Below are 112,681 nucleotides of genomic sequence, written 5' to 3'. Positions count from 1 at the left end.
GATCTCCGCCGGCACGACTTTCGAATAGCTTTTTAGCCATGGCTTTTCCGGCAAGCCCGCGGCAAGCGCCGTCAGCGTATTCGGCAGTTTTTTGGCCGCGCCCGGCGACGGCTTCGAGGCGGGCTTCGCCGCGGCTGTCTTCGCGGCTGGCGGCTGGGCGGGCTTTGCAGCGGGTGTTGTCTTCGCCGCGCGCTTGACCGCAGGTTTCGCTGCCGGGTTGGCGCTTGCCTTCGCCGGCGTCGAGGTTGCCGTTGGCTTGACGGCGGGAGTGGCTTTGGCCGGTGGCGCTTTCGACTTGGCGGCAGCGGCGGCCGGTTTTGAAGCTTTCGCCGCTTTTGCTTTCGCCGGGGCCGTTGTCTTTGTTGCTTTCGCCACCTCTAGCCTCCCTCGGTCGTTCTGTTGCCTGCTCCTGCTGCGCCGCCTCGATGTGGTGAGGCGTCCTCCGCTGCAGCGATGTCGCGGATTTCCGGAAAATCCAGCGTGTCATCTATCTATTGCGACTATCGGCGGCCGTGCAAGTCTTGCCCCAGCGGCAGGACGGCAAAGATTTGCCGTCGAAATCCTTCCCGCGATGCCAGCTCAGGCAATGCCGTCCGGTCATCTCGGTGGCGAAACCCAGGCTTGTGGATTTTTGGCTTACGATTGCTGCGATCAATGAAAAAATGCGGTCGTTAACAATCCCGTGATTAGCAGATTTTGCTATTTGTTTCTGCAGTTCGTCAAAGACCGAGAAATATTTTCTGCTTACGGTGGGGTAGGCAAACAGGGTGTTCCAAAGCCGGAAAAACGGTGCTTATATGCGCGCTTCGCGAGCCTATAGAGGGGCTTGGAAGAACATCAGGGAGTGCTCAATGAAAAAGAAACTGACTTTTGCAGCCGCGTTGCTGGCTGCAAGCGTCCTCGGCGGTGTGGCCAATGCCAAGACGCTGGTCTATTGCTCGGAGGCCTCGCCGGCCAACTTCGACCCGGGTACCACGACGGGCGGCAACGACTTCGACGCCTCGTCGCGCACCGTCTATTCGCGCCTGGTCGAGTTCAAGCATGGCGGCACCGAAGTTGTGCCCGGTCTCGCCGACAAATGGGAGATTTCGGACGACGGCCTGGTCTATACTTTCCACCTGCATCCGGGCGTGAAGTTCCAGACGACGGATTTCTTCAAGCCGACGCGTGATTTCAATGCCGACGACGTCGTCTTTTCGTTCGATCGCCAGTTCAACAAGGAAAACCCCTGGAACGGCGAGAAGTACCTGCCGAACCTGACCTGGGACTACTACACCGGCATGGACATGCCGAAATACGTCGCCAAGTGGGAAAAGGTCGATGACCTGACCGTGAAGCTGACGCTGACCGAGCCGAACGCGCCGATGCTGGCCAATCTCGGCATGGACTTCGCCTCGATCGTGTCGAAGGAATATGCCGACCAGCTGGAAAAAGACGGCAAGATGGCCGACTTCTCGACCAAGCCGGTCGGTACAGGTCCGTTCCAGTTCGTCGACTACCAGCTGGATTCGGTCATCCGCTATGCGGCCAACCCGGACTACTTCAAGGGCAAGGAAAAGATCGACGATCTCGTCTTCGCGATCACGCCTGACGCCACCGCCCGCATCCAGAAGGTGCTCGCCGGCGAATGCGATATCGCGCCCTATCCGAATCCTGCCGACATCGGCACGATCAAGGCCAACGCCGACGTGACCCTGATGGATCAGGCTGGCCTCAACATCGGCTATATGAGCTATAACACCACCATCCCGCCGCTCGACAAGCCTGAAGTGCGCCATGCGCTCAACCAGGCGATCGATCGGGAATCGCTCATCAAGTCGCTGTTCCAGGACGCCGGCGCCACGCCGGCCGTAAACCTGATCCCGCCGACCATGTGGTCGTGGAACAAGGACGTGAAGTCCGACGCCTATGATCCGGAAGCCGCCAAGAAGGTGCTGGCCGATGCCGGATTGAAGGAGATCCAGCTTTGGGCCTCCGACCGCGTCCGTCCCTACAACCCGAACTTCCAGCGCGCCGCCGAACTGATCCAGGCTGACTGGGCCAGGGTCGGCGTCAAGGCGGAGATCGTCAGCTACGAGTGGACGAAGTACCGCGAAGAAGGCAAGAAGAAGGAGCGTCCGGGCGCCTTCCAGATCGGCTGGACCGGTGACAATGGCGATCCGGACAATTTCTTCGCCACGCTGTTCGCCTGCTCGGCCATCGGCGTGTCGAACTACTCCAGCTGGTGCGACAAGGACTTCGAGGATCTGATCCAGAAGGCCAAGAAGACCAGCGACCAGGCCGAACGCACCAAGCTCTATGAAGAGGCGCAGGTTGTCTTCCAGAAGCAGGCTCCGGCCTTCCTCATGGCACACAGCCAGGTCTACGCAGTCGTGCGCAAGAATGTCAGCGGCTTCATGATGGACCCGCTCGGCATTCATCGCTTCGACGGCGTCGACAAGGCCGAATAGAACTGTTAGGCGGGCGGCGCGCAATCAGGCGCCGCCCGCTTTTCAAGATGCTCCGATATCTCCTAAACAAAATCGTCTTGGTGCTGCCGACGCTGATCGGCATCACCATCTGCGCCTTCGCTTTCGTCAGGCTGCTGCCCGGCGATCCCATTCTTGCCATGGCCGGCGAGCATGGCGTGTCGCCCGAGCGTTACGCGGAACTGAAGGAACAGTTCGGCTACAATTTGCCGATCTGGCAGCAATACGCGCATTATGTCCGCGATGCCGCGACCGGCAATTTCGGCGTGTCGATTTCGTCCAAGCGGCCGGTCATCGAAGATTTCATGACGCTCTTCCCGGCAACCGTCGAGCTCTCAGTCTTCGCCATGATCTTCGCCATGGTGCTGGCTATCCCGGCCGGCATCATTGCTGCGGTCAAACGCGGCTCCTGGTTCGACCAGGGGCTGATGGGCACCGCCCTTGTCGGCTATTCCATGCCGATTTTCTGGTGGGGTCTGCTGCTGATCATCTTTTTCTCCGGCTATCTCGGCTGGACCCCGGTTTCAGGACGCATCGGCCTTCAGTTCTTTATCAAGCCGATCACCGGCTTCCTGACCCTCGACAGCCTGCTCTACGGCAAATGGGATGCTTTCCGCTCGGCATTGAGCCACCTGGTGCTGCCGACAATTGTGCTCGGCACCATCCCGCTGGCGGTGATCGCGCGCCAGACGCGCTCGGCCATGCTCGAAGTGCTGGGCGAAGACTATGTGCGGACCGCCCGCGCCAAGGGCCTGTCGTCGTCCCGCGTCATCGGCGTGCATGCGCTGCGCAATGCGCTGATCCCGGTGGTCACCACCATCGGCCTGCAGGTCAGTACCCTGCTCGCCGGCGCCATTCTCACAGAAACCATCTTCGCCTGGCCGGGCATCGGCAAGTGGATGGTCGAATCCATATCCAAGCGCGACTATGTCGTCGTGCAGTCAGGCTTGCTGCTGATCGCCCTTATCGTCATGGCGGTGAACCTGATCGTCGACGTGCTTTATGCCGTCATCAACCCGCGCATCAGGGCGGCGTGATGAGCCAGTCCACCGAAATCGCCCCGATGGCCGCCGGCAACCCTGACCGTCTGACCGGCTTCAGGACCTTCTGGCACTATTTCTCGGTAAACCGCGGCGCCGTCATCGGCCTGTTCGTCTTCATCCTTTTGGTGCTGGCCGCGCTCTTTGCACCGCTGCTGGCGCCCTATGCGCCCGACATCCAGGACAAGACCGCTTTCCTGCGTCCGCCGGCCTGGCAGGCGGGCGGCAGCATGGAATATCTGCTTGGCACCGACGCGGTCGGCCGCGACATGCTCTCGCGCCTGCTCTATGGCGCGCGTTTCTCGCTGCTCATCGGCGCCGTCGTGGTCACGCTGGCGCTTGTCGGCGGCATCACGCTCGGCCTTTTGGCCGGCTATTTCCGGGGCTGGGTCGACGTGGCGATCATGCGCGTCATGGATCTGATCCTGTCCTTCCCGTCGCTGCTCTTGGCGCTGGTTCTGGTCACCATCCTCGGCCCCGGCCTGTTCAACGCCATGCTGGCCATCGCGCTCGTCCTGCAACCCCACTTTGCCCGTCTGGTGCGCGCTGCCGTCATGGCCGAAAAGAGCCGCGAATATGTGGTCGCCGCCAAGGTCGCCGGCGCCGGCCATATAAGGCTTATGCTGCGCACCATCCTGCCCAACTGCCTGGCGCCGCTGATCGTCCAGGGCACGCTGTCCTTCTCCAACGCCATCCTGGAGGCGGCCGCTCTCGGCTTTCTCGGCCTTGGCGCCCAGCCGCCGACACCGGAATGGGGAACCATGCTCGCCTCGGCGCGTGAATTCATCCTGCGCGCCTGGTGGGTGGTGACCTTCCCCGGTCTGGCCATCCTCATCACCGTGCTTGCCATCAACCTGATCGGCGACGGTCTGCGCGATGCGCTCGATCCGAAGCTGAGGAGGTCGTAATGGCGCTGCTCGACATCCGCAATCTCGTCGTCGAGTTCCAGACCGCATCCGGCCCGTTCCGCGCGGTCGATGGCGTCTCGCTCCATGTGAACGAACGTGAAGTGCTGGCCATCGTCGGCGAATCCGGCTCCGGCAAGTCGGTGTCGATGTTGGCTGTGATGGGGCTGTTGCCGTGGACGGCGACGGTCACTGCCGACGAGATGAGCTTCAACGGCCGCGATCTCCTGAAGATGAGCCCGGCCGACCGGCGCAAGATCGTCGGCAAGGACATGTCGATGATCTTCCAGGAGCCGATGGCCAGTCTCAATCCGTGCTTCACCGTCGGCTTCCAGATCGAGGAAGTGCTGCGCTTCCATATGGGCATGGACAAGGCCCAGCGTCGCGAGCGCGCCATCGAATTGCTGACGCAGGTCGGCATTGCCGAGCCGGCCGAACGGCTGAACTCGTTCCCGCACCAGATGTCGGGCGGCCAGTGCCAGCGCGTCATGATCGCCATCGCCATTGCCTGCAATCCCAAGCTTCTGATCGCCGACGAGCCGACCACCGCGCTCGACGTCACCATCCAGAAGCAGATCCTCGACCTCCTCGTGTCGCTGCAGGTCAAATACGGCATGGGCCTGATCATGATCACCCACAATATGGGCGTGGTCGCCGAGACGGCCGACCGCGTCATCGTCCAGTACAAGGGCCGCAAGATGGAAGAGGCCGACGTGCTGTCGCTGTTTGAATCGCCGAAGAGCAATTACACCCGCGCACTTTTGTCGGCGCTGCCGGATAATGCCGTCGGCGACCGGCTGCCGACCGTCTCGGACATGCTGTTCGAACCAGCTGCCGGGGGCTTCTGATGAGCATCAAGGTCGTCGAAGGCAAGGACATCGTGCGCGACTATCACGTCGGCGGCGGCCTGTTTCGCGGCGCGCGCACCGTGCATGCGGTCAAGGGCGTCTCGTTCAGCGTCGACAAGGGCAAGACGCTGGCCATCGTCGGTGAATCGGGCTGCGGCAAGTCAACGCTGGCGCGTATCATCACGCTGATCGATCCGGCAACGTCGGGCGAACTGTTCATCGACGGCAACAAGGTCGACATCGCAAGGAACGGCCTGACCAGGGAGATGCGCCGCAAGGTGCAGATCGTCTTCCAGAACCCTTACGGATCGCTCAATCCGCGCCAAAAGATCGGAGATGTGCTTGGCGAGCCGCTGCTCATCAACACCGACAAGCCGGCCGAAGAGCGGCGCGACCTCGCCATGAGGATGCTGAAGAAAGTCGGCCTCGGAACCGAGCACTACAATCGCTATCCTCACATGTTCTCGGGCGGCCAGCGCCAGCGCATCGCCATTGCCCGCGCGCTGATGCTGAACCCGAGCCTGCTGGTGCTTGACGAACCGGTCTCCGCGCTTGATCTTTCGGTGCAGGCGCAGGTGCTCAACCTGCTCGCCGACCTGCAGGACGAATTCCAGCTGACCTATGTCTTCATCAGCCACGATCTGTCGGTCGTGCGCTACATCGCCGACGATGTGATGGTGATGTATTTCGGCGAAGCCGTCGAATACGGCTCGCGCGAGGAGGTCTTCGCCGACCCCAAGCACAACTACACCAGAACGCTGTTCGCCGCGACGCCGCGCGCCGACGTCGCCTCGATCAAGGCGCGGTTGGCGAAGAAGAAGGCCGCCTGACCTCTCACCGAGAATTGTTTTTGAACAATCGGAAATGCGTCGCGGCGGTGGTTTGCCGGCAGGATTGATCGCTATCTGCGAGCTGCCGGGCGCAAGCCGCGTCGCAGGTTGGGGTGCGCCCCATCACTCACCCGCTCCGTGCTGGTAAAGCTCGTCCATGCTGAGCATTGCCAGGGTTGCGAAGGGGGCCTGTTTTTTCACCCGACCGCGGCTCAAGATCACCACGTCGTCGCAGAACGATATGGTGCTGTAATGATGACTGATGACAATGGTGGTGCGGCGGCCGGCCCGCGATTTCAGCGTCTCGACAATAGCGGCTTCTGACAACCCATCCACCGCACTGGTGGCTTCGTCGAGGATGAGAATATCGGGATCGCGCACCAGCGCCCGCGCCAGGGCGATCCTTTGCCTTTGTCCGGCTGACAGGTTGATGCCCCGGTATCCGACCAGCGTCGCGTAACCCTGCGGCAGGTGCTCGATGAATTGATGTGCCTCGGCCAGCCTTGCGGCGCGCATGGCGTCGCTGGCCGACGCCGTGTCGTAGCCGTAGATAATGTTTTCAAAAATGGTGCCATCGACCAGTTCCAGCTCCTGACTGGCCAAGGCAATGTTCCGCCGCCATTGGCTTGGGTCCACTTCATCGAGCGGTGCCCCATCGACGAGGATCCTGCCGCTGTCGGGTTTGACGAAGCGGCACAGGAGATTGACGATCGTCGTCTTGCCGGCGCCCGAGCGGCCGATCAGCGCCGTCGAGCGGCCGCTGCGGATGTCGAACACCGCCTTATGCAGCACCGCCTCGCGCGCGTCGGGGCCTGACAGGGGACCGGAATAGGCGAAGCTCACATCATCGAAGCTGATCCCTTGGCGCAAGCCGTCGAACGGCAGGCTGCCCTGCGGCGCCTCGGGCTTGTCGGAAGGATCGAGCAGCCATTGTACCTCCTCCAGCGAGCCGCTCATGCCTTGCAACTGACTCCAGGACATCTGCAAGGCCCGCATATGCGGCTGCAGTCGGTAGAGCAGGATGAGGAAGGCGACGGTCAGCGGGAAGCTTACATTCGCCAGCCAGGCTCCGATCACCACCGCCAGGAACAGCATCGCGTGCAATACCTCGGTCAGTGGCGGCAAGACGCCCTGGCGGATTGAAAGCACGAAAGCCGCCCGCCGCACCCCGTCGGACGCTTTGGCGAAGACCGCCTTTTCACGGTTCTCCTGCCCGAAGATGCGAATCAGGCGCCCGGCATGCACCAGATGCAGCATCTGCGACGCCAGTGCGCTGTTGCGCGAGACGACGCTGCGGCTCGGCGCCTTCAGATTGGACGACAAAACCCCGTGCGCCAGCTGGACAAGCGCCAGCCCTAGAGTCACCAGCAGCGTCATCTGCCAAGAGAGGAGCAGGAGGAAGGCGAGCAGGATGACGGCGGCCGAGGCACTGACGATCGCGCCGAGCAGGGCCTGGATAGCGTCGGATGCTCGCCAGGATTCGTTGGAGATGATGTTGAGCAGCCGCCCGGGGCTTTGCTGCAGGAAAAAGGGGTAGCCGACCCTGAGCAACTGCTCCGACAGTGCGCTACGGATCGAATAACCTGCCTTGCCGTAGATGTAGCTGGTCAGCAGAGTGTTGGCGAAGGCAAAGACATTTTTCAGTACGATCGAACCGAGGATCGCGGCCGAAATGGCGATCAGCCGCTGGCGCTCGCCGAGGTCCGCTCCAACCTGCTGGAGGAGGGCGGAGAAACCGGCCATGCCTGATGTTTCGCCACGTCCCATAATGATGCCGAGCAGCGGAATGATGAGACCGATGCCGAGGCCTTCCAGCGCGGCGCCCGCAAGCCCGAGCCCCACCACGACGGGAACGAGCCGCAACAGCCTGCCACCAAGCGCGCGGCGCAGCATTGGCAGGGCTGACGGAATCGGTGACATTATCGCGCTCTGGCCTCCGCATTGGCTTCGCTGGCTTCTCGGTCGTGGCGCAGCGGCAGCCGTTTTGGCCATCCCATCATGACGAGCAGCGCAAATCTGGCGGCACCTGCCAGATTCATTACGACAATAGGCCAGTGCGACAGATCGAGGTCGCGGTCAAAGCGAGGACGGCCCGCCAGTTCCCTGAACGCGGCCCGCGCGGACCAATAGACATGGCGAAGCAGCCAAGGGGCGTGGCGGACATGTTTCAGGCACAGCGCACCATTACCGAGGCTATAGTCGCGGTGCAGCCTGTCGATCGATTTGCGGTCTCGCCGGCCGTGATGATGCAAGACCGTCATGTCGGGCACATACTCGACCGGCATGCCGAGCAGCATCGCCCGCACGAGATAATCAGTATCTTCAGCCGAGCGTAGCGGGCCGCCAGCGCCGAAGCGTTCGTCGAACGACCCGATGCGGGCCGCGACGTCGCGGTGCATGGTCATGTTGCAGCCGAGCACGAAGCCGCCGGGGTGGACCGCCGGGGTCAGCCGCTCGCTTGCCTCGCAGAGCTTTATGGTGAAGGGCAGGTCCCGGGCATCACCGAGTTCGACCCGGCCGCCGCGGATCAGCCACTTCTCGCCACTCCGGTAGTGCCGCTCCAGGTCGCGGAGATAGTCGCGGTCGAGCTTGCAGTCGTCGTCGACGAAGACCAGCACGCGGCCTCGCGCTCGCGCCAATCCGGCATTGCGGGCAGCGGCTAGTCCGGGGCGAGTCTCCGAGACGGCTGTGACTGGGATGTCGGAAGTTTCGGCGATAGCGGCCAGCCGCTTTGACGTGCCGTCCCGTGAACCATTATCGACCACCACCAACTCTGCCGCGAAGGTGGCGTGCACCCGGCATGCGGCCTGGATCGAGGCTATGCAAGCCTCCAGCACAGCGGCGCGGTCGCGCGTGCAGACGATGAAACTGACCTCGAGCGACGGCCGCTCCGATCGGGGAGATGTCGGGACCGGCGCACTCGCAAACTGGTGATCGCGCAGGAGCGGGTGGGGCCTGTCGGTCATACCAGTCCCCGCTGATAACGCGCAAGCACCGCTTCGGCCGGCGTGGTTTTGAAGAAGTAGGCCACCGCGTCCGCCCGCTTTCCGGCCCTTATCGAGAGCAGGCTGAGCCAAGGCGCCCAGACGCCGGGACGCAGCGCATATTGTTCGCGGCGCCGGATGAAATTCCATCTCGCCGTCCGCGTGAGCAATTCGTGGGTCAGCGGCGGTTCTCCTTCGTCGCCGACGAGTTGGTAGAGGAAATAGAACAGGTTCAGCGCGCCTGCCTCGAAGCTTGGCCGTGTGTCGGTCGGCAGCTCGGAAATCCGCTCTTCGAGCGCACGGATGAAATCGGCTGCGCGCGAAACCGTGTCGAAAGAGACGGCCTCGCCGATGTCGCGCAGATCCGCTGTGGTTTCCGCAAGCCCCTCACGCTCGAGATTTTCGGCCACGATCCGCAAATGCGTCCTGCGCATTTCCTTGGCATGCCGCATGGTTACGCTTCCCGCATGGATGCGATAGACGAGCAGGCTATCGGGCAATATGGTCGCCGGGAAACGGCCGGCAAGCCGTCTGAAGAGATCAAAATCCTCGGCATGTCTATATTTGGGATCGTAATAGAGATCGTTGTTCCCAATGACATTCCTGTTGTAGATCACCGTCGGATGTAAGAATATCGTAAAGAACATCGACAATATGTCGAGCCGGCCGAGCCGGAACACCGGGTCTAGCCTGCCTTTGGCGATACGGCCGTGAAGCAAGGTATCAACGCAGGCGCCGCAGAAGCCGAGATCGGGCCGCCGCTCGAACAGTGCGACCTGGCGCGAGAGGCGCCGGGGATAGGCGACATCGTCCGCATCCATTCGCGCAACAAGCTCGCCCTGGGCCAGTCGTAGCCCTTCATTGAGGGTGGCGACGAGGCCGCGGTTCTCACGCGAGATGACAGAAACGCGATTGTCTGCCCGGCGGTATCGTTCGAGAATCTCGAGCGAGTTGTCAGTCGATCCGTCATCGATAGCGATGACCTCCAGGCGATCGTAGTCTTGCCGCAGAATGCTCTCCAGCGCAGCGGTGAGATAAGGCCCGGCATTGTAGACCGGCAGCAGGACGGAGACGAGCGGCGCGGTGGTCATCTCTGCGCATCCGTTCGCCGGAGTTCGAGTGCGGCGCGGCCATCGGGGGATCCGCCGGGATAGGCGTCCGCCGCCCTGCCGAGCCAGCCGGCATCGCCAGAGCGTGCCTGGGAGCGGCGGCGCGCTACATAGGGGAAGCGGCGCTTGAGGCCGTTGAGCGGCTTTTCGAAAGCCGTCCACGAGATCGAAGCGACGGCGATCGTGGCGGCGCTCGCGACCAGGAAACGCCCTGGCCCCTGCTCCGAGACATTGAGCGGGATCCAGGGCTGTGACTTGACGGCGAGCGACAGAAGGATCGGATGGTAAAGATAGACGCCGTAGCTGATGCGGCCCAGTGACAGCAGCGGTGGCAGTTCGAAAACCCTGCCGAGGACGCCGCCAAGGCCGGCTGAACAGGCGGCGACAACGGCCACCAGCGGCACCAGGGGCAGGATCTGCAGCAACGCCCAGCGGGCCCATTCCAGCATAGGATCGGCTGGCGCAGGGATAAGCCACTCAATCGCCAGGAAGACAGCCGCAAGGGCTGGCCAGCCTAGCCGCATCCATTGCGGCAGGCCGGCGCCTCTGGTCCGCCGGCAGGCAAGCAAAGCACCAAACGCCAGCGCGTCCATCGATGCTGGCGGCAGCAGGTCGCGCGCTAGCGCCGGGGTGGCGGTGATCGGCCAGTAGAAGCGATAGGCCAGCGACAACAGGATGACGCCGATAGTGATCGCTTCCACCCGCCGGCGGGGTGCGAGAAGCACGACCAGCGGCCAGGCGATATAGAACTGCTCCTCGATGCTCAGGCTCCAGAAATGGCAGAGTAGCCAGGGCGTCCATTCGTTGCGCAGCGCGTACCAAAAATTCGACAGGTAAAGCGCATGCCAGACGAGCGATCCACTGGACTGCTCCAGATCGGTCAGCCAGACGAACCCAAGCACGGCGAAATAGGGCGGGAATATGCGCAGCGCGCGCCTGATGTAGAAGGAACTCAATGCAGGGCCGGCTTTGAATTCGGCCGCGGCGCGCGCTTCGAGCAGCAGTCGTGTGATCAGGAAGCCGCTCAGCACAAAAAAAAGCCGCACCCCGATGTGGCCCCAAAAGGAGGACCCGTTGGGTGCAAGGAAATGGGAATAGAGAACCATCGTGACAGCGATGGCGCGCAGAGCGTCCAACTGATTGTCACGCGCGACCGCCATCAGCCATTTCCGCCGGTCTGAAATCTCCGATGAAGCCAGCGGCCCTGCATTCCGGGCCTCAGGTCGAGGCCTGCCAGCGTCGAGAGTGCGCCGACAACATCAAACCCGCGCCTTGTGCGCGGGACAGCCTCGAAATCGGTGCTGGCCAGCGAAAAATTCAAGCTGATCAACTTGGCGGAATTTTCCACGGCGCACTTCCCAGTACCAAATCCCCCAAGAAATGGTGCAACCGGGCAATGGTGCAGTGCAACACAAAATATCTATCGAGCTGTAATATTTGTGTGAGTTAGTGCTAAAAATGGGTATGATTTGCGAGTGCGTTGCGTCGCTGAGGGTTTTTCACGTCCGCAATGCTGCATGAGCAGTAGTACCATGTCAGAAAGGCACGGTTTAATTACACAACTATAATCCGGAGTGTCTGATATAGGTCAAAATTGACGAAGATTATTCTAAGATAGTGGTTTTGTATCTTATAAATTATGCTTGTATTGTCGGGTTCTCTAGGCTGTCGATCTTGCGCGATGCAGCATAGTCGATGGTCAAGCGTCTGACGACGCAATCCTGTGGCGGCGGCCATATGGCGCATGTCGACGAGGCAGACAGGAAGTGCCGGTGTTGGCGTAGGGAGTGACGTGCATTAGCCTTGCACCTGCCGTCACGCTTGCGTCGGATGGAGAACTGGTGCCGCTTAGGTGACTCGAACACCTGACCCCATCATTACGAATGATGTGCTCTACCAACTGAGCTAAAGCGGCCCAGGAAGCGCGAAGCCTCCAGGATCGGCTGGGTGATAGACTCAACCGGCCGCTAATTCAAGATGGGCAACCGTGATTTCAAGGCTGGATCCGGCAATTCGTCCCGTCATTTTCCATTGGCGCGGAATAAGCCATCGCCTCGTTTGCTTTTTCGATTACGCGGAGACGTCGCGCCGGACTGCGCGCAAATCGCCCGGCAAGGCGGCAAACGGACTGATTTTATTGCTAAAAGGCATCGAAATGGGCGTTGAACAGGCCTGTAAGGCAGAATGCGGGCGCTCGCCCGTTGATTGATTGGTCGCCTGCGGCTAACGATCATGGCAATGTAAGCGAACGGACAGGGGAATTCGCTTGGACGCGATCGAAAAAGCGATCCGCAACGCCTTCGAGAAAGGCAACGCCGAGGACCGGGCATTTCGCGAGCGGGTCTATCGGTCGGCTTTCGCGGCGCTCGACCGCGTGCTCCAGGCCAATCCCGGCGTGACGGTGGAAGCCGCCATCAAGCGCCGTAAGGCGGTGCAGGAAAAGATCGCCGAGATCGAATCCGAATTCCTGCCCGCGGTCCCCGATGTCGCCGCGCAGACGCAGAGCGCTGCGCAGACACAAGATACCGCGCTGACGCAACGCGTTGCGCAGCCGCAAGACGCCGTACAGGGCGCCGCCGAGGCGCCCGCGGTCGATGCCCCGACAGGTGTCGCGGCCGGACCGTCGCCGGCGATCGTCGTTGATGAACCGGTTCAGCCCGAGGCATCCGACGCGCCGCGTTCGCGCGTGCTGCCGGTCGTCCCCGACATCATGCCTGACGCCACGCTGCCCGGCGCCCCGGCGATCGATATGGCCGATTCCGCGCCGGCCGAGGCCGCGGCGGAAGTGGCGCCTGACCGTGATGAAAGGCGGATAAGGGGCCGCCGCCTGCCGCTGACGGCGATCTTCTTTGGCGTGACGTTGCTCGCCGCCGCCGGCATCGGCCTCTATTTCGCCGTGCAGACCGGGGTCTTCAAGACGCCGGCGCAACTCGACACGGCGCCGCCCGAAGCGCCGCCGACCGTCGACGATGACGACTTCACGCCGCCTGCCGATACAACTGAGCCGCAGCAGCCTGGCGCGCCGCAGCAGCCTGGTGTCGCCGAACAGACGCGCGAGTGGATCAACGTGTTTACACCCACCGATCCAACGCATGTGGCGACCCCGTCCGACGCCAAGGCCGATGTCGTGCAGGATGACACCGGCTCCTTCCTGCGCATCCGCTCCGGTGCTTCCGGCTCGGCCATCAGCTTCGATGTCGGGCAGGGCGTGCTGGAGAAGCTTGCCGGCAAACATGCCGTGTTCGACATCGTCGCCCGCGCCGAGGACGGCAAGGACACGCAGATCTCCGTCGACTGCAATTTCGGCGATCTCGGCGACTGCGGCCGCAAGCGCTATGCGGTCGGCCAGCAGCGTAACGAATATCTGTTCGACGTGAAATTCCCCGACAAGCCCCCGGGCGCGGCCGGCAGCATCGCCATCAACTCCGACTTCGACAAGCAGGGCAAGGCGGTCGACATCTACGAGATCCGCGTTTCGATCGAACCGTAAGCGCCGCCTAGCGATCAAGCAGCGCCTGCAGCGTCTCGATGCGGTCGGCTTCGGCGGTCGGCTTGTCCCAGCGCAGCCGTGAGATGCGGGGAAATCGCATCGCAACGCCGGATTTGTGGCGGGTCGAACGGTTGAGACCTTCGAACGCCACCTCCAGCACCAGGCCTTGGCTGCGGTCGGCGCGCACCGAGCGCACCGGGCCGAAACGCTCTACCGTGTTGTCGCGGACAAATTTGTCGATCTGCTTCAGCTCCTCGTCGGTGAAGCCGAAATAGGCCTTGCCGACCGGCACCAGTTCCTCTGCGCCTTCCGGCCCCGACCAGACGCCGAACGTATAGTCGGAATAAAAGCTTGACCGCTTGCCATGGCCGCGCTGCGCATACATCAGCACAGCATCGACCGTGTGCGGATCGCGCTTCCACTTGAACCACGGGCCTTTCGGCCGTCCCGCGAGATAGGGCGAATCCCAGCGCTTCAGCATCACGCCTTCGATGATCGGGTGCGGCGGCGCGCGGCGCAGTTCCTCCAGCGTTTGCCAATCCGGGAATTCGACGAATGGCGACAGATCGAAACGGTGCGGGTCCAGCGTTGTGATGAAGGCCTCAAGACGGGCCCGCCGCTCGCGGAAAGGTAGCGCGCGCAAATCTTCGCCGTTGATCTGCAGCGCATCGTAGCAGCGCATGAACGCCGGGTATTGCTGCTGTATCTTCGGGGCCACGCTCTTGCGATTGAGCCGCTGTTGCAGGTCCGAAAACGTGCCGGTCGCCGCGGGCTCGCCGACCAGCAATTCACCATCGAGCGCGGCGGAAAAATCCATTGCCTGGGCGAGATCGGGAAATGCGCCGGACACATCGTCGCCGGTGCGCGAATAGAGCCGGCGCACGCCGCCCTCGCACACCGCCTGAACGCGGATGCCGTCCCATTTCCATTCCGCGGCATAGGCGGCCGGATCGAGCTTTTCGAGGTCGCCGTCGCCGACCGGGTTCGACAGCATCACCGGACTGAACAGGGCAAGTGCGGTCCGCTTCGGCTTCTCGGCCTTGCCTTCCAGCCACGCGAACAGCGAGATATAGGGCGGCGTCAGCCCGTGCCACAGCTCCTCGATCTCGGCGACATCGACCTTGCCGAAATCGGCCAGCGCCTGTTTGGCCAGCCGCGCCGAAACGCCGATGCGCAAGCCGCCGGTGACCAGCTTGATGATGGCAAAGCGCGCCGAAATGCCGGCGCTGTCGAGCAGCCCGGCCAGCACCTTGGGTCCGTCGGAGCGGCTCGCCGCCTGCAGCGTCGCCACGACGTCGCCAAGCGTCGGCTCCCGGTTGGGGATATGTCCCGGCGTTTGCGGCCAGACCAGCGACACGGTTTCAGCGAGGTCGCCGACATAGTCGTAGGAATAGCCGAACAGCACCGGATCCATGCGCTCGGTGACCAGCGTGCGCAGCATCGCCGGCTTGACCGCCGCAATGTTGAGGTCGCCGGTGATCGCCGCCAGCGCCAGCCCGCGGTCGGGGTCCTCGACGCTGCGGAAATAGTCGACGAGCAGCGTCAGCTTGCCATTGCGCGACGGCGTCAGCACCAAGCGGTCGAGGAGTTCGGCGAAACGGTTCATGCGTCGCCCCACGCCAATGGTGAAAACCGGCGCGAGGCACCCCCCTCTGGCCTGCCGGCCATCTCCCCCTCAAGGAGGAAGATCGGATGTCGCGCCGGCCTTGGCCAATCTCCGATATTGGCGGAGATGAGCCGGCATTGGAGCTGCCAATATGCCCCCTTGACGGGGAGATGTCCGGCAGGACAGAGGGGGGCGCAACGGGTCGCGGCGCTGGTGATCACCATCAATCGCCCTCGTCCTCATAGCCCACAAGGTGCAGTGGCCTGGCGGCGATGCCTTCCAGCTCGCACCAGCGCACCAGCGCTTCCTCGCGGCCATGCGTCACCCAGATTTCGCCGGCGCCCGTCTCCTTGACGGTGGCGGTCAGTTCGTCCCAGTCGGCGTGGTCGGAAATGATCAGCGGCAGTTCGACGCCGCCTTGCTTGGCGCGCTGGCGGATGCGCATCCAGCCCGAGGCGAAGCACGAGATCGGGTCGGGAAAGCGCCGCGCCCAGCGGTCGGCGAAGGCCGATGGAGGGCCGACAACGATGACCCCAGTGAAATCCTGCTTGCCGCCGCTGTCGACGGTTGCCGGCTCCAGCGTGCCGAGGTCGATGCCCTGGCTCTGGTAATATTCGCTGAGCTTGGCCAGCGCGCCGTGGATATAGATCGGCCTGTCATAACCGGCATCGCGCAGCAGCCGCATCACCCGCTGTGCCTTGCCCAGCGCATAGGCGCCGACCAGATGCGATCGCTCGGGAAACTGCGCCGCCGATTTGAGCAGCCGGGCGATCTCCTCCGTGTCGGGCGGATGGTGAAACACCGGCAGACCGAAGGTCGCCTCGGTGATGAAGACGTCGCATTGGACCGGTTCGAACGGTGCGCAGGTCGCGTCCTTCTGGCGCTTGTAGTCGCCGGAGGCGACGATGCGCCTGCCCTTGTGCTCGACCGCGATCTGCGCCGAGCCCAGCACATGGCCGGCCGGATGGAAGGTGACGCTGACATCGTTCAGCGCCATAGCTTCGCCAAGCACGGCCGCTTGCGTTGTCCCGGCAAAATCCTCGCCATAACGCAACCCCATAATGTCGAGCGTCTGCTGCGTCGCCAGCACCGAACGATGGCCGGATCGGGCATGGTCGGAATGGCCATGCGTGATCAACGCCCGGTTGACTGGCCGCACCGGGTCGATGAAGAAATCGCCGCATGGGCAATAAAGGCCTTCAGGCCGGGGATGGAGCAGGTCGCTGGCGCGCATCCAGTCAAGATAGTGGCTAATTCCAGCGCGGGAAGCCTGTTGCAAGAGACTGCTGACTCGGCCTACAGCCAGCCACCGGCCGCATCAGCCGGCGGGGCCATCGCCATGCAACCGCTGAAAATCTCGTCCGGCGACCTGACCGCCGACCGTCGCGCCGACTATGCCGAGATGCTTTTCGGGTCGGGCGAGCACGCGGCAGCGACGGAGCTGCTGCTCGGCGCGCTGGAACTGGCGCCGCAATGGGCGGCGGGCTGGTTCCGCCTGGGCGAGATGCAGGAGGCAACGGGGCTGCTCGACCTGGCGACGCAGGCCTGGGCGACGGTGCTGAAACTGGACCCGGCGGATCGCCTGGGTGCTGCGCTGAAGCTGCAGCTGATCGGCAAGGCGCCGGCTGCCGCAGCGCCACCCAGCGCCTTCGTCGAGACGCTGTTCGACCACTATGCCGAGACTTTCGAGGACTCGCTGGTCGACAAGCTCGGCTACCGGCTGCCGGAGTTTCTCGATCGCGCCATTCGCGCGGCAAGACCGGGCCGCTTTTCGCTGGCGCTCGATCTCGGTTGCGGCACCGGTCTGGTGGGCGAGAAACTGCGGCCGGTCGCCGAACGGCTGGAGGGCTACGACATCTCCGCCGCCATGCTGAAAAAGGCCCGCGCCAAGGGCGTCTACGACCTGCTCGCCAAGGCCGATCTGCAGCATTTCGCCTATGCCGGGCCGAAAGCCGATCTGGTGGCGGCGGCCGACGTGTTCATCTATGTCGGCGCGCTCGATCGCGTGGTGAAGACCGTCGCCGGCATTCTGGCCACCAATGGCCTGTTTGCCTTTTCCGTCGAAACGCCAGCCAAGGGCGGGGCGGGCGGCGACGCCGGTTTTGCGCTGCAGCCGTCTCGTCGCTACGCCCATTCTCAAGCCTATGTCGAGCGGGTGCTTGCCGCAAACGGCCTGTCGGTGCTGTCGATGCAGCCGACCGTCATCCGCTGGGATCGCCGCCAGCCGGTCGGCGGGCTTGCCGCGCTGGCGGTGCCCTCGTCCAAGGGTTGATGTCTCGTCTTGTTCGAAAACGTGAATAGGATTTTTGCGGCTGGCGCGGCATCAGGTAGGATACAAGCCGAGAAAAGCCCTCGGCAGGCATTGAGGAGGAACACATGCGCTGGAACATGATGGTCTTGGTGTCTTGCCTGGCAATGACCGGCTGCATGGGCAGTTCGATGTCGGAGCGGCAGGACCAGGACGTGCAATCGTCGCTGCAATATGACAACGTGGCTTGCGACCAGTTGCTGGCGCAGCGCAACGAACTGGCGCAGCAATACCATCTGTCGACGGACGCCAAGCCGAGCTTCTCCAATCCGGCGATGGGCTTCGGCCCGTTCACGCCGGATATGCGCTCCAAAAGCAAGCGCGATACTGATCTGGCAAGTGGCAAGATCGACGCCATGAACCGCTCGATCGTCCGCCGCGACTGCGGCACGCCCAACAAGCAGAAGAAGTTCAGTCTGCCGAGCTGAACCTGGACTTCCTCAGTACCCCGCCTTGCGGTCGACCACGTTATCAAGCTTTTCGCCGCGCTCGAAGGCATCCATCTGCCGCAACATGCTCGGCGCCAGGTGGACAGGGTCGGAGGTCGCCGCCGCGTGCGGCGTCACGAACACTTTCGGGTGACTCCATAGCGGACTGGTCTTCGGCAGCGGCTCGACCTCGAACACGTCGAGGCTCGCCTCCTTCAGCGTGCCGTCGCCCAGCGCGCGCAATATGTCGGCGTCCTTCTGCAGCCGGCCGCGCCCGGCATTGATCAGCACCGAGCCGCCGAGGCCGTTGCGCTTGCGCAATTCCTTCAGCACGCCGTAATTGATGATGCCGTGCGTATCCGGCGTCAGCGGCAGCAGCACCACCAGTATGTCGGTGGCGTTGAGGAAGGGGATCAGCCCGGCCTCTCCGGCATAGGTCGCAACGCCTTTCATGGCCTTGTCGCTGCGCGACCAGCCATTGACGGCAAAGCCGAGCGACAACAGCACCGACGCCGCGGCGCGGCCGAGATTGCCGAGCCCCATAATGCCGACCGAGATGTCGCCGGCCGGCCGCTGCGGCGGTTCGTGCCAGGTCTTCTTCGGCTGCTGGGCACGATAGAGCATGCCCTGGCGATGATGGTCGAGCACCCGCCAGACGACATATTCGGTCATGTATTGGGTGAGGTTGTCGGCTACCACTTTGACGATCGGCACATCGGGCAGGCCGGGATCGGCGAAGATATGGTCGACGCCGGCGCCGATCGAGAAGATTGCGCGTAGATTGGGCAGCGATTTCAAGAGGTTCGGCTTCTGCTTCCACACCACCGCATAGGTGATCGACGGATCCGAAGCGCCGTCCGGCTCCAGCACCACTTCGCGCTCGGCCGACAGCAGCTCGCGCCAGCGCTGCGGATGAAAGCCGGTGACGGCAAGCAGGATTTTGCCTTTTTCCATTTGCGGATTGTATTCCCTGTTATTCGCTGACGATACCGACCGGCGCCGTCTCGATCTTGAACGCGGCCGAGATCAGCGCCTTCGTATAGTCGGTCTGCGGCCGTTCGAAAATCTGTTCGGAAGGGCCGGCTTCGACGATCTTGCCATTGCGCATGACGATGACGTCATTGGCAAGGGCGCGAATGACTTTCAGATCGTGGCTGATGAACAGATAGGCAAGGTCGTGCCTGGCCTGCAGATTGCGCAAGAGGTCGACCACCTGTGCCTGCACGCTCATATCGAGCGCCGAGGTCGGTTCGTCCAGCATGACGAAGCGCGGATTGAGCACCATGGCGCGCGCAATGGCGACGCGCTGGCGCTGGCCGCCGGAGAATTCATGCGGATAGCGGTTCCTGGTCGCCGGATCGAGCCCGACCTCCTTCAGCACGGCGACGACCTTGTCGTCGCGTTGGTCGGGCGACAGCTTCGGCTCGTGGATCTTCAAGCCTTCCTCGATGATCTCCGAGACCGACATGCGCGGGCTGAGCGAGCCGAACGGGTCCTGGAAAACGATCTGCAACTCGCGGCGCAGCGGCCGCATGGCGTTGAAGGAAAGCTGGTTGATGTCGCTGCCATTGAACTGGATGGTGCCGGTCGATGAGATCATCCGCGCCAGCGCCAGCCCGAGCGTCGTCTTGCCGGAGCCGGATTCGCCGACGACGCCTAGCGTCTGGCCGGCGCGTACGGTGACGTCGATTCCGTCAACAGCCTTCACATTGTCGACGGTGGTGCGAAAGAAACCCTTTTTGATCGGGAACCAAACCTTGATGTCCTTGCCGGTCATAACCGGTTTGGCGGCGTCGTTGGCGGCCGGCGGCTTGCCCTTCGGCTCGGCGGCCAGCAGGTGCTTGGTATAAGCGTGCTGCGGGTTGGCGAAGATGTCCCTGGTCGGCCCGGTCTCGACGATCTTGCCTTTGGTCATCACGCAGACGCGGTCGGCGATCTTTCTGACAATGCCGAGATCATGGGTGATGAACAGCATTGACATGCCCTTGCGGCTCTTCAGCCCCGCCAGCAATTCGAGGATCTGCGCCTGGACAGTGACGTCGAGCGCCGTCGTCGGCTCGTCGGCGATCAGCAGTTCAGGCTCGTTGGCCAGCGCCATGGCGATCATGACGCGCTGGCGTTGGCCGCCGGACAGCTGGTGCGGATAGGCGTTGAGCCGCTTCTCCGGTTCGCGTATGCCGACCTCGTTGAGCAGCGCCAGCGTGCGCGCCTTGGCCTCGCGGTCGCCCATGCCCTGGTGCAGCGCCAGGATCTCGACGATCTGCTGCTCGATCGTGTGCAGCGGATTGAGCGAGGTCATCGGCTCCTGGAAGATCATGGTGATCTTGTTGCCGCGCACGCTGCGCAACTGCTTTTCGTTCATCGCCAAAAGGTCGGCGCCCTGGAACAGGATCTTGCCCGAGGGATGGCTGGCCGTCGGGTAGGGCAGAAGCTTCAGCACCGACAGCGCCGAGACCGATTTGCCGGAACCGGATTCGCCCACAAGCGCCACCGTCTCGCCCTTGGCGAGGTCGAAGGAGATGTGGTCGACGGCGGTCGACTCGTTGCCGCCTTGGGTGAAGGCAACGCTGAGATCGCGGACGGAGAGCAGGAGTTCGCTCATCGGAACGCCTTGCGCGGGTCGAAGGCATCGCGCGTTGCTTCACCGATGAACACCAACAGCGACAGCATCAGCGAGATGACGATGAAGCCCGATATACCGAGCCAGGGGGCATTGAGGTTACTCTGCGCCTGTTTTAGCAGTTCACCGAGCGACGCGGTGCCGGGCGGCAGGCCGAAGCCGAGATAGTCGAGCGAGGTCAGTGTCGAGATCGAGGCGCTGACCAGGAAAGGCATGAAGGTCAGCGTCGCCACCATGGCATTAGGCAGAAGATGGCGCAGCATGATGGTGCGGTTGGACACACCAAGCGCGCGGGCCGCGTTGACATATTCGAAGTTGCGTGCGCGCAGGAATTCGGCGCGCACCACGCTGACAAGCGACGTCCAGGAGAACAGCAGCATCAGCCCGAGCAGGATGAAGAAGCCCGGCGGCAGGATGGCGGCGACGATCAGCAGCAGATACAGCAGCGGTATCGCCGACCAGATTTCTATGAAGCGTTGAAAGAGAAGGTCGGTCCAGCCGCCGAAATACCCTTGCAGCGCGCCGGCGGCGACGCCGATAACCGACGAACCCGCAGTCAGGATCAACCCGAACAGCACGGAAATCCTAAACCCGTAGATGATGCGCGCCAGCACGTCGCGCGCCTGGTCATCGGTACCCAGCCAGTTCCAGTTGCCGACAATGCAGTCAGGATCGGCAGCGCCTTGCGGATATTGGCTGCATCGCCTCTGCGCGTCGTATTCCCATGACGGTTTTGCGGGAGCGGCGTCGGGGATCGCATTGTTGACGGTGCGATAGGAATAGCGGATTGGCGGCCAGATCATCCAGCCATTGGCGTTGATCTCGTCGCGGATGACCGGGTCGCGATAGTCGGTGACGGCGTAGAAGCCGCCGAATTTTTCCTCGGGGTAGGCGACCGCCACCGGGAACAGGATCTCGCCTTTGTAGTAGGCGACGATCGGCCTGTCGTTGGCGATCAGTTCGGCAAACAGCGACAGCACGAACAGAGCGAGGAATATCCACAACGACCAGTAGCCGCGCCGGTTGGCCTTGAAGTTCTGCCAGCGCCGCTTGTTGAGCGGCGACAGCCAGGGGCGGGCGATCCTTGTCGGTGTGATCTCGGCTGCAGCCTGCGTCATCAGACGTCTCTCCGCTCGAAATCGATGCGCGGATCGACCCATGTGTAGATCAGGTCGGACAACAGCGTCACGAACAAACCAAGCAGCGAAAATATATAGAGGTTGGCGAACACGACCGGATAGTCGCGCGCCAACACGGACCTGAAACCGAGCAGCCCGAGACCGTCGAGGGAAAAGATGTTCTCGATCAAAAGCGAGCCGGTGAAGAAGGCCGAGATGAAGGCCGCTGGAAAGCCGGCAATGACGATCAGCATTGCGTTGCGGAACACATGTCCGTAAAGCACCCGCCGCTCCGACAGGCCCTTGGCACGGGCCGTCACCACATAGTGTTTGCGTATCTCTTCCAGGAAGGAGTTCTTGGTCAGCAGCGTCGTCGTCGCGAAGGCCGACAGCACCAGCGCCGTCAGCGGCAAGGTCATGTGCCAGAAATAATCGACGATCTTGTCGGGCCACGACAATTGGTCCCAATTGTCGGAGACGATGCCGCGCAGTGGGAACCAGTCCCAGAAGGAGCCGCCCGCGAACAGCACCATCAGCAATATGCCGAACAGGAAGGCCGGTATGGCATAGCCGACGATGATCACGCCGCTGGTCCAGACGTCGAAGGCGGAGCCGTCCTTGACCGCTTTGCGGATGCCAAGGGGGATCGAGATCAGATAGGACAACAGCGTGATCCACAGCCCAAGCGAGATCGACACCGGCATCTTCTCCAGGATCAGGTCAAGAACCGAGATGTCACGGAAATAGCTGTCGCCGAAATCGAAGCGGGCATAGTTCCACAGCATCATGACGAAGCGTTCGAGCGGTGGTTTGTCGAAGCCGAATTGCTTTTCCAGCTTCTTGATGAATTCCGGATCGAGCCCTTGCGCGCCGCGATACTTCGAGCCGACGTCACCGGCCACATCGAAATTGCCGCCGCCTCCTGCATCGCCTCCGCCGCTGCCGAGGCGGTCGCTGCCGCCCTGGTTGGTCAGGCTGGCGATGACCTGCTCGACCGGTCCACCCGGTGCGAATTGAGTGACGACGAAAGCAACCGCCATGATGCCGAACAGGGTCGGTATCATCAGCAGGATACGGCGCAGTATGTAGGCGCCCATCAGCTTTCACCCTCCCCCTTGTGGGGAGGGTCGATCCGCGAAGCGGGGCGGGGTGGGGGTAGTCTCGATCCGGCGTACGCCGTCACACCCCCACCCCGGTTCGCCATTCGCGCTGCGCACGAAGTGCTCACCGACCCTCCCCACGAGGGGGAGGGTAAAGTGCCGCGCAACAGCCTACCCTTTGCCAATTTTTGCCGCCTTGCCCTTGTCGACCCACCACAGCGCTTCGACCGGGAAGTCGAAATCGGGTTTCCGCTCGGGAAAACCGAACATGTCCCAATAGGCGCTTCGATGATTCGCCAGGAACCAACTTGGAATCCAATCCCGCCGTGCACGCAAGACCCGGTCGAGCGCGCGCATGGCAATTGTCAGGCCTTCGCGATCCTTGGCGGCGCCCGCGGCGTCAACCAGGGCGTCGATGGCCGGGCTCGACGTTCCCGGCAGATTGCGAGAGCCCGATACGGTAGCTGCTCGCGAATGGAAAATGGTTTCGAGGTCGTCACGGGTTGGCGTCGCCGGAAACGAGGCCGCGACCGAGACGAGGTCGTAGTCGAACGAATTCTGCCGCAGCTGATATTGCGCGGCATCCACCAGCCGGATCGAGGCATCGATGCCGACCGCCTTCATGTTTTCGACCCAGGGCGAGTAGACCTGCTCGAAGACTTCGTCGTCGACAAGAAACTCTGCGGACAACCGACCACCCTTGTCGTTCACGACGAAATTGCCGGACCGTTTCCAGCCGGCCTCGGCCAGAAGCTTGGCCGCCTTGCCAAGCAACTGCCGGTCGCGGCCGGAGCCGTTCGACGCGTCCTGGACCACGGCTTCGCCAAAAGCCTCGGCGGGAATCTGGTCGCGCAGCGGTTCGAGGAGAGCCAATTCCCTAGGCGAGGGCACGCCTTCGGCGCGAAAATCGGATTGCTCGAAGCAGGATTGCGAGCGCTCATAGGAACCGTAAAAGAAATTGCGCCGCGTCCATTCGAAGTCGAAGCAGAGCCCGATCGCCTGCCGCACGCGCGAGTCGCGAAACTGCTCGCGCCGCTGGTTGACGGCGGTGCCCTGCATCGAAGGCACCGTTTCGGCCGGGAATTCGTGCTTCACCACCTTGCCGGCAGTGAAGGCTGGGAAGTCGTAGCCGGTCGCCCAGACGCGCGAGGTGAATTCCTCCCTGTAGAGGATTTCTCCCTTCTTGAACGCTTCGAAGGCAACGCTACGGTCCTGATAGAACTCAACGCGGATCCGCTGAAAATTGCTCTGGCCGCGATTGACCGGCAGGTCGCTGCCCCAATAATCAGCCACACGCTCATATTCGATCCAGGCCCCTGCCGACCAGCGACCGACCTTGTAGGCGGCTGACCCCAACGGCGGGTTCATCTGCGAGGAATCGAACGGGTTGGTCGTGTAGAAAGCCTTCGACAGGACCGGGAACTCGACGACGTTGAGGATGGTGCGGCTTGTCTGCTTGCCGGAAAACCTAAGCTGCAGCGTGTGGGCATCCACGGCAATCGCGTCATCCAGATGCGTTAGCGGCAGGGAATAGTACGGGTGCCCCTTGTCCTTGAGCAGCTTGAAGGTGAAGGCGCCATCCTCGGCGGTCAATGGCGTGCTGTCATGGAAGCGGGCCTGCGGGCGCAGCGAGAAGGTGAAGTCGTTGCGGTCGTCGGAAATCGTCACGCCGTCAGCGATCAGCCCGTAAACGGCGTCAGGTTCGTCGTACGCTCTCACCATCAGTGAATCGAAGCACATCTCCGTGCGCTGGGGCGAATCGCCTTTGGGAACGAACGAATTCAGCGTGTTGAAGGTCAGCGGCGTCTGGTTGGCAAGCCAGTTGCGCGGCAGGAAGTTGAAGACGCCACCTTGCGGCGCATCGACATTGACATAGTCGAAATGAGTGAAGTCCGGCTTGTATTTGAGGTCGCCGAAAGCCGACAGTCCATGCAGTTTCACGCCGGTTGGGCTGGCGGCGAAAGCCTTGCCCGGCAGCAGCGCAGCAACGGCCGCGGCGCCACTGAGGGCCAGGAAATCGCGGCGAGGGAGCCCCGCCATCAATTGCTGCCCTTGTACTTGGCGGCCAGGGCCTTTTCCTTGTCCGCATCGATCCACCAGGAATCGATATCGGCGCCACGGTAGCCGGGCTGCTTTTCCGGGATGCCGAACTTGTTCCAGTAAGCCAGCCACACAACGGCGCGGTAGTATTGCGGCACCACATAGTAATTCCACAGCAGCACGCGATCGAGCGCATGGGTGGTGGCGACGAGGTCATCGCGATCCGTGGCAAAAATGATGCGGTCGACAAGGGCGTCAACGACCGGGTTCTTGATGCCGGAATAATTGCGCGATGCCGGTGTGTCGGCGGCCTTGGAGCTCCAGAAATCGCGCTGCTCGTTGCCGGGCGATTCCGACTGTTGGAGCTGTCCTGTGATGACGTCGTAATCGAATTTTCTGACGCGGTTGGTGTACTGGCTCGGGTCGACGATGCGCAGTGTCGCATCGACGCCGATCTTGCGCAGATTGGCGATCCAGGGGCTGGAAATGACCTGGTCGGTTTCATTCGAGCCTAGGATTTCAAACTTGAATGGCTCGCCGGTCTTGGCGTTGACCATCTTGCCGCCCTTGATCACCCAGCCGGCCTGGGCGAACAGGTCGACCGCCTGCTTCAGATATTTGCGCTCCGCCTGCGGCGAATCGTAGACCGGCAACTTGAATTCCTGGGTGAATACTTCCGGCGGCAGCTTGTCGCGGTACTTCTCCAGGATCTCCAATTCCTTGCCTTGCGGCAGGCCGCTCGAGGCCAGTTCCGTGCCCTGGAAATAGCTGTGGGTGCGAGTGTTGAAACCGAAGAACAGCGTGCGGTTCATCGATTCGAAATCGAACGGGTAGGTGAGCGCGGCCCTGACCAGACGATCGGCAAACAACCTATGTCTCTGGTTGAGCATGAAAGCCTGCATCGGCTCGGGCGAGGTGGTCTTGAACTCCTGCTTGATCACATCGCCGGCCTTGATCGCCGCGAAATCATAAAATGTCGCCCAGCGCTTCGAGCTGTTTTCCGGCTTGATATCGTCGAGGCCACCTTTCTTGAACGCCTCCCAGGAGGCGTTGTCGTCAAGAATGTAGGTAAAGTGCTGCGTGTCGAAATTCTCCCGACCGATTTTCACAGCCAGCTTGGCGCCCCAATAGTCGGGGACGCGCTGCCAGACGATTTCCGACCCCGCCTTGAAGCTGGCGATCTTGTATGCAGCCGAGCCCAGCGGCGGCTCCAGCGTCCCCTTGGTGATGTCGCGCTTCTTGCCATTGGCGTCGGTGCCTTCCCACCAATGCTTGGGCAGCACGACAAGGTCGCCGAGGATCTTGGGCAGTTCGCGATTGCCCTTCTGGTCGAAGTAGAACTCGACCTCACGGTCCGAGACAGCGACGGCGTCGGTGACGTTTTCGAAATAGCGGCTGTACATCGGGCTGTTGGCCTTCAGCACCTGGAACGACCAGATCACGTCGTCAGTGGTGATCGGCTGTCCGTCATGCCATTTCGCCCGTGGGTCGAGCCGGTAGGTGGCCGAGGAATAGTCGGTAGGGTACTTGTAGGCATCGGCGATGAGCGGGTGGCTGACGCTGCCTTCGTCAGTCGCCTGGTCCATCAGCGTGTCGTAGAGCAGGCCGCCGCCAAATGGCTGCAGGCCGGCCGCCGGCGATCCCTGAACGATATAGGGATTGAAGCTGTCGAACGTGCCGGAAACGACCGAATTGTAGGTACCGCCCTTCGGTGCATCCGGATTCACATAATCGTAGCGCTGGAAGTTCTCGCCATATTTGGAGGGGCCGATCAGCGAAGAGGTGGTGTGCCATTCCTGGGGGAAGGATGCCTGCAGGCCGCCTGCGAGGGCGCCCACAACCAGAAAGGACCTCAGAAGCGTTCGGCCAACCGTCATGCGTTCTCCTCGTCGCGATGCCCGGCAATCCTAAATGATTTGACGCCGGTGAAAACCGCCATGCGGCGGCTTTGTCGCCGCATATGCGATTTTCCTAACAAAAAGCCGGGCTGAACCCGGCTTTTTTGAGGTCATGGAGATGACAATTCGGTTATTTGGCGGGCGCCGGTGCCGGCGTCGCAGGGGCTGGAGCTGCACCTTCAGCCGGCTTGGCCGGAGCGGCACCCTCGGCCGGCTTGGCCGGCGCCGTTGCATCGGCGGCGGCACCTGGCGTCGGCAGCGGCTTCGGGCTATCCGACAGCGTGCGCAGATAGGCAATGACGTTGGCGCGGTCCTCGTCCTTCGGCAGGCCGGCAAAGCCCATCGCCGTGCCCTTCACGAATTTCTTCGGCGAGGTGATGAAGTGGTTGAGATTGTCATAGGTCCACTTCTCGGCGCCGCCCTTGGAAAACTCTTTCATGCCGGCCGAATAGGCAAAGCCCTCATGCTCGGCGACGGGGCGGTCGACGATGTCCCAGAGATCCGGGCCGACCTTGTTGGGGCCGCCTTTTTCGCCGGAATGGCAGGCCTGGCATTTCTTAAAGACGGCCGCACCTTGCTCGACATTGGCGGTGGCCAAAAGGTCGGCGATCGGCTTCGCCTCTGCTGCGGGTCCGGCGGCGCCGCCTTCGGCAGGCTCCGTCGCCTCGATGGCAAAGCCGGGTTTTTCCGGCGCCGGCGAGGCAAACAGGGCGTCGGACACCAAACCGACCGAGAAGACGACGAAACAGGTTCCAAGCAACCCGGCGAGCAGTTTGTTGACTTCGTTGGAATCCATACGCCCCAGGGCTCCCTTTTCCGGCGGACCTCTCCGTCCACTCCGTCCGTCGGTATCGTGACCCACCCCGTCGAGCCGGTCAAATCGGGCGGAAACTAGGTCTTTTGCTTGGGCGTTGCAACACCTATAAGGGCGCTTCCAGTGAGACCTTTTGCCACTTTCCCCATCCTCTTTCGAACGCCTTGCAACCTCGATGTCCACCCTCATCCTGATCCCGGCCCGCATGGCCTCGACGCGCCTGCCGGGCAAGCCGCTGGCCGACATAGCCGGCGCGCCGATGATCGTCCATGTCGCCCGCCGCGCCGCTGAGGCTGGGCTTGGCCGGGTGGTGGTGGCAACCGACACGCGCAGCGTGGCCGAAGCGGTGCGCGCGCACGGTTTCGAGGCGGTGATGACGCGCACCGACCACGAATCCGGCTCCGACCGTATCTTCGAGGCGCTGACCGCCCTCGACCCCGATCGCAAGGTCGAAACCATCGTCAATGTGCAGGGCGACCTGCCGACCATCGATCCCAAGATCATCGGTGCGGCGCTGAAACCGTTCGAGGACGCTGCGGTCGACATCGCCACGCTCGGCGTCGAGATCGTCCGCGACGAGGAAAAGGCCAACCCCAACGTCGTCAAGATCGTCGGTTCGCCGTTGTCGGCGACGCGGCTGAAGGCGCTCTATTTCACCCGCGCCACCGCGCCCTGGGGCGAGGGGCCGCTCTATCACCATGTCGGCCTTTACGCCTATCGGCGCTCAGCCCTCGAACGCTTCGTCGCGCTAAAACCGTCGCCGCTGGAGCGGCGCGAGCGGCTGGAGCAGTTGCGGGCGCTCGAGGCCGGTATGCGCATCGATGCCGAGATCGTGCAATCGCTGCCGCTCGGCGTCGACACGCCGGAAGACCTCGAACGCGCCAGACAAATTCTTTGCTGAGAAGACAAATTCTTTCCTGACACCGCAGATCCTTTCAAACCTGAGATATCGGCATGCCTGACAAGACCAACAGAATAGCCTTCCAGGGCGAACCGGGCGCCAATTCCGACACCGCCAGCCGCAACATGTTCCCTTCCATGGAGCCGTTGCCGTGCCCCACCTTCGAGGATGCCTTCAACGCGGTCGAGACCAACAAGGCCGACCTCGCCATGATCCCGATCGAAAACACCATCGCCGGCCGCGTCGCCGACATCCATCATCTCTTGCCGGAATCGAAACTCCACATCGTCGGCGAATATTTCCTGCCGATCCATTTCCAACTGATGGTGCTGCCCGGCGTCAAACGCGAAGAGATCAAGACCGTGCACAGCCATATCCATGCGCTGGGACAGTGCCGCAAATACATCCGCAAGAATGGCTGGAAGCCGGTGATTGCCGGCGACACGGCGGGTTCGGCGAAGCTGGTCTCCGAGCTCAAGGACCGCAGCATGGCCTCGCTGGCGCCTGCGCTCGCCGCAGAACTCTATGGCCTCGACATCATCGAGAAGAATGTCGAGGACACGGACTCGAATGTCACCCGCTTCGTCGTCCTGACCAAGGACAAGCGGTTGGCCGAACGGCCCTCGGCCGACACCAAGATGATGACGACCTTCATGTTCCGTGTCCGCAACGTGCCGGCTGCGCTCTACAAGGCAATGGGCGGTTTCGCCACCAACGGCGTCAACATGACGAAGCTGGAGAGCTATCAACTGGGCGCCTTCACCGCGACGCTGTTCTACGCCGATATCGAGGGCCATCCCGACGATCCACTGGTCAAGCTGGCGCTGGACGAACTGCGCTTCTTCTCGCGCGAAGTGCGCATTCTGGGTGTCTATCCCGCCAGCGAGTCGCGCGAGCAGTGGAAGGTCGCGGACTAAGGTTCCCTAAACCAGCAGGGTCAGCGGCACATAGTCGATTTCCATGAAGGTTTCGACTTCCGGGATCCAGCGGTCGCGCACGAAGGCAACGTGGTCGGCATGCTCGTTATATCTGGTGTAGGCGGCCTGATCGACGAACTCCATCGAGAAGCCGAAGTGGTAGTCGTTCTTCGGGCTGACTTGCCGCAGCGGCTCGAAATGGGTGACGCCCTTGATTGCGCTGAGAATGCGCTTGGCATCGGAGAGGAACCGCTTTTCCTCCAGCGAGTACTGCGGGTGCTTCAGGGTGAAAACCACGGTGTGACGGATCATTTTTTGCTCCCGTTAAGCAATTCCAGGAAAAGTGTGAAGCGGTTTTCCGTCCGGAATTGCGTAAAATAACAAGTCTTATTCGCTGTCGACCCAGGCGCGGATCAGATGATGCGCGATCGCGCCTTTCGGCGGCGTGACCAGATTGTCCTTGTGCGTCCTCTCCAGCATGGAACGCACCTCGTCGCGAAAAAACCAGCGGCAATCTTCCAACTCGTTGAGATCGGCCTGGATGTCGTCATTGAGCGGTTCGCCGAAACAGCCGATCATCAGCGAATAGGGGAACGGCCAGGGTTGGCTGGCATGGTAGACGACGCGGCCGAGCCGGATGCCGGCTTCCTCCAGCGTTTCGCGGCGCACCGCCGCCTCGATCGTCTCGCCCGGCTCGATGAAGCCGGCAAGCGCCGAGTACATGCCGGGCCCGAAATGCCGGCCGCGGCCGAGCAGGCATTTTTCCCGCGTCGCCGTCAGCATAATCGCCACCGGATCGGTGCGTGGAAAGTGCTCGGTGCCGCAATTTGGGCAATGGCGCTTGTAGCCGCCGGCCCGCATTTGCGATTCATGGCCGCATTTGCTGCAGAAGCGATGGGTGGCATGCCAGGCAAGCAGGGCGGCGCCTTGCGCCAGCGCGCCCGCTGCCGCCTCGTCGATCAGCCTCTGCATATAGACCGAGCGATAATCGATCGCCTTCATGGTCTCCGGCAGCTGTTCGGGATCGAGGCCGACCGGCACGGCAAGTACCGGGCCGCTCTCGGCAAAGCCAAGCAGCACGCCTTGTGCGAGTGATGGCTGCAGCTTCTGGCTCTCAGCCAGATCGAACCAAGGGTCGAAGCTGCCATCGTGCAATTTCAGATACAGCCGTCCGCCATGCATCGGCAAAAGACGTGCCGAGGGATCGGCCAACGCCTTTTCGACGGAATCGTCGGCGCGGTTCTCGGATTGCCGATCAATCGTATTTCCGGCGAAGCCGACGAACTGGCTCGGTTCGCGCAAGGGCGCGTCAAAAAGGCGAAAGGTCATGGAAGCTCGAACGTCTAGGAATGGACACAGGCGGCGCTTATAGCGCCGCCTTGATCTGTTGCGCAAACTGGCGGATGCCTGAACGCTCATAGGGCTCGCGCATGCCGTGCCCCCACACCGGCCCCGGCCAGCCCGGATCGCCTTCCGAGCGGGCGATGACGTGGACATGCAATTGCCGAACGATGTTGCCGAGCGCGCCGGTGTTGATCTTGGTGCAGCCCGTGGTTCTTTTCAGCGCCTGCGCCACCATGTTGGTTTCGAAGGTCAACATCGCCTGGTCGAGCGGCGTCATGTCGTGGATTTCTTCGGCCCCCGGCCGCTGCGGCACCAGGACCAGCCATGGCCAGCGGCTATCGTTCATCACCCTGAGCTCGCACAGGCCGAGCCACATCAGCTGCTCGCTATCCGCCTCCAGCCTGGAGTCGAGCGTGAATCCGGCCTTGAGGCCCGGTAGCATTGGCGTTTCCCTTGCGCTTCTCGCATTATTCCCAAACTCATGACGCTAGAGCGGCTGCACGGGGGCTGCAAGCGATTCATTGAGCGGCGGAGTTCAAGGGCATCCGATTCTCAATGCACCCTTGCATTTGATCGCTGAATTGCCGATATGGAACGCGGGAGGTTGGTGGTGGACGATCCACTCGCCAACCGGGTCAGGTCCGGAAGGAAGCAGCCCTAACGAGCCCGGAACGGGTCATTGTTCCAGCCTCCCACCTCATCGGCCCCTCTCGCGACATTGACGACGCATTGCAGCGCGGGCGAGACTATTGGAGCAATTCGAGGGAAAGTGTGAGCGGTTTCCCGTCCGGAATTGCGTCAAAGCAAAGGGTAGAGCGGTTTGCCGTTTCAGAAAACGGTGAAACGATCTAGCAGGAATCGGCTACGCTGAGACGCGGCCTTTTGGAGCTTTACGGGCGAATGAGCGAAGCCGGAAATTCGGACCCCGAAACCCTGGAGAAGCAAAAGGCCGTCGCCTATCGCGTGCTGGCGCGCAAATATCGTCCGTCGAATTTCTCCGAACTGATCGGCCAGGAGCCGATGGTCCGCACTTTGACCAACGCTTTCTCCACAGGCCGCATCGCCCAGGCCTGGATGCTGACCGGCGTGCGCGGCGTCGGTAAGACCACGACGGCGCGCATCCTGGCGCGGGCGCTCAACTACAAGACGCCGACCGTCGACCATCCCTCGGTCGACCTCGCCCTCCTGGGCGAGCACTGCCAGGCGATCATGGAAGGCCGCCATGTCGACGTCATCGAGATGGACGCCGCGTCGCATACCGGCATCGACGACATCAGGGACATTATCGAGCGCGTGCGCTACGCCCCGGTGTCGGCGCGCTACAAAGTCTACATCATCGACGAAGTGCACATGCTCTCCACCCAGGCCTTCAACGGCCTGCTGAAGACGCTGGAAGAGCCGCCGCCGCACGTCAAATTCATCTTTGCCACCACCGAAATCCGCAAGGTGCCGATCACCGTGCTGTCGCGCTGCCAGCGTTTCGACCTGAGACGCATCGATGCCGGCGCGCTGGTCGCGCATCTCGCCTCGATTGCCGGCAAGGAAGGCATATCGGTCGACGACGACGCGCTGGCGATGATCGCGCGCGCCGCCGAAGGCTCGGCCCGCGATTCGCTCTCCATCCTCGACCAGGCAATCGCCCATGGCGGCGGCGCCGTCAGCGCCGAAGCGGTGCGCGCCATGCTGGGTCTCGCCGACCGCGCCCGCATCGTCGACCTGTTCGAACATGTCATGAAAGGCGATGTGGCGGCCGCCCTTGCCGAATTCCGCAACCAGTACGACACCGGCGCCGATCCGGCTGCCGTGCTGACCGATCTGGCCGAATTCAACCACCTCGTCACCCGGCTGCGCTTCGTGCCGACGGCTGCCGACGACGCTTCCCTGTCCGAGGATGAGCGCCGCCGCGGCGCCGACTTCGCCAGCACGCTGTCGGTCAAGGTTCTGTCGCGAACCTGGCAGATGCTCTTGAAAGGCATTCCCGAGGTGCAGTCGTCCAACCGACCGGTCAGCGCCGGCGAGATGGTGCTGATCCGGCTGGCGCATGCCGCCGACCTGCCGACGCTGGACGAGGCGCTGAAATCTCTGGAGAGCGGCGCTCCGGCGTCCGGTGGTGCGTCACGCCCGAATGGTGCGCCGGTAAATGCCGGCAATGGGGGCGGCGCCAGCGCGGTAGCGCAGACCCGGATGCCGTCCGGGCCAGCCGGTGCGCAAACCATGCGATTGGTCGACGCGCCCCCGGTCGCCTTTGTCGCGCCTCCGCAGCCGGTCGTGGAGCCGCAATCGCCGCCGCTGAAATCGCTGGCCGATATTGTCGCTCTTGCCGACGCGCAGCGTGACATCGCCTTCAAGGTGCTGGTCAAGAGCTGTATTCGCCTGGTGCGCATCGAGCCCGGCCGTATCGACGTCGGCCTGACCGCCGATGCGCCCAAGATGCTGCTCAACGACTTGACCACGAAGCTGCGGGCCTGGACCGGCCGCAACTGGCTGGTGTCATTGTCGAAGGAAGAGGGCGGCCAAACGCTGGCCGAGATGGAATCGACCAGGCGCGAGACTGCTTTCTCCGACGCGAAAAGCGATCCGGCTGTGGCCGCCATCCTGGCCCGCTTTCCCGGCGCCAAGATCATCGACGTGCGCATTCCCGACGCGCCGGAAGTCGACACCGACAAGGCCGAAGCGCCGGTCGAGCCGCCGTCCGACGACGACGAAACCTGACCATAGCCACGAATCCGCAAAGGACCCGACCATGAAAGATCTTCTCGGCCTGATGGGCAAGGCGAAGGAAATGCAGGCCAAGTTCCAGGCCATGCAGGACGAGATCGCGACGATTGAAGCAAGCGGGCAGGCGGGCGGCGGGCTGGTCAATGTCACGCTGACCGGCAAGTTCGAAATGAAGTCGCTGAAGATCGATCCGTCGCTGTTCAAGGAGGATGAGGTCGAGATTCTCGAAGACCTGCTGCTGGCCGCTCACAATGACGCCAAAAATAAGGTCGAGCAGATTATGCAGGAGAAGACCAAGGCGCTGACGGCAGGCTTGCCGATCCCGCCCGGAATGAAATTGCCGTTCTGAGCCGGCTCCAACCAGTTAATTGATTATGAAGGGAAATCGGCTGCGGAGGCTGTTGTTAAGACTTTCTCCGGCTTTGCTCACGCGGACATATCCGGGCATTTATAAAGTTTTACCTATGCTGCACGAAAGCTAATCCTTTAGCCATCTTTTTGCCTTTAAGAGTCTCATTCTTGCCACATCTCGGGGCGGGCTGGCATCTGGACAATGAGGCATTTTTGTTGATCGCGACGCGATGGAAGACGCCGCTTCTGCTCGGCATCATCTTCTCCCCTATGTTCCTGGCCGGTTGCAGCCAGACCACGTCTTCGCACGGCCTGTCGGTCGCCAGCCTGACCGACGCCATCACGCCCAGCTTCCTTTCGACGCGCGCCTACCGCAACACGCCGAAGGAGAAGGAATGCCTGGAGCGGGCGATGTTCTTCGAGTCCAACCGCTCGAGCCGTGACGGCATGATCGCCGTCGGCACGGTGGTGATGAACCGGCTGCGCTCCGGCAATCATGGCAGCACCATTTGCCAAGTGGTTGGCGAACCGGGCCAGTTCGCGCCCGGCGTGATGACGCGGGCGATGAATTCGAAAGCGATGCCCGATGTCGAGGAGGCCGCCGATGCGGTGCTCAAGGGCGAGCGCAAGGCCAAGCTGAAGAACACGATGTACTTCCACACCGCCGGCCTGAGGTTCCCCTACAAGAACATGCATTACACCATGGTTGCCGGCGGCAACGCCTTCTACGAGAAGCGCGGCCGCAACTGGCAGCCGCTGCCGGATGAATCCACGACCATGGTTGCCTCGGGGACGCCGCGCGCGCCTGTGCCTGAAGCGCCGGTGCAGGTTGCCTACGCCGAGCCGGTGGTGAAGACCATTGTCCGTCCAGATACCGCCAAGCAGGCCGCGGCGGTTCGCGCAGCCAAGGCGACACGTGCCCCGGCCGAGCAGACCTATGTGACGGCTTCCGCGGCGCCCGCCAAGAGCGCCCGCGTCGCCGCCAAGCAGACGGAGGTGGCGATGCAGGAGCCGATGGCCGAGCCGGATGCCTCGCGTTTCGGCGGCACGCTGAACGCCCGCTACGTCACCTCGGTGCCATCGGCGACGCAGGAAGCGTCGATGGGCTTCCAGTCGACGCCTGAGAACACCGACGCTATCGGCGCAATGATCGTCGATCAAACCCGGCCGCTCTCAGCCTACTGACCCCTAAAACAGTTTCCGAGCCCGCCATGGCAGCATGGCGGGCTCGGTGCGAATGCGGCATGTTTCAAAGCGAGCGGAAAAATCCTAGATCAGTGCGATGTCGAAGCGAATCGCCGGCCCCGAGATCGAACGCCTGATCCAGCTCCTGGCCAAGGTCCCGGGACTAGGGCCGCGTTCGGCCAGGCGTGCGGCACTGCACCTCATCAAGAAGAAGGAGCAGCTTTTGTCGCCGCTCGCCGCCGCCATGGCTGAAGCCGCCGACAAGGTGCGCATCTGCACGACCTGCGGCAACGTCGATACCTCCGACCCTTGCATGATCTGCACCGATCCGCGCCGCGATGCCTCGACGCTGATCGTCGTCGAGGATGTCTCCGATCTCTGGGCGCTGGAGCGGGCGGCGGCCATGAATGTGCGCTACCACGTGCTCGGCGGCACGCTGTCGCCGCTCGACGGCATCGGTCCCGAACAGCTCAACGTGCGCTCGCTCGTCGACCGCGTTGCCGGCGGTGAGGTGAAGGAGGTGATCCTTGCCGTCAATGCCACCGTCGAGGGCCAGACGACGGCGCATTATCTCACCGACCAGCTCTCGGGCTTCGAGGTCAAGGTGACACGACTTGCCCATGGCGTGCCGGTTGGCGGCGAGCTTGATTATCTGGATGAGGGGACGCTGGCGGCGGCCTTGCGCTCGCGTACGGCGTTTTGACGCAATTGGCGGGCAGGATGTGCGACATGAAAGCTTCGCATTCTTCGAGGTTTGCGCCAAACACCCCCCTCTGTCCTGCCGGACATCTCCCCCTCAAGGGGGGAGATTGGCTGTCGCTTCGGTTTTCGCCTACCACCTGCGTTGAAAGAAGAATGCCGTCCGAGAAGCTGCTGATCTCCCCCCTTGAGGGGGAGATGTCCGGCAGGACAGAGGGGGGTGTGAGGGAACGCAAGCCTCCAAGGCTGCTACTATTTTCATTCCTTGCGGCTCTGCTCGCCCTCCTCCTCATCTCCCCCGCCTCCGCCGCCAAAATCGATGACCAGTTCCGCGCCTGGCTGCAAACCGATCTCTGGCCCGAAGCCCAGACCAAAGGCATCTCCAAATCCACCTTCGACGCCGCTTTCGACGGCGTGAAGCCGAACCTCAAATTGCCCGACCTCGTCCTGCCCGGCGAGAAACCCAAAACCCCGCAAAAACAGCATCAGGCCGAGTTCGGTTCGCCCGGCGCCTATTTCGCCGAAAAGACGGTGCGCGCCGTCACGTCAGGTGGGCGCACGCGCGAGGCGGCCAACGCCAGGACGCTGGCTGCGATCGAAAAGCGCTACGGTGTCCCGGGCGAGATACTGTTGGCGATCTGGGGCCGCGAGACCGGCTTCGGCGCGGCGAAAATGCCCTACGACGCTTTCGAAGTGCTCGGCACCAAGGCCTTCATGTCGACCAAGAAAGACTTCTTCCGCACCGAAGTGCTGGCGGCGCTCGAGATCGTCGAGCATGGGTTGGCGCCGGTCGGCGCCATGAAATCGTCCTGGGCCGGCGCGCTCGGCCAGCCGCAATTCATGCCGACCTCGTTCCTGAAGCACGCCGTCGACTACGACGGTGACGGCCACCCCGACATCTGGAATTCGACGCCGGACGTGCTGGCCTCGATCGCCAACTATCTCGTCCACTATGGCTGGGTGAAGGGGCGTGGCTGGGGTTTCGAGGTGACGGTTCCGGAAAGCGTTTCCTGCTCGCTCGAAGGTCCCGACCAGGGCAAGAAGATCTCAGCCTGGGTGGCGATGGGAATCAGCCGCGTCGGCGGCAAAGCCTTTCCGGCCAACGAACTGAAGGCGGAAGGGTTCCTTTTGATGCCGGCCGGACGCAGCGGTCCGGCCTTCATCGCCACGCCCAATTTCTACGTGCTGAAACAGTACAACACCAGCGACCTCTACGCCCTGTTCATCGGCCATGGCGCTGACCGCATTGCCCATGGCGATGCTGATTTCGTCGGCAGCTGGGGTGCGGTTGGCGGCCTGCATCGTTCCGACATCGCCGCGCTGCAACGGGCGCTGGAGGCCAAGGGCTACGATGTCGGCAGCGCCGACGGCCTGCCCGGCTTTAAGACCCGCCGCTCGATCGGCTCCTGGCAGGAAAAGAACGGCCGCCCCGCCACCTGCTTCCCCGACGCCGATCTGGTTGCTGCCATCAAGTAACACCGAAAAGAGCAGAATTTTCCCCATCGGCGGCTGCAATTGGCTCGCCCATGCTTCGACGCGCACAGCATATTCCGATCCAGTATGCCGGCTCGCAAAATGCCCGTTGCCGGTTGGAGGGCTGCCGGATAGGGTGTTGACCAACTGGAAAAAAATCAACACGGTATGGGTCTAACGGTCGTCCTCCGGCCGCGAAAAAGATTACTGCAGCCCTGAGCCGGGAACTCGGGGTCAACAATCAACAAAACAGGGAACAATCATCATGATGATGGAAAAGTTTGCTCTACGTTCGCGCGTCTGGCTCGCAGGTGCTGCCATGTCCGCTCTGCTCATTGGCGTCGCGCCTGCCTTCGCTGTGACACCCGCCGATACGCTGGTCGAAGGTTTTGCCATCGACGACATCATCTCCATGGATCCGGGCGAAGCGTTCGAGCTGTCGACCGCCGAAGTCACCGGCAACACCTATGATCTGCTGGTCCGCCTCGACCTCAGCGACACCTCCAAGGTCAAGGGCGACCTTGCCGAGAGCTGGACCGTTTCCGACGACGGCCTGGTCTATACGTTCAAGCTCAAGCCCGGCCTAAAGTTCGCTTCGGGCAATCCACTGACCGCCGCCGATGTCGCCTATTCCTTCGAGCGCGCCATCAAGCTGGACAAGCCGCCGGCATTCATCATCAACCAGTTCGGCATCAGCGGCGACAACGTCGCCGACAAGGCCAAGGCCGTCGACGACAGCACCTTCCAGTTCACCGTCGACAAGGCCTATGCGCCGAGCTTCGTGTTAAACTGCCTATCGGCAACGGTCGCTTCGGTCGTCGACGCAAAACTGGTCAAGGAACATGTCGCCGCGGTGACGCCGAGTGCCGACTACAAATGGGACAACGATTTCGGCAACGCCTTCCTGAGGACCGGTTATGCCGGCTCCGGCGCCTACAAGCTGCGCGAATGGCGGGCCAATGAGGTCGTCGTGCTCGAGCGCAACGACAATTACAATGGCGAGAAGGCCAAGCTCGCCCGCGTCATCTACCGCAACATGAAGGAAAGCTCGGCACAGCGCCTGGCGCTCGAAGCAGGCGACATCGACGTTGCCCGCAACCTCGAGCCGAACGATCTCGACGCCATCGCCAAGAATGCCGATCTCACCACGACCAGCGCGCCGAAGGGCACGGTCTTTTACATCAGTCTCAACCAGAAGAATCCGAACCTCGCCAAGCCCGAGGTTCGCCAGGCGTTCAAATATCTGGTCGACTACGATGCGCTGAGCACGACCATCCTCAAGGGCATTGGCGAGATCCACCAGACCTTCCTGCCCAAGGGCGTGCTGGGCGAACTGGACGAAAATCCGTTCAAGTTCGACGTCGCCAAGGCCAAGGAACTGCTGACCAAGGCCGGCCTGGCCGACGGCTTCAGCGTAACCATGGATGTACGCACGGGACAGCCGACAACGGGCATGGCGGAATCGATCCAGCAGACGCTTGGCCAGGCCGGCATCAAGCTGGAAATTATCCCCGGCGACGGTAAGCAGACGCTGACCAAATACCGCGCCCGCAATCATGACATCTATATCGGCCAGTGGGGCCAGGACTATTTCGATCCGAACTCCAACGCCCAGACCTTTGCCTCAAACCCGGACAATTCGGATGAAGGCAAGACCAAGACGCTGGCCTGGCGCAATGCCTGGGACATCCCGGACCTGACAAAGCAGACCGAAGCAGCCTTGCTGGAGAAGGATGCCGGCAAGCGCGCCGATATGTACAAGAGCCTTGAAAAGACGATCCTCGACACCAGTCCCTTCGTCATCATCCACCAGCAATTGGAAGTGGCAGGCCTGCGCAAAAACCTGAAAGGCTTTGCGCTCGGTCCGAGCTTCGACACCAACTTCGTCGGCCCGGTCTCCAAGGAATAGCGCCGGCGGACGCGCCTGATGAGCGCGATTGAAAACCAGGCGACGGCGGGGCAGGGAAGCGCCCGCGCCGTCGCTATCTTGTTGGCGATCGGCCGCTTCCTGGTCATCGCCGTCACCACCTATCTCGGCCTGCTCGCGGTGACCTTTTTCATCGGCCGCGTCATCCCGATCGATCCGGTGCTGGCGGTGCTCGGCGACCGAGCACCGGCCAATGTCGTCGAGCGCACCCGCCGCGAGATGGGGCTCGATCTTCCGTTGATCGAGCAATTCTATATCTATCTCAAGCATGCGCTGAACGGCGATTTCGGGACCTCGGTGCTGACCACCAATCCGGTGATGACCGACATACGCCGCGCCTTTCCGGCAACCATCGAACTGGCGACGCTGGGCACACTGATAGGCTCGTTGCTCGGCGTGCCGCTCGGCGTGCTGGCGGCGGTAAAACGCGGCAGTCTCATCGACCAGATCGTTCGCATTGTCGGCCTGATCGGCTATTCCGTGCCTATCTTCTGGATCGGGCTTTTGGGGCTTGTCCTGTTCTACGCCAAGCTCCAATGGGTGGCTTTTCCCGGCCGCCTCGACATCGTCTACGAGTACACATTCACACCGATCACCGGCTTCTACCTGATCGACGCCGCGCTGCAGGGCCAGTGGGATGTCTTCTACGACGCTTACCGCCACATCATCCTGCCGGCAGGGCTGCTCGGCTATTTCTCGCTCGCCTATATCAGCCGAATGACGCGCTCCTTCATGCTGAATGAGCTGTCGCAGGAATACATCGTCGCCGCGCGCGCCAAGGGCCTGTCTGAAACGCGAATCATCTGGGGCCATGCGCTGCGCAACGCCGCGGTGCCGATGGTCACGGTGATCGCGCTGTCCTATGCCGGGCTGCTCGAAGGTTCGGTGCTGACCGAGACGGTGTTCTCCTGGCCCGGCATCGGCCTCTACATCACCAATTCGCTGCAGAACGCCGACATGAACGCCGTGCTCGGCGGCACCATCGTCATCGGTTCGGTGTTCATCGGCATCAATCTCCTGTCCGATGTTCTCTACAAGGTGCTCGATCCGAGGACGAAGACAGGATGAGCGCCGAAGCAATCCAAACGCGCCGCGATTGGCTGCTCAGCGATCGGCCGGCCTCGCGCATGCAGGCACGGCTCGGCCGCGCCTATGTCGCCTGGCGGCGCTTTTCCGCCAACCGGCTGGCGTTTCTCGGCCTGCTCATCATCATCGCGCTGCTGCTGGTCGCCGCCTTTGCCGATGTGCTGGCGCCCTATTCGCCGACTATCGGCGATCTCAAGAATGCCCGGCTTTTGGCGCCGAGTGCGGCGCATTGGTTCGGCACCGACGATCTCGGCCGCGATATCTATTCGCGCATTCTTTTTGGCTCACGCTGGACCCTCTATGTCGTCATTCTCGTCGCCGTGATAGCGGCCCCCATCGGCCTTTTGGTCGGCACCGTCGCCGGCTATGCCGGCGGCTGGACCGATGCCATTCTGATGCGCATTACCGACATCTTCCTCGCCTTCCCCAAGCTGATCCTGGCACTGGCCTTTGTCGCCGCCCTTGGCCCCGGGATCGAAAACGCGGTGCTGGCCATCGCCATCACCTCGTGGCCGCCTTACGCTCGAATTGCGCGGGCCGAGACGATGACCGTGCGCAATTCCGATTACATCAAGGCGGTGCAATTGATGGGCGCCTCGCCGTTCCGCATCGTGCTGCGCCACATCATGCCGCTCTGCATCTCCTCGCTGATCATCCGGGTGACGCTCGATATGGCCGGCATCATCCTCACCGCCGCCGGCCTCGGCTTCCTCGGCCTCGGCGCTCAGCCGCCTCTGCCGGAATGGGGCACCATGATCGCGTCCGGCCGCCGCTTCGTGCTCGACCAATGGTGGGTGGCCGGCGCGCCGGGCTTCGCCATCCTCATCGTCAGCCTCGGCTTCAACCTGCTTGGCGACGGCCTGCGCGATGCGCTCGATCCCCGGAGTGGCGACCAATGAGTGGTGACCAATGAGCGGTGCACTTCTCGATGTCGACGACCTGCGCGTCACCTTCCCGACTCGGACCGGCCTCATCCAGGCGGTGCGCGGCGTCACCTTCTCGCTCGGCCGAGAGCGGCTGGGCATTGTCGGCGAAAGCGGCTCCGGCAAGTCGCAGACCGGCCGCGCCATCATGGGGCTGACGCCGCCGCAGGCTCTGGTTTCGGCCAAGAAGCTCGCCTTGGACGGCATCGATCTTTTGGACATACCCGCCCGCCAGCGCCGGGCGCTGCGCGGCAAACGCATCGCCATGATCCTGCAGGATCCGAAATACTCGCTCGACCCGGTGATGAGCATCGGCCGCCAGATCGTCGAGACGCTGCGCACGCATGAAAAGGTCTCCAAGGCCGAGGCGCGCGAGCGTGCGCTGGCCATGCTGGAAGCTGTGCAGATCCGCGACCCTTCGCGTGTCTTCGACCTGCACCCGCACGAGGTGTCCGGCGGGATGGGCCAGCGCGCCATGATCGCAATGATGCTGATCGCCGGACCGGAACTGATGATCGCCGACGAGCCGACCTCGGCGCTCGACGTCACCGTGCAGCTCGATGTGCTCGGCATCCTCGACCGCTTGGTCAGTGAGCGCGGCATGGGTCTGATCTTCATCTCGCACGATCTGCGGCTGGTCGCCTCCTTCTGCGACCGCGTCATCGTCATGTATGCCGGCAAGGTGGTCGAGCAGCTCAAGGCGTCGGAGCTGCGCGACGCCAAGCATCCCTACACGCGCGGCCTGCTCAACTGCATGCCCAGGATCGGTTACGAACGCCACCCGCTGCCGGTGCTCGACCGCAAGCCGGAGTGGGCGGCATGACGCCAGCCATTTCGATTGAAGGGCTGGAGGTGGTGTTCGACCGTTTTCGCGCGCTGAAAGGGGCGAACCTTGAGGTGAAGTCCGGCGAATCCTTCGGCCTGGTCGGCGAGAGCGGTTCCGGCAAGTCGACGCTGCTCAAAGCCATTGCCGGCCTGGTGCCTGTCGCATCCGGTACTATCACGGTCAATGGCAAGACGCTGGGAGCGCGCCGCGACAAGGCTTTTTATCGCGAAGTGCAGATGGTCTTCCAGGACCCCTATGGTTCGCTGCACCCGCGTCAGACCGTCGACCGCCTGCTGCAGGAGCCGCTCGCCATTCACGGCTTTGCCGATGGCGAGCAACGCATCCAGCGCGCCCTCGACGAGGTCGGATTAGGCAACGGTTTCCGTTTCCGCTACGCGCACCAGCTCTCCGGCGGTCAGCGTCAGCGCGTGGCGATCGCGCGGGCGCTCATCCTCGAACCGTCGATCCTGCTGCTCGACGAACCAACCTCGGCGCTCGACGCTTCGGTGCAGGCGGAAGTGCTCAACCTGCTGGAAGAGGTTCGCCGTCGGCGCAAGCTGACCTTCCTGATGGTCAGCCACGACCTCGCCATCATCACCCATATGTGCGAGCGCCTGATGGTGATGCAGAATGGCGAAGCGGTGGAGAACCTGACGGCGGGCCAGCTGATCGGGCACCGCGTGGAGAAGGATTACACACGCAATTTGCTTAGGGCGAGCGAGGGGTTTGTTCGGACGGCGTGAACTAGTTTCTTCCGCAGAATAATCGCTTGGGGAATTCCATGGAAGAATGGAAGTTTGCAGATCCGCCCAATGTCGCGGTGCTATCGGACAAGAGCATATTCAAACGGGGCGACTGGATCGCATACGTTGTGCATGAAGCTGACGATGACGAGAACTACAACGATGAAGGGGGCAGTTGGCAATTCTATAGCAGCGACTCTCGAGATTGGGATGAACGCGAGATAATGCTCGTTGGCCTGCAAGAGGTGGTGCAGCAGGATGAAAGCATCCTGGCATTGGCCGACTTGCCAAAAGGCTGGCATGCTTGGCGGACGTCAAAATCATCGCCATGGCAGCGAGCGAAATCGCGCCCCGAACCCTCTAACGATAACGAATGATCCGGCAAAGCCTTAAGCGGGGTCTTGCGCCAGTTCGCCGTTCTCCGGAACAGATGGTTCGTCCCCCTGCTTAGGCTCCTTGATCCTGAACCACGTCACATAAAGCGCCGGCAGGAACAGCAGCGTGATCGCCGTGCCGGCGATGATGCCGCCCATCATGGCGTAGGCCATCGGGCCCCAGAACACTTCGCGCGCGATCGGGATCAGCGCTAGGCTGGCGGCCGCGGCCGTCAGCGCGATCGGCCGCATGCGGTGCTCGGTCGCTTCGATCACGGCTTCCCAGCGGTCTTGGCCCTCGGCCACCAGATCCTCGATCTGCACGATCAGGATCACCTGAGTTGCGGATCAGGATGCCGATCAGCGCCAGGACGCCCAGAATGGCGACGAAGCCGAGCGGTGCGCCGCTCGGCACCAGGGCCGCGACCACGCCGATCAGGCCGAGCGGCGCCACCGCCACGACCAGGAACAGGCGCTGAAAACTTTGCAACTGGATCATCAGGATGGTCGCCATCACGAACAGCATCAGCGGCACCACCGCTGCGATCGGTCCCTGGCTTTTGGCGCTTTCCTCGACCGAGCCGGCGGTTGCAACGGAATAGCCAGGCGGCAGTTTGGCGATGAAGGCGTCGACCGACGGCTTCAATTCGTTGACGACGGTGGCCGGCAGCACGTCGCCAACGAGGCCTGCGCGAACGGTGATCATCGGGATGCGGTTGCGCCGCCACACCGTCGGCTGTTCGAGGTCGTAGCGGAAGTTCGCCACCGCGGCGAGCGGGATCGCTTCGCCGTTCCCGGTGACGGGTGAGCTGTCACGGACTGCCCCGTACGTGTATCGGTCGGCTGGTTAAGACCGGTCTGTCGAAGTGGCCCGCATCGACGACAGGCCCAATCGCCCGGCGGCGGTGCCAACTTGAGGAAAACGTGAAATAAGGTCAGAAGAGGCCTTGGCATTCATCTAACGAGAACGGGCGTCGGCCCGATGAGGGACGAAATGAAGAACGCAGCCATTTCTGAGCGCAAGAACCAGTCGATCTCGCGCGGCGTCGGCATGACGACGCAGATCTATGCCGACCGCGCCGAGAATTCGGAGATCTGGGATGTAGAAGGCCGCCGATACATCGATTTCTCCTCCGGTATCGCCGTCGTCAACACCGGCCACCGCCATCCCAGGGTGATCGAGGCGGTCAAGGCACAGCTCGACCGCTTCACCCATACCTGCCACCAGGTCGTGCCCTATGAGAGCTATGTCAGGCTGGCCGAACGGCTGAACGGCATGCTGCCCGGCAAGTTCGAGAAGAAGACCATCTTCGTCACTACGGGTGCTGAAGCGGTCGAGAACGCCATCAAGATCGCCCGCAACGCCACTGGCCGCCAAGCCGTCATCGCCTTTGCCGGCGGCTTCCACGGCCGCACCTTCATGGGCATGGCGCTGACCGGCAAGGTCGTGCCCTACAAGGTCGGCTTCGGCGCCATGCCGGGCGACGTCTACCACGCGCCGTTTCCGGTGCCGCTGCACGGCGTGTCTACAGTCGATTCGCTGGTCGCACTCGACAAACTGTTCAAGGCCGATGTCGATCCGGCTCGCGTTGCCGCCATCATCATCGAGCCGGTCCAGGGCGAGGGCGGCTTCTACGACGCGCCGCGCGAATTCCTGACGGCGCTGCGCAAGCTCTGCGACCAGCACGGCATGCTGCTGATCGCCGATGAGGTGCAGACCGGCTTTGCCCGCACCGGCAAGATGTTCGCCATGGATCATCATGAGGTCGCGGCCGACATTACCACCATGGCGAAAAGCCTGGCCGGCGGCTTCCCGCTGGCGGCGGTCACCGGCCGCGCCGAGATCATGGATGCGCCCGGTCCTGGCGGGCTCGGCGGCACCTATGGCGGCAGCCCGATCGGTGTCGCCGCAGCACACGCCGTGCTCGACGTAATCGAGGACGAAAAGCTGTGCGACCGCGCCAATACGCTGGGCGCCCGGCTGAAACAGCGGCTGCAGTCGATCCGCGACGATGTGCCCGAGATTGTCGACATCAGGGGTCTCGGCTTCATGAACGCGGTCGAGCTCAACGACGTCAAGAGGGGCCTGCCGTCGGCCGAGATCGCCAATGCGATCCGGCTGAAGGCGCTCGACAAGGGGCTGATCCTGCTGACCTGCGGCGTCTACGGCAACGTCATCCGTTTCCTGGCTCCGATCACCATCCAGGACAATGTCATGAACGAGGCGCTCGACATTCTGGAAAGCTCGATCCGCGAAGTCTGCGCTGCCTAGCGCAAAACCCTACCTCCCCCTTGTGGGGAGGTCGGACCGCAGGTCCGGGTGGGGGGCCTCGCGCCGACCCCAACCCCGCTGCTTCGCAGCGACCCTCCCCACAAGGGGGAGGGTAAGTGCGTCTAGCCCGCAGCCCGTGCCGGCTCATCCTGCTGGAACGCTGCCAGTGCAGCCTTCAGCCCGTCAGGTCCCTCAGCAATCGTCTGCGCCATCGGCGAAAACCCGGCCCCGAGCATCTTGCGGCCCAGCATATGGTCGCCCGGCCTGTTGACGGATTCGATGCCGAGCAGCCGGCTTCCAGCATAGTGGTAGATCGAGAACTTGTTCTCAGCGAGGTCGCCCAGCACGACATGGCTGTCGCCGCCCGAGGTCAGCCCGACCATCTGCAGTTTCATGTCGCCGATGTCAGACCAGAACCACGGCACCGCCGCATAGGCGTCCGTATGGCCGGTGATCGTGCGTGCGGCAAGCCGCGCCTGGTCGGTGGCGTTCTGCACCGATTCCAGCCGCACGTCGCCGCCGGTCGACCAGTGGCGGTAGGAAGCGGCGTCGCCGATGGCCAGAATATCAGGCACTGAGGTGCGCATCTGTTGGTCGACGCGGATGCCATTGGCGACAGTCAGTCCGGCAGCCTGCGCAAGTTCGACATTCGGCACGGCGCCGATGCCGACGATGACCATGCGCGCGGGCAGCCTTTCGCCGGTGGAGGTGATGGCAGCGCAGACATGGCGGTTTTCCCCTTCCAGCCTGGCAATGGTGGTGCCGGTGAGGATACGCACGCCGATCGCCTCCAGCCGTTGGCGGACATGGCTCGCCACCACCGGCGCCACGGCGCGGCCAAGCAGCCGGTCGACAGCCTCGACCAGGGTGACGTTGCGGCCGGCGGCCCTCAGCGTTGCCGCGATCTCCAGCCCGATGAAGCCGCCGCCGAGGATGACCACGTCTTCGCTTTGGGCGCTGAGCGCGCGGATCAGCCGCGCATCGGCGATCGAGCGCAGCGACAGCACGCCCGAGAGGTCGGCGCCCGGCAGCGGCAGAAGCCGCGGCCGCGAACCGGTGGCCAGGATGAGCCGGTCGAACGGCAGCACGCCGCCGCCCGCTATGTCCAGCTTGCGGCCTGCCGTATCGATGCTGTCGATTCGGACGCCCGGCCTGAAGTCGATGGCGCTGCCGGTGTAAAAGGCCTCGCCGCGCAAGGGTTGCGGCTTGGCATCGGCGTCCTTGATGAAGGTCTTCGACAGCGGCGGCTTGTGATAGGGCAGATCGGTTTCGTCGCCGATCAGTATGACAGGCCCGTCATAGCCTTCCTCGCGCAGGCTGGCGGCCGCTTGCACGCCCGCATGACCCGCACCGACAATGACGACCCCGTTCTTCATCGCAACCCGAATTCCTGTTTCAAATCTGGAGCATGATGCCGAAAAGTGTGAAGCGGTTTTCGGACGACATCATGCTTTGATTGTGAGCCGTTCCGCCAGATGGCGATTGTCTGCCGCCGTCGCAAGAGCCCCGGTCCGGGTCGCACCCGGAACGGTCGCTTGTCAATCGCGGCGTCTCTCACCTTGGCTGCTGGCTACGATTTAAAGTTGATAGTGCTAGTTTAGAATAATTCTAAACTGTTGTTTCAATTGAATTTTCTAGGGTTCACCAGTTGACTTCCGGCCTCGCCATCGTTTTATGGAGGCTCGCGCGTCAGCGCATCCCTTTGATGTTTGGGCCTTGAACCCGTTCGATTGGAGGCATTTGGTGTCTTTCTCCCATGAGCCGCAGAGCGGCGCGGCATCTGTGGTGTCCTACGGCATGCCTATGTCCCGGCACCGTTTGGCACGCGCGCCTTTTACCGAATCCCTTTTGAACTGGAGACTGATGATGACAGCGCGATATGGCGGCAGACTGGCTGCGATCGGTGCCACGGCTATGTTGACGGCGGCGGTTTTCATCCTGCCGGCCAAGGCGGCGGAGATCGATGCCAAGGCGGTCATCAAGACCTATTCCGACATCGCGCTGGCCAAGTACGAGGATTCGCTGACCACGGCGCAGGCGCTCGACAAGGCTGTCGACGCGCTGCTTGCCAACCCGTCGGCGGACACGCTGAATGCCGCCCGCGATGCCTGGAAGGCGTCGCGCGTGCCCTACCAGCAGACCGAGGTCTACCGCTTCGGCAACAAGATCGTCGACGACTGGGAAGGCAAGGTGAACTCCTGGCCGCTCGACGAAGGCCTGATCGACTACGTCGCCAAGAGCTACGGCACCGAGTCCGACGCCAACGCGCTCTACACCGCCAATGTCATCGCCAACAAGGACATCGAGATCGACGGCAAGAAGGTCGACGCCTCGAAGCTTTCGCCGGAGTTCCTCGCCGGCACGCTGCAGGAGGCCGGCGGCATCGAGGCCAATGTCGCCACCGGTTATCACGCCATCGAATTCCTGCTCTGGGGCCAGGATTTGCACGGCACCGGCCCGGGCGCCGGCGAGCGTCCGTACACCGACTACGACCTCAAGAACTGCACCGGCGGCAATTGCGATCGCCGGGCCGAGTATCTGAAGTCGGCCAGCGATCTTCTGGTCTCCGACCTGCAGGAGATGGTCGGCAACTGGAAGGAAGACGGCGCCGCCCGCAAGAACCTCGTCGATGGCCAGCCGAACACCGCTATCTCGGTGATCTTCAACGGCATGGGCTCGCTGTCCTACGGCGAACTGGCCGGGGAGCGCATGAAACTCGGCCTGCTGCTGCACGATCCCGAAGAGGAGCACGACTGCTTCTCGGATAATACCTACAACTCGCATCTCTATGACGCCATCGGCATCCGCGCCGCCTATCTCGCCAGCTACACGCGCATCGACGGCACCGTCGTTTCAGGCCCGTCGGTGCACGATATGGTCAAGGCGGCCGATCCGGCGATCGACAAGGAACTGTCCGACAAGCTCGATGTCTCGGTCGCCAAGATGGAGGCGATCAAGGCGCGGGAAGTGGCCGGCGAGGCCTACGACCAGCAGATCGCCGAGGGCAACACCGAAGGCAATGCTACCGTGCAGGCGGCAATCGACGCGCTGGTCGACCAGACCAAGTCGATCGAACGCGCCGTCGGCGCGCTGAACCTGAACAACATAGCCTTCGAGGGGTCCGACAGCCTCGACGCACCGGACAAGGTGTTCAAGTAGCACCCCAACCAACTACCAGCCAAACGGCGCGGAGGGGCGCCGTCAGCCAGAGCCAATCCATGCTGATCTGCCATTGCAACATCATCACCGAAAAGGAGATTGAGCAGACGATCGTCGATCTGCTGGATCAGGACCCCTGGCAACTGATCGTGCCGGCGAAGGTCTATCACACGATGCAAAAGCGCGGTCGCTGTTGCGGCTGCTTCCCAAATGTGGTCGAAACGATCATTCGGGTCACCGAAAATTACCACACCCGTTCGGAGGCGAGCGGCGTGGACATCGTTTCACACCTGGATCGCGTCAGAGGCCTGCGCGTCCAATATGGGAGCAGAATCCATGAAAGGCGAACCGCAGATCATCGAGCGGCTTAACGAGGCTCTGTTCCTGGAGCTTGGCGCCGTCAATCAATACTGGGTGCATTTCCGCCTGCTCGAAGATTGGGGATATGCCAAGCTGGCAAAGAAGGAACGCGCCGAATCGATCGAGGAGATGCACCATGCCGACCGGCTGGTGGCCCGTATCATCTTCCTCGAAGGGCATCCCAATTTGCAGTCCGTGGCGCCGTTGCGCATCGGCCAGAACGTCAAGGAAGTGCTCGAATCCGATCTCGCCGGCGAATATGACGCACGCACCGCCTACAAGCGTTCGCGCGAGATCTGCAACGAAGCCGGCGACTACGTGACGATGAAGCTGTTCGAGGAATTGCTGGCGGATGAGGAAGGTCACATCGACTTCCTCGAGACGCAGCTCGACCTCCTTGCCTCGATCGGCGAGGAAAAATACGGCCAGCTCAACGCCGCATCGGCGGACGAGGCGGAATAGGACCATGCAGGAATGCGGCGCCCCATAGATATTCTGCGCCGCTTGCGGCGGGCCGCCGGCCCGCTGCTCCTCAAAAACCCGCGATATCAGGCCTTTCGCGGGCTTTCGGTTGTAACCCTGGCGGCAATTTTGGCCCCGGCCCTGGCCGGATCGTCGGAACCGGTCGGCCTCGCCACGAGCCGCACCGACCTGACGCCGAAGGACCAGGCCCGCGTCCTTGCAGTTACCAGGCCAACCCAGGATTTCTCCAAGCCCGAATCCTTCGAAACGATGCAAGGCGGCGCCGGCACGTCGCGCAAGCAGGTCGACCGCGACGCCTTCTCGCAACCCTCTGAAAACATTACCTTCGAGGAACAGGGCAATTTCAAGCTCGGCAATGCGCTTTTCCGCAAGAACTGGGTGTCGTCGCCATCCTCGACCCAGGCCTCGGACGGTCTCGGACCCCTGTTCAACGAGCGCGCCTGCCAGAATTGCCATTTGAAGGATGGCCGCGGCCGCCCGCCGGCCGCCGACAGCCGCACCACGTCGATGTTCCTGCGGCTGGCGCGCGATGCGAGCACGGCCGAGGAAAAGACCGAGATCGCCGCGCACAAGGTGCTGAACTTCCCCGATCCGGTCTACGGCGCGCAGTTGCAGGAACTGGCGGTGCCCGGCCTCAAGGGCGAAGGCCGCATGTATGTCGATTATCGCGAGGAAAAGGTCACGCTCGGCGACGGTAGCATCGTTTCGCTGCGCAAGCCGAGCTATTCGGTCGACGGGCTTGGCTACGGCCCGCTTGACCCGCGCACCACGCTGTCGCCACGTCTGACCCCGCCCATGATCGGCCTTGGCCTGATCGAACAGATCGCGCCGGCCGACATCCTTGCCCATGCCGATCCCGACGACCGCGACGGCATTTCCGGCAAGCCCAACATGGTGCGTGACCTCAGCAGCGGGCAACTGACGCTTGGCCGCTTCGGTTGGAAGGCGCAGACCGCATCGATCCCCCAGCAGGCGGCGGACGCCTTTGCCGGCGACATCGGCATTTCGACGCCGGAAGAGCCCAGTCACTGGGGCGATTGCACCGCCGCAGAAAAGGCCTGCCTCGACATGCCCAATGGCGTGCAGAAGCGGCTCGGCCCGGTCGAGGCGCCACCACCGGTGATGGACCTCGTCACCTTCTATTCGCAGAACCTGGCCGTGCCGGCGCGGCGCGATGTCGGCGCACCCGCCGTGCTCGCCGGCAAGAAGCTGTTCTACGAGATGGGCTGCATTGCCTGTCATACGCCGAAATTCGTCACCATGCGCGGGAACAAGGCGCAGGCGTTCCAACTGATCTGGCCCTATTCCGACTTTCTGCTGCACGACATGGGGCCTGGCCTTGCCGACGGCCAGGCGGTGGGCGATGCCACGGGCAGTGAATGGCGCACCCCGCCGCTATGGGGCATCGGCCTGACAAAGACCGTCAACGGCAACGCTTTCTTCCTGCATGACGGGCGTGCGCGCACGCTTACCGAAGCGATCCTGTGGCATGGCGGCGAGGGGCAGAAGGCGCGCGATCGCTTTGCCGCCGCCAATACGGCCGACCGCGATGCTCTCATCAAATTCCTGGAGTCATTCTGATGCTCAAGCGGGTTTTGCCTGTTCTACTCCTCCCATTGGCTCTGTTCGGTGCGTCCCCGGCATCGGCCTCGGTGAAAGCCTCCGATGTCATTCAAAGAGCGATCGACGGATTTGTCCGCCCCGCCTATGCCAGCCTGCATGGCCATGCCGGCACCTTGGCGAAGGCCATGGACGCGCTCTGCCAGGCGCCGTCGCAGGGCAACCTCGATGCCGCGCATGCCGGATTCTCGGCCACGGTCGCAGCCTGGTCGTCGGCTGAAATCATCGGCTTCGGGCCAATCAAGGAGAACAACCGGCTGGAGCGCATGCTCTACTGGCCGGACCGAAAGAGCATCGGCCTGAAGCAGGTGCAGGCGGCGCTGGCCGGCAAGGATCCGACCGCCACCGATCCGGCGCAGCTGGCGGGCAAGAGTGTCGCGATGCAGGGATTAGGGGCGCTGGAGTTCGTGCTTTACGGCGACGGCGCCGAGACGCTCGTCGGCAAGGACGAGCCCTATCGCTGCGCCTATGGCGCGGCAGTCGCCAAGAACATCGAGACCATGGCGGCCGATGTCGACGCGGCCTGGAAAAAACCGGACGGTTTTGCAGCCTTGTGGGCTAATCCCGGACCCGACAATGCGCTTTACCGCGACGGCACCGAAGCGGTGACCGAACTGGTCGGCGTCTTCATCAACGAGCTGGAAATGGTCCGCGACGTGCGCCTCAAAGGTTTTTTCGGCGCCAAGCCGGAGGCTGACAAGCCAAGGCAGGCGATCTACTGGCGGTCGCAAAACACCGGCCTGTCATTAGCCGGCAACCTCTCCGGCATTGATGCGCTGTTCCAGGCCTCGAAGCTCGGCGACGCGCTGCCCGAGGATAGCAGATGGATGGCGGAATCCATCCATATCCAGCTCATCAATGGCGTTGCCACTGCCAAATCCATCCAGGGTCCGATCGACAAGACGCTGGCCGATCCCGCGGAGCGCGGAAAACTCGAGCATTTCGCGCTGATCACCTCCAGCCTGTCGGGCCTGATCGGCACCAGGCTGACCGCCGAGTTCGGCCTGACCGCCGGCTTCTCCTCGCTCGACGGAGACTGATCATGAGGACGCCACTGATCGACCGCCGCAATTTTCTCAGGGCTGCCGGCGCCGGCTTGGTCGCGTCAATGGCGCCGCGGGCCTGGGCGGACACGCTTGCCGCCGATGCCGTCTTTGCCACCGCCTTCGTCAAGCGCGACGGCAGCTTTGGCGCCGCTGTGTTGTCGGAAGCCGGAAAAGTATTGCATGCGATCGACCTGCCCGACCGTGGCCACGACGTCACCTTCGATCCGGTCTCGAAGCGCTCCGTGGTCTTCGCCCGGCAACCCGGCACCTTCGCCGTGGTCTTCGACCATGCCGGCCGCGAGCCGCCGCTGACCATCGCCAGCATCACCGGTCGGCATTTCTTCGGCCACGGTGTGTTTTCCACCGACGGCGCGCTGCTTTACGCCACCGAAAACAATTTCGACAATGCCGCCGGCGTGGTCGGGATCTACGACGCACGGGCCAAGTTCAGCCGCATCGGCGAGTTTCCGACCTATGGCATGGGGCCGCATGAGCTCTTGCTGCTCGGAGACGGCCGGACGATCGCCATCGCCAATGGCGGCATCGAGACCCATCCCGACTATGGCCGCGCCGAGCTCAACATCGCCACCATGAAGCCGTCCTATGTGCTGGTCGATCGCACAACCGGCGATCTCATCGAAAAGCACGAACTGCCGCCGGCTCTGCACCAGCTGTCGATTCGCCACATGGATGCCGACCCCACAGGCACCATCTGGTTCGGCTGCCAGTACCGCGGGCCGGGCACCGAGCGGCCACCGCTGGTCGGCCGCGCCACGCGCGGCAAGGGGCTGCAGCTGCTCGACATGCCGCAGGACGTGCTATCCGGCTTCCGGAATTACATCGGCTCGGTCGCCGCCAACCCGATTGCCGGCACGGTCGCGGTGTCTTCGCCGGAAGGCAATTCGCTGGCCGTCATCGACGCCGCCAGCGGCAAGATCGTCGCCACCAAGGCGCTGGTCGAGGTCTGCGGCCTGGCGCCCGACGGCCCGGGCTTCATGGCAACCACGGGTGCCGGCGAAATCATCGAAGGCAGCGGCGCGACGCGCTCCGAGCCCGACTATGTCTGGGACAACCACATGCTGCGCATCGCGCCGGCGGCGTAAGCCGTCCGGCCTGCACCGAAGCGAAGCCGCTTAACAATTTACGCGCTGGCTCTTGCGGCGGCGCGCCGTGGCGGGCAGAGGGAGACTGTTTTTCGAACCGGTCGCCCATGAAACTGCTCGCCATCGACTGTGCCGCCAATCTCTGCGCCGCTTGTGTCTATGACGCATCGGGCGGCAGAGAACTTGGCCGCTCGGTACTCGATCTCGGCAAAGGCCATGCCGAACACCTGATGGCTGTCATTGACGAAGCGCTGAAAGCGGACGGCACCGATTATGCCGGCCTTGGCGCCGTTGCGGTTTCCATCGGTCCGGGTTCCTTCACCGGCCTGCGGGTGGGCGTCTCGGCGGCGCGCGGCCTGGCGCTGGCGCTGAAGATCCCGGCGATCGGGGTAACGACACTGGAGGCGCTGGCGGCCGAGGCGAGGGCGGCATTTCCCGGCCGCCCGGTCCTGGCCGCTCTCGATGCCGGCCGCGAGGAAATCCATGCCGCGCTTTACGATGCGGAAGCGATTTTGCGCTATGGTCCGGCGGTGACCACACTTGCGCAAGCCGCGGGAATGGCGGCGGACAATCGTCCGGTGCTTGCCGGCACGGCCGCCGTGCAGATCGCAGCCGCGGCCGGTCGCGATTTCGATATCGGCCCGACGGCTGCCACCGCCGACATTGCCGTCTACGCCCGGCTCGCCGCTGCAAAAGGCGAGGGCGACAAGCCGAAGCCACTCTATCTGCGCGGCGCCGATGCCAAGGCGCAGGCCGGGTTCATCCTGTTGAGGCAGGAAAAGTGATGCGCATCCCTTTCCTCCAGCCGCGCCGCAGGGACTATGCGCTCGAGCCGCTGACCATCGCCGACAGCCCGGCAGCGTCGGTGCTGCACCGCGAGGATTTCGTCCGGCCCTGGACCGATGGCGAGTTCGCCGCGTTGCTCGAACAGGAAACCGTGTTCGGCTATGCCGCGCGCGAAATCGGCCAGGGCGCCAAGCCGCCGGTCGGCTTCGTGCTGGCCAGGCTTGCAGCCGGCGAGGGCGAGATTCTGACCGTGGCGGTGGCGCGCTCGCATCGCCGCCAGGGGCTCGGCTGGCAATTGATGGACGCCGTACTGCGCGAATTGCATGCGCAGCGCGCCGAGGCGCTGTTCCTTGAGGTCGACGAGACCAATGTCGCTGCCATCGCCCTCTACCGGCGGCTGGGCTTCCGCCAGGTCGGCCACCGCGCCAATTATTACCGCTCGACCGAACATGGTCCTACCGGCGCGCTTGTCATGCGCCGCGATCTTCGCTAGCCAAAGTTTTGGGGCAGGGCCAAGCTGCATGATCGGAAAAATCAGGATTTTCCTGGCGCTGAGCCTCGTTGTCATCGGTTCGCTGGTCCTTGTGCCTTTGCAGCTGCTGTCGATGAAGACTGGAATCTGGCGTGAGACGGTCATTCTGAAGGCCTGGCACAGCCTCATCGTCCGGACGCTCGGCCTGCGCATCCATGTCAAAGGTGCGCTGTCCAGCCAGCGCCCGCTGCTGGTCGCCTCGAACCATATCTCCTGGACCGACATCATGGTGCTGGGCTCCTTTGCCGATGTGACCTTCATCGCTCGGGCGGACATGGAGGGATGGCCGCTGATCGGCTGGCTGTCGAAACTGCAGCGTACGGTCTTCATCGAACGCGAGCGTAAGCGGACAGCTGGCGACCAGGCCAGCGAGATCGCCAGCCGCATGGCCAAGGGCGACGCCATGGTGCTGTTTGCCGAGGGCTCTACCGGCGACGGCAACACCATCCTGCCGTTCAAGAGCACCTTGTTCGGCGCCGCCTCGATGGCGATTTCGGAAGGCGCGGCCGAGCAGGTCTTCATCCAGCCGCTGGCGATTGCCTACACGCGGGTGCACGGCGTGCCTCTCGGCCGTCGCCACCGGCCGCTCGCTGCCTGGATCGGCGATCAGGACCTGATGCCGCATCTCAAGGTGCTGATGGCCGAAGGCGCCATTGACGTCGAGGTGCATTTCGGCGAGCCCATCGCCTTTTCCAAGGGCTCGAACCGCAAGGAAACGTCGAGGATGATGGAAAGCAAGGTGCGCGCCATGATGCAGGCCGCGCTCGCCGATCCCCGACCGAGCCGCTAGCGCAGGCCGAGCGCCTACAGGCCGATGCCGGAGAATCGTCTGTTTTTTGTCACGGAAAGGCGTTAGAAGCCGCCGGATGGATTTGAACACGATAGAGCGGAACGAAACCGACAGCGCCTTGCAAAGCGCTGCTGCGGCATCCGCCCCGGCCAAAAAGGTCTTCGTCAAGACCTATGGCTGCCAGATGAATGTCTATGACTCACAGCGCATGACCGATGCGCTGGCCGCCGACGGCTACACCGCGACCGATGTCATCGCCGACGCGGATCTGGTGCTGCTCAACACCTGCCATATCAGGGAGAAGGCGGCGGAAAAGGTCTATTCCGAGCTCGGCCGCATCCGCGACATGAAGGCTGAACGCGCAGCAGTTGGGCGCGAAATGCTGATCGGCGTCGCCGGTTGCGTCGCGCAGGCCGAAGGCGCGGAAATCATCCGCCGTTCGCCTGCTGTCGATCTGGTCATCGGCCCGCAGACCTATCACCGGCTGCCCGATGTGCTGGCCCGGGTGCGTGGCGGCGAGAAGATCGTCGAGACCGAATACGCCATCGAGGACAAGTTCGAGCATCTGCCGCAGCCGAAGCGCGCCGAAATGATCAAGCGCGGCGTCACCGCCTTCCTCACGGTGCAGGAAGGCTGCGACAAATTCTGCACCTTCTGCGTCGTGCCCTATACCAGGGGCTCGGAAGTGTCGCGGCCGGTGGCGCAGATCGTCGCCGAAGCCGAGCGGCTGGCCGATGCCGGTGTGCGCGAGGTGACGCTGCTGGGGCAGAACGTCAATGCATGGCACGGCAATGGTGAGGATGGCATGGAATGGGGGCTTGGTCGCCTGCTGTTCCGGCTGGCCGAAATTCCTGGCCTGGCGCGGCTGCGCTACACCACCAGCCATCCGCGCGACATGGACGACGAATTGATCGCTGCCCATCGCGATCTCCCGGCTTTGATGCCTTATCTGCACCTGCCGGTGCAATCCGGGTCAGACCGCATCCTCAAGGCGATGAACCGCAGGCACACGGCCAAGGACTATCTGGCGCTGCTCGAGCGCATCCGCGCGGCCCGCGGCGACATCGCGCTGTCCGGTGACTTCATCGTCGGCTTCCCCGGCGAAACCGAGGCGGATTTCGAGGCGACGATGGGTCTGGTGCGCCAGGTGAACTACGCCTCGGCCTTCTCGTTCAAATATTCGCCGCGTCCCGGCACGCCGGGCGCCGATATGCCCGATCACGTGCCGGAAGCGGTCAAGGACGAGCGTCTGCAACGCCTGCAGGCGCTGCTGCTGAAACAACAGCAGGATTTCGGCCTGAGCCTGCTCGGCAGCACCATCGACACGCTGATCGAGAAGCCCGGACGTCAGGCCGGCCAGAAGGTCGGCCGCTCGCCCTGGCTGCAGCCGGTTATTGTTGATGAAAAGGCCGGGGAAATCGGTGACATTATCCGGGTGCGAATCACGAAGACGGGCTACAATAGCCTGTTCGCCGAGTTGGCTTGATGGCCTCGGCAGATGAGGAGAGACGGTTGAGCGCTGCTGAAGTGAAGACTCTGCCCCAGAACCAGACATCCGGGGCCTCTGACATGGCGCACATCGTTCTGACTTTCGACAACAACAAGCTTGCCAGCGCCCTGTACGGTCAGTTCGACGAGAATTTGGCCCGGCTTGAGCAGAAGCTCGGCGTCGACATCCGCTCGCGCGGCAACCAGTTGACCATCAAGGGCTCGGCCTCGGCGGCCGAGCAGGCGCGCCGCGCGCTCGACAATCTCTACGGCATTCTCCAGAAGGGCACCGATATCGGCCAGTCCGACGTCGATGGCGCCGTGCGCATGGCGATTGCCGCCGACGACCAGCTGACGCTGCCGACGCTGGAACGCAAGGGCAAGGTTTCGGCCGCCCAGATCTCCACCCGCAAGAAGACGATCTATGCCCGTTCGCTCAACCAGGACGCCTATATGCGGGCGCTGGAGCGTTCGGAACTTGTCTTCGGCATTGGCCCCGCCGGCACCGGCAAGACCTATCTGGCGGTGGCGCATGCGGCGATGCTGCTCGAACGCGGCATGGTCGAGCGCATCATCCTGTCACGCCCAGCGGTCGAGGCCGGCGAGCGGCTGGGTTTTCTGCCCGGCGATATGAAGGAAAAGGTCGATCCGTACCTGCGGCCCCTCTATGACGCGCTCTACGACATGATGCCGGCCGACAAGGTCGAACGTGCTATCGCTGCCGAGGTCATCGAAATCGCGCCGCTGGCCTTCATGCGCGGCCGCACGCTGGCGCATGCCGCCGTCATCCTCGACGAGGCGCAGAACACCACGCCGATGCAGATGAAGATGTTTTTGACCCGCCTCGGCGAGAATTCGCGCATGATCGTCACCGGCGATCCGACGCAGATCGATCTGCCTCCAAGCACCAAGTCGGGCCTCGTCGAAGCCTTGCGTGTCCTTGACGGCGTGGCCGGCGCGGTAACCGTGCGCTTCAACGATGTCGACGTTGTGCGCCACCCGCTGGTGGCCGAAATCGTCAGGGCCTATGACCGCGACGCCAAGCTGGCACGCGGCCTCGGCGCCGAGAGCTGATGTGACGATGCGGGCTCATGCCTGAAGACATAAGACCTGGCGGCGGGGACAGTTCGGTTCCCGTCGAGATCGATATGTCGGTCGAGGCCGGCGACTGGCCCGATGAGGCGGCGCTGACGCGTCTGGTCGATCGCGCCGTGTCGGCTGCCTTTGCCGAAACCGCTGCTGCCGGTCCTTCCGAACTCAGCATCGTCTTTTCCGACGATGCCCATATCCGTACCCTCAATGTCGGCTGGCGCGGCAAGGACAAGGCGACCAACGTCTTGTCTTTCCCGGCTTTTCCGTTCCCCAGGGGTGGCAAGCTGCCGCCCATGCTGGGTGACATCGTGCTGGCCGCCGAGACGGTGGCGCGCGAAGCAGCCCTGGAAGACAAGCCCTTCGAGAACCATATCACCCATCTCGTCATCCACGGCCTGCTGCATTTGCTGGGCTACGATCACGAGACCGATGCAGAGGCCGAGGAGATGGAAGCCATCGAGCGCTCAGCGCTCGCAAGGCTTGCCATTCCCGATCCCTACACGTAATGACAAAAGACCAATTGACCGGACGACGATGAACGACAAACCAGAAACTGCCGCCCGCCCCGAGGCTGGCAGTGCGACAAAGCCTTCCGATACGACGGAAGAGGGATCGAGTCCGAGTCCCAGTTCCGGCAGCCTCGCTTCTGGTAGTATTGCCAGCGAGCCATCGCCTGCCGGTCCGTCCCTGTTCGACCGCGTCTTGGGCCTTTTCAGGCAGCGGAACGGCACCAGCCTGCGCGAGGAAATCGCCGGCGCGCTTGCCGAGACGACCAGCGATGCCGGGTCTTTCTCGCCTGGCGAACGCGCCATGCTCAACAACATATTGCGCCTGCGCGAGGTACGCGTCGAGGACGTCATGGTGCCGCGCGCCGATATTGAGGCCGTCGAGATCACCACGACGTTGGGCGATCTGCTCGGTCTGTTCGAGCAGTCCGGCCATTCCCGCATGCCGGTCTATTCCGAGACACTCGACGATCCGCGCGGCATGGTTCACATCCGCGACGTGCTAGCCCACATCACCAAGGTTGCCCGCGTCAAGAAGGGCAGAACATCCAGGAAGACGCCGGCAACGACGCTTCTCGACCTCGCCCAGGTCGATCTCGGCCGCACCATCGGCGACCTCAATCTGATCCGCCCGGTGCTTTTCGTGCCGCCCTCGATGCTTGCCTCCGACCTGATGGGCCATATGCAGACGACGCGAACCCAGATGGCGCTGGTCATCGACGAATATGGCGGCACCGATGGTCTCGCCTCGCTGGAAGACATCGTCGAGATGGTCGTCGGCGATATCGAGGACGAGCATGACGAGGACGAGCCGCTGATCACCCAGACCGGCGAGGGCGTGTTCGTCGTCGACGGCAAGGCCGAGATCGACGAGGTCGCCAAGATGATCGGCGAGGACTTTACCGCCGGCGAGCATGGCGAGTATGTCGACACGATCGGCGGCATGATCTTCAACACGCTGGGCCGCGTGCCCGCGCGTGGTGAGGTTGTGCAAGCCATCCCCGGCTTCGAATTCCACGTGCTCGACGCCGATCCGCGCCGCGTCAAGCGGGTGCGCATCGTCCAGAACCAGAAGGGCGAGCGTCGCCGCCGCGCTACCGCTCGCACCGAGCAGGCCTAGTGCAGAACGTCGCTCGGTACATGACGATCGACGATCCCTTCAAGCACTCAACCTTTGGCTCCGGTGTCTTCTACAAGGACCCGCGAGCCGCATTGAAATGGCTCGAAACGGCCTTCGGCTTCGAGCCGAGCATGTGGTCAGCGATGCCGACGGACGGCTGGTCCATGCCGAAATGCGTTTTGGCGACGGCTACATCATCGTCGATTCCGAATGGGCCGATCATATTGCCAGTCCGGTAAGCGTCGGCGGCAAGAACACTCAGTCGGTCTGTGTGCGTCTGAAAGACGGCCTGGACGTGCATTGTGAGCGGGCAATGGCGGCTGGAGCCCAAATCGTCGAGGAGCCTGCCGACCATTTCTACGGCGAACGGCAGTATCGGGCGCGCGACCCCGAAGGCCATGTCTGGACCTTCTCCCAGACCTTGCGCACCGTGCCGCGCGAGGAGGCCGAGCAACTGAGCGGGCTAACCATCGAGGGATGGCACCGATAGCGCAGCGATCGGCCGGTTCGCGTTTCAATAAATCTGATAAATCTTGGCTCTTGATTCGCGCGACCTGGGAAGTCTGTATGGAGCGCCTTGCCGGCCGGATAATTCTGCTTTGGGGCTGGCGGCGCGCGCTGGTGGCGTTTCTTGCCGGGGCGCTGGCGGTGCTCGCCCAGGCGCCTTACGATTTCTTCGCCGTCTGTTTCGTCTCGTTTCCACTGCTGGTCTGGCTGCTCGACGGCGCCACCGGCGAGGCTTCCGACGGCTGGCTCAGGCGCCTGCGGCCGGCCTTTGCCATTGGCTGGTGGTTCGGCTTCGGCTATTTCCTCGCCGGCCTGTGGTGGATAGGCGAGGCGCTTCTGGTCGAGGCCGACAGTTTCGCCTGGGCCTTACCCTTCGCGGTCGTCGGCATTCCCTTGGCGCTGGCATTTTTCTACGGCCTCGCCACCGTCGTCGCGCGGCTGTTATGGACCAACGACATTGGCCGCATTGCCGCCCTTGCCTTTGCTTTTGGCCTGACGGAATGGCTGCGCGGCTTCCTGTTCACCGGCTTTCCCTGGAATGCCGTCGGTTATGCGGCGATGCCCGTGCCGCTGTTGATGCAAAGCGTGTCGGTGACCGGCATGGTTGGCATGAACGCGCTGGCGGTATTTGTCTTCGCCATGCCGGCCTTGCTTGCAGCACGCCGGCATGTCCGTCTCGGTGTGGTCCTGCTTGCCATTCTCGTCGCCGCCCATGCTGGCTTCGGCTATGTCAGGCTCGCGACCCCCGACAAGCCGGCAACCCGCACTCTCGATGTCCGTATCGTACAACCGGATGTCGACCTCAGCGAAAAATGGGACGCCTCGGTGCGCGACCGCATCTTCGCCACGATGATGGGCCTGTCGGCCGCAGCGCCCGATCCCGGCAATAACAAACCGCAGTTGATCCTGTGGCCGGAGACCTCGGTACCCTTCCTGTTCACCGAGCGTCCGGACGCTCTGACCGCGCTCGGCGACATGCTGCAGCCTGGTCAGATGCTGATTGCCGGCGTCGTGCGCGAGGAGCGCGGATCCGGGGCGGATGCCGACAGCCGCTACTACAATTCGGTGGTGGCGATCGATGACAAGGGCGAAATCGCTGATGCCGTCGACAAGGTCCATCTGGTGCCGTTCGGCGAGTATCTGCCGTTTTCCGGTCTGCTCAGCCGCTTCGGCATCGGACAGCTCGTCGCCGGGCCGATGAACTTCGCCGCCGGCAACGAGCGCCATCCGATCGCTCTGCCCGGCGGCATCAGCGCCTTGCCGTTTATTTGCTACGAGGTGATCTTTCCTGATCTTGTGGCTGTTGACGCAACGTCATCCCAGCTTATTGTAAACGTCACCAACGACGCATGGTTCGGCGACACGCCTGGGCCGTACCAGCATTTCAGGCAGGCTCAGATTCGCGCGGTGGAAAACGGATTGCCGCTGTTGCGCGCCGCCAACAACGGCATTTCCGCCGTTGTCGATACGCGGGGACGCATCGTCGACGCATTGGCGGTCGATGCACGTGGCGCCATCGACGTGCGGGTGCCGATCTCCGGCCAAGCCTTCATCTCCGCCGCGGGGCGGCGCATTAACGGAATGCTGATCATGTTGGTGTTTGCCGCAATCGCCTTCAGCTTGAACGTAAGGCAACGGCTACGGGTGAATTGACAGTCGACACATTAGAAACTCATACTGTTACCGCCTAATTTTCTCGAAGTCGGTTGGTGTTTCTGTTGGGGCAGTTGGCTCCGGCTTCGTTTGGGCGAGAAAAATAGAAAAGGCCGGAAAAATTCGGCGAGGAAAAAATGACAGAAGAAAACAAGAAGAAACCGAATCCGATCGACATCCATGTCGGAAGTCGCGTCCGCCTTCGGCGCAATATGCTTGGAATGAGCCAGGAAAAGCTTGGTGAAAATCTCGGTATTACGTTTCAGCAGATCCAAAAATATGAAAAAGGAACGAACCGCGTCGGCGCCAGCCGTCTGCAGGCAATAGCCTCGATACTCAGCGTGCCTGTCGCCTTCTTTTTCGAGGATGCGCCAGGGCAGGAGCCGGTGGGTAATAGAGGATTTGCCGAGGACACTTCGATGGCTTTCGCCGTCGAATTCTGCGGCAGTCCGGAAGGGCTTCAGCTCAACCGCGCGTTCGTCAAGATCGCGGATGTGAAGGTGCGCCGCCGGATTATCGACCTTGTGAAGTCCCTTTCTGCCGAAGATGCCGAGTGATTCGGTGGGTCGATTGACCCATTGGCCCCAGTAATCCCCTGGCCCGAGTAGCCCAGAGGCTCGACTGCCGGCGGCGCCAAGCCGCCGGTGGTACAAGATATATTGCTGCGGCACTCATGCCAGAACCGCGGCACCGCTTGACGAGCGGCGCCCGGCACCGTTAACACGTGGCGCGCCAAAATCGGCAGCCCTGCCGATCGTTTTTTCAAGAGGGGACACCCGTGACGCGGCAGAACTACTTCTTCACCTCGGAATCCGTGGCCGAGGGTCATCCCGATAAAGTCTGTGACCGCATCTCGGACGAGATCGTCGATCTGGTCTATCGCGAAGCCAAGAAGACCGGCATGGACCCATGGAAAGTCCGCGTCGCCTGCGAGACGCTCGCAACCACCAACCGCGTCGTCATCGCCGGCGAAGTAAGGGTTCCCGATACTCTGCTGAAGCGGGACAAAGCCGGCAACATCCTCAAGGACGCCGCCGGGCATTCGGTCGTCAACCCGGCCAAGTTCAAGTCGGTCGCCCGCAAGGCGATCCGCGAAATCGGCTACGAGCAGGCCGGCTTCCACTGGAAGACGGCAAAGATCGAGGTTCTGCTGCACGGCCAGTCGCCCGACATCGGCCAGGGAGTCGACAACGCCGCCGACCGCCAGGGCGAAGAGGGTGCCGGCGACCAGGGCATCATGTTCGGCTATGCATGCCGCGAGACCCCGGACCTGATGCCGGCGCCGATCTATTACAGCCACAAGATTCTCGAACTGCTCGCCGCTGCCCGTCACGAAAACAACGGCGAAGCCGGCAAGCTCGGGCCTGACGCCAAGAGCCAGGTCACCGTTCGCTATGTCGATGGCAAGGCCGCCGAAGCGACTCAGATCGTGCTATCGACGCAGCATCTCGACGCGACCTGGGATTCCAAGAAGGTCCGCAAGGTCGTTGAGCCTTACATCCGTGAGGCGCTCGGCAACCTCAAGATCGCCGACGATTGCATGTGGTACATCAACCCGACCGGCAAGTTCGTCATCGGTGGGCCGGACGGCGACGCCGGCCTGACCGGCCGCAAGATCATCGTCGACACCTACGGTGGTGCTGCCCCGCACGGCGGCGGCGCCTTCTCCGGCAAGGACACCACCAAGGTCGACCGCTCCGCCGCCTACGCGGCGCGCTATCTCGCCAAAAATGTGGTGGCGGCCAAGCTCGCCGACCGCTGCACCATCCAGCTGTCCTACGCCATCGGCGTTGCCCAGCCGCTGTCGGTCTATGTCGACCTGCACGGCACCGGCAAGGTCGACGAGGCCAAGCTCGAGGAAGCGCTGCGCACGGTGATGGATTTGTCGCCATCCGGCATCCGCAGGCATCTCGACCTCAACAAGCCGATCTACGCAAAGACCTCGTCCTACGGCCATTTCGGCCGCAAGGCCGGCCGAGACGGGTCCTTCTCCTGGGAAAAGACCGATCTGGCCAAGGCGCTCAAGGACGCGATCGCTGCTTAGGCATGATTCCAAAAAGTGGGTACCGGTTTTTTGGAAAAGATCATGCTCCAACAAAGGATTAGATTGAGATGAGATTTCAGCCAAATCTCATCTCAATCCCAAATCTCATCTCAATCTAAGCGCGGCGCGACCAGGCCATGGATCCACAGGACAGGCGGAGCCGCGCGACCGAAGGGTTCTTCGGCCGCCGGCACGGCAAGACCATTCGCCCGCAGCAGGCGGCGGCGCTGGAAAGCGGTCTTGGGGCGTATGGCCTCGACCTCTCCGTCCAGGCACCGGCAGAATTGCGCGCGCTATTCTCAGCGGATGTTTCAACGGTTCGGCTGGAAATCGGCTTCGGCGGCGGTGAGCATCTGCTGTACCGTGCCACGGAGGCACCGGCGACCGGCTTCATCGGTGCCGAGCCGTTCGTCAACGGCATGGCCAAGCTGATGATGGCGGTGCGGGAAAAGCCGCTTGCCAATCTTCGCGTCCATGACGACGACGCCACGCGCCTGCTCGATTGGCTGCCGCAGGCGTCGCTCGACGGCATCGATCTGCTCTATCCCGATCCCTGGCCGAAGAAAAAGCACTGGAAGCGGCGCTTTGTCAGCCCGCTCAACCTCGATCGGTTCGCGCGCGTGCTGAAGCCGGGCGGAAGCTTCCGCTTCGCCTCCGACATCGACACCTATGTGAACTGGACCTTGTTGCACTGCCGGGCGCATGGCGGGCTCCTCTGGCAGGTGCAAGATGGGGCCGACTGGCATCGGCCCTATGAAGGCTGGCCGGGCACACGCTACGAGGCAAAAGCCATTCGCGAGGGCCGACGGCCGGCCTATCTCACCTTCATCAGAAAATAGTTCGATGCGGGAAAGTGTCCCGCATCGACAGCCGGTCTGGCTTCAGAAACGGCCGATCTTGCCGAAAGCGGTCGGGTCCATGCCGAGCCGGCGCAGATCGTTGGCGCGCGGCTTGCGGCCGGCTTCGACGGCCCGCGAGGCGGCAACGGCGCTGCCGAACAGGGCAAAGGCGTCGCCTATGGCGGAAAACACGGTACGGTTGCTCATTGTCTTGACCTTTCGCGCGCCACCGCGCGCTCATCTTTGATTTGTGCAGTGCAACATAGATAGGGATGTGAAATCCGGGATCACAGGGCCGTTACCGCATAGCCGGCATGCGCCGCGCGCAATCCTGCCAGCCGTCCCCGGCTGCACTCTGCCCGGCCCGTCAACAGACTTGAAACACCGGCCGGGATCGTCTATATCAGCCTCAAATTCTTGGTCGGTATGACGAAGAGTGGGTCCACCCGGTCCCGCTCTTTTTTATTACCTGCCGGTCAGCCATCAGCAAAGAGATGGTTCGGGACGACGATCATCCTGATCCAGAGAACGACAGGAACCGCATGACTGCAACGGCAAGCGAAGCCGACGACCGCATCATCCGCGAAAGCGGTATCGATGCGCGCATCGCGCTGATCGTTCAGCCGGTGTTGCGAGGCATTGGCTTCCGCCTCGTGCGGGTGCATCTGTCGGGCCAGAACGGCCTGACGCTGCAGATCATGGCCGAACGCGAGGACGGCACCATGACCGTCGAGGATTGCGAAGAGGTCAGCCGCGCTGTGTCGCCGGCGCTCGACGTCGATGACCCGATCGAGAAGGCCTATCATCTCGAAGTGTCGTCGCCGGGCATCGACCGGCCGCTGGTACGCAAGTCGGATTTCGTCACCTGGACCGGCCATCTGGTGAAGATGGAAACCTCGGTGCCGGTCGCCGACCGCAAGCGCTTCAAGGGCAAGATCGCCGAAGCCGGCGAAGACGACATGCTGCTCGAGCGCGACAAGGCCGCCTACGGCGAAGAGCCGACGGTTCGCATTCCTTATGACGCGATCGCCGATGTGCGGCTGATCCTCACCGACGACCTTATTCGCGATGCCCTTTCGAAGGACAACCGGGAACGCAAGGAAGCCAAGAAACGCCGCGGCGAAGCTGATGATGCACCCGAAGGTGCTGAAGGCGGCGCGGAAGACGAAATCGAACAGGAACTATGATGAGCGGCCGGGCCTAAAAGCTCGGCAACAAGCTCGGGAGAAATAAGATGGTTGTAAGCGCCAACAGACTTGAACTGCTGCAGATCGCCGACGCGGTGGCGCGTGAAAAGTCGATCGACAAGTCGATCGTCATTGCCGCCATGGCTGATGCGATCCAGAAGGCCGCGCGCTCGCGCTACGGCCAGGAAACCAACATCCGCGCCGACATCAACGCCAACACCGGCGAGATGAAGCTGCAGCGGCTGATGGAAGTGGTCGAGAAGGTCGACGACTACGCCACCCAGATCGCCATTTCCTCGGCCCGCGAGCGCAATCCGGACGCCCAGCTTGGCGACTTCATCGCCGAACAGCTGCCGCCAATGGATTTCGGCCGCATCGCCGCCCAGTCAGCCAAGCAGGTCATCGTGCAGAAAGTGCGCGAGGCCGAGCGCGACCGCCAGTATGACGAATACAAGGACCGCATCGGCGAGATCGTCAACGGCACCGTCAAGCGCGTCGAATATGGCAACGTCATCGTCGATCTCGGCCGTGGCGAGGCGATTATCCGCCGCGACGAGCTGATCCCGCGTGAAAACTACAAGTACGGCGACCGCGTCCGCGCCTATGTCTACGACGTGCGCCGCGAACAGCGCGGCCCGCAGATATTCCTGTCGCGCACCCATCCGCAGTTCATGGCCAAGCTCTTCACCATGGAAGTGCCGGAAATCTATGACGGCATCATCGAGATCAAGTCGGTCGCCCGCGACCCGGGCTCGCGCGCCAAGATCGCCGTCATTTCGCGTGACTCGTCGATCGATCCGGTCGGCGCCTGCGTCGGTATGCGCGGCAGCCGCGTCCAGGCCGTGGTCGGCGAATTGCAGGGCGAAAAGATCGACATCATTCCGTGGTCGCCTTCGGCCGCCTCCTTCATCGTCAACGCGCTGCAGCCGGCGGAAGTCGCCAAGGTGGTGCTCGACGAGGATGCCGAGCGCATCGAAGTGGTGGTTCCCGACGACCAGCTGTCGCTGGCCATCGGCCGTCGCGGCCAGAACGTGCGTCTTGCCTCGCAGCTCACCGGCTGGGACATCGACATCCTGACCGAGGCCGAGGAGTCCGAGCGCCGCCAGAAGGAATTCGTCGAACGCTCGTCGCTGTTCATGGAAGCCCTTGATGTCGACGAGATGGTCGGCCAGGTGTTGGCCTCCGAAGGCTTCACCAGCGTCGAGGAAGTTGCCTACGTCGATTCGGGCGAGATCGCCTCGATCGACGGTTTCGACGAAGACACCGCTTCGGAGATCCAGACCCGCGCCCGCGAATATCTGGAGAAGATCGAAGCCGAGCATGACGACAAGCGCAAGGCGCTGGGCGTCACCGACGAACTGCGCGAGATCCCTGGGGTCACCACCGCCATGATGGTGACGCTCGGCGAGGATGGCGTGAAGACGATCGAGGATTTCGCCGGCTATGCCGCCGACGACCTGACCGGCTGGAAGGAACGCAAGGACGGCGAGACCAAGGTATTCCCGGGTGTGCTCGCCAATCACGGCGTGTCGCGCGCCGACGCCGAGCAGATGGTTCTGGCAGCCCGCCTCAAGGCCGGCTGGATCACCGAAGACGAGCTTGCAGCCGAACAGGTCCCGGCTGACGAAGCCGTTGGTGCGTGAGGTGAAACCGCATCGCACACAACCCGCCCCAGGACGAGATGAACGATCGCACCTGCATCGTCACGCGCAAGCAAGCCGAGCCGGATGAGCTGATCCGTTTCGTCGTCGGCCCGGATTCGGCCGTCGTTCCTGACCTGAAGAGAAATCTGCCCGGCCGTGGTTGTTGGGTGAGCGCCGACCGCCTACATATCGACAAGGCGGCGGCGAAGAACCTGTTTGCCCGCGCCTTCAAGGCGCACGTCGTCGTGCCGCCCGATCTCGGCGGCATGGTCGACGGACTGCTTGCACGATCCGCTTTGGGTATGCTTGGCCTTGCCCGCAAGGCTGGCTCGATCGCACTCGGCGCAACCAAGGTCGAGAGCGCGGTGCGCTCGGGGTTGGCGCTTTTCGTGCTCCACGCGAGCGAGGCATCCGACGATGGCGTGCGCAAGATCAGTCAGGCGCGGCGGGCAACTGTCCACCTCGGCGGGCCTGCAGTCCTTGCCTACAAACTTTTCTCCGAGGCCGAGTTGAGCTTGGCATTGGGGGGTACAAATGTGATACATGCTGCCGTTCTCGCGGGAGACGCGGGCAAGGCGGTTGAGAGGCGCATGGTTGCGCTCGACCGATATCGGGGCGGAACCCCCGACGATCTGGCAATGCTTGCGGCCGTTGCTGACGAAGATGATGCTGCAGAGGATATGGAATGAGCGATACGAAATCGGGCGACGACAAGACGTTGAGTGTTACACCGAAGAAGACCTTGACGCTGAAGCGCCCCGGTACCGAGCAGAGCGTCGTGCGACAGAATTTCTCGCATGGCCGCACCAAGCAGGTCCAGGTCGAGATCAAGAAGCGCAAATTCTCCATGCCCGGCGACAAGCCGGAGCCGGTGGCTGCACCCGTATTTACGCCCAAGCCCGCGGTAGTGGCAGCCCCCGTCGTGCAGGAAGCGCCCAAGGCGCCGCCTCCGCCCCCGGCCGAACGCGGCGGCATGGTGCTGAACGAACTGTCGCGCAATGAAATGGAAGCGCGCCGCAGGGCGCTCGAAGGCTCCAAGGTTCGCGACGTCGAGGACCGCCAACGCGCCATCGAAGAGGCCAAGCGCCGCAACGAGGATGAGGAACGCCGCAAGCGCGAGCGCGAGGAATCCGCGCGCCGTCAGGCCGAGGAAGAAGCCCGCCTGCAGACCGAGGCCGAGTCCCGCCGCCGCGCCGAGGAAGAAGCGCGCCGCCGCGCGCCGCAGGCTGCCGAGCTTGTGGCATCGGACGACGAGGAAGAGGTCAAGCCGAAGCGCACCGCCGCCGGCGCCCCGGTACGCCGTCCGGTTACGCCCGAAGTGGCGCGCCCGGCCAAGCCGACCAAGGCCGAGGAAGACCGTCGTCGCGGCAAGCTGACCCTCAACACGGCGCTTTCCGACGAGGACGCGCGCGCCCGCTCGCTGTCGTCGATGCGTCGCCGCCAGGAAAAATTCAAGCGCGCGATGCATAATGAGCCGCGCGAGAAGGTTATGCGCGAAGTGATCCTGCCTGAAACCATCACCATCCAGGAACTGGCGCAGCGCATGTCCGAGCGCGCTGTCGATGTGGTCAAGTACTTCATGAAGCAGGGCCAGATCCTGAAGCCGGGCGACATCATCGACGCCGACACGGCCGAGCTGGTCGCCACCGAATTCGGCCACACGGTCCGCCGCGTCGCCGAGTCCGACATCGAGGAAGGCCTGTTCAACATTGCCGACAATCCCGAGGACCTGGTGTCGCGGCCGCCTGTCGTGACCATCATGGGCCATGTCGACCACGGCAAGACCTCGCTGCTCGACGCCATCCGCAATGCCAATGTCGTCTCCGGCGAAGCCGGCGGCATCACCCAGCATATCGGCGCCTACCAGGTCGAGAAGAACGGTCAGAAGATCACCTTCATTGACACGCCCGGTCACGCCGCCTTCACGGCGATGCGCGCCCGCGGCGCTCAGGCGACCGACATCGCCATCCTGGTGGTGGCGGCCGACGACAGCGTCATGCCGCAGACCATCGAATCGATCAGCCATGCCAAGGCGGCCGGCGTTCCGATCATCGTGGCGATCAACAAGATCGACAAGCATGATGCCGATCCGCAGAAGGTGCGGTCGGAACTGCTGCGCCATGAGGTGTTCGTCGAATCGATGGGCGGTGAAGTGCTGGACGTCGAAGTGTCGGCGACCAAGGGCACCAACCTCGACAAGCTGCTTGAGGCGATCCTGCTGCAGGCCGAAATCCTCGACCTCAAGGCCAATCCGGACCGTACCGCCGAGGGCGTGGTCATCGAAGCCCAGCTCGACAAGGGCCGTGGCCCCGTCGCCACCGTACTGGTGCAGACCGGCACTTTGATGCCGGGCGACATCCTCGTCGCCGGCAACGAATGGGGCCGGGTGCGCGCGCTGGTCAACGACCGTGGCGAGCAGATCAAGGAGGCGCCGCCGGCAATGCCGGTCGAGGTGCTCGGCCTGCAAGGCACGCCGCAAGCCGGCGACCGCTTCGCTGTCGTCAACAACGAGGCCCGCGCCCGCGAGATCACCGAATATCGCCAGCGTCTGGCGCGCGAGAAGGCAGTGGCTCGCCATGCCGGCCAGCGCGGCTCGCTTGAACAGATGATGTCGCAGTTGCAGACGAGCGGGTTGAAGGAATTCCCGCTGGTCATCAAGGGCGACGTGCAGGGTTCGATCGAGGCGATCAACGCCGCTCTCGACAAGCTTGGCACCGACGAGGTGCGTGCGCGCATCGTTCATGCCGGCGCCGGCGCCATCACCGAAAGCGACGTGTCGCTGGCGGAGACCTCGGGGGCCGCGATCATCGGCTTCAACGTCCGTGCCAACGTGCAGGCACGTGCGGCCGCGGCGGCCGCGGGCATCGAAATCCGCTACTACTCGATCATCTACAACCTTGTCGATGATGTGAAGGCAGCACTTTCCGGCTTGCTGTCGCCGGAACGCCGCGAGACCTTCATCGGCAATGCCGAGATCCTCGAGATCTTCGACATCACCAAGGTCGGCAAGATCGCCGGCTGCCGTGTCACCGAAGGCAAGGTCGAGCGTGGAGCGGGCGTGCGCCTGATCCGCGACAACGTCGTCATCCATGAAGGCACGCTGAAGACCCTCAAGCGCTTCAAGGACGAAGTCGCGGAAGTTCCGGGCGGCCAGGAGTGCGGCATGGCCTTCCAGAACTACGAGGACATGCGCGTTGGCGACATCATCGAGTGCTTCCGCGTCGAGATGGTGACCCGGACGCTCTGAGTTCGTATACTGTCGATACGACCGGGCGGTGGTCGAAAGACCGCCGCCCTAACTTTAATGCCTGTCGCCCAAAAGTGCGGGATAAACGACATGCATAGAAACAAGTATGAGACATGCGGCACGTCCCATCCCGCGCCTCACGCTTTCCGGATTGAGAAAAATGCCCCGTCCAACCGCCTCCAGCCCATCCCAGCGCATGCTTCGCGTCGCCGAACAGGTGCGCCATGCGCTGTCGGAAACCTTGCAGCGCGGCGAGATTATCGACCCGCTGATCGAGAACACCGTGGTTTCGGTCTCGGAAGTGCGCATGTCGACTGATCTGAGGGTCGCAACGGCCTTCGTTTCGCCGCTCGGCGCCAAGGACACGGGTGCGGTCATCGACGCGCTCAACAAGCATGCGAAGTTCGTCCGTGGCCGCGTCTCCGGCGCGCTCCGCCAGATGAAATTCATGCCGGAGTTCCGCTTCAAGCTCGATACGTCCTTCGACAATTTCGCCAGGATCAACGATTTGCTGAAATCGCCCGAAGTCGCGCGAGACTTGGGTGCCGATGGCGAAGACAACGACAAGGACGAGAAATAGTGGGGCGCCGCGGCAAGAAGAAGGGCCGGCCGATCTCCGGCTGGGTGGTGCTGGATAAGCCGGTTGGCATGGGTTCGACCGAAGCCGTCTCCAAGATCAAATGGCTTTTCCAGGCCGAAAAGGCCGGCCATGCCGGCACGCTCGACCCGCTGGCCTCTGGCATGCTGCCGATCGCGCTCGGCGAGGCAACCAAGACCGTGCCTTATGTGCAGGACGGCGCCAAAATCTACCGGTTCACCGTCGCCTGGGGCGAGGAGCGTTCGACCGACGATCTCGAAGGCCTGGTGACGCAAAGTTCCGACCGCCGTCCGGCGGAAAACGATGTCAGGGCGCTGCTGCCGAACTACACCGGCGTCATCATGCAGACACCGCCGCAATTCTCGGCCATCAAGATATCAGGCGAACGCGCCTACGATCTCGCCCGTGGGGGCGAGACAGTCGACATCCCCGCGCGCGAGATCGAGATCGGCCGTCTGGACATCGTCGAGCACGCTGCCGGCCACACCTTGTTCGAGGTCGAATGCGGCAAAGGCACCTATGTGCGCTCGCTGGCCCGCGACATGGGCCGCGACCTCGGCTGCTTCGGCCACATCGCTGAATTGCGCAGGGTCGAGGTCGAGCCGTTCACCCAGGAGGATTTCGTCACCGTCGCCGAACTGGAAGCCGCCCGTTTCGGCGAACAGCGCGAAGCTGACAAAGAGGGCGACGCCGATGTTGCCGACGCGCCGATCGACTTTGGCGCAATCGATGCGCTGCTCGTCGACACGGCTGCCGCGCTCGACTGCCTGCCGCAGATTGCCATCAGCGACGAAGCGGCGACGAAAATCCGCCTTGGTAATCCCGTCATCATCCGCGGCCGCGACGCGCCCGTGGAAGCCGAGGAAGCCTGCGCCACCGCGCGCGGCAAGCTTGTCGCCATCGGCGCCATCGAGCAAGGCATGTTCAAGCCGAAGCGGGTCTTTGTCGGCTGACCACTCTCGTCTAGTCTTACGTCGACGTCACATCCGAGGGGCACATGGCAAAGGCTGAGGCGGTGAAGAAGCGGGCGCCGGTGACAACGCGCCGGCCGCCGGTTGGCGCCTCGCCCGGCACGCTGATCGCCGATCCGGCGGCGCGACGGTCCGAGCTGCGGCTGACGCTGATTTCGCCTGAAAAATTCAAGACCATCAACGATGCCAGCATCGACGATCTCAACACCCATTGCGACAACTGGCCGGTCGTCTGGCTGGACTGCACCGGTCTCGCCAACATCCAGCTGATCGAGGAGATCGGCCGGATCTTCAACCTGCATCCACTGGCTCTGGAAGATGTCGTCAACACCGGCCAGCGGCCGAAGGTCGACTTCTTCGAGGACCACGCCTTCGTCGTCATGCGCATGATCGACGACGTCAAGGTGCATCGCTATGAGCAGATCGCGGTGTTCTTCGGCAAGAAATTCGTCGTCACCTTCCAGGAGCGCGAAGGCGATCCGTTCGACCCCGTGCGCAAGCGCATCGCCGCAGCGTTGCCCAACCGCTTGCGGATGCGCGGCGCCGACTATCTGGCCTATGCGCTCATCGACTCCGTCGTCGACAGCTATTTCCCGCCGATTGAGGCCGCTAGCGAGGAGGTCGATGGCATCGAGGACGAGATGCTCAACACGCCTCACAAGCATCAGATGCGCCAGCTGCACGAATTGCGGCGCGACGCCAATGTGCTCAAGGGCGTGCTGTGGCCGATGCGCGACGCGCTGGCGACGCTGATCCGCAACGACGTGCCCTATGTGAAGCCGGAGACGAAAATCTTCTTCAACGACACGCTCGACCACGCATTGCGGCTGATCGAGCTGGTCGAGAACCAGCGTGATATGCTGACCGGCTTGATCGAAATGCATTTGTCGCTGAGCCAGGCACGCACCAACGATGTGATCTCTTATCTCACCATCGTCTCGGTGATTTTCATGCCGCTAACCTTCCTGGTCGGTATCTGGGGGATGAATTTCGATCCCGAGAGCTCGCCGTGGAACATGCCGGAACTGAAAGCCTACTATGGCTACCCGGCTTCGCTGCTGTTCATGCTGGCCGTTGCTGTCGGGCTGATCGTCTTCTTCAAAAGCAAGAAGTGGCTGTAAGGTTTCGGTGTCAGGGGAATCCTGGATTCCCGAGCAAAGGGCTGCGACAAGCCGGCTTTATGAATGGGCTGGTGTTTTCCGGGGAATTGCCCTATATGCGCCGCAGCATCGCGCCATGTCGCTTTGCTTGCACCGGCCCCTGCTGGACGACATCCCGGCTGAGGGCGACCCGTTTCCTCAAACAGATAAGGAAAAACACGATGTCGATTACTGCCGAGCGCAAACAGGAATTGATGGGTGAATTCGCAACCGCCAAGGGCGATACCGGGTCTCCGGAAGTCCAGGTGGCCATCCTTTCCGAGCGCATCAAGAACCTGACCGACCACTTCAAGGACCACAAGAAGGATAACCATTCCCGCCGTGGTCTGCTCGCTCTCGTCTCCCAGCGCCGCAGCCTGCTTGATTATCTCAAGCGCAAGGATGACGCGCGCTATCAGACGTTGATCGAGAAGCTCGGTCTGCGCCGTTGACGAATTGACCGGCGGGCTTTCGAAGGAGAGCCCGCCGGTCGCGCATTCTGCCAGTCGCATCGATTGGCTAGACCCGGTTTCGAGCGCGCAGAGGCCACTCGAAACCGCCCATGGACGGTCATGGGGCAGGATTGCAGGACGCTCGTGCGCTAACCAGTGCCGAAATCTACCCGAGCTTCCCGTTGTCTTGCCCGTGGCTGCCCGAGAAAGGAAGCAAGGGAAAGGGCATCCGCGCACCGTGAAACGGCGCGGCCCTTTCCGCTTATTAAGGACAAGATATGTTCAACTACCACAAAGTGGAAATCGAATGGGGCGGCCGTCCGCTCATCCTGGAAACCGGCAAGATCGCACGTCAGGCTGACGGCGCGGTGCTTGCGACCTACGGCGAAACCAAGGTTCTCGCCACCGTCGTTTCGATGAAGGAGCCGAAGCCAGGCCTCGATTTCTTCCCGCTGACCGTCAACTACCAGGAAAAGACCTACGCCGCCGGCAAGATCCCCGGCGGCTACTTCAAGCGCGAGGGACGTCCGAGCGAAAAGGAAACGCTGGTTTCCCGCCTGATCGACCGCCCGATCCGCCCGCTCTTCGCCGACGGCTACAAGAACGACACCCAGATCGTCGTCACCGTCGTCCAGCATGACCTCGAGAACGATCCCGATATCCTGTCGATCGTCGCCACCTCGGCCGCTTTGACGCTGTCGGGCGTTCCCTTCATGGGCCCGATCGGCGGCGCCCGAGTCGGCTACATCAACGGCGAATACGTGCTCAACCCGCATGTCGATGAGATGCAGGAATCCAGGCTCGACCTCATTGTCGCCGGCACCGCCGACGCCGTGCTGATGGTCGAGTCCGAAGCCAAGGAACTCGGCGAAGAGCTGATGCTCGGCGCCGTCATGTTCGGCCACAGGGGCTTCCAGCCGGTGATCGACGCCATTATCAAGCTGGCCGAAGTTGCCGCCAAGGAGCCGCGCGATTTCACGGCGCCGGACTACTCCGCGCTTGAAGCCGAAATGCTGAAGATCGTCGGCGACGAGCTCAGCAATGCCTACAAGAACGTCGACAAGCAGAAGCGTTACGCTGCCGTCGACGCCGTCAAGGCGAAGGTCAAGGCTGCGTTTGCCCCGGCTGAAGGCGAAGACGCCAAGTACACCTCCGAGCAGATCGGTTCGGTGTTCAAGGAACTCCAGGCCAAGGTCGTGCGCTGGAACATCCTCGACACCGGTTCGCGCATCGATGGCCGTGACCTCAAGACTGTCCGCAAGATCGTCTCGGAAGTCGGCGTCCTGCCGCGCACGCACGGTTCGGCGCTGTTCACCCGCGGCGAGACCCAGGCGCTGGTCGTTGCCACGCTGGGCACCGGCGAGGACGAGCAGTATGTCGATTCGCTGACCGGTATGTACAAGGAGAAGTTCCTCCTTCACTACAACTTCCCTCCCTACTCCGTCGGCGAGACCGGCCGCATGGGTTCGCCGGGCCGCCGCGAAATCGGCCACGGCAAGCTCGCCTGGCGCGCCATCCGTCCGATGCTGCCGAGCGCGGACCAGTTCCCCTACACGCTGCGCGTCGTCTCGGAGATCACCGAGTCCAACGGTTCGTCGTCGATGGCCACCGTCTGCGGCACATCGCTGGCGCTGATGGATGCCGGCGTTCCGCTGGCCAAGCCGGTTGCTGGTATCGCGATGGGCCTGATCAAGGAAGGCGAGCGCTTCGCGGTTCTGTCCGACATCCTGGGTGACGAAGATCACCTCGGCGACATGGACTTCAAGGTTGCCGGTACCGAAGGCGGCATCACCTCGCTGCAGATGGACATCAAGATCGAGGGCATCACCGAGGAGATCATGAAGATCGCGCTGGACCAGGCCAAGGACGGCCGCCAGCATATCCTCAGCGAGATGGCGCATGCTCTGACCGGCGCCCGCCCCGAACTCGGTGAGTTCGCACCGCGCATCGAGGTCATGCACATCCCGACCGACAAGATCCGCGACGTGATCGGCTCCGGCGGCAAGGTTATCCGTGAGATCGTCGAGAAGACCGGCGCAAAGATCAACATCGAGGACGACGGCACGGTCAAGATCGCTTCGTCGAACGCCAAGGAGATCGAGGCGGCCAAGAAGTGGATCCATACCATCGTCGCCGAGCCGGAAGTCGGCGAAATCTACGAAGGCACGGTCGTCAAGACCGCCGACTTCGGCGCTTTCGTCAACTTCTTCGGTCCGCGTGACGGCCTCGTCCACATCTCGCAGCTTGCCAACGACCGGGTCGCCAAGACCTCGGACGTCGTCAAGGAAGGCGACAAGGTCTGGGTCAAGCTGATGGGCTTCGACGAGCGCGGCAAGGTCCGCCTGTCGATGAAGGTCGTCGACCAGGCCACCGGCAAGGAAATCGCCCGCGACAAGAAGGCCGAAGGCGAAGAAAACGCCGCCTGAGTGGTCTGACAATAGAGTTGAACGGGCGCGGCTTATGTCGCGCCCGTTTTCGTTTAATACCCGTCTACGACATGAGAATCGAAGAATGGCCGCTGAGCCGCTGAAGACACTGTTCCATCCCTTCGAGGCCGAGGGGCTCCCTCTGCCGCAAAAGGGCGAGCGTGTGTTGTTCCTGGGTGCGGAGCCCGGCTTCCGCTTGCCGGAAGGCTTCGAGGCAGAGCTCCATCTTGCACAGGGTTTCCGGCCGCATCTCCGAGCGCTGGAGCGTGCCGGTCACAAGGTAACGCCCCGCTCGGAAGGCGATGCATTCGATGCAGCGCTCGTGCTTGCCGGCCGCCATCGTGGGCTAAACGAGATGCGTATTGCCGAGGCGATCGAACGCGTCACGCCGGGCGGTCTGATCATTGTCGCCGGCGGTAAGGACGAAGGCATCGCCAGCCTGCGCAAGCGCATCGACGAGCTTGTCCCCATCGAAGGGCATCTGCCGAAATATCACGGCATCGCCTTCTGGCTTCGCCGTCCGGTCGATCTGGCGCCTGCGGAAAAACTGCGCGTCGCCAATCCTGCCTTGGTCGTAGAGGACCGCTTCCGCACTGCGCCGGGCATGTTCTCCTTCGACCGGATCGACGCCGGCTCGAAACTTCTGGTCGACAACCTGCCCAAAGACCTGCGCGGCAACATTGCTGATTTCTGCGCCGGCTGGGGTTATGTCGCCGCCGAGGTCGCGGCACGTTCATCCGGTATAACGGGGCTCGACCTTTACGAAGCGGATTTCGACGCGCTTGAGGCGGCCAAGGGCAATATCGGCCAGACAGGCTTCGAGCCCGGCTTCTTTTGGACCGATCTGCTGAGCGAGCCGGTCGAGCGGCGCTATGATGCCATCGTCATGAACCCGCCCTTCCATCGCAGCCGGGCGGCCGAGCCGGAAATCGGCGCCGGCATGATCCAGGCGGCGGGCAAGGCGCTGAAGCCGGGCGGGCGGCTGTTCATGGTGGCGAACCGTCAGCTGCCTTACGAACCGGTTCTGAAGGCCGTCTTCTCCAGCCATGCCGAGCTCGCCCGCGACGGCATGTTCAAGGTTTTCTCCGCGCGCCGATAGGACGGTGCCGGTCGCCTCAATGCATGCTGACGATGCGCGCCGGCTCGTGGACGGGAATGGTCGGTCTGATATCGCCAGGCTTGATCTTGAGCGGCGCCGGCCTGCCGAACAGATAGCCCTGCACCATCTCGCAACCAGCTGCTCGCAAAAGCGTCGCCTGGTTCTCGGTCTCGACGCCTTCGGCGATGATGCCGACGCCGAGCGCCCGCGACAGGCCGACGATGGTAGAGACGACGGCGCCCGAATTCGAATCGGTGTCGATGCGGCTGACGAAGGAGCGGTCGATCTTCAGCTTGCCGAAGGCGAAGTCGATCAGGTAGCTGAGATTGGAATAGCCGGTGCCGAAATCGTCGACGGCCACCGAAATGCCCATGTCGGCAAGCTGCTGCAGGATGGTGGCGGCGCGGTCGCGGTCCTGCATCATCGCCGTCTCGGTCACTTCGAGCTCCAGCCGCGACGGCTTGATGCCGGTGCTGGCCATCGTATCGCGCACGATGCCGACGAAATCCTTGGTCATGAACTGGACCGGCGAGATGTTGACGGCAACGAAGCAGTCCTCGGGCAAATGACGGGCATCGCTGCAGGCCTTGTTCAGCACCCAATTGCCGATCGGGTGGATCATGCCGGTCTCTTCGGCGATCGGAATGAATTCCATCGGCGGGATCATGCCGCGTTCCGGGTGCTTCCAGCGGATCAGCGCCTCGTAGCCGACGATACGGCCGGTCGGCAGGTCGAGCTGCGGCTGGTAGTGAAGGTCGAAATCGCCACGGACGAAGGCGATGTGCAGTTCGGATTCGATCCAGTGGCGGTAGTCGGCGACCTGGCCCATGTCGGAATGGAAGACCGACCAGTTGCCCACGCCGCCGGCGCGGGCATTCTGCAGCGCCAGGTTGGAGCGGCGCAGGATGAGGACCGGATCGACGCCATCCTTTGGCATCGCCACGATGCCGACCGACAGGCCGACCGACTGCAGGTGGGAATCGAGCTGGTACGGCTTCAGCATCTCCTCGATCATGGTTTCGACGGTGCTTTCCATGGACCTTTGGAGTTGGTGTTCCCAGACAAGGATAGCGAACTCGCCGGCGCCGATGCGCCCCATCACCGCGCCTTCGGGCATGCAGGCCTTCAACCGCTTGGTGAAGCCGCGGATCAGTTCGTCGCCATGGCTGTAGCCGATGGCGTCGTTGATCTGCTTGAAGCGGTCGATGTCGATGTCGATGAGGAACACCGGCTCACCGGTCCTGATCGTCGCGGACGCCGCGTCGGCAATCCTGCCGACCATCGCCGGCCGCGCAAAAAGCCCGGTCAGCTTGTCGAAATGGGTTTCGTTGAAAACGTAGTCCACCGATTCATCGACGCCGGCGAAGAAGGACAAGGCAGCACCGGCGGCGGCCAGCGCGCATAGCGCCGACGCGATGCCGATCATGGTTTCCGCCTGCATGCCGGCAAAGCCGTCCCCGAAACCATGCCGGAGGCCCCAAAGCCCAAGGATGAAACTGCCAAGGCCCGAACTGGCGACGGTGAGCAGCCGGAACACAGGTGTTCGCTTCGGGTTGCTGACAGCAGGCATTGCTCAGTCCCTGTCGCATGATCCCGAAATCAACTCGACTTTCGGAAATATCAAGCGCAAATTCATAAAGGCTAAAGCATCCTTTGCGCCCAGCAAGAACGCGCAGAGCCCAAGCCCATAAGACTTCTAGCGGATATCTCCTTAAAATGAGTTTCCGCCGATGCATCTAATTTTACTGGTGAGTTAATCGCGTACGCTGTCGGTCTGCTTCAACTCATCCAGGGTTGGCATCGACACGATGTGATAGCCGGAATCCACATAATGGATTTCGCCGGTGACGCCTGACGAGAGGTCGGACAAAAGATAGAGCGCCGAGCCGCCGACCTCGTCGATGGTCACCGTGCGGCGCAGCGGCGAGTTGCGCTGCTGGTAGGAGTACATGTGGCGGGCGTCCGAGATTCCGGCGCCGGCCAAAGTACGCACCGGTCCCGCCGATATGCCGTTCACCCGGATGCCGCGCGGGCCATAATCGTTGGCGAGATAGCGCACGCTGGCTTCCAGCCCGGCCTTGGCGACGCCCATGACGTTGTAGTTCGGCATGACGCGGACAGAGCCGGCATAGGTCAGCGTGATCATCGCGCCGCCTTCGCTCATCAGCGGGGCGGCATGGCGGGCGACCTCGGTGAAGGAGTAGCAGGAGATGACCATGGTGCGGACGAAATTGTCGCGGCTGGTGTCGGCGTAGAGCCCTTTGAGCTCGTTCTTGTCGGAAAAGCCGATGGCGTGGACGACGAAGTCGAGCCCGCCCCATTCCTTGCCGAGCGTCTCGAAGGTGGCGGCGACCGATGCGCTGTCCTCGACGTCGCACGGCACCACCAGTGACGCCCCAAGTTTCTCGGCAAGCGGCTTGACGCGGCGCCCGAAGGCGTCGCCCTGATAGGTGAAGGCAAGCTCCGCCCCGTGTTCGGACAATTTCCTGGCGATGCCCCAGGCGATCGAATGATCGTTGGCGACGCCCATGACAAGCCCGCGCTTGCCCTTCATCAGTCCGTCCATGGCCGGCAATCCCCCTACAATAAAACGCTAGCCTTATGCGGAATAGCGCTGGAAAATCAGCGTTGCGTTGGTGCCACCGAAGCCGAACGAGTTGGACAAAACCGTGTCGATCCTGGCGTCGTCGATGCGCTTGCGCACGATCGGCATGCCCTCGAATTCGGGATCGAGGTTTTCGATATGGGCGCTCTCGCCGATGAAGCCGCCTTGCATCATCAGGATCGAGTAGATCGATTCCTGTACGCCGGCGGCACCAAGGGAATGGCCGGTCAGCGACTTGGTCGAGGTGATGAACGGCATCGTGTCGCCGAACACCTCTCGGATGGCGCCCATTTCCCGGGAATCGCCGACCGGCGTCGAGGTGCCGTGGGTGTTGATGTAGTCGACCGGCGCGGACACCGTCGCCAGAGCCTGGCGCATGCAGCGCACCGCGCCTTCGCCCGACGGCGCCACCATGTCGTAACCGTCCGACGTCGCGCCATAGCCGACGATCTCAGCGTAGATCTTGGCGCCGCGCGCCTTGGCGTGTTCGAGCTCCTCCAGGATGAGGACGCCCGCGCCGCCCGCGATGACGAAGCCATCGCGATTGGCGTCATACGCGCGGGAAGCTGTTGACGCCTTGTCGTTATACTTCGACGACATCGCCCCCATGGCATCGAACAGGTCCGACATCGTCCAGTCGAGGTCCTCATGGCCGCCGGCAAACATCACATCCTGCTTGCCCCACTGGATCAGTTCGTAGGCGTTGCCGATGCAATGCGCCGAGGTCGAGCAGGCCGACGAGATCGAATAGTTGACGCCGTGGATCTTGAACCAGGTGGCGAGCGTCGCCGACGCGGTCGACGACATCGCCTTCGGCACCGCGAACGGACCGATGCGCTTGGGGCTGTTGTTCTTGAGCGTGGTCTCGGCCGCCTCGACGATGGTGCGGGTCGAGGGGCCACCCGAGCCCATGACGATGCCGGTGCGCTCATTGGTGATGTCGCTTTCGCCAAGCCCGGCGTCGGCGATCGCCTGGTCCATCGCGACATGGTTCCAGGCCGCGCCCTGGCTCAGGAAGCGCATGGCGCGCCGGTCGATCATAGGGGTCGGGTCGAGCGTCGGCGCGCCCCAGACCTGGCAGCGGAAGCCGTGTTCGGCGAAGGAATCGGAGAAGCTGATGCCTGATTTGGCATCGTGGAGCGAGGATTGCACCTCGTTGGCGTTGTTGCCGATCGACGATACGATGCCGAGGCCTGTGACGACGACCCTTCTCATTCGCAACTCCTTCCAGCGGATGATCCCGAAACCCTAGTCGGTTTTCGCCGGCGATCATACGCAAAACCAAAATGCCGCAGCGTCGTTGCGCGTCCGGGAACGCCCTGCTGCAGTGGCGCCGGTCAGGCGGCCGATTGCTTGGACAGCCCCACTTTGAGGTCTGTCGCCGCGTATATGGGTTCGCCGTCGGCTTTAAGCCAGCCATCGGCGATGCCGAGAACCAGGCGTCCGCGCATGACGCGCTTGAAATCGATGCCGTATTCCACTTTCTTGACCGAAGGCGTCACCATCCCCTTGAACTTCACTTCGCCGGTCGACAGCGCCATGCCCTTGCCCGGCTCACCGAGCCAGCCGAGGTAGAAACCCGTCAATTGCCACATGGCGTCGAGGCCCAGGCACCCCGGCATGATCGGATTGCCGATGAAATGGCAGGCGAAAAACCACAGGTCCGGCTTGATGTCGAATTCGGCGCGGATGAAGCCCTTGTCGTGGGCGCCGCCGGTCTCGCTGATCTCGGTGATGCGGTCGAACATCAGCATCGGCGGATAGGGCAGCTGGGCGTTGCCGGGCCCAAACAGCTCGCCGCGGGCGCAGGCAAGCAATTCCTCATAACCGTAGCTGGATTTCGAACCCGCCATATGTCTCGTCCCCATAATGTCCCGGGCGGTGGGGCGCCCTTGTCGTTGGTTTCCTAACACAATCCCTTTCGGTCCGGAAACCGGCGTTTGCGCTTAACCCGCCCGTCTGCCCGGGTCAATGCGCGCTCTCGCATCGGCCCGAAATCGATCTCGATTCCGGAAAGCACGATGCGACGCCAAAAAAGCGATAGAGCGCACTTAGTGCGTCCAACTGGACGCACGTCGCTCTATTGATCGTATTCCGCCAACAGAATATATGTCGGGAGGTATCCAGTTTCGGTTGATGACGTTTTTTCGCCACTCTGGGCGTGTCTTGAGGCAGAACTGTGGGCTTGGACGGATAGATGGATCTGGGCGGCCGGAAGGAAAATGTCGCTGTGGACAAGCGGGTTCGCGAAGCCGGCCTTAGGCCGACACGCCAACGCATTGCGCTGGCCGATCTGCTGTTTGCCAAGGGCGACCGCCACCTTTCGGCCGAGGAACTGCATGAAGAGGCGGTCGCCGCCGGCGTGCCGGTCTCGCTCGCCACCGTCTACAACGCGCTTCACCAGTTCACCCAGGCCGGCCTGCTGCGCATCCTGGCGGTCGAGGGGTCCAAGACCTATTTCGACACCAACACCTCCGATCACCATCATTTTTACATCGAAGGCGAAAACAGGATCTTCGATATAGAAAGCGGTCCGGTGACCGTCTCCAACCTGCCGGAGCCACCCGCAGGCATGGAGATCGCCAATGTCGACATCGTGGTGAGGCTGCGCCCGAAGCGCAGCGTTTAAGCCCCAACCCGTGAAACCTGTCGATTTTGCAATCCGGCTCGAATGGGTTGCGGTCGCGGTCGTGGCTATAGTCGCCTATGCCGCGTCAGGCGTTTCCTGGTGGCTGTTCGCCCTGCTTATTCTGGCGCCCGACCTGTCGATGCTGGGCTATCTCGCCGGGGCACGGATCGGCGCTGTCGCTTACAACGCGTTGCACATCCTGATCGTCCCGCTGTTGCTGGCCCTCGCCGGATATGTTCTGGCCAATTCGACGGCGACCGCGATTGGTCTGATCTGGATCATCCACATCGCCGTCGACCGCGCGCTCGGCTACGGTCTCAAACTGTCGACCGGTTTTCAGGACACCCATCTCGGCCGTATCGGCCGTTAGGCCTCCAGCAATCTCAATTCTTGACGTGCTCGCCGGGATAGGCGCCCCACACCTGCGACTGGGCGATCCAGCCGGTGTGGCCGTCGAAGGTCATTTCGCACCACTGGCCATCGCAGGTTTTGATCGTGCCCGTAACGCCCGGCTCGATGATGGCGATGACGCTGGCGTCCTTATCGGCATCGTCGAGCAGATTGATTCGGCCACCTTTGGTGCGTTGCCAAGGGGCGACGATCGCGGTCCGGCGGCCGGACAGCAGCGACTGGTTGATCCAACCCTCCGAGCCATCGGCATCGCGCACCCGCCGCCAGGTATCGAATTCCTGGATGATTTCCATCGGCAGGCCGGCCTTTGTGTACATCCAGTCGACGGAATAGTTGGCGCCGGGGCCAACGCGCGAGTTGACGCGAGCCGATTTCAGGCTGACGAAACGCGGCAGCGGCAGGCCGCTCGGCCCGAGCGTGACCGTCTGCACAGGTGCGGCGGCACCTTGCGCCGCGGCTTGCGGGGAATGCAGGAGAGCGCCGAGAAGCGCTGCGCTGAGGATCAGGCGAAGCGACGCGAAACCAGACACTTTCATTCCTTTCGGCGCGTGCCCTTTGGTCCGGGCGCCCCTTTTTCTTTGTCTTCGGCGGCACCGCTTGTTACAGGAGTGGCAGGCACCGCGACCGGTATTCAGTTTCGCCTGTCTTGGTTAAAGAGGTCTCAACGAGATCGGGTTCGAGGAAACAATGGCAGGCAAAAAACGGCCTCTCGTCGTCATCACGCGCAAGCTGCCCGATCCGGTCGAGACCCGCATGCGCGAACTCTTCGACGCCAGGCTGAATGTCGAGGACCGCCCGATGACGCAGCCGGAGCTGGTCGCGGCGATCAAGGAAGCCGATGTGCTGGTGCCGACCATCACCGACCAGATCGATGCGGCGCTGATTGCCCAGGCCGGCGACAATCTCAAGCTGATCGCCAATTTCGGCAATGGCGTCGACAAGATCGATGTGGCGGCGGCGGCCAAGAAAGGCATTACCGTCACCAACACGCCGAACGTGCTGACCGAAGATACGGCCGACATGACCATGGCGCTGATGCTGGCCGGGCCGCGGCGGCTGGCCGAAGGCGCCAATGTGCTCACCAGCGACAAGAAATGGGCCGGTTGGTCGCCGACCTGGATGCTCGGCCGGCGCATCTGGGGCAAGCGCCTCGGTATCGTCGGCATGGGCCGCATCGGCACTGCGGTTGCGAGGCGCGCCAAGGCTTTCGGCCTGTCGATCCACTACCATAACCGCCATCGCGTGCTGCCGGCGGTCGAGGAAGGGCTGGAGGCGACCTATTGGGAAAGCCTCGACCAGATGCTTGCCCGCATGGACATCATCTCGATCAACTGCCCGTCGACGCCGGCGACCTTTCATCTGCTTTCGGCGCGGCGCCTAGCTCTGCTTCAGCCCACCGCCTATGTGGTCAACACCGCGCGCGGCGACATCATCGACGAGGAAGCGCTGGTCAAGCTGATCCAGGACGGCAAGATCGCCGGCGCCGGCCTCGACGTCTACGAGCACGAACCGGCGCTGAACTCGAAACTGCTGAAGCTTGCCGCCAAGAACAAAGTCGTGCTTTTGCCGCATATGGGTTCTGCGACGATCGAGGGCCGCATCGACATGGGCGAGAAGGTGATCATCAACATCCGCGCCTTCTTCGACGGCCACCGGCCGCCGGACCGCGTGCTGCCGCTACGGACTTGAAGCGGGCCGCGTTCAGGATGCGGTTGTGAGGGCGCCATCCGCCGCGACACTCACACGCTTGCCGCGATAGGCCTCAAAAGCGTCGCGCCTGAGCCTGAGCGCTACCGGCGTCGGCCAGCCCATTTCCCTGGCCACAATCAAGCCAAGCAGCAGGATCGCGTCCGGCTCGTGCAGCACGAGTGCCGTCGGCGCATGGCCATTGTGGACGAGTTCCATCAGCACGGCTGACGCTGAGGACGAGCCGATCGTGCCGGGCAGGAACAGCACACGCCCGGAAATGGTCTCGCCATGCTGCGGGTGACGGACATCGGCGATGCGGCCGCTCTTCGGATCGACGCCGCCCCAGAAGCTGATCGGCGCCATCAGCACCAAGGCCAGCCCTTCGCCTCCGCTGCCCGGCACCAGGATTTCAGCGATGGCGCTCATGCGGCGATATCCGTAAACCTGGGCTTACCGGCAACCGCGCTTTCCACGCAGTCGGCCAGCGAGCCGTAAAGCACGGCGTAACCGGTATTGCCCGGCGCGTAGTGCGCGAATTTTCCCGAATTGGTCATCAGCACGCCGCCGGCCAGATTCGGCAGGATCGGCGTCACCACCACGCAGGTGTCGGCGACGATGATGACGCCGCTGGCTTCGAGCATCTTGCGCTTGCCGTTCTGCTCCAGCCTGGTGAGCACGTGGCGGCCGGTGCAGGCGTAAATCGGCACGCTGAGCCGCCGCCCGCCAATCAGCCGCTCAAGTGCATCGAATTCGGCCAAAGACAGATGCGGACTGCCGATCGCCACGGCATCGATGGCGGTCTGCGTGGCTGCGGTGGACAGGCCGGCGCGGGCCTTCATGGCCATCTCCGGCGTTACGCGGATCATCGTTTCCGGCCTGCCGCCCACCAGGATGGTCTCGGCGTCGGGCGCTTCTGGCGTTACCCCAGCGATATGGAACAGGCCGACGGCGCCCGACGATGCCGCCGCCGCGCCGAAGGCCTTCAGCGCATCCTCGCCGGGATGGCTGGATATGCCGGTGACGACGCCGACCGCGTTGCCGACCTCACGGCCGTAGAGGTTGCCCAGCACCGGCCAGGCGATCTCCGAACCAAGGAACGAGGCGGAGAGGCCGGACACATCGAACACCAGCCGTGCCTGCCGGTTCTCGGGGCGATGCAGGCCGTAATCCGGCGCGCGGCCCGATATGGCGCAGGCGATGTCGAGGAAGTCGCCATAGCGGTTGGTGCGTGCCCCCAGCACCGAATTGCAGAACACCACCGCGTTGGATTCACCCCAGGCGACATCGCTGCCAAGCGCTGGCCTGTGGCCGGCCTGATAGGGCGCGCAGGTCCAGCTCTGCTCGCAGCCCAGTTTGCGGTAGGCCTCCATCATTCGTCGCGCCATGCCGCGCGCCGGCTCTTCGAGGCGCACGCGCGAGCAGCCCATCAGGTCGAGCGCGCCGACATTGAGCGTCGAGCGCACCGCGACCCTGGCGCCGCCATCGACCAGCCTTTCGGCAAACAGCGTGCCGGAATCGCCGTGATAGAGCGCGCCGTCTATATGCGTCGAGGCGATCGGGATCAGTCGCGGCGCGCCGAGCAGCGCAGCGCTTTCGGCAACGATGCGCATCGCCATCGCCGCCCCGTCATGGCCGGAGGCGATTGTCTGCTCCTGTGCGCTGAGGGCGAGGCTCACGCGAACTCCTTGCGCATGGTGATCGAGGTCGGCCGGTCATAACCGTCATGCGCCGTGCGCGCGGTTTCGCGGAAGCCGAGACGCGCAAAGGTTGCGTGATTTGCCGTGAGCTCGACCCGCGTCTGCAGTTCGATGGCGGGTTTGTTGCGGTTGCGGGCAAGGTCCTCGACAGCCTGCATCAATCGTCTGCCGATGCCTTGGCCCTGAAGCCCGAGTTCGACGGCGAACTTGCCGATATAGAAATCATCGGGTCTCTCCAGCGCAAAAACGCAGCCTGCGATCTGGCCGCCCTGCAGAGCCACGAACACCGTTTCCCGCCCAGCCTTGTCCCTCAGGCTTTCGACGCACAGCAGATGCGCAGAGGAGGGCGGGTCGATGACGCCGTCCATCGGTGCAAAGGCGCGCATGATCAGGCTGAGCAGTTCGTCCCAGCGGTCGAAGCCGGGGGCGAACTGCGTGACCAAAACACTGGCAGGCTGATCCATGCGGTCAGCTTCTCTTGTAGCGGATCGTGTCGAAGCGCGCCGACAGCGCATCGTAGAGCAGCAGCCGGCCGACCAGTGGTTCGCCGATACCGGTGATCAGCTTGATGGCTTCCATTGCCTGCAAGGTGCCGATGACGCCGGTCAGCGCACCGACGACCCCGGCCACCGCGCAGGACGGCACCAGTCCTTCCGGCGGCGCTTCAGGAAAGAGGTCGCGATATCCAGGGTTCGGTCTGCCGTCGGCGCCGGTCCCGAACGGCATCAACACCGTCACCGAGCCGTCGAAGCGGCCGACGGCGGCATGCACGAGCGGCCGCTTTTCCGCCGCGCAGGCATCCGCCACCACATAGCGCGTCTCGAAATTGTCGGAGCCGTCGACGACCACGTCGTAGCGCGCGACGAGAACGGCAGCATTGTCGGCCGTCAGCCTGAAATCGTGCAATTCCACCGCGACATGGGGATTGATCCGGGCGATCGCTGCTTTGGCGCTCTCGGTCTTCGCCGTGCCGACCGTATGGGTGGCGTGGATCACTTGCCGCTGCAGATTGGACAGCGAGACAATATCGTCGTCGACGATTCCAAGCGTGCCGACGCCGGCGGCAGCGAGATATTCCAGCACCGGCGCGCCGAGGCCGCCGGCGCCGATCACCAGTACCCGCGCCCGCTTCAGCCTCTGCTGGCCGGCGCCGCCGATCTCGGGCAGCACGATGTGGCGGGCATAGCGTTCGAGCTCTTCGTCGGTGAGGGCGGCAGGGGTCATTGCCGGACCATATAGCGGAGCAAAAAGCTTGTCAGGTCTCTTCGGTTGGCCCAACCGTGCCGTGGTCGACGTTGAGGAACTGCGCGCGTCCCCTCAGGCTGGAAAACAGCGCGGCGTCGGTTCCGGTCATGAAGGCCTGGCAGCTCAGCTCTTCCAGGATCGAGAACAGCGCGGCGCGCCGGCCGGCATCGAGATGCGCGGCAATCTCGTCGAGCAACAGGATCGGCGTCATCCCCGACATCTCGCCGGTCAGCCTTGCGTGCGACAACACGATGCCGACCAGCAGCGCCTTCTGCTCTCCGGTCGAGCAGAGTTCGGCCGGCATCGCCTTGGGGCGGTGGCGCACCAGCAGATCCGAACGGTGCGGGCCATCGAACGTGCGTCCGGCGGCGCGGTCGCGCTCGCGGCCGTCGGCAAGGGCGGCGCGATAGCGTTCCTCGACATCCACGGCGGGTGCTGTGGCGACGTCGCTTTCAAGGTCGCCGGAGAGGCTGATGTCGGCCTGCGGAAACGGCCCGCTGGAAGGCAGCCTGTCGATCATGGCGGTAAGCAGGCGTACCAGTTCGGCGCGCGCAGCCGCGATCGCCACGCCGGTTTCGGCCATCTGCATCTCGATGGCGTCGAACCAGGCGCCGTCGCGCGAGCCTTCCGTAAGCAAGCGGTTACGTCCGCGCATCGCCTTCTCGTAATCGAGCGCACGCTGGCCGTGGCCGGGATCGACAGCCAAAACCAGCCGGTCGAGAAAGCGCCGCCGGTCGGCGGCAGGTCCGGGGAACAGGCCGTCCATGGCCGGCGTCAGCCAGACGACGCGCAGCCATTCCAGCATGGCGTCTGCCGACCGTGCCGGCGCGCCATTGATGCGCACCTTGCGACCGCCCTCGCCGGCCGCTTCACCCCCGGTGATGCCGGTGCCGATCTCGACCTGTCCCTCCGGCCCGTCGAGCCTTGCGTGGAGCGCAAAGCCGCCATCGCCGCCTTCGCGGGCCACGTCGACATAGGGCGCACGGCGCAGGCCGCGGCCCGGCGTCAGCAGGGAGATGGCTTCCAGAAGATTGGTCTTGCCGGCGCCATTGTCGCCGGAAAACACCACAGGGCCGGGGGAAAAGCCGATCGACAGCGCCGCATAGTTGCGGAAATTCGTAAGTGTTAGCTTCCTTATGTGACTTTGTTCCGGCAACCGCTATCCGCCTGTAGAAGTCGCCGCAATCAATTATGCTGCAGTGTGCCGCAGTGCGGCTGCTACACCCGCATCGGCATCAGCACGTAGAGCGCGGTCTCATCGGCCATGTCGTGGATCAGCGTCGGCGAACCGGCATCGGCCAGCATGAACTTGGCTTCCGTGCCGGTCAGTTGAGCAGCGACGTCGAGCAGATATTTGGCGTTGAAGCCGATCTCGATCGGGTCTGAGGAGTAATCAGCGGCCAGTTCCTCGGTGGCGCTGCCCGAATCCGGATTGTTGACGGCAAGCGTCACCTGGCCTTCGGTGATCGAAAGCTTCACCGCGCGGCCGCGCTCGGAGGAAATGGTCGAGACGCGATCGACGGCGGCGGCGAAGCTCTGGCGGTCGATGATCAGCTTCTTGTCGTTGCCGGTCGGAATGACGCGCTGGTAGTCCGGGAAAGTGCCGTCGATCAGCTTCGAGGTCAGAACCACGCTGCCGATGGTGAAGCGGATCTTGGTGTCGGACAATTCGGTGGTCACCGCGACATCGGGATCGTCGACCAGCTTCTGCAATTCGCTGACCGTCTTGCGCGGAATGATGATGCCCGGCATGCCTTCGGACCCGGCCGGAGCGTCGATCTCGGCGCGCGCCAGGCGGTGGCCGTCGGTCGCCACCGAACGCAGCTTCAGCTTGCCGCCAGTTTCATGCGTGTGCAGGTAGATGCCGTTGAGATAGTAGCGCGTCTCTTCGGTGGAGATGGCGAACTGGGTCTTTTCGATAAGGCCTCTCAGGGCGACGGAATCGAGCCGGAAGATGTGTGAGAAGGATCCCGCCGAAAGCTCCGGGAAATCGGACTGCGGCAGGCATTGCAGGCGAAAGCTCGAGCGGCCCGACGTTACCGTCATGGCGTTGCCGTCCTCGTCGGTCTTCAGCATCACTTCGGCGCCGTCGGCCAGCTTGCGCACGATGTCGTAGAGCAGGTGCGCCGGAACCGTCGTCGCCCCGCCGCGCTCGACCTTTGCCGGCGTCGCTTCGGTCACTTCGAGGTCGAGGTCGGTGGCTTTCATTTCAAGGCTGGCGCCCTCGGCGCTGAGCAGCACGTTCGACAGGATCGGTATGGTATTGCGCCGCTCGACCACGCGATGAACGTGGTTGAGCGACTTCAGGAGATTGGACCGTTCCAGGATAACACGCATGACGAAACAGGCTCGCTTGAATGAATGGACGGGTCACCAGTGGGCGGCGCCCCGCGAAAGGTCTGAACAGGCTCAGAATCTATGCAAACTGACAGGAAAAAGCCAGCAAACGCAAGTCCGGGCCACCGGTTCGCGCCGGTTAAGCGGGCTTTCTGGGGATAAAGCGGACGTTGGCCGGCAACCGATGCATGTCGCCGAAAACTGCGCAGCGGTTTTGGGACAACGACATGCATCAAAACAAGAAAATTTAAAGCGCGACGACCGTTTGCCGCGCCGATCAGGCTTGGTCGTTGATCAGCCTGCGCAACAGTTCCAGTTCCTGCGCCAGCGTGTTGTCGACGCCGGAAAGGTCCTCGATCTTGCGCACCGCATGCAGCACCGTGGTGTGGTCGCGCCCGCCGAACCGCCGGCCGATCTCCGGCAGCGAGCGCGGCGTCAATACCTTCGACAGGTACATGGCGACCTGCCTGGGCTTCACGATGGTGCGCGTGCGCCGGTTGGACAGCAACTCGGTCTTCGACACATTGTAGTGGCGCGCCACGATGCGCTGGATGTCCTCGATGCGCACCCGCTTCGGCTCGCCAGAGCGATAGATGTGCCCCAGGATCTCGTCGATGCGGTCGATGGTGATCGCCGGCTCGAACGACTGACGAAACAGCAGTTGGTTGAACGCGCCCTCCAGCTCACGACCGCTGCCGGTCACCGTGCGGGCGACATGGTTGAGGATCTCCTCCGAAATATTGAGCGATGCATCGTCAACCTTGGCGGTGGCAAGCCGAAGTTTGAGCATGCCTATGCGCATGGCGAAGTCCGGCGCCGACATTTCCAGCGCGACACCGCCATTGAGGCGCGAGCGCACCCGCGGTTCCAGCGATTCCAGTTCCGACGGCGGCCTGTCAGCGGCAACCACCACTTGCTTGGCGCTGTCGAGCAGCATGTTGATGAGATGGCAGAATTCGTGCTGGATCGACTTGCCCTGCAGGAACTGCATGTCGTCGATGATCAAGAGGTCGATGTCGCGCAGCTGTTCCTTCAGCGTCAGCGCATTGTTGTCGCGGATCGCGGTGGCGAAGCGCCACATGAAATATTCGGCCGTCAGATAGACGACGCGCGATTTCGGGTTCTGTTTCAGGGATTCGGCCGCAATCGCCTGCAAAAGGTGCGTCTTGCCGAGCCCGACGGTCGCATGAAGGAACAGCGGGTTGAAGCGCACCGCGCTCGACTGCGATTCCGCCACGGCTTTGGCTGCGGCGAAAGCCACCCGGTTCGACGGGCCTTCGATGAAGGAGCCGAACGTGTAGCGCGGGTCGAGCGGCGACCCCAGCACATTGTGCCGGAATTCGCTCTCGATCGGCGTGCCGGGACGAGGGGCGGGCGCCCGCTCCACCCTGCCGGGGCCGACCGTGCCGGCCGCCAATGCGGTCTGCGTATGCTTGGTCATCTTGCGCGCCGGCACGGCCTCGGGTTCGACGCCATTGCGGGCAGGACGGGTCGCGGTGCGCACGACCATCTCGATCTTGAGGATTTCGGGATCCTCGTGCTTCCACAGATCGGCGATGAGATCGAGATAATGGCCATTGATCCACGAGCGCAGGAAGGCCGTGGGCACCGAGATGCGTACAATGCCCCGGGAAGCCTCAGCCACCTTCATACGGCCGAACCAGCTCGAATAGACCTCGGTTCCCAGGCGCGCCTTCAACTGGGCCTTGACCCGGTCGAACTTCTGTTCCGCGTCGCTGGAAGCCGCCATATCGTGCGCTCCGACCAATGTTCCGGGAAATGGCAGGTCGCCCGTAAGCTCCCGCTCGATGCCGCTCTGCATGATTGTGCGTCCCTTTTCCTTTGTACCTTTTTTCCGCCGGGAGTGCGCCTCCTGCACCCATGTTTCCGGCGACCGTATCTTCGCTACAACACCACCGCCGCCGCCGGCGGATGACGTTGCCTCGTCAGAATGGGATGGGTCCCGGCTGCTTAAAGCCAGTCCGTCTGACATGTTCGGGCAAAGCGGTGCTACCCGGCGAAAACGCCGGTGCGCCATCAAGCTGCCATGTACAATTACGCCAGTCCCCTATCGTATCGAAAAGGCAAGCCATACCCGTTCGCGGAATTGATCCACGTCATGAATTCTGCCACTGTTAGCTGGCCGATTCAGGCTGGGTTAAGGGCTAATGGCCCGTCCCTTTCGATAGACCGACATTACCGAAATCGCTGTGGATAGGGCAAGGCCACCTCTAACGGATTTTTAAGGAATCTGGTTAGTGAACAACGGTTCGGGCTCCGTGCTGGAAGCGCATATTTTGACAAAGCCATTGGGATTCAAACCCTTTTGCCGCGAATATGAAAATGGCTGTGCGGTTTGAAATTTTCTGAAATAATTCGCTTGACACCAACTTGCTGCCTATCGCCCACAGGCGATGTGAACAAGCTGTGGATCACTTCCAGCAAGTCGTTGAAAAATATCAGCAATTTGTGACAGCCAAATTTATTGGCGTGGGCCGTTTCGGCGGATTGGAATATCAGTGGGAGTGTATGTGCCGGCAAAGCATTCCAGACTCTGGAATGCGGCTCGGGCGTGCTTTGCGGCCGTTCTTTTTAAGTGCTTGCCGGCAAACGAAAAAACCCGGCACGATTGGCCGGGTTTGAAAGAACGACAGTTCAGGAACGGTCAATCAGGCCGACAGCACCTTGAGGCGGTGAGCCAGACGCGACACCTTGCGCGATGCCGTATTCTTATGGATCACGCCCTTGGTCGCGGCGCGCATCAATTCCGGCTCTGCGGTCTTGAAGGCTTCCAGCGCGGCTGCCTTGTCGCCGGCAGCCAGTGCCTCTTCGACCTGGCGGACATATGTACGCACGCGCGAGCGGCGGTTCTTGTTGATCGCTGCGCGGCGGGCGATCTTGCGCGTTGCCTTTTTGGCCGAGGAGGTATTGGCCATGATGCCTCTCTTCTGATCTGGTGGGCGCATGCGGGATGCCGCAGGGCGCAAAAAACAAACGGGCAGCCAACGGCCGCCTCGGTTGGAGCGGCTTATAGTTCAGCTTTTCCGGCGCGTCAACGCCGCTTTGGCTTCTTTTTGGTCCTCGCCGCCGCCACTCTAGCGATTGGTGAAATTCGGCTTCCGCTTCTCGGCAAAGGCTGCCATCCCTTCCTTCTGGTCGTCGAGCGCAAACAGCGAGTGGAACAGCCGGCGTTCGAAGCGCAGTCCCTCCGCCAGCGTCGTCTCGTAGGCGCGGTTGACTGCCTCCTTGGCCATCATCACCGATGGCAGTGAAAACTCTGATATCCTGGCCGCGGCCTTCATCGCCTCCTCGATCAACTCGCCGGCCGGCACGACGCGCGAGGCCAGGCCGCTGCGCTCGGCTTCGGCGGCATCCATCATCCGACCGGTCAGGCACATGTCCATGGCCTTCGACTTGCCGACAAAGCGGGTCAGCCGTTGCGAGCCGCCCATGCCGGGAATGACGCCAAGCGTGATTTCGGGTTGGCCGAACTTGGCCGTGTCGGCGGCAATGATGAAATCGCACATCATCGCCAGTTCGCAGCCGCCGCCCAGCGCATAGCCCGCGACAGCGGCGATCATCGGCTTGCGCGCACGGGTAAACTCTTCCCAGCCGACGAAGAAATCCTGCACATAGGCCTCCGCGTAGGTGACGGCCTGCATTTCCTTGATGTCGGCGCCCGCCGCAAAAGCCTTCTCGGAACCGGTGATGACCATGGCGCCGATGCCGGGATCGGCGTCGAACCCCTTTGCCGCCGTCAGCAAATCCGCCAGCACCTGCGCGTTCAGCGCGTTGAGCGCCTTAGGCCGGTTCAACGTGATCAGGCCGACCTTGCCGCGCGTCTCGACGATGATGGTTTCATAGCTCATGGGCTGGCCTCCTGGTTGCGGCACTGAAGGACCGTCTAGCTTACCGCTGGCAGGTCCGGCAATAAAAGGTCGAGCGGCCGCTTTGCACGATGCGCTCGATGTGGCCGCGACAGCCGGGCGTCGGACAGGGCTCGCCTTCGCGATCGTAGACCGCGAAGGAATGCTGGAAATAGCCCAGCGACCCGTCTGTGTGCACATAGTCGCGCAGCGAAGACCCGCCGGCGGCGATCGCATCGGCGATCACCGAACGGATTGCCTCGGCCAGTCGTTCGCTCTGTTCCTTGGCCTTCTTGCTGGTCCCGGCGATGGTGCCTGCCTCGCGCAATGGCGAAAGGCCGGCGCGCCACAGCGCTTCCGACACATAGATATTGCCGAGCCCGGCAATCAGCTTCTGGTCGAGCAGCGCCGCCTTCAACGGCGATCTGCGGCCCTTCAGCAGAGAGGCGAGCAGGGCGCCTTCCAGCGCATTGCCGGTCGGCTCGACGCCCAGTCCCGCGAGCATCGGATGCGCCTCGGCCAGGCCTTCCGCAAACAGCATGAAGCCGAACCGACGCGGGTCGTTGAAGACCACGCGAGACTGGACGCCGACAGGCGACACGACATGGAACACCACATGGTCGTGCTTGGCATTCCTCGAGCGCTCTTGATGGAACGTGCCGGGCGTCTCTTTCTCATCGGCGGTCTCGATGCGGAACGAGCCCGACATGCCGAGATGGCAGATCATCACCGGGCCATCGTCCAGGTGTATGGTGAGATATTTGGCGCGGCGGCCAAGCGCGATGACCGTCTTGCCGGTCAGCCGCTGCGCAAATTTCGCCGGAAACGGAAATCTGAGATCGGGCCGGCGCGCCTCGACGCGTACGATCCGCGCGCTTTCCAGAACCGGCTGCAGGCCGCGCCGGACGGTTTCGACCTCGGGCAGTTCAGGCATGGCCGCCTATCGCCGCATGGAAGGAAGCGCCGTGGCGGCCGCGCGCCAGCTTGAGGTGTTCGGCGACCGTCTCGCCGATATCGGCGAAGGTGGTCCTGAGCCCGATGTCGCCGCCCGTGAGACCCGGTGCGGTGCCGATGACCGGGACGCGTTCGCGCGTGTGGTCGGTGCCTCGCCATGTCGGATCGTTGCCATGGTCGGCGGTGAGGATGAGCAGATCGCCCGGCTTCAGCTTTGCCAGTGCCTCGGGCAGCCGGCGGTCGAAGGCTTCGAGCGCTGCAGCATAGCCGGCGACGTCGCGGCGATGGCCGAAATCGGTGTCGAAGTCGACGAAATTGGCGAACACCAGGTCGCCGTCGCCGGCATCGTCCATCGCACCCAGCGCCTTGTCGAACATTGCCATGTTGCCGGGCGCCTTGCGTACTTCCGAGATACCGCGATGGGCGAAGATGTCGCCGATCTTGCCGACCGCGATCACCCGGCTGCCGCGCCCGGTCAAGCGGTCGAGCAGCGTCGGCTCAGGCGGCGGCACGGCGTAGTCATGGCGGTTGTAGGTGCGCTCGAAGGTGGCCGATGTTTCGCCCAGGAAAGGCCGTGCGATCACCCGTCCGATCTTCAGCGGATCGACCAGCCGGCGTACCGTCTTGCAGAACTCGTAGAGCCGCTCCAGGCCGAAATGAACTTCGTGCGCTGCTATCTGCAGGACGGAATCGACCGAGGTGTAGCAGATCGGCTGGCCAGTGCGGATATGCTCCTCGCCGAAGCGCTCGATGATCTCCGTGCCGGGCGCATGGCAGTTGCCGAGAATGCCCGGCACCTTACCCTCGCGGATCATCGCTTCGGTCAGTTCGGCAGGGAAGGTGGGCACCTTATCGGGGAAATAGCCCCAGTCGAACCGCACGGGCAGCCCGGCGATTTCCCAGTGACCCGACGGCGTATCCTTGCCGCTCGAAATCTCCTGCGCGGCGCCGTGGAAAGCGGAGGCTGAAACAGCGGCTTTGCTGTCGAATTGGAAGCCGGTTGCGGTTTCTGCTGCGCGGCCGAGACCGAGCGAAACCATGGTGGGCACCTTCAGCGGTCCCTCGCGCAGGCCCTCGCGATCGGCGCGGGCTTCCGCGCAGGCCAGCGCGATATGTCCGAATGTGTTCGAGCCGGCGTCGCCATAGGGTTCGGCATCGGCGGCGCCGCCAATGCCGAAAGAATCGAGAACGAAGAGGAAAGCGCGTGCCATCGGTGCCGTCATTGCCAGTCTGGTTGACCAGACATAAGGTCCCGTCGCGGCATTGGCAAATCGTAAACCAGGCGGCAACGGCCTGACGCGATGGTCGCGAAGTCGGGCAGGCGCGCTGTACGCATCCTTGAGACATGCGATGCGCTTCAAGGAACGGCGTGCGGGGCATGGATCGATGAGACGGGCTGACCTGGGTTGGAGTGCACTGGCGACCACTGTAGCGCTGCTGGCCTCGCAGCTCGCCGCGCACGCCGACTGGCGCGACCAGATCGGCACGTTTCGGATCGGCATCGTTGCCGAGCCGGGCGCCGGCAACACGGTTCCGGGTCTGGCCATGCTGACTGACGCCTACGGCAGGGCGCTCGGCATGAAGGTGGAATTCGTCGTCGCGCATGACTATGCGGCGCTGATAGAGGCACAGGCCAATGGCCGGATTCAGTACGCGGTCTATTCGGCGACCGCCTACGCCACCGCCTCGGAGCGCTGCGGCTGCGTCGAACCTCTTGTGGCGCCGGTCGATGCCGACGGTGCCACGGGCATCCGCTCCGTGCTTTTGACGCGCGACGGCAGGCTTTCCGATCTCGCGGCCCTGGAAACGCACCGCATCGCCATGGCGCCTTCCGACAATGTCGGCGGTTCGCTTCTACCGCTCGCCGGGCTGGCGGCCGACGGCATCAAGATCAGCCAGGATGCGCCATTCCTCGCTCATGCCGGCTCGGCTGCCGCCGCAGAAGCGATGCTGGTCGATGGCCAGGCCGATGCCTTGTTCGGCTGGGAGCGGGCCACGGCGGAAAACCGGACGGCGATTGCTGGCGATCAGCCGGCTGATCCGGACGGCACGGCGGCGCGACTGGAGGCGGCGGGCATTCCAGAAGCCGCGCTCCAGATCATCTGGACCTCCGGCGTGCTCAGATACGGCCCTCACGCCGTCCGCAGCGATCTCGACCCCGAAGCCAAACGCCGACTGACCGTCTTCCTCACCAATCTCAGATCGCAGTCGCCGGAAGTCTACGATTTCGTGGAATCGAAACATTCGGGAGGGTTCACGCTCGCCGCTGCGAGTGACTATGCGATGGCCGATTCCATCGTGCGCCTGGTGTCGGGCAGCACCGACAGCGGCGCGCAATAAAGCCGGGGTCGGATGGGCCAGAGCTGCTTCAGCAATCGCTGCAGGGGATCGACGTGGTCCGGCGCGGCCTGAGATAGTAGGTTTCGCTCATCGTTATCTTGCCTTCGTTGAAGGCCGAGATAAATCCGAGCGGCTTTTCGGAGCCTTCCGACCAGGAGATGATCGGTTGGTATGCTAGAGTGGTTTTGACACGAATGAGGAAAGTCCCCGCAACATTGAGCGTCGCCGGAACGGTGGTGGAAGTTGTCGGGTTGGAGTCGCGGCCAGTCTTCCCATCCAGCACGCTCCAGGACCACGCCACCTTTGCTTGCGGTATCGGATTGTTCGGGTCGGTTCTGATGTCGATTGCCGTAATGGAGATATTGGCGACCGAGCGGTTGTAAGGCTGAAGGCTGGAGTTGCCGATCTTCATGATGTCGGTGAGATCTGCGTTGACCACCGACGTTTGCTGCGTGACGAGGTCGGCAACCATGGAGCTGATGCGGCTGACCTTCTTGCTGGCCTCGATGGCTTGCGAGGCCTCCATCGTAATGAAATACATGATCAGCAAGACAGGCACGATGAGGGCAAACTCGACGGCCGCTATGCCGCGCCGATCGGAAAAAAACCGCTCCGCTCTCTTCCAGCTAACCGACATCCCCGGATGTGCCCCCGCACGAAACATGCACTTTTCCTTTTGCTTACACGTGCAATTTCAGTTGTCGAATGGCTCGTTTTGCCACGTTGTCGTCGCGTAATGCAGAGTCTTGCCGCCATCCATATTCGACATGTATTGAGCCATGAAATCGGTCATGACCGGCCAAGGGTAAAAGACCCGCAGCATGTTCTTTGATTCTGCCGGACCTATTGTAGGGGTCCCGAAAGCCGGGTCCTTGCCTGTATCCGGATCCTTGCCCGTCAGCGTGATGGTCGAGCCGGAAATCGTGAAACCCGCACTGGCTGCCCCGGCAAAGGTCTTGAACGGGCGCAGATCCACCAGCAAACCGGGGCAACCCTTCGCGACAATGATCTCGAGTCTGGCGCAGACCAAGCCCTTCAGCTTCTCTTCCGTCACATCCGCTTGCCTCAACTGGCCAGTACGCAACTGACGGGCGATATCATCGGTGATGTTGGCCATCACCTCCTGTCCGGCAAATGAAACGCAGCTCTCGAGGATGGCGAAGACGAGAGCCGCAAACGGTAGCGCAAGCATCGCGAATTCTATCGCCGTGCTGCCGCGCCGATCACGAAGGAAATGAGGGGCAAACGTCACGCGCCCTGCCTTGGCCTTGCAGATCTCGCGTTCTGAATCCTCGTCCAAAACGTCGCCCATATCCCGTTCCTGCGATCCTGATGCGGTACCGTCAGCACCACTATCAAGAACCCATTTAGCTCCGGTTTGAATGACCGTTAAATTCGACCAGGCGACATTAACCGGCCGCTAACCGACGCGGCTTTCCCGAGACAATCGAGCCAACTGAGGCGCTTACTGCCCAGCGCTCATCTCGGCTTCGGACGACTTTTCCGAGTCGCTCTTGTACGAGCTTTCGCAATAGGGCGTGCAGGACATGGTCTGTACCGAGGCGCGCCTGTAGATACGCACGGACGACGCGTCCTGGCGCACCACGGTCACCTGCTCGTCGACGATCGGGCTGCCATCGTGGTCGAGGACAACCAGATTGGTGACGCCGAACCCCTTGCCAGTCAGTACGATCGTCGATGCATCCTGGACGGAGGCGTCGGCAATCGCCGGATTGCCGACGACTATGGTGTCGGCGGGGCGTGTCAGTTTGACGATCTTGGCCTGATTCATCGTCACTTCGATGCCGGCTCCGGCCTTGGCCGGCAGCACAAAAGCCGGGACGGCGAGAAGCGCGACAAGCAGGAATGACGATTTCATGGCAGTCATCAAGGCGCTCCACAGCGGCAAAACTTGTTCAAAGAAACATGAAGGAGATTGGTGAACCAACGGTTAAACCCTTGACCTGCGCCGGGGTATTCGCACCAATCCTGCTGCCAGCTAATGTAACAATGCATCCTGCCGATAGCCGTGAAATTACAGCTCTTCACGGGCAGGCGAGCTACTGTCCAGCGTTTAGTTTACGGTTAACCACGCAAGCTGTTCGAAGCGGGAAAGGAATCGGTAAGGCTGTTTATTAAGCCGATTGAAAGAGCTTCTCCGTAGATTGGCAGCATCCGATCAACCACCACAGAAGTTGACGGAAGTGCTGTAACACGTGGAGTAGGAGCTCTCGAATGTCTAATCTCATCGCACGTTTCGCGAAGGACGAATCCGGCGCGACCGCTATCGAATACGGTCTGATCGCAGCTCTCATCGCGCTTGCCATCATGGTTGGCGCTGGTCAGCTCGGCAATGCCCTGAACAACAAGTTCAAGGACATCGCGGATTGCGTGAAGGATCCGACGAACGCTGCTTGTAAGTAATAGTCTAGCATCCTGTTTCGACTGGTAGACTGGAAGGGCCGCCTCGCTGGCGGCCCTTTTGTCTTTGAAGATCGTTTGGCTTTGGTCTTTGCTGCGCCGCTTGGCGCCCTGACATTTCCCGGGATTTGCCCCGCATCAGCAGAACTCACCAATCCTTAACCCAAGCCGCCTAACCTGCAGCCATCGTTGCCTTTCCAACCATGAGAGACCGATGCTCAACGCGCTGATCTTCGTTGTCTTTCCGTTTTGCATGCTTTTTGCGGCGATCTCCGACGCGCTGTCGATGACAATCTCCAATCGGGTGCCGGTGCTGCTTGTGGCCGTCTTTGCCGTGGTTGCGCCACTGACGGGTATGGACTGGGCAACTTACGGCTGGCATTTCGCCGCCGGCGGCCTGGTGCTGGCCGTGACTTTCGGTCTGTTTGCGCTCGGCGGCATGGGCGGAGGCGATGCCAAGCTTTTGGCAGCCACGTCCATCTGGATGGGGCTCAACATTCACCTTGTCAATTACCTCGTCGCTTCGACGTTCATCGGTGGCATGCTGACGCTCGCCATTCTCTTCTATCGGAAATCGCCGCTGGCGACCTACACCAGTCACAATCCGGTCCTGCGCCATTTCGCCGACGAGATGAATGGCGTTCCCTATGGCATCGCACTCGGCATTGGCGGGCTGCTGACCTATCCCGATTCGCCCTTGATGGAATGGGCATTGGCAAGGTTGGCGACCTGATGTAGCGAACCTCCTCTGCCCTTTCGGCATCGATCCTGAAAAGAGGCGGCTTGGCCGCCTTTTTCATTTTGTCGGAGCATGGTCGTGTAATTATGTAAACCTTGAATTAATCACGATCGTAAGCATTGTATTAACCTTGTTTTGACGATTGCCGCTGCAAAGTCCGGCCTGGCTAGGTGGTTGCCTAAAGGCGAGGGTTCGGACAGATGCCAGCATCCCGACTGATCATTCTGGGCGTGGCGGTGGCCGCGGCGGGTGGTGCAGGTTATGTTGCCAAGAATATGGTGGCGGTCCCGCCCCAGCAGGTCGTCGTCGATGCCCCGCAGGCGCCGGCCATCGCCTTGCAGGATGTGCTCGTGCTTTCCGGCGACGTGCCGATGGGAAGCCCGCTTGAGAACAATCTCAGCTGGGAGTCCTGGCCGTCCGATGGCATCAATGCGAATTTCATCACCCGTGCCGCCGAACCCGAAGCGCGGGAGAAGCTGAAGGGCTCCGTCGCCCGCATGGCGATGTACACCGGTGAGCCGTTGCGGCGCTCCAAGCTGATCGGCGAGGGGCAGAGCTTCATGTCTTCGATCCTGCCCACCGGCATGCGTGCCGTCGCCACCGCGATCTCGGCCGACACGTCGGCAGGCGGCTTTATCCTGCCTAACGATTTTGTCGACGTCATCATGACCCGCAGATCCGACACCGGCAACGCCGGTAGCGGATTCACCACCGAGACCATCCTCAAGAACATCCGCGTCCTGGCGATCGATCAGACCATCCAGGAGGACGAGGAAGGCAAGAAGACCAGGGTCGGACAGACGGCGACGCTGGAGCTGACGCCGCAGCAGGCCGAGATCATCACCGTCGCCCAGCAGATGGCCGATCGCCTGACGCTGGCGCTGCGCTCGATCACCGACAACAAGGAAAAGGGTACCGATGAAGCCGACTACCTCGTTTCCGGCAATGGGCGGCGCGGAACGGTGCGGTTGATCAAATCGGGCGAAGTTTCCGAAGTAGGGGCAAGGAAATGAGGTTAGTCGCTAGACTGCCGGTCACCACGGCTGCGGCCATCGGTCTGCTTTTTCTCGGAGCCCATGCAAGTGGCCTTGTCGACGCCAAGGCCGCCGGAAAGAGCGTCGGGGTCATGGCCTCGTCGGCCACGCAACGTGTCAAGCTTGGCCTCAACAAATCGGTGGTCATCGATCTGCCGAGCGACGCCTACGACATCCTGGTCGCCAACCCCGCGGTCGCCGATGCGGTGACCCGCACCGCAAGGCGGATCTATCTGTTCGGCAAGTCGGTGGGCGAAACCAACATCTTCGTCTTCGGTCCCAATGGCGAGCAGATCGCCAGCCTGGATCTGGCCGTCGAACGCGACGTCGCCGGATTGGAAGATTATCTCAAGCGCTTCCTTCCGAATGCCGAGATCAAGGTCGAGTTGCTGAACGACAACGTCGTCCTGACCGGGACGGTGGACACGCCGCTCGATGCCAAGCGCGCCGTCGATCTGGCAACCATCTTCGTGTCCGGCGGTGAAGCGACGACCGGTCAGTATTCGCAGACCGCGGCAGGCGGCAATGCCAATGGCGGCGTCGACATCAACAATCCGGATGCCGAACGCCGGGTCTCGAAGATCGTCAACCTGCTGCAGATCATCGGCGACGACCAGGTGACGCTGAAGGTGACCGTGGCCGAAGTCAGCCGCTCGGTGATGAAGCAGCTCGGCGTCAACATGGTTGGCAAAGGCAGCTCCAACGGCATCAGCTTCAATGCGACCAGTGACACCTTCCCCGGCCTAGGCAAGCCGTTGTCGAGTTCGGGGGTCAATTTTGCCACCTCTGCTCTGCAGGGCTACATCACTGCGATGGAGCAGTCCGGCGTCATGAAAACGCTGGCCGAGCCTACTTTGACGGCCGTCTCCGGTGAGAAGGCGACCTTCAAAGTCGGCGGCGAGTACAATATGGTCAGCGCCGTTACAAATGCCAAGTCGGATGCCAATCAGAATGCCGACAGGGTTTGGACGGCTCAGAAAATCGAATACGGCATCGGCCTGGAATTTCAGCCTGTGGTGCTGTCGCCCGGTCGCATCAGCCTGAAGGTCAGGACGTCGGTTTCCGAACCGACCACCGAAGGCGCGGTCTCTTTCGGAGACACCAACGTCATATCGCTGCGCAAACGTTTGGCCGACACGACCGTGGAACTGCCTTCGGGTGGATCGATGATGATAGCCGGCCTCGTCCGCGACGACGTCAGGCAGGCGGTAAACGGCTTGCCCGGACTGACCAAGATCCCGGTGCTCGGCACGCTCTTCCGCAGCCGCGATTTCGTCCGCAACGAAAGCGAGTTGGTCATCATCATCACGCCTTATCTGGCGCGGCCGGTGGCGCGCAACGACCTGGCCAAGCCGGATGACAATTTCAACGCCGCTGGCGATGGCCCGGCCATGTTCCTTGGCCGCGTCAACCGCGTCTACGGCACCATGCAGACAGACAAGCCCAACGGCCGCTACCACGGCGTTGTCGGCTTCATCTACAAGTAAGCGGGGAGCGGACATGTCTCAGTCAACATCGAAGGCAATGGCGGTCGCCGCGACAGTGCGGTCCGGCCGTGCCCGGATCAGCCGATCGGCAATGCCGATCCTGGCGATCGCGATCGCCGCCTCGCTCGCCGGTTGCGCCAAGCGCGACAGCATCACGGTTGGGGCGATTCCCGATGATTATCGCACCACGCATCCGATCGTGATTGCCGAGAAGAACCAGAAGCTGGACCTCCCGGTCGGCGCCGGCGATCGCGGCATGACCGGCTCGCAGCGCGACACGCTTCTGGGCTTCCTTGACGGCTACGACAGGAGCGCTGCCCCGGCGCTGACGATCGCAATCCCGATCGGCTCGGCCAATGAGGTGGCGGCGACTGCCGCGGCGCGCGATTTCGCCAGGCTGGCGGTTGCCGGCGGCATCAAGCGAAACCGGATCGTGGTGACCTCCTACCAGTCGGTTTCCCCGGAAGCCTCGGCGCCTATCCGCGTTTCCTATATTTCGGTGAGAGCCCAGACCGACAAATGCGGGCGCTGGCCCGAAGACATCCTCGCAACCTCCGAAAACAAGCACTACGCCGATTACGGCTGCTCCTCTCAAAACAACCTCGCTGCGCAACTCGCCAATCCGGCCGATCTGCTCGGGCCAAGAAAGTCGTCCGATATCGACGCCGAGAACCGCGGCGCGGTGATCGACGTCTATCGCGGCAGAGGTATTTCGGACGAGTTCCTCGGCAGTTCGGAAGTGACGTATTAGGAGCGCCGGTCCCGCGTAGAGACCGGAACGAGAAGTCACGGAAAAGAGCATGACGATGAGCAATCTTGCCTACGACACGCCCGGAGACGGCGGCGACAGCTCCCAATCGGATGTTGCAGCGATGCAGGCGCTGCGGCCGGTGCCGCGTATTTCTATCCAGGCATTTTGCGAGACGGAAGGTGTCGCGCATCCGGTGGAGCGGGCCGGCGAGGATCGCCGCATGGCCAAGGCGCATCTGAAAGTGCATATGGGCGGCATCGCCACGGCGATCGAATTCTATCAATCGGCGCCGACGCCGAACCTCATCCTGCTGGAATCGCGCAGCGAACCGAAGCAATTGCTGGAGCAGCTTGCCCAGCTTTCAGAATATTGCGATCCCTCCTCCAAAGTCGTGGTGATCGGCCACTACAACGATGTCGGTCTCTACCGCGAACTCATTCGCTTCGGTATTTCCGAATATGTCATCGCACCGGTGTCGATGGCCGATATCGTCTCCGTGGTGTCATCGATCTTCGTCGATCCGGAAGCCGAGCCGATCGGCCGCTCGATCGCCTTCATCGGCGCCAAGGGCGGCGTCGGCTCCTCGACCATCGCCCACAATGTAGCGTGGGCGATGTCATCGCTGTTCAAGTCGGAAGTGGTCGTCGCCGATCTCGACCTGGCTTTCGGGACGGCCAACATAAATTTCGACCAGGACCCTGCGCAAGGCATCGCCGAAGCCGTATTTTCGCCCGAACGCGTTGACGAGGTCTATCTCGACCGTCTGCTTGCCCAGTGCGCCGAACATCTGTCGCTGCTCGCCGCGCCCTCCACACTGGAACGTGTCTATGATTTCGATCCCGATGCCTTCACGCAACTCATCGATACCGCCCAGCGCAGCGTGCCGCTGCTGGTGCTCGACGTCCCCCATATCTGGACGGGCTGGACCAAGAACACACTGATCAAGGCCGACGAGATCGTCATCACGGCGACGCCGGAACTGGCCAATCTGCGCAACACCAAGAACCTGGTCGATATGCTGACGAGGCTTCGTCCGAACGATCCGCCGCCGAAGCTGATCATCAACCAGGCCGGCGTGCCGAAACGGCCCGAGATTTCCGCTTCCGACTTCGCCGAGCCGCTCAGCCTCACGCCGATGTCGGTCATCGCCTTCGACCCGTTGTTGTTTGGAAATGCCGCCAACAACGGCCGCATGCTGGGCGAGATGGATGCCAGGAGCCCGGTCGTCGGCATGATCAACGAAATCGCGCATGTCCTGACCGGTCGCAGCGAAATCAAGGCCAGGAAGAAGGCAGGCCTTGGCGGCCTGCTCGGCAAGCTCTCGCGTAACAAGAAATGACGCTCCCCTCCAAATCAAGAAGTAGAGCATGATGTCGTTCGAAAACCGCTTCGGCATCATGTTCTGGACGGAATTGGTAGTCGATCATGTTTGGTAAAAGAGGCTCCGACGACGGCGGCCGGTTCACCCCGGAGTTCCGTCAGCCAGCACCGGCGCCAGCGGCGCCGGCCACTGCAACGCCTGCGGACATGGCGGTACTTGCCCGGCCCGCGGCAGCGCCGCCTGGAGCGCCGGGAACCCCGCCAACTCGCCGTGCCGTTGAGGCGCCATCGATGGCGCCGGAGCCGCCAAAAAAGATCCAGCGCGAAAAAAGTGAAACCTACTACGACACCAAGAGCCAGGTCTTCTCCGCGCTCATCGACACCATTGACCTGTCGCAACTCGCCAAGCTCGATCCCGAGAGCGCGCGCGAGGAAATCCGCGACATCGTCAACGACATCATCGCCATCAAAAATTTCGCAATGTCGATCGCCGAGCAGGAAGAGTTGCTCGAGGACATCTGCAACGATGTGCTGGGCTACGGCCCGCTGGAGCCGCTGCTCGCCCGCGACGATATCGCCGACATCATGGTCAACGGCTCCAAGAACGTCTACATCGAAGTCAATGGCAAGGTCGAACAGACCGGCATCCGCTTCCGCGACAATCAGCAACTGCTCAACATCTGCCAGCGCATCGTCAGCCAGGTTGGCCGCCGCGTCGACGAATCGAGTCCGATCTGCGACGCCCGCCTACCCGACGGCTCCCGCGTCAACGTCATCGCCCCGCCGCTCTCCATCGACGGCACCGCGCTCACCATCCGCAAGTTCAAGAAGGACAAGCTGACGCTCGATCAGCTGGTCAAGTTCGGCGCCATCTCGCCGCAGGGCGCCGAGATCCTCAAGATCATCGGCCGCGTCCGCTGCAACATCGTCATCTCCGGCGGTACCGGCTCCGGCAAGACGACGCTGCTCAACTGCCTGACCAACTATATCGACCGCGAGGAACGCGTCATCACCTGCGAAGACTCGGCCGAACTGCAACTGCAGCAGCCGCACGTGGTGCGTCTCGAAACCCGCCCGCCCAATCTCGAGGGCGAAGGCGAGGTGACAATGCGCGACCTGGTCAAGAACTGCCTCCGCATGCGGCCCGAACGCATCATCGTCGGCGAAGTGCGCGGACCGGAGGTTTTCGACCTGCTGCAGGCGATGAACACCGGCCATGATGGGTCGATGGGAACGATCCACTCCAACAGCCCGCGCGAATGCCTGAACCGTATCGAATCGATGATCGCCATGGGCGGCTATTCGCTGCCGCAGAAGACCGTGCGTGAAATCGTCGTCGGCTCCATCGATGTCATCATCCAGGCAGCACGCCTTCGCGACGGCTCGCGCCGCATCACCCACATCACCGAGGTGATCGGCATGGAAGGCGACGTCATCATCACGCAGGATATCGTGCTCTACAACATCAAGGGCGAGGACTCGAATGGAAGGCTGCTTGGCGAGCACGTGTCGACCGGCATCGGCCGTCCGCATTTCTGGGATCGCGCCCGCTACTATGGCGAGGAACAGCGCCTCGCCAATGCGCTGGAATCGATGGAGAAACGCGCTGACTGACGCATATCGGGGTTGGAAGCAATTCCAGAAAAAGTGTGAAGCGGTTTTCCCGGGAAAAGCGCGTAGCGCTTTCCCTTGGGAATTGCGTCAAAACAAAGCGATAGCGCATATCGCCGTTTCCTTGAAACGGCGATATGCGCTGGGGACCGAGGTCGATGTTCGGAATTGACACCACCGTACTGGCGTTCATCGTGCTCGCCGGCTTCAGCGCCGGTGCGGTCGCCTATGCCTTCCTGTTCACCAAGATGAGCAACGAGAAGCAGGCCGGCAAGCGGCTCGAGACGATCAAGGCCGCCGAGACCGATCGTTCGGTCGTCAAGGCTTCGCGCGACCGTGTCGCGGAGGCGGTCAAGCGGCGTAAATCTGTCCAGGACACGCTGAAACAGCTCGACGAAAAGCAGAAAACCAACGAACTCGCCGTCAAGAAGCCGCCGTTAAAGGCCCAGATTCGTCAGGCCGGCATGCAGGTCTCGATCGAGCGTTTCTATATCTACTCCGTCATTTGCGGCATCGCGCTGACGGTGCTTGCCTATCTCGCCGGCGCGCCGCTTCTGGTCCTGCCGGGCGCGCTGCTGGCGGGGGCGCTCGGCCTGCCGCGCTGGTTCGTCTCGTTTCGCCGCGCGCGCCGGGTCAAGGCGTTCCTCAACGAATTTCCCAACGCCCTCGACATCATCGTGCGCGCCGTCAAATCCGGCCTGCCGCTCAACGACGCCATTCGCCTGATCGCCAGTGAATCGCCGGAGCCGGTCAAGACCGAGTTTCGCCGGATCGTCGATTCACAGCAGATTGGCATGTCCATCCCCGATGCCACCTTGCGCATGGCTGAAACCATGCCGTGCAGCGAGGCAAGCTTCTTCGGCATCGTTATCCAGATCCAGTCACAGGCCGGCGGTAATCTCTCCGAGGCGCTTGGCAACCTGTCGCGCGTGCTTCGCGATCGCAAGAAGATGAAGGCCAAGGTCCAGGCGCTTTCCATGGAAGCCAAGGCGTCGGCCGTCATCATCGGCGCGCTGCCTTTTGTCGTCGCCCTTCTCGTCTATCTGTCGAGCCCGAACTACATCATGCCGCTGTTCACCACCAGCACCGGCAATCTGATCCTCGGCTGTTCCGGCGTCTGGATGTCGATCGGCATTCTGGTGATGCGCAAGATGATGAACTTTGAAGTTTAGGCCGACCTTGGAAAGCTCGAAACGAAAAGACTGAAAACGAATGACCGACCAAGTCGTAAAATCGCTGACCGATCCTGCCTTCCTGATAGCGTTGCTGGTTGGCATTGCGGTGTTCGCGACCGTCTTCACGGTGCTGCCGGCCCTTGGTGGCAATCAGCTCAAGACGCGCATGAGATCGGTGGCGCTGGAGCGTGACGAATTGCGCGCCAAGCAGCGCGCGCGGCTTGCCAATGAAGCCGATCGTCGCCGCAAGGGGCTGCGCGAAGAGCAGTCGATCGGCATGCGCAACATCGTCGACAGGCTGGACCTGCGGCGTGCGTTGGCCGATGAAGGCACGTTGCAGAAGCTCAAGGTGGCGGGCTTTCGTGGCCAGAACCCGCTGACGCGCTTCCTGTTCTTCCGCCTGATCCTGCCTTTTGTCGGTTTCGCGCTGGCAGCGATCTATCTGTTCGTGCTCGGCGGACTGCCGGACCGGCCGGCCTTCGTGAAACTGTTCGTCTGCATCCTTGTCGCCTACGCGGGTTTCTACGCGCCGATCCTTTACGTCAACAATCGTGCCGCCAAGCGCAAGCAGTCGATCCAGGCGGCGTGGCCGGATGCGCTCGACCTGATGCTGATCTGCGTCGAGTCGGGCATGTCGGTCGAGGCTGCCTTGCGCAAGGTCTCCGAGGAGATCGGTTCACAGTCGGTGGCGCTGGCGGAGGAATTCGTGCTGACCAACGCCGAACTCTCTTATCTGCAGGAGCGCAAGCAGGCTTATGAAAACCTCTCGGCTCGTACCGGCCTGGAATCGGTCAAGTCAGTGTCCCAGGCACTGGTCCAGGCGGAACGCTACGGCACACCCGTGGCGCACGCATTGCGCGTGCTGGCCTCGGAAAGCCGCGACATGCGCATGAATGCCGCCGAGAAGAAGGCCGCCGCCCTGCCGCCGAAGCTTACCGTGCCGATGATCCTGTTCTTCCTGCCGGTTTTGTTCGCCATCATTCTGGGCCCGGCCGGCATCCAGGTCAGCCAGCGCGGCATCTTCGGCGACCAGCACAGTTCCTCAAGCCAGTAGGCCTCGTTGCGGCCATACAAAGTGCCGCATTGCCATGCAGTGCGGCTCTTGTTTTTTCAGCTTTGATATGGGGACGGATTTTGCGCTGTGCGGGGCCGGCGCCCATGCGGCGCTCAGTTGGTCGCCGGCTTTGCCTTGTCCTGATCCTTGAGTTGGCTCCAGGCGTTCTGCTGGGCAAGCATCTGGCGAAGATAGGCTACATTGGCTTGCGCCTGTTCGGGCGAAAGCTCCTGCGAGGCGATCTTCTCGGCCTCGTCGAAGCGGCCCTGCAGTCCCACGACCAGCGCAAGGTTCTGGCGCACCCGGCTGTCGGCATTCGGTTGCTGGGCTGCCGAGCGCATATAGGTCTCGGCGGTGCGCAGATCGCCTTCCAGCACATAGGACATGCCGAGATTGGAAAGGATCGAGGGTTCGTTCGGCTTGAGGTCCAGCGCCTTGCGGTAGTTCTGGCGCGCTTCATCCTTCTGGCCAAGCTGGTCGAGAATGGCGGCCTCGGCCGACATCAGCCGCCAGTCCGGATATTCCGGTGTCTGCGCCCGGCGCACGGCGTCGAGCGCCGGCTCGAACTGGCCGTTGGCGGCCAGCGCCTTGCCGTAGGCGGCAAGCACGTCGCGGTCCTTGGGGTAGGCGATCGCCAGCTTGCGCATCACGGCAAGCGACTGGTCGGCATCGCCGTCCATCTGGAGCGCCGCCGCAAAATTTGTCGCCAGCCGCTTGTCGTTGGGGTTCTTTGCGTAGGATTCGCCCAGCCGCCCGGTCGCCCCGTGCAACTCGCTGGCCGACATGGTCTCCAGCGGTTTGCCGCTGGTGCGCCCGATCGAGCCGGTCGTGAGCTTGCTGGTTCCGCACCCGGCAACACCGGCCGCCAGCGCCATCAGCAGTGCCGTGGTGACCAACCGTTTGCCCGTGACGTTCATCCTGCGGTTGGTGGGCATCGGCACGGGGCTCTCCATTCCTGCGCGTGGCCATTCACGTGGCCATCTTCATCCCCGCAGAAATATTCTGTTAACCCTAACGGACAGTTAAAAAGTGAGCCGTCGGATCGGTGAACGGCCCGCCGGAAGCCTTTGGCCTGGCAGTCCCATGCCGGCCCCTGTGCATAGATGTTGAAATCATCCGACGTCCCTGTCACTTGACTGAGGACGACCCTGCAAGCCTCCCGGAGACCATCGAATGCCCGTCGAACTCATCGAGACACTAAACACTGCCCTGCCGGTCCATCTGGTCGCGAGCGATGGACTGGAGGCCTTGGGGCTTTCGCCTTCCATGACCGCATGGGCGGCCGCCAACGGCTTTTCCGGCGAAGCCGGTAGGACGCTCGCCGTCCCCGGCGACAACGGTTCCCTTGCCGGCGCCTTGTTCGGCGTCGGTGATGGCGAGGGCGCGCTGGCCGTCGGCATGCTGGCGAGAGCCTTGCCGGAAGGCGACTGGCATTTTGCCGCCGCTCCAGCCGAGCCGGAACTCGCGGCCATAGGCTTGGTGCTCGGCGGTTACGTCTTCACTCGCTACGGAAAGAAATCAGGCAAGACGCTGCGTTTTGCGCTGCCGCTCGGCGTAGATGCAGGACGTGTCCGGCGCATCGCCGACGGCGTCTTCCTGGCGCGCGACCTCGTCAACACGCCGACCAGCGACATGGGACCGGACGAGTTGGAGAAGGCCGTGCGGACCCTGGCGGCCACTCACGAGGCCGAGGTATCGGTGATCAAGGGCGATGATCTCCTGAAGCAGAATTTCCCGATGATCCATGCGGTCGGCCGGGCCTCGGTCGGAGCGCCGCGCCTGATCGACATGGTTTGGGGACCGGAAGGCGCGCCGAAGGTGACGCTGGTCGGCAAGGGTGTCTGTTTCGACACTGGCGGCCTCGACATCAAGCCGTCCTCGGGCATGCTCTTGATGAAGAAGGATATGGGCGGCGCCGCCAATGTGCTGGGCCTGGCCTCGATGATCATGGCTGCCGGGCTGAAGGTGCGGCTGCGCGTCCTGATCCCGGCGGTCGAGAATTCGATTGCCGGCAACGCTTTCCGGCCTGGAGATGTACTGACCAGCCGCAAGGGCATTACCGTCGAGATCGGCAACACCGACGCCGAAGGGCGGTTGGTGCTGGCCGACGCGCTGGCGCTGGCCGATGACGAGGAGCCGGAACTGCTGATCGACATGGCGACGCTGACCGGGGCAGCGCGTGTCGCGCTCGGGCCCGATCTGCCGCCTTTCTACACTGGCGACGAAGCGCTGGCGTCCGAACTGGCTGCGGCCTCCATGGCCGTCGAGGATCCGTTGTGGCGCATGCCGTTGTGGCGGCCCTATGACGCCAGGCTGGCGTCGAAGATCGCCGACATCAACAACGTCACCACCGACGGCTTCGCCGGTTCGGTCACCGCGGCGCTTTTCCTCAAGCGCTTTGTCGAACGGACAACGGGCTGGGCGCACTTCGACATCTTCGCCTGGAACCCGTCCGATCGCCCCTACGGACCCGCCGGCGGCGAGGCGCAAGGCATCCGTGCACTGGAGCGGGTCATTTCGAGGCGCTATGCCTGACGCCCTGAGACGGCCACCAAAACTGAAACGGAACCGAAACAATTTGCCGTCATGCTCGGGCGATGTCGATTTCGATGCGTCCGAGCCAGGCGATGCGGCTGTGGCAGCAGGTGATGCTGTCGCAGGTGCGCGCCGGCGCGCCAGATCTCACCATGCGCCAGACGGCGATCCTGTTCACCATCTATCTCGACCCGCCGCCGCACACGGTGCGCGGTCTAGCCGCCCGCCTCAATGTTACCAAGCCGGTTATCACCCGCGCCCTCGACACGATGGGTGCGCTGAAACTGGTGTCACGCCATCGCGACGAGCTCGACAAGCGCAATGTGCTGATCCGGCGCACGGTCGAAGGCGCGCTCTTTGTCGAGCGCTTCGGGGATGGTATCGTTGCCAGGGCTCATGAACTGCCCATCTGATCAATCCATGAATTAGAACGAGTACCGATTTGACTGCCAGGGATGCCCGCCTCCACGCCTTCCGTTCCGACCTCGCCGATGCAAGGCTGAAAGGGGAGGTTTCGGCCGATCGCTTCGTCACCGGCCGTCGGGCTCGGATCACGGCCTCCGTGGCTGACGTGCGCAAGGCACCGCGCCCGGATGCCGGCGTCAACACGCAGGTACTGTTCGGCGACGATGTGCTTGTCTTCGAGGAAGCCGAGGGATGGGCCTGGGTCCAGGCCGAACGTGACGGCTATGTCGGCTACGTCGGCGCCACCATGCTGGGCGCACCCGAGCATGCGCCAACCCACATCGTCACGGCGCCGCGCACTTTTCTCTATCCAGGCCCGGATCTGCGCTTTCCGATCAGCGGGCAATTGTCGATGGGCTCGACGGTGACGGTGAGGGGCGCTGCCGAAACGCGCGGCACGCACTATGCGCTGTTGCCTTCCGGCGAGGCGCTGATCGCCGGCCATGTGCGCCCGGTCAGCGATATCGCCGCCGACTATGTCTCGGTCGCCGAGATGTTTATCGGCACGCCCTATCTCTGGGGCGGCACCTCCGGCTTCGGCATCGACTGTTCTGGCCTCGTGCAACTGGCCATGCGCATGGCCGGCCGCAATGTGCTTCGAGATTCCGACATGCAGGCGGCAGGCCTGGGCGAGCCGCTCGATCCGGGATCCGATTATGCCGGGCTAAAACGCGGTGACCTCGTGTTCTGGAAGGGGCATGTCGCCGTTATGGCCGACGCCGAGACCATGATCCACGCCAACGGCCACACCATGCTGGTCTCGCGCGAAGGGCTGAAGGATGCGGTTGATCGGATTGGGTATCTCTATGGCGGGCCGACTGGGTTTCGGCGGCCTTAGCGCCTCTTCCTTCGCCCCGTTCACGGCATAGGCGCTAAGATAGGTATTGCCTTGCGGAATCGGGTGTGATTCTACGCTGCGATGACACACGAATCGCTTGTTGATGACGGCTGGGCCGAGACGATTGAGCTTCTGGGCGGCGAAGAGTTGATCGCAGCAAGTGCCCGCGAGACGAAGGCGTTCCTGCGCCCGCGCGGCGTCAGGTCGGCGAGCGACCTGTTGCGCCTGACACTGGCTTACTGC

The 112,681-nt window shown here is 62.8% G+C and carries 107 protein-coding genes, 1 tRNA gene, 1 other RNA gene and 2 pseudogenes (1 of these 111 cut by a window edge); 69 read left to right on the top strand and 42 right to left on the bottom strand.

The window, feature by feature from the left end:
• Positions 1-375: the start of a long-chain fatty acid--CoA ligase gene (locus tag NKJ64_RS00555; RefSeq protein WP_023682052.1), read on the bottom strand. 1,617 nt of this gene lie to the left of the window's left edge; 375 of the gene's 1,992 nt are visible here — the first part of the coding sequence; its start codon is at positions 373-375; the stop codon falls past the left edge of the window.
• A 476-nt stretch (positions 376-851) separates the two neighbouring features.
• Here NKJ64_RS00555 and NKJ64_RS00550 point away from each other — a divergent pair, with 476 nt between their 5' ends.
• From NKJ64_RS00550 to NKJ64_RS00530, 5 genes are read left to right on the top strand one after another with little or no spacing between them, the layout of a single operon-like run.
• Positions 852-2,450 carry an ABC transporter substrate-binding protein gene (locus NKJ64_RS00550; RefSeq protein WP_352461749.1) on the top strand — a complete coding sequence of 533 codons (1,599 nt, stop codon included), beginning with the start codon at positions 852-854 and terminating at the stop codon, positions 2,448-2,450.
• A gap of 47 nt (positions 2,451-2,497) precedes the next feature.
• Positions 2,498-3,505 carry an ABC transporter permease subunit gene (locus NKJ64_RS00545; RefSeq protein ID WP_023692619.1) on the top strand — a complete coding sequence of 336 codons (1,008 nt, stop codon included), beginning with the start codon at positions 2,498-2,500 and terminating at the stop codon, positions 3,503-3,505.
• Between the two features lie 26 nt (positions 3,506-3,531).
• Positions 3,532-4,416, top strand: coding sequence for an ABC transporter permease subunit (locus NKJ64_RS00540; protein ID WP_050485757.1), 885 nt, complete (start codon positions 3,532-3,534; stop codon positions 4,414-4,416).
• A complete protein-coding gene (locus NKJ64_RS00535; protein WP_081839785.1) occupies positions 4,416-5,261 on the top strand; it encodes an ABC transporter ATP-binding protein in 846 nt (281 codons plus the stop codon). The genes NKJ64_RS00540 and NKJ64_RS00535 overlap by 1 nt, the downstream gene beginning before the upstream one ends.
• Positions 5,261-6,091, top strand: a complete 831-nt coding sequence (locus NKJ64_RS00530; protein WP_023682050.1) for a dipeptide ABC transporter ATP-binding protein — start codon at positions 5,261-5,263, stop codon at positions 6,089-6,091. Before NKJ64_RS00535 ends, NKJ64_RS00530 begins: the two co-directional genes overlap by 1 nt.
• A 123-nt stretch (positions 6,092-6,214) precedes the next feature.
• Here the strand turns inward: NKJ64_RS00530 and NKJ64_RS00525 are convergent, their stop codons facing one another.
• The 6 genes from NKJ64_RS00525 to NKJ64_RS00500 form a co-directional block, all read right to left on the bottom strand.
• The gene (locus tag NKJ64_RS00525; RefSeq protein WP_352461747.1) at positions 6,215-8,011 is read right to left on the bottom strand and encodes an ABC transporter ATP-binding protein; all 1,797 of its coding nucleotides are present in this window, start codon (positions 8,009-8,011) and stop codon (positions 6,215-6,217) included.
• Positions 8,011-9,057: a glycosyltransferase family 2 protein gene (locus NKJ64_RS00520; RefSeq protein ID WP_023682048.1), complete on the bottom strand. Its 1,047-nt coding sequence runs from the start codon at positions 9,055-9,057 to the stop codon at positions 8,011-8,013. Before NKJ64_RS00520 ends, NKJ64_RS00525 begins: the two co-directional genes overlap by 1 nt.
• Positions 9,054-10,166 carry a glycosyltransferase family 2 protein gene (locus NKJ64_RS00515; RefSeq protein ID WP_023669498.1) on the bottom strand — a complete coding sequence of 371 codons (1,113 nt, stop codon included), beginning with the start codon at positions 10,164-10,166 and terminating at the stop codon, positions 9,054-9,056. The genes NKJ64_RS00520 and NKJ64_RS00515 overlap by 4 nt, the downstream gene beginning before the upstream one ends.
• Positions 10,163-11,344, bottom strand: coding sequence for an acyltransferase family protein (locus tag NKJ64_RS00510; protein WP_023669499.1), 1,182 nt, complete (start codon positions 11,342-11,344; stop codon positions 10,163-10,165). The genes NKJ64_RS00515 and NKJ64_RS00510 overlap by 4 nt, the downstream gene beginning before the upstream one ends.
• On the bottom strand, positions 11,344-11,532 hold the full coding sequence (locus tag NKJ64_RS00505) for a hypothetical protein (RefSeq protein WP_023715289.1): 189 nt from the start codon (positions 11,530-11,532) through the stop codon (positions 11,344-11,346). The genes NKJ64_RS00510 and NKJ64_RS00505 overlap by 1 nt, the downstream gene beginning before the upstream one ends.
• Positions 11,533-12,023: 491 nt before the next feature.
• Positions 12,024-12,099 (bottom strand) — tRNA-Thr (locus NKJ64_RS00500).
• 72 nt (positions 12,100-12,171) lie between these two features.
• Here NKJ64_RS00500 and NKJ64_RS00495 point away from each other — a divergent pair.
• Complete coding sequence (locus tag NKJ64_RS00495; protein ID WP_155921595.1) at positions 12,172-12,393, top strand: hypothetical protein; 222 nt, start codon at positions 12,172-12,174, stop codon at positions 12,391-12,393.
• A gap of 57 nt (positions 12,394-12,450) precedes the next feature.
• Positions 12,451-13,674 (top strand): hypothetical protein, encoded by a 1,224-nt coding sequence (locus tag NKJ64_RS00490; protein ID WP_352461746.1) that lies wholly within the window; start codon positions 12,451-12,453, stop codon positions 13,672-13,674.
• 7 nt (positions 13,675-13,681) lie between these two features.
• Here NKJ64_RS00490 and NKJ64_RS00485 read toward each other — a convergent pair whose 3' ends face one another.
• Both NKJ64_RS00485 and NKJ64_RS00480 read right to left on the bottom strand, forming a co-directional pair.
• Positions 13,682-15,280 (bottom strand): cisplatin damage response ATP-dependent DNA ligase, encoded by a 1,599-nt coding sequence (locus NKJ64_RS00485; protein ID WP_352461745.1) that lies wholly within the window; start codon positions 15,278-15,280, stop codon positions 13,682-13,684.
• Positions 15,281-15,503: 223 nt separating this feature from the next.
• Complete coding sequence (locus tag NKJ64_RS00480) at positions 15,504-16,514, bottom strand: ligase-associated DNA damage response exonuclease (protein WP_023712591.1); 1,011 nt, start codon at positions 16,512-16,514, stop codon at positions 15,504-15,506.
• A gap of 105 nt (positions 16,515-16,619) precedes the next feature.
• On the opposite strand from NKJ64_RS00480, the gene NKJ64_RS00475 reads away from it, so the two are divergent.
• Both NKJ64_RS00475 and NKJ64_RS00470 read left to right on the top strand, forming a co-directional pair.
• Entirely contained in the window at positions 16,620-17,552 is a 933-nt protein-coding gene (locus NKJ64_RS00475) for a methyltransferase domain-containing protein (RefSeq protein ID WP_352461744.1), read from the top strand.
• Positions 17,553-17,656: 104 nt separating this feature from the next.
• Positions 17,657-18,016 carry a hypothetical protein gene (locus NKJ64_RS00470; protein ID WP_023682040.1) on the top strand — a complete coding sequence of 120 codons (360 nt, stop codon included), beginning with the start codon at positions 17,657-17,659 and terminating at the stop codon, positions 18,014-18,016.
• A gap of 12 nt (positions 18,017-18,028) precedes the next feature.
• On the opposite strand, the gene NKJ64_RS00465 is transcribed toward NKJ64_RS00470, so the two are convergent.
• The 7 genes from NKJ64_RS00465 to NKJ64_RS00435 all read right to left on the bottom strand — a co-directional run bounded on the left by NKJ64_RS00465 (position 18,029) and on the right by NKJ64_RS00435 (position 27,588).
• A complete protein-coding gene (locus tag NKJ64_RS00465) occupies positions 18,029-18,970 on the bottom strand; it encodes a 2-hydroxyacid dehydrogenase (protein WP_023682039.1) in 942 nt (313 codons plus the stop codon).
• A 19-nt stretch (positions 18,971-18,989) separates the two neighbouring features.
• Entirely contained in the window at positions 18,990-20,618 is a 1,629-nt protein-coding gene (locus NKJ64_RS00460) for an ABC transporter ATP-binding protein (protein ID WP_023828460.1), read from the bottom strand.
• The gene (locus NKJ64_RS00455) at positions 20,615-21,754 is read right to left on the bottom strand and encodes an ABC transporter permease (protein ID WP_023682037.1); all 1,140 of its coding nucleotides are present in this window, start codon (positions 21,752-21,754) and stop codon (positions 20,615-20,617) included. The genes NKJ64_RS00460 and NKJ64_RS00455 overlap by 4 nt, the downstream gene beginning before the upstream one ends.
• Positions 21,754-22,851 carry a microcin C ABC transporter permease YejB gene (locus tag NKJ64_RS00450; protein WP_023828459.1) on the bottom strand — a complete coding sequence of 366 codons (1,098 nt, stop codon included), beginning with the start codon at positions 22,849-22,851 and terminating at the stop codon, positions 21,754-21,756. The genes NKJ64_RS00455 and NKJ64_RS00450 overlap by 1 nt, the downstream gene beginning before the upstream one ends.
• 174 nt (positions 22,852-23,025) lie before the next feature.
• Positions 23,026-24,894 (bottom strand): extracellular solute-binding protein, encoded by a 1,869-nt coding sequence (locus tag NKJ64_RS00445; protein ID WP_023828458.1) that lies wholly within the window; start codon positions 24,892-24,894, stop codon positions 23,026-23,028.
• The gene (locus tag NKJ64_RS00440) at positions 24,894-26,771 is read right to left on the bottom strand and encodes an extracellular solute-binding protein (protein WP_352461743.1); all 1,878 of its coding nucleotides are present in this window, start codon (positions 26,769-26,771) and stop codon (positions 24,894-24,896) included. Before NKJ64_RS00440 ends, NKJ64_RS00445 begins: the two co-directional genes overlap by 1 nt.
• 151 nt (positions 26,772-26,922) lie before the next feature.
• Positions 26,923-27,588 (bottom strand): c-type cytochrome, encoded by a 666-nt coding sequence (locus NKJ64_RS00435; protein ID WP_023669512.1) that lies wholly within the window; start codon positions 27,586-27,588, stop codon positions 26,923-26,925.
• 193 nt (positions 27,589-27,781) lie between these two features.
• Between NKJ64_RS00435 and NKJ64_RS00430 the strand changes: the two genes are divergently transcribed.
• A complete protein-coding gene (locus NKJ64_RS00430; RefSeq protein ID WP_023696751.1) occupies positions 27,782-28,507 on the top strand; it encodes a 3-deoxy-manno-octulosonate cytidylyltransferase in 726 nt (241 codons plus the stop codon).
• A 53-nt stretch (positions 28,508-28,560) separates the two neighbouring features.
• The gene (locus tag NKJ64_RS00425) at positions 28,561-29,424 is read left to right on the top strand and encodes a prephenate dehydratase (protein ID WP_023696750.1); all 864 of its coding nucleotides are present in this window, start codon (positions 28,561-28,563) and stop codon (positions 29,422-29,424) included.
• A 6-nt stretch (positions 29,425-29,430) separates the two neighbouring features.
• Here the strand turns inward: NKJ64_RS00425 and NKJ64_RS00420 are convergent, their stop codons facing one another.
• From NKJ64_RS00420 to NKJ64_RS00410, 3 genes are all read right to left on the bottom strand, one after another.
• Positions 29,431-29,736, bottom strand: coding sequence for a Dabb family protein (locus NKJ64_RS00420; protein ID WP_352461742.1), 306 nt, complete (start codon positions 29,734-29,736; stop codon positions 29,431-29,433).
• A gap of 75 nt (positions 29,737-29,811) precedes the next feature.
• Positions 29,812-30,753: an NAD(+) diphosphatase gene (nudC, locus tag NKJ64_RS00415; RefSeq protein ID WP_352461740.1), complete on the bottom strand. Its 942-nt coding sequence runs from the start codon at positions 30,751-30,753 to the stop codon at positions 29,812-29,814.
• 37 nt (positions 30,754-30,790) lie between these two features.
• Positions 30,791-31,210 carry an HIT domain-containing protein gene (locus NKJ64_RS00410; RefSeq protein ID WP_023682032.1) on the bottom strand — a complete coding sequence of 140 codons (420 nt, stop codon included), beginning with the start codon at positions 31,208-31,210 and terminating at the stop codon, positions 30,791-30,793.
• Positions 31,211-31,367: 157 nt separating this feature from the next.
• Between NKJ64_RS00410 and ffs the strand changes: the two genes are divergently transcribed.
• The 12 genes from ffs to NKJ64_RS00350 all read left to right on the top strand — a co-directional run bounded on the left by ffs (position 31,368) and on the right by NKJ64_RS00350 (position 43,076).
• An RNA gene (gene ffs / locus NKJ64_RS00405) (signal recognition particle sRNA small type) lies at positions 31,368-31,464 on the top strand.
• A 204-nt stretch (positions 31,465-31,668) separates the two neighbouring features.
• Positions 31,669-33,480 (top strand): DNA polymerase III subunit gamma/tau, encoded by a 1,812-nt coding sequence (locus NKJ64_RS00400; protein WP_352461739.1) that lies wholly within the window; start codon positions 31,669-31,671, stop codon positions 33,478-33,480.
• Between the two features lie 31 nt (positions 33,481-33,511).
• A complete protein-coding gene (locus NKJ64_RS00395) occupies positions 33,512-33,835 on the top strand; it encodes a YbaB/EbfC family nucleoid-associated protein (RefSeq protein ID WP_023669519.1) in 324 nt (107 codons plus the stop codon).
• A 218-nt stretch (positions 33,836-34,053) separates the two neighbouring features.
• The gene (locus tag NKJ64_RS00390) at positions 34,054-35,022 is read left to right on the top strand and encodes a cell wall hydrolase (RefSeq protein ID WP_023818840.1); all 969 of its coding nucleotides are present in this window, start codon (positions 34,054-34,056) and stop codon (positions 35,020-35,022) included.
• Between the two features lie 97 nt (positions 35,023-35,119).
• Entirely contained in the window at positions 35,120-35,725 is a 606-nt protein-coding gene (gene recR, locus NKJ64_RS00385) for a recombination mediator RecR (RefSeq protein WP_023688760.1), read from the top strand.
• Between the two features lie 194 nt (positions 35,726-35,919).
• Positions 35,920-37,197 carry a lytic murein transglycosylase gene (locus tag NKJ64_RS00380; RefSeq protein ID WP_352461897.1) on the top strand — a complete coding sequence of 426 codons (1,278 nt, stop codon included), beginning with the start codon at positions 35,920-35,922 and terminating at the stop codon, positions 37,195-37,197.
• A 262-nt stretch (positions 37,198-37,459) separates the two neighbouring features.
• Entirely contained in the window at positions 37,460-39,103 is a 1,644-nt protein-coding gene (locus NKJ64_RS00375) for an ABC transporter substrate-binding protein (protein WP_352461737.1), read from the top strand.
• 18 nt (positions 39,104-39,121) lie between these two features.
• Entirely contained in the window at positions 39,122-40,189 is a 1,068-nt protein-coding gene (locus NKJ64_RS00370) for an ABC transporter permease (RefSeq protein WP_352461736.1), read from the top strand.
• Positions 40,186-41,106, top strand: coding sequence for a nickel transporter permease (gene nikC, locus NKJ64_RS00365; RefSeq protein WP_023682024.1), 921 nt, complete (start codon positions 40,186-40,188; stop codon positions 41,104-41,106). Before NKJ64_RS00370 ends, nikC begins: the two co-directional genes overlap by 4 nt.
• Positions 41,107-41,116: 10 nt before the next feature.
• Positions 41,117-41,953 (top strand): ABC transporter ATP-binding protein, encoded by an 837-nt coding sequence (locus NKJ64_RS00360; RefSeq protein ID WP_023821516.1) that lies wholly within the window; start codon positions 41,117-41,119, stop codon positions 41,951-41,953.
• Complete coding sequence (locus NKJ64_RS00355) at positions 41,950-42,699, top strand: ABC transporter ATP-binding protein (protein WP_023669527.1); 750 nt, start codon at positions 41,950-41,952, stop codon at positions 42,697-42,699. Before NKJ64_RS00360 ends, NKJ64_RS00355 begins: the two co-directional genes overlap by 4 nt.
• A gap of 38 nt (positions 42,700-42,737) precedes the next feature.
• Entirely contained in the window at positions 42,738-43,076 is a 339-nt protein-coding gene (locus NKJ64_RS00350) for a DUF2185 domain-containing protein (RefSeq protein ID WP_023696743.1), read from the top strand.
• Positions 43,077-43,088: 12 nt separating this feature from the next.
• Here NKJ64_RS00350 and NKJ64_RS00345 read toward each other — a convergent pair.
• A pseudogene (locus NKJ64_RS00345) lies at positions 43,089-43,872 on the bottom strand (efflux RND transporter permease subunit); the annotation flags it as partial.
• Between the two features lie 195 nt (positions 43,873-44,067).
• Here NKJ64_RS00345 and NKJ64_RS00340 point away from each other — a divergent pair.
• Positions 44,068-45,345 carry a 4-aminobutyrate--2-oxoglutarate transaminase gene (locus NKJ64_RS00340; protein ID WP_352461735.1) on the top strand — a complete coding sequence of 426 codons (1,278 nt, stop codon included), beginning with the start codon at positions 44,068-44,070 and terminating at the stop codon, positions 45,343-45,345.
• A 122-nt stretch (positions 45,346-45,467) separates the two neighbouring features.
• Here the strand turns inward: NKJ64_RS00340 and NKJ64_RS00335 are convergent, their stop codons facing one another.
• The gene (locus tag NKJ64_RS00335; protein WP_023696740.1) at positions 45,468-46,721 is read right to left on the bottom strand and encodes an NAD(P)/FAD-dependent oxidoreductase; all 1,254 of its coding nucleotides are present in this window, start codon (positions 46,719-46,721) and stop codon (positions 45,468-45,470) included.
• 490 nt (positions 46,722-47,211) lie between these two features.
• Here NKJ64_RS00335 and NKJ64_RS00330 point away from each other — a divergent pair, with 490 nt between their 5' ends.
• The 18 genes and pseudogenes from NKJ64_RS00330 to trmB all read left to right on the top strand — a co-directional run bounded on the left by NKJ64_RS00330 (position 47,212) and on the right by trmB (position 64,473).
• The gene (locus NKJ64_RS00330; protein ID WP_023692591.1) at positions 47,212-48,504 is read left to right on the top strand and encodes an imelysin family protein; all 1,293 of its coding nucleotides are present in this window, start codon (positions 47,212-47,214) and stop codon (positions 48,502-48,504) included.
• A gap of 59 nt (positions 48,505-48,563) precedes the next feature.
• Entirely contained in the window at positions 48,564-48,875 is a 312-nt protein-coding gene (locus NKJ64_RS00325; RefSeq protein WP_023669536.1) for a (2Fe-2S)-binding protein, read from the top strand.
• Positions 48,841-49,326 (top strand): bacterioferritin, encoded by a 486-nt coding sequence (gene bfr, locus NKJ64_RS00320; RefSeq protein WP_023669537.1) that lies wholly within the window; start codon positions 48,841-48,843, stop codon positions 49,324-49,326. The genes NKJ64_RS00325 and bfr overlap by 35 nt, the downstream gene beginning before the upstream one ends.
• A gap of 12 nt (positions 49,327-49,338) precedes the next feature.
• Complete coding sequence (locus tag NKJ64_RS00315) at positions 49,339-50,928, top strand: di-heme oxidoreductase family protein (RefSeq protein WP_023821521.1); 1,590 nt, start codon at positions 49,339-49,341, stop codon at positions 50,926-50,928.
• Positions 50,928-52,007, top strand: a complete 1,080-nt coding sequence (locus NKJ64_RS00310) for an imelysin family protein (protein WP_023730920.1) — start codon at positions 50,928-50,930, stop codon at positions 52,005-52,007. Before NKJ64_RS00315 ends, NKJ64_RS00310 begins: the two co-directional genes overlap by 1 nt.
• Before the next feature lie 2 nt (positions 52,008-52,009).
• The gene (locus NKJ64_RS00305) at positions 52,010-53,116 is read left to right on the top strand and encodes a DUF1513 domain-containing protein (RefSeq protein WP_023688748.1); all 1,107 of its coding nucleotides are present in this window, start codon (positions 52,010-52,012) and stop codon (positions 53,114-53,116) included.
• 107 nt (positions 53,117-53,223) lie between these two features.
• Entirely contained in the window at positions 53,224-53,901 is a 678-nt protein-coding gene (gene tsaB / locus NKJ64_RS00300; protein ID WP_023669541.1) for a tRNA (adenosine(37)-N6)-threonylcarbamoyltransferase complex dimerization subunit type 1 TsaB, read from the top strand.
• Positions 53,901-54,395: a ribosomal protein S18-alanine N-acetyltransferase gene (gene rimI, locus NKJ64_RS00295; protein WP_023669542.1), complete on the top strand. Its 495-nt coding sequence runs from the start codon at positions 53,901-53,903 to the stop codon at positions 54,393-54,395. The genes tsaB and rimI overlap by 1 nt, the downstream gene beginning before the upstream one ends.
• A 28-nt stretch (positions 54,396-54,423) precedes the next feature.
• Complete coding sequence (gene olsA, locus NKJ64_RS00290) at positions 54,424-55,224, top strand: lyso-ornithine lipid O-acyltransferase (RefSeq protein WP_023669543.1); 801 nt, start codon at positions 54,424-54,426, stop codon at positions 55,222-55,224.
• Positions 55,225-55,300: 76 nt separating this feature from the next.
• The gene (miaB, locus tag NKJ64_RS00285) at positions 55,301-56,710 is read left to right on the top strand and encodes a tRNA (N6-isopentenyl adenosine(37)-C2)-methylthiotransferase MiaB (protein WP_023730923.1); all 1,410 of its coding nucleotides are present in this window, start codon (positions 55,301-55,303) and stop codon (positions 56,708-56,710) included.
• 83 nt (positions 56,711-56,793) lie between these two features.
• Entirely contained in the window at positions 56,794-57,786 is a 993-nt protein-coding gene (locus tag NKJ64_RS00280) for a PhoH family protein (RefSeq protein WP_027049340.1), read from the top strand.
• Positions 57,787-57,803: 17 nt separating this feature from the next.
• On the top strand, positions 57,804-58,310 hold the full coding sequence (gene ybeY, locus NKJ64_RS00275) for an rRNA maturation RNase YbeY (protein WP_023755164.1): 507 nt from the start codon (positions 57,804-57,806) through the stop codon (positions 58,308-58,310).
• A 28-nt stretch (positions 58,311-58,338) separates the two neighbouring features.
• Positions 58,339-59,430 carry a hemolysin family protein gene (locus tag NKJ64_RS00270; RefSeq protein ID WP_023755163.1) on the top strand — a complete coding sequence of 364 codons (1,092 nt, stop codon included), beginning with the start codon at positions 58,339-58,341 and terminating at the stop codon, positions 59,428-59,430.
• Positions 59,431-59,450: 20 nt separating this feature from the next.
• Positions 59,451-59,920 (top strand): annotated as a pseudogene (locus NKJ64_RS00265) (VOC family protein).
• A gap of 77 nt (positions 59,921-59,997) precedes the next feature.
• Positions 59,998-61,590 (top strand): apolipoprotein N-acyltransferase, encoded by a 1,593-nt coding sequence (lnt, locus tag NKJ64_RS00260; RefSeq protein WP_023755162.1) that lies wholly within the window; start codon positions 59,998-60,000, stop codon positions 61,588-61,590.
• Between the two features lie 137 nt (positions 61,591-61,727).
• Positions 61,728-62,147 (top strand): helix-turn-helix domain-containing protein, encoded by a 420-nt coding sequence (locus tag NKJ64_RS00255; RefSeq protein WP_023669550.1) that lies wholly within the window; start codon positions 61,728-61,730, stop codon positions 62,145-62,147.
• Positions 62,148-62,368: 221 nt separating this feature from the next.
• Positions 62,369-63,634 carry a methionine adenosyltransferase gene (metK, locus tag NKJ64_RS00250; RefSeq protein WP_352461734.1) on the top strand — a complete coding sequence of 422 codons (1,266 nt, stop codon included), beginning with the start codon at positions 62,369-62,371 and terminating at the stop codon, positions 63,632-63,634.
• 137 nt (positions 63,635-63,771) lie between these two features.
• Positions 63,772-64,473, top strand: coding sequence for a tRNA (guanine(46)-N(7))-methyltransferase TrmB (gene trmB / locus NKJ64_RS00245; RefSeq protein ID WP_023755161.1), 702 nt, complete (start codon positions 63,772-63,774; stop codon positions 64,471-64,473).
• A 42-nt stretch (positions 64,474-64,515) separates the two neighbouring features.
• Here trmB and NKJ64_RS00240 read toward each other — a convergent pair whose 3' ends face one another.
• Entirely contained in the window at positions 64,516-64,680 is a 165-nt protein-coding gene (locus tag NKJ64_RS00240; protein ID WP_023669553.1) for a hypothetical protein, read from the bottom strand.
• A 335-nt stretch (positions 64,681-65,015) separates the two neighbouring features.
• Here NKJ64_RS00240 and rimP point away from each other — a divergent pair, with 335 nt between their 5' ends.
• The 10 genes from rimP (at position 65,016) to NKJ64_RS00190 (ending at position 77,235) form a co-directional block, all read left to right on the top strand.
• Entirely contained in the window at positions 65,016-65,660 is a 645-nt protein-coding gene (gene rimP / locus NKJ64_RS00235; RefSeq protein WP_023669554.1) for a ribosome maturation factor RimP, read from the top strand.
• 47 nt (positions 65,661-65,707) lie between these two features.
• A complete protein-coding gene (nusA, locus tag NKJ64_RS00230; RefSeq protein ID WP_023669555.1) occupies positions 65,708-67,303 on the top strand; it encodes a transcription termination factor NusA in 1,596 nt (531 codons plus the stop codon).
• A gap of 38 nt (positions 67,304-67,341) precedes the next feature.
• Complete coding sequence (locus NKJ64_RS00225; RefSeq protein ID WP_352461732.1) at positions 67,342-67,992, top strand: RNA-binding protein; 651 nt, start codon at positions 67,342-67,344, stop codon at positions 67,990-67,992.
• Positions 67,989-70,550 carry a translation initiation factor IF-2 gene (gene infB / locus NKJ64_RS00220; RefSeq protein ID WP_023755159.1) on the top strand — a complete coding sequence of 854 codons (2,562 nt, stop codon included), beginning with the start codon at positions 67,989-67,991 and terminating at the stop codon, positions 70,548-70,550. The genes NKJ64_RS00225 and infB overlap by 4 nt, the downstream gene beginning before the upstream one ends.
• Before the next feature lie 160 nt (positions 70,551-70,710).
• Positions 70,711-71,130 (top strand): 30S ribosome-binding factor RbfA, encoded by a 420-nt coding sequence (gene rbfA / locus NKJ64_RS00215; protein WP_023669558.1) that lies wholly within the window; start codon positions 70,711-70,713, stop codon positions 71,128-71,130.
• Positions 71,130-72,101, top strand: coding sequence for a tRNA pseudouridine(55) synthase TruB (truB, locus tag NKJ64_RS00210; RefSeq protein ID WP_023755158.1), 972 nt, complete (start codon positions 71,130-71,132; stop codon positions 72,099-72,101). The genes rbfA and truB overlap by 1 nt, the downstream gene beginning before the upstream one ends.
• Positions 72,102-72,145: 44 nt before the next feature.
• Positions 72,146-73,240, top strand: a complete 1,095-nt coding sequence (gene corA, locus NKJ64_RS00205) for a magnesium/cobalt transporter CorA (protein ID WP_352461730.1) — start codon at positions 72,146-72,148, stop codon at positions 73,238-73,240.
• 95 nt (positions 73,241-73,335) lie between these two features.
• On the top strand, positions 73,336-73,710 hold the full coding sequence (gene rpsO / locus NKJ64_RS00200) for a 30S ribosomal protein S15 (RefSeq protein ID WP_280790898.1): 375 nt from the start codon (positions 73,336-73,338) through the stop codon (positions 73,708-73,710).
• A gap of 278 nt (positions 73,711-73,988) precedes the next feature.
• Positions 73,989-76,136, top strand: a complete 2,148-nt coding sequence (gene pnp, locus NKJ64_RS00195; protein ID WP_023682005.1) for a polyribonucleotide nucleotidyltransferase — start codon at positions 73,989-73,991, stop codon at positions 76,134-76,136.
• 85 nt (positions 76,137-76,221) lie between these two features.
• Positions 76,222-77,235: a class I SAM-dependent methyltransferase gene (locus tag NKJ64_RS00190; RefSeq protein WP_023715304.1), complete on the top strand. Its 1,014-nt coding sequence runs from the start codon at positions 76,222-76,224 to the stop codon at positions 77,233-77,235.
• A gap of 16 nt (positions 77,236-77,251) precedes the next feature.
• Here NKJ64_RS00190 and NKJ64_RS00185 read toward each other — a convergent pair whose 3' ends face one another.
• The 4 genes from NKJ64_RS00185 to fabA form a co-directional block, all read right to left on the bottom strand.
• A complete protein-coding gene (locus NKJ64_RS00185) occupies positions 77,252-78,805 on the bottom strand; it encodes a putative bifunctional diguanylate cyclase/phosphodiesterase (RefSeq protein WP_023669563.1) in 1,554 nt (517 codons plus the stop codon).
• A gap of 183 nt (positions 78,806-78,988) precedes the next feature.
• Positions 78,989-79,801: an enoyl-ACP reductase FabI gene (fabI, locus tag NKJ64_RS00180; RefSeq protein WP_023669564.1), complete on the bottom strand. Its 813-nt coding sequence runs from the start codon at positions 79,799-79,801 to the stop codon at positions 78,989-78,991.
• 33 nt (positions 79,802-79,834) lie between these two features.
• Positions 79,835-81,055 (bottom strand): beta-ketoacyl-ACP synthase I, encoded by a 1,221-nt coding sequence (gene fabB / locus NKJ64_RS00175; protein WP_023669565.1) that lies wholly within the window; start codon positions 81,053-81,055, stop codon positions 79,835-79,837.
• A 122-nt stretch (positions 81,056-81,177) separates the two neighbouring features.
• On the bottom strand, positions 81,178-81,693 hold the full coding sequence (fabA, locus tag NKJ64_RS00170) for a 3-hydroxyacyl-[acyl-carrier-protein] dehydratase FabA (RefSeq protein ID WP_023669566.1): 516 nt from the start codon (positions 81,691-81,693) through the stop codon (positions 81,178-81,180).
• A 344-nt stretch (positions 81,694-82,037) separates the two neighbouring features.
• On the opposite strand from fabA, the gene irrA reads away from it, so the two are divergent.
• Both irrA and NKJ64_RS00160 read left to right on the top strand, forming a co-directional pair.
• Positions 82,038-82,469 (top strand): iron response transcriptional regulator IrrA, encoded by a 432-nt coding sequence (gene irrA / locus NKJ64_RS00165; protein ID WP_031193300.1) that lies wholly within the window; start codon positions 82,038-82,040, stop codon positions 82,467-82,469.
• 10 nt (positions 82,470-82,479) lie between these two features.
• The gene (locus NKJ64_RS00160) at positions 82,480-82,839 is read left to right on the top strand and encodes a DUF4260 domain-containing protein (RefSeq protein ID WP_023669568.1); all 360 of its coding nucleotides are present in this window, start codon (positions 82,480-82,482) and stop codon (positions 82,837-82,839) included.
• Between the two features lie 13 nt (positions 82,840-82,852).
• Here NKJ64_RS00160 and NKJ64_RS00155 read toward each other — a convergent pair whose 3' ends face one another.
• Positions 82,853-83,410 carry an SH3 domain-containing protein gene (locus tag NKJ64_RS00155; protein WP_023669569.1) on the bottom strand — a complete coding sequence of 186 codons (558 nt, stop codon included), beginning with the start codon at positions 83,408-83,410 and terminating at the stop codon, positions 82,853-82,855.
• 157 nt (positions 83,411-83,567) lie between these two features.
• On the opposite strand from NKJ64_RS00155, the gene NKJ64_RS00150 reads away from it, so the two are divergent.
• The gene (locus tag NKJ64_RS00150; RefSeq protein WP_023703476.1) at positions 83,568-84,569 is read left to right on the top strand and encodes a 2-hydroxyacid dehydrogenase; all 1,002 of its coding nucleotides are present in this window, start codon (positions 83,568-83,570) and stop codon (positions 84,567-84,569) included.
• A 12-nt stretch (positions 84,570-84,581) separates the two neighbouring features.
• Here the strand turns inward: NKJ64_RS00150 and NKJ64_RS00145 are convergent, their stop codons facing one another.
• From NKJ64_RS00145 to dnaA, 7 genes are all read right to left on the bottom strand, one after another.
• Positions 84,582-84,995, bottom strand: a complete 414-nt coding sequence (locus NKJ64_RS00145) for an aconitase X swivel domain-containing protein (protein WP_352461729.1) — start codon at positions 84,993-84,995, stop codon at positions 84,582-84,584.
• Positions 84,992-86,245, bottom strand: coding sequence for an aconitase X (locus NKJ64_RS00140; protein ID WP_023682000.1), 1,254 nt, complete (start codon positions 86,243-86,245; stop codon positions 84,992-84,994). Before NKJ64_RS00140 ends, NKJ64_RS00145 begins: the two co-directional genes overlap by 4 nt.
• Positions 86,242-86,730 carry a GNAT family N-acetyltransferase gene (locus tag NKJ64_RS00135; protein ID WP_023755156.1) on the bottom strand — a complete coding sequence of 163 codons (489 nt, stop codon included), beginning with the start codon at positions 86,728-86,730 and terminating at the stop codon, positions 86,242-86,244. The genes NKJ64_RS00140 and NKJ64_RS00135 overlap by 4 nt, the downstream gene beginning before the upstream one ends.
• A 4-nt stretch (positions 86,731-86,734) precedes the next feature.
• Positions 86,735-87,490, bottom strand: a complete 756-nt coding sequence (locus NKJ64_RS00130; protein ID WP_023681998.1) for a molybdopterin-synthase adenylyltransferase MoeB — start codon at positions 87,488-87,490, stop codon at positions 86,735-86,737.
• Positions 87,491-87,521: 31 nt separating this feature from the next.
• Complete coding sequence (recF, locus tag NKJ64_RS00125; RefSeq protein WP_023681997.1) at positions 87,522-88,667, bottom strand: DNA replication/repair protein RecF; 1,146 nt, start codon at positions 88,665-88,667, stop codon at positions 87,522-87,524.
• Positions 88,668-88,729: 62 nt separating this feature from the next.
• Positions 88,730-89,848: a DNA polymerase III subunit beta gene (dnaN, locus tag NKJ64_RS00120; protein WP_023669575.1), complete on the bottom strand. Its 1,119-nt coding sequence runs from the start codon at positions 89,846-89,848 to the stop codon at positions 88,730-88,732.
• Between the two features lie 277 nt (positions 89,849-90,125).
• On the bottom strand, positions 90,126-91,670 hold the full coding sequence (gene dnaA / locus NKJ64_RS00115; protein WP_031195619.1) for a chromosomal replication initiator protein DnaA: 1,545 nt from the start codon (positions 91,668-91,670) through the stop codon (positions 90,126-90,128).
• Positions 91,671-92,239: 569 nt separating this feature from the next.
• Between dnaA and NKJ64_RS00110 the strand changes: the two genes are divergently transcribed.
• A complete protein-coding gene (locus tag NKJ64_RS00110) occupies positions 92,240-92,491 on the top strand; it encodes a hypothetical protein (RefSeq protein WP_155929715.1) in 252 nt (83 codons plus the stop codon).
• Between the two features lie 26 nt (positions 92,492-92,517).
• Here the strand turns inward: NKJ64_RS00110 and rpsT are convergent, their stop codons facing one another.
• The 4 genes from rpsT to NKJ64_RS00090 form a co-directional block, all read right to left on the bottom strand.
• A complete protein-coding gene (rpsT, locus tag NKJ64_RS00105; protein ID WP_023681995.1) occupies positions 92,518-92,784 on the bottom strand; it encodes a 30S ribosomal protein S20 in 267 nt (88 codons plus the stop codon).
• 159 nt (positions 92,785-92,943) lie between these two features.
• Positions 92,944-93,717 carry an enoyl-CoA hydratase gene (locus NKJ64_RS00100; protein WP_023681994.1) on the bottom strand — a complete coding sequence of 258 codons (774 nt, stop codon included), beginning with the start codon at positions 93,715-93,717 and terminating at the stop codon, positions 92,944-92,946.
• 40 nt (positions 93,718-93,757) lie between these two features.
• A complete protein-coding gene (mutM, locus tag NKJ64_RS00095; RefSeq protein WP_023681993.1) occupies positions 93,758-94,648 on the bottom strand; it encodes a bifunctional DNA-formamidopyrimidine glycosylase/DNA-(apurinic or apyrimidinic site) lyase in 891 nt (296 codons plus the stop codon).
• Positions 94,641-95,879 (bottom strand): phosphopentomutase, encoded by a 1,239-nt coding sequence (locus NKJ64_RS00090; RefSeq protein WP_023681992.1) that lies wholly within the window; start codon positions 95,877-95,879, stop codon positions 94,641-94,643. The genes mutM and NKJ64_RS00090 overlap by 8 nt, the downstream gene beginning before the upstream one ends.
• Before the next feature lie 175 nt (positions 95,880-96,054).
• On the opposite strand from NKJ64_RS00090, the gene NKJ64_RS00085 reads away from it, so the two are divergent.
• The gene (locus tag NKJ64_RS00085) at positions 96,055-97,008 is read left to right on the top strand and encodes a phosphate/phosphite/phosphonate ABC transporter substrate-binding protein (protein WP_023669581.1); all 954 of its coding nucleotides are present in this window, start codon (positions 96,055-96,057) and stop codon (positions 97,006-97,008) included.
• Positions 97,009-97,036: 28 nt separating this feature from the next.
• Here the strand turns inward: NKJ64_RS00085 and NKJ64_RS00080 are convergent, their stop codons facing one another.
• The 3 genes from NKJ64_RS00080 to NKJ64_RS00070 form a co-directional block, all read right to left on the bottom strand.
• On the bottom strand, positions 97,037-97,672 hold the full coding sequence (locus NKJ64_RS00080) for a TadE/TadG family type IV pilus assembly protein (RefSeq protein ID WP_023688725.1): 636 nt from the start codon (positions 97,670-97,672) through the stop codon (positions 97,037-97,039).
• A 30-nt stretch (positions 97,673-97,702) separates the two neighbouring features.
• On the bottom strand, positions 97,703-98,320 hold the full coding sequence (locus tag NKJ64_RS00075) for a TadE/TadG family type IV pilus assembly protein (protein WP_050587454.1): 618 nt from the start codon (positions 98,318-98,320) through the stop codon (positions 97,703-97,705).
• Positions 98,321-98,473: 153 nt separating this feature from the next.
• Complete coding sequence (locus tag NKJ64_RS00070; protein ID WP_023681988.1) at positions 98,474-98,896, bottom strand: pilus assembly protein N-terminal domain-containing protein; 423 nt, start codon at positions 98,894-98,896, stop codon at positions 98,474-98,476.
• Between the two features lie 347 nt (positions 98,897-99,243).
• On the opposite strand from NKJ64_RS00070, the gene NKJ64_RS00065 reads away from it, so the two are divergent.
• The 9 genes from NKJ64_RS00065 to NKJ64_RS00025 all read left to right on the top strand — a co-directional run bounded on the left by NKJ64_RS00065 (position 99,244) and on the right by NKJ64_RS00025 (position 108,600).
• Positions 99,244-99,432: a Flp family type IVb pilin gene (locus tag NKJ64_RS00065; RefSeq protein WP_023699479.1), complete on the top strand. Its 189-nt coding sequence runs from the start codon at positions 99,244-99,246 to the stop codon at positions 99,430-99,432.
• A gap of 211 nt (positions 99,433-99,643) precedes the next feature.
• The gene (locus NKJ64_RS00060; protein WP_023823746.1) at positions 99,644-100,162 is read left to right on the top strand and encodes an A24 family peptidase; all 519 of its coding nucleotides are present in this window, start codon (positions 99,644-99,646) and stop codon (positions 100,160-100,162) included.
• A 206-nt stretch (positions 100,163-100,368) separates the two neighbouring features.
• Positions 100,369-101,181, top strand: coding sequence for a Flp pilus assembly protein CpaB (cpaB, locus tag NKJ64_RS00055; protein ID WP_023688721.1), 813 nt, complete (start codon positions 100,369-100,371; stop codon positions 101,179-101,181).
• A complete protein-coding gene (locus NKJ64_RS00050; RefSeq protein WP_023823744.1) occupies positions 101,178-102,689 on the top strand; it encodes a type II and III secretion system protein family protein in 1,512 nt (503 codons plus the stop codon). Before cpaB ends, NKJ64_RS00050 begins: the two co-directional genes overlap by 4 nt.
• Before the next feature lie 13 nt (positions 102,690-102,702).
• A complete protein-coding gene (locus NKJ64_RS00045; protein ID WP_352461724.1) occupies positions 102,703-103,440 on the top strand; it encodes a CpaD family pilus assembly protein in 738 nt (245 codons plus the stop codon).
• A 55-nt stretch (positions 103,441-103,495) separates the two neighbouring features.
• The gene (locus tag NKJ64_RS00040; RefSeq protein ID WP_023692561.1) at positions 103,496-104,779 is read left to right on the top strand and encodes a CpaE/TadZ family protein; all 1,284 of its coding nucleotides are present in this window, start codon (positions 103,496-103,498) and stop codon (positions 104,777-104,779) included.
• Between the two features lie 86 nt (positions 104,780-104,865).
• On the top strand, positions 104,866-106,374 hold the full coding sequence (locus NKJ64_RS00035; protein ID WP_023688717.1) for a TadA family conjugal transfer-associated ATPase: 1,509 nt from the start codon (positions 104,866-104,868) through the stop codon (positions 106,372-106,374).
• A 155-nt stretch (positions 106,375-106,529) separates the two neighbouring features.
• Positions 106,530-107,543 carry a type II secretion system F family protein gene (locus NKJ64_RS00030; protein WP_023669592.1) on the top strand — a complete coding sequence of 338 codons (1,014 nt, stop codon included), beginning with the start codon at positions 106,530-106,532 and terminating at the stop codon, positions 107,541-107,543.
• 40 nt (positions 107,544-107,583) lie between these two features.
• Entirely contained in the window at positions 107,584-108,600 is a 1,017-nt protein-coding gene (locus tag NKJ64_RS00025; protein ID WP_023692560.1) for a type II secretion system F family protein, read from the top strand.
• Positions 108,601-108,713: 113 nt separating this feature from the next.
• On the opposite strand, the gene NKJ64_RS00020 is transcribed toward NKJ64_RS00025, so the two are convergent.
• Complete coding sequence (locus tag NKJ64_RS00020) at positions 108,714-109,535, bottom strand: tetratricopeptide repeat protein (RefSeq protein ID WP_023669594.1); 822 nt, start codon at positions 109,533-109,535, stop codon at positions 108,714-108,716.
• A 238-nt stretch (positions 109,536-109,773) separates the two neighbouring features.
• Here NKJ64_RS00020 and NKJ64_RS00015 point away from each other — a divergent pair, with 238 nt between their 5' ends.
• From NKJ64_RS00015 to NKJ64_RS00005, 3 genes are all read left to right on the top strand, one after another.
• Positions 109,774-111,135, top strand: a complete 1,362-nt coding sequence (locus NKJ64_RS00015; protein WP_023834318.1) for a leucyl aminopeptidase family protein — start codon at positions 109,774-109,776, stop codon at positions 111,133-111,135.
• Positions 111,136-111,197: 62 nt separating this feature from the next.
• Positions 111,198-111,548, top strand: coding sequence for a MarR family winged helix-turn-helix transcriptional regulator (locus NKJ64_RS00010; protein WP_023669596.1), 351 nt, complete (start codon positions 111,198-111,200; stop codon positions 111,546-111,548).
• A 29-nt stretch (positions 111,549-111,577) separates the two neighbouring features.
• On the top strand, positions 111,578-112,438 hold the full coding sequence (locus tag NKJ64_RS00005) for a C40 family peptidase (protein ID WP_023688713.1): 861 nt from the start codon (positions 111,578-111,580) through the stop codon (positions 112,436-112,438).
• The last annotated feature ends 243 nt before the right edge of the window (positions 112,439-112,681 follow it).

The sequence above is a fragment of the Mesorhizobium sp. M0062 genome (genome assembly GCF_040323125.1).
Taxonomy (GTDB): domain Bacteria; phylum Pseudomonadota; class Alphaproteobacteria; order Rhizobiales; family Rhizobiaceae; genus Mesorhizobium.
This window is presented reverse-complemented; position numbering and strand designations above follow the sequence as displayed.

Excerpts from the sequence above, each read along its gene's own strand:
- NKJ64_RS00550 (WP_352461749.1), top strand. The coding sequence starts at position 852 with ATGAAAAAGAAACTGACTTTTGCAGCCGCGTTGCTGGCTGCAAGCGTC.
- NKJ64_RS00545 (WP_023692619.1), top strand. The coding sequence starts at position 2,498 with ATGCTCCGATATCTCCTAAACAAAATCGTCTTGGTGCTGCCGACGCTG.
- NKJ64_RS00540 (WP_050485757.1), top strand. The coding sequence starts at position 3,532 with ATGGCCGCCGGCAACCCTGACCGTCTGACCGGCTTCAGGACCTTCTGG.
- NKJ64_RS00535 (WP_081839785.1), top strand. The coding sequence starts at position 4,416 with ATGGCGCTGCTCGACATCCGCAATCTCGTCGTCGAGTTCCAGACCGCA.
- NKJ64_RS00530 (WP_023682050.1), top strand. The coding sequence starts at position 5,261 with ATGAGCATCAAGGTCGTCGAAGGCAAGGACATCGTGCGCGACTATCAC.
- NKJ64_RS00525 (WP_352461747.1), bottom strand. The coding sequence starts at position 8,011 with ATGTCACCGATTCCGTCAGCCCTGCCAATGCTGCGCCGCGCGCTTGGT.
- NKJ64_RS00520 (WP_023682048.1), bottom strand. The coding sequence starts at position 9,057 with ATGACCGACAGGCCCCACCCGCTCCTGCGCGATCACCAGTTTGCGAGT.
- NKJ64_RS00515 (WP_023669498.1), bottom strand. The coding sequence starts at position 10,166 with ATGACCACCGCGCCGCTCGTCTCCGTCCTGCTGCCGGTCTACAATGCC.
- NKJ64_RS00510 (WP_023669499.1), bottom strand. The coding sequence starts at position 11,344 with ATGGCGGTCGCGCGTGACAATCAGTTGGACGCTCTGCGCGCCATCGCT.
- NKJ64_RS00485 (WP_352461745.1), bottom strand. The coding sequence starts at position 15,280 with ATGAACCGTTTCGCCGAACTCCTCGACCGCTTGGTGCTGACGCCGTCG.
- NKJ64_RS00480 (WP_023712591.1), bottom strand. The coding sequence starts at position 16,514 with ATGCGCGCCAGCGACCTGCTCCATCCCCGGCCTGAAGGCCTTTATTGC.
- NKJ64_RS00475 (WP_352461744.1), top strand. The coding sequence starts at position 16,620 with ATGCAACCGCTGAAAATCTCGTCCGGCGACCTGACCGCCGACCGTCGC.
- NKJ64_RS00470 (WP_023682040.1), top strand. The coding sequence starts at position 17,657 with ATGCGCTGGAACATGATGGTCTTGGTGTCTTGCCTGGCAATGACCGGC.
- NKJ64_RS00465 (WP_023682039.1), bottom strand. The coding sequence starts at position 18,970 with ATGGAAAAAGGCAAAATCCTGCTTGCCGTCACCGGCTTTCATCCGCAG.
- NKJ64_RS00460 (WP_023828460.1), bottom strand. The coding sequence starts at position 20,618 with ATGAGCGAACTCCTGCTCTCCGTCCGCGATCTCAGCGTTGCCTTCACC.
- NKJ64_RS00455 (WP_023682037.1), bottom strand. The coding sequence starts at position 21,754 with ATGACGCAGGCTGCAGCCGAGATCACACCGACAAGGATCGCCCGCCCC.
- NKJ64_RS00450 (WP_023828459.1), bottom strand. The coding sequence starts at position 22,851 with ATGGGCGCCTACATACTGCGCCGTATCCTGCTGATGATACCGACCCTG.
- NKJ64_RS00445 (WP_023828458.1), bottom strand. The coding sequence starts at position 24,894 with ATGGCGGGGCTCCCTCGCCGCGATTTCCTGGCCCTCAGTGGCGCCGCG.
- NKJ64_RS00440 (WP_352461743.1), bottom strand. The coding sequence starts at position 26,771 with ATGACGGTTGGCCGAACGCTTCTGAGGTCCTTTCTGGTTGTGGGCGCC.
- NKJ64_RS00435 (WP_023669512.1), bottom strand. The coding sequence starts at position 27,588 with ATGGATTCCAACGAAGTCAACAAACTGCTCGCCGGGTTGCTTGGAACC.
- NKJ64_RS00430 (WP_023696751.1), top strand. The coding sequence starts at position 27,782 with ATGTCCACCCTCATCCTGATCCCGGCCCGCATGGCCTCGACGCGCCTG.
- NKJ64_RS00425 (WP_023696750.1), top strand. The coding sequence starts at position 28,561 with ATGCCTGACAAGACCAACAGAATAGCCTTCCAGGGCGAACCGGGCGCC.
- NKJ64_RS00420 (WP_352461742.1), bottom strand. The coding sequence starts at position 29,736 with ATGATCCGTCACACCGTGGTTTTCACCCTGAAGCACCCGCAGTACTCG.
- nudC (WP_352461740.1), bottom strand. The coding sequence starts at position 30,753 with ATGACCTTTCGCCTTTTTGACGCGCCCTTGCGCGAACCGAGCCAGTTC.
- NKJ64_RS00410 (WP_023682032.1), bottom strand. The coding sequence starts at position 31,210 with ATGCTACCGGGCCTCAAGGCCGGATTCACGCTCGACTCCAGGCTGGAG.
- NKJ64_RS00400 (WP_352461739.1), top strand. The coding sequence starts at position 31,669 with ATGAGCGAAGCCGGAAATTCGGACCCCGAAACCCTGGAGAAGCAAAAG.
- NKJ64_RS00395 (WP_023669519.1), top strand. The coding sequence starts at position 33,512 with ATGAAAGATCTTCTCGGCCTGATGGGCAAGGCGAAGGAAATGCAGGCC.
- recR (WP_023688760.1), top strand. The coding sequence starts at position 35,120 with ATGTCGAAGCGAATCGCCGGCCCCGAGATCGAACGCCTGATCCAGCTC.
- NKJ64_RS00380 (WP_352461897.1), top strand. The coding sequence starts at position 35,920 with ATGTCCGGCAGGACAGAGGGGGGTGTGAGGGAACGCAAGCCTCCAAGG.
- NKJ64_RS00375 (WP_352461737.1), top strand. The coding sequence starts at position 37,460 with ATGATGATGGAAAAGTTTGCTCTACGTTCGCGCGTCTGGCTCGCAGGT.
- NKJ64_RS00370 (WP_352461736.1), top strand. The coding sequence starts at position 39,122 with ATGAGCGCGATTGAAAACCAGGCGACGGCGGGGCAGGGAAGCGCCCGC.
- nikC (WP_023682024.1), top strand. The coding sequence starts at position 40,186 with ATGAGCGCCGAAGCAATCCAAACGCGCCGCGATTGGCTGCTCAGCGAT.
- NKJ64_RS00360 (WP_023821516.1), top strand. The coding sequence starts at position 41,117 with ATGAGCGGTGCACTTCTCGATGTCGACGACCTGCGCGTCACCTTCCCG.
- NKJ64_RS00355 (WP_023669527.1), top strand. The coding sequence starts at position 41,950 with ATGACGCCAGCCATTTCGATTGAAGGGCTGGAGGTGGTGTTCGACCGT.
- NKJ64_RS00350 (WP_023696743.1), top strand. The coding sequence starts at position 42,738 with ATGGAAGAATGGAAGTTTGCAGATCCGCCCAATGTCGCGGTGCTATCG.
- NKJ64_RS00340 (WP_352461735.1), top strand. The coding sequence starts at position 44,068 with ATGAAGAACGCAGCCATTTCTGAGCGCAAGAACCAGTCGATCTCGCGC.
- NKJ64_RS00335 (WP_023696740.1), bottom strand. The coding sequence starts at position 46,721 with ATGAAGAACGGGGTCGTCATTGTCGGTGCGGGTCATGCGGGCGTGCAA.
- NKJ64_RS00330 (WP_023692591.1), top strand. The coding sequence starts at position 47,212 with ATGACAGCGCGATATGGCGGCAGACTGGCTGCGATCGGTGCCACGGCT.
- NKJ64_RS00325 (WP_023669536.1), top strand. The coding sequence starts at position 48,564 with ATGCTGATCTGCCATTGCAACATCATCACCGAAAAGGAGATTGAGCAG.
- bfr (WP_023669537.1), top strand. The coding sequence starts at position 48,841 with ATGAAAGGCGAACCGCAGATCATCGAGCGGCTTAACGAGGCTCTGTTC.
- NKJ64_RS00315 (WP_023821521.1), top strand. The coding sequence starts at position 49,339 with ATGCGGCGCCCCATAGATATTCTGCGCCGCTTGCGGCGGGCCGCCGGC.
- NKJ64_RS00310 (WP_023730920.1), top strand. The coding sequence starts at position 50,928 with ATGCTCAAGCGGGTTTTGCCTGTTCTACTCCTCCCATTGGCTCTGTTC.
- NKJ64_RS00305 (WP_023688748.1), top strand. The coding sequence starts at position 52,010 with ATGAGGACGCCACTGATCGACCGCCGCAATTTTCTCAGGGCTGCCGGC.
- tsaB (WP_023669541.1), top strand. The coding sequence starts at position 53,224 with ATGAAACTGCTCGCCATCGACTGTGCCGCCAATCTCTGCGCCGCTTGT.
- rimI (WP_023669542.1), top strand. The coding sequence starts at position 53,901 with ATGCGCATCCCTTTCCTCCAGCCGCGCCGCAGGGACTATGCGCTCGAG.
- olsA (WP_023669543.1), top strand. The coding sequence starts at position 54,424 with ATGATCGGAAAAATCAGGATTTTCCTGGCGCTGAGCCTCGTTGTCATC.
- miaB (WP_023730923.1), top strand. The coding sequence starts at position 55,301 with ATGGATTTGAACACGATAGAGCGGAACGAAACCGACAGCGCCTTGCAA.
- NKJ64_RS00280 (WP_027049340.1), top strand. The coding sequence starts at position 56,794 with ATGGCGCACATCGTTCTGACTTTCGACAACAACAAGCTTGCCAGCGCC.
- ybeY (WP_023755164.1), top strand. The coding sequence starts at position 57,804 with ATGCCTGAAGACATAAGACCTGGCGGCGGGGACAGTTCGGTTCCCGTC.
- NKJ64_RS00270 (WP_023755163.1), top strand. The coding sequence starts at position 58,339 with ATGAACGACAAACCAGAAACTGCCGCCCGCCCCGAGGCTGGCAGTGCG.
- lnt (WP_023755162.1), top strand. The coding sequence starts at position 59,998 with ATGGAGCGCCTTGCCGGCCGGATAATTCTGCTTTGGGGCTGGCGGCGC.
- NKJ64_RS00255 (WP_023669550.1), top strand. The coding sequence starts at position 61,728 with ATGACAGAAGAAAACAAGAAGAAACCGAATCCGATCGACATCCATGTC.
- trmB (WP_023755161.1), top strand. The coding sequence starts at position 63,772 with ATGGATCCACAGGACAGGCGGAGCCGCGCGACCGAAGGGTTCTTCGGC.
- NKJ64_RS00240 (WP_023669553.1), bottom strand. The coding sequence starts at position 64,680 with ATGAGCAACCGTACCGTGTTTTCCGCCATAGGCGACGCCTTTGCCCTG.
- rimP (WP_023669554.1), top strand. The coding sequence starts at position 65,016 with ATGACTGCAACGGCAAGCGAAGCCGACGACCGCATCATCCGCGAAAGC.
- nusA (WP_023669555.1), top strand. The coding sequence starts at position 65,708 with ATGGTTGTAAGCGCCAACAGACTTGAACTGCTGCAGATCGCCGACGCG.
- NKJ64_RS00225 (WP_352461732.1), top strand. The coding sequence starts at position 67,342 with ATGAACGATCGCACCTGCATCGTCACGCGCAAGCAAGCCGAGCCGGAT.
- infB (WP_023755159.1), top strand. The coding sequence starts at position 67,989 with ATGAGCGATACGAAATCGGGCGACGACAAGACGTTGAGTGTTACACCG.
- rbfA (WP_023669558.1), top strand. The coding sequence starts at position 70,711 with ATGCCCCGTCCAACCGCCTCCAGCCCATCCCAGCGCATGCTTCGCGTC.
- corA (WP_352461730.1), top strand. The coding sequence starts at position 72,146 with ATGGCAAAGGCTGAGGCGGTGAAGAAGCGGGCGCCGGTGACAACGCGC.
- rpsO (WP_280790898.1), top strand. The coding sequence starts at position 73,336 with ATGCGCCGCAGCATCGCGCCATGTCGCTTTGCTTGCACCGGCCCCTGC.
- pnp (WP_023682005.1), top strand. The coding sequence starts at position 73,989 with ATGTTCAACTACCACAAAGTGGAAATCGAATGGGGCGGCCGTCCGCTC.
- NKJ64_RS00190 (WP_023715304.1), top strand. The coding sequence starts at position 76,222 with ATGGCCGCTGAGCCGCTGAAGACACTGTTCCATCCCTTCGAGGCCGAG.
- NKJ64_RS00185 (WP_023669563.1), bottom strand. The coding sequence starts at position 78,805 with ATGCCTGCTGTCAGCAACCCGAAGCGAACACCTGTGTTCCGGCTGCTC.
- fabI (WP_023669564.1), bottom strand. The coding sequence starts at position 79,801 with ATGGACGGACTGATGAAGGGCAAGCGCGGGCTTGTCATGGGCGTCGCC.
- fabB (WP_023669565.1), bottom strand. The coding sequence starts at position 81,055 with ATGAGAAGGGTCGTCGTCACAGGCCTCGGCATCGTATCGTCGATCGGC.
- fabA (WP_023669566.1), bottom strand. The coding sequence starts at position 81,693 with ATGGCGGGTTCGAAATCCAGCTACGGTTATGAGGAATTGCTTGCCTGC.
- irrA (WP_031193300.1), top strand. The coding sequence starts at position 82,038 with ATGGATCTGGGCGGCCGGAAGGAAAATGTCGCTGTGGACAAGCGGGTT.
- NKJ64_RS00150 (WP_023703476.1), top strand. The coding sequence starts at position 83,568 with ATGGCAGGCAAAAAACGGCCTCTCGTCGTCATCACGCGCAAGCTGCCC.
- NKJ64_RS00145 (WP_352461729.1), bottom strand. The coding sequence starts at position 84,995 with ATGAGCGCCATCGCTGAAATCCTGGTGCCGGGCAGCGGAGGCGAAGGG.
- NKJ64_RS00135 (WP_023755156.1), bottom strand. The coding sequence starts at position 86,730 with ATGGATCAGCCTGCCAGTGTTTTGGTCACGCAGTTCGCCCCCGGCTTC.
- NKJ64_RS00130 (WP_023681998.1), bottom strand. The coding sequence starts at position 87,490 with ATGACCCCTGCCGCCCTCACCGACGAAGAGCTCGAACGCTATGCCCGC.
- dnaN (WP_023669575.1), bottom strand. The coding sequence starts at position 89,848 with ATGCGTGTTATCCTGGAACGGTCCAATCTCCTGAAGTCGCTCAACCAC.
- dnaA (WP_031195619.1), bottom strand. The coding sequence starts at position 91,670 with ATGCAGAGCGGCATCGAGCGGGAGCTTACGGGCGACCTGCCATTTCCC.
- rpsT (WP_023681995.1), bottom strand. The coding sequence starts at position 92,784 with ATGGCCAATACCTCCTCGGCCAAAAAGGCAACGCGCAAGATCGCCCGC.
- NKJ64_RS00100 (WP_023681994.1), bottom strand. The coding sequence starts at position 93,717 with ATGAGCTATGAAACCATCATCGTCGAGACGCGCGGCAAGGTCGGCCTG.
- mutM (WP_023681993.1), bottom strand. The coding sequence starts at position 94,648 with ATGCCTGAACTGCCCGAGGTCGAAACCGTCCGGCGCGGCCTGCAGCCG.
- NKJ64_RS00090 (WP_023681992.1), bottom strand. The coding sequence starts at position 95,879 with ATGGCACGCGCTTTCCTCTTCGTTCTCGATTCTTTCGGCATTGGCGGC.
- NKJ64_RS00085 (WP_023669581.1), top strand. The coding sequence starts at position 96,055 with ATGAGACGGGCTGACCTGGGTTGGAGTGCACTGGCGACCACTGTAGCG.
- NKJ64_RS00080 (WP_023688725.1), bottom strand. The coding sequence starts at position 97,672 with ATGTTTCGTGCGGGGGCACATCCGGGGATGTCGGTTAGCTGGAAGAGA.
- NKJ64_RS00075 (WP_050587454.1), bottom strand. The coding sequence starts at position 98,320 with ATGGGCGACGTTTTGGACGAGGATTCAGAACGCGAGATCTGCAAGGCC.
- NKJ64_RS00070 (WP_023681988.1), bottom strand. The coding sequence starts at position 98,896 with ATGACTGCCATGAAATCGTCATTCCTGCTTGTCGCGCTTCTCGCCGTC.
- NKJ64_RS00065 (WP_023699479.1), top strand. The coding sequence starts at position 99,244 with ATGTCTAATCTCATCGCACGTTTCGCGAAGGACGAATCCGGCGCGACC.
- NKJ64_RS00060 (WP_023823746.1), top strand. The coding sequence starts at position 99,644 with ATGCTCAACGCGCTGATCTTCGTTGTCTTTCCGTTTTGCATGCTTTTT.
- cpaB (WP_023688721.1), top strand. The coding sequence starts at position 100,369 with ATGCCAGCATCCCGACTGATCATTCTGGGCGTGGCGGTGGCCGCGGCG.
- NKJ64_RS00050 (WP_023823744.1), top strand. The coding sequence starts at position 101,178 with ATGAGGTTAGTCGCTAGACTGCCGGTCACCACGGCTGCGGCCATCGGT.
- NKJ64_RS00045 (WP_352461724.1), top strand. The coding sequence starts at position 102,703 with ATGTCTCAGTCAACATCGAAGGCAATGGCGGTCGCCGCGACAGTGCGG.
- NKJ64_RS00040 (WP_023692561.1), top strand. The coding sequence starts at position 103,496 with ATGAGCAATCTTGCCTACGACACGCCCGGAGACGGCGGCGACAGCTCC.
- NKJ64_RS00035 (WP_023688717.1), top strand. The coding sequence starts at position 104,866 with ATGTTTGGTAAAAGAGGCTCCGACGACGGCGGCCGGTTCACCCCGGAG.
- NKJ64_RS00030 (WP_023669592.1), top strand. The coding sequence starts at position 106,530 with ATGTTCGGAATTGACACCACCGTACTGGCGTTCATCGTGCTCGCCGGC.
- NKJ64_RS00025 (WP_023692560.1), top strand. The coding sequence starts at position 107,584 with ATGACCGACCAAGTCGTAAAATCGCTGACCGATCCTGCCTTCCTGATA.
- NKJ64_RS00020 (WP_023669594.1), bottom strand. The coding sequence starts at position 109,535 with ATGCCCACCAACCGCAGGATGAACGTCACGGGCAAACGGTTGGTCACC.
- NKJ64_RS00015 (WP_023834318.1), top strand. The coding sequence starts at position 109,774 with ATGCCCGTCGAACTCATCGAGACACTAAACACTGCCCTGCCGGTCCAT.
- NKJ64_RS00010 (WP_023669596.1), top strand. The coding sequence starts at position 111,198 with ATGTCGATTTCGATGCGTCCGAGCCAGGCGATGCGGCTGTGGCAGCAG.